This is a genomic window from Rhodococcus sp. NPDC055112, assembly GCF_053607505.1.
On the sequence record NZ_JBSGTR010000007.1, the window covers coordinates 1 to 115343 of the forward strand.

General features: G+C 68.6%; 91 protein-coding genes and 2 pseudogenes (1 of these 93 running past the window's edge). 17 read left to right on the forward strand and 76 right to left on the reverse strand.

Going from position 1 to position 115343, the window contains the following annotated elements; all coding sequences use genetic code 11:
- The coding region (locus tag ACWFRB_RS05520) for a S1 family peptidase (protein ID WP_452639419.1) at positions 1–786 on the forward strand (786 nt) is incomplete at its 5' end.
- On the opposite strand, the pseudogene ACWFRB_RS05525 reads toward ACWFRB_RS05520, so the two are convergent.
- The 3 genes and pseudogenes from ACWFRB_RS05525 to groES form a co-directional block, all read right to left on the reverse strand.
- Positions 783–947 (reverse strand): annotated as a pseudogene (locus ACWFRB_RS05525) (IS30 family transposase); the annotation flags it as partial. The gene ACWFRB_RS05520 and the pseudogene ACWFRB_RS05525 sit on opposite strands and share 4 nt — an antisense overlap.
- A gap of 250 nt (positions 948–1197) precedes the next feature.
- The gene (gene groL, locus ACWFRB_RS05530) at positions 1198–2814 is read right to left on the reverse strand and encodes a chaperonin GroEL (RefSeq protein ID WP_452639420.1); all 1617 of its coding nucleotides are present in this window, start codon (positions 2812–2814) and stop codon (positions 1198–1200) included.
- Between the two features lie 90 nt (positions 2815–2904).
- Positions 2905–3204 (reverse strand): co-chaperone GroES, encoded by a 300-nt coding sequence (gene groES / locus ACWFRB_RS05535; protein WP_027501788.1) that lies wholly within the window; start codon positions 3202–3204, stop codon positions 2905–2907.
- Positions 3205–3570: 366 nt separating this feature from the next.
- Between groES and ACWFRB_RS05540 the strand changes: the two genes are divergently transcribed.
- Positions 3571–5301: a TIGR03767 family metallophosphoesterase gene (locus ACWFRB_RS05540; RefSeq protein WP_452639421.1), complete on the forward strand. Its 1731-nt coding sequence runs from the start codon at positions 3571–3573 to the stop codon at positions 5299–5301.
- A gap of 43 nt (positions 5302–5344) precedes the next feature.
- Positions 5345–5788 carry an RrF2 family transcriptional regulator gene (locus ACWFRB_RS05545; protein WP_452639422.1) on the forward strand — a complete coding sequence of 148 codons (444 nt, stop codon included), beginning with the start codon at positions 5345–5347 and terminating at the stop codon, positions 5786–5788.
- Positions 5789–5797: 9 nt separating this feature from the next.
- Here the strand turns inward: ACWFRB_RS05545 and ACWFRB_RS05550 are convergent, their stop codons facing one another.
- The 8 genes from ACWFRB_RS05550 to ACWFRB_RS05585 all read right to left on the reverse strand — a co-directional run bounded on the left by ACWFRB_RS05550 (position 5798) and on the right by ACWFRB_RS05585 (position 12769).
- Positions 5798–6340, reverse strand: a complete 543-nt coding sequence (locus ACWFRB_RS05550; protein ID WP_452639423.1) for a potassium channel family protein — start codon at positions 6338–6340, stop codon at positions 5798–5800.
- The gene (gene tsaD / locus ACWFRB_RS05555; RefSeq protein WP_452639424.1) at positions 6330–7382 is read right to left on the reverse strand and encodes a tRNA (adenosine(37)-N6)-threonylcarbamoyltransferase complex transferase subunit TsaD; all 1053 of its coding nucleotides are present in this window, start codon (positions 7380–7382) and stop codon (positions 6330–6332) included. The genes ACWFRB_RS05550 and tsaD overlap by 11 nt, the downstream gene beginning before the upstream one ends.
- Positions 7379–7861: a ribosomal protein S18-alanine N-acetyltransferase gene (gene rimI / locus ACWFRB_RS05560; RefSeq protein ID WP_452639426.1), complete on the reverse strand. Its 483-nt coding sequence runs from the start codon at positions 7859–7861 to the stop codon at positions 7379–7381. Before rimI ends, tsaD begins: the two co-directional genes overlap by 4 nt.
- A complete protein-coding gene (tsaB, locus tag ACWFRB_RS05565) occupies positions 7858–8502 on the reverse strand; it encodes a tRNA (adenosine(37)-N6)-threonylcarbamoyltransferase complex dimerization subunit type 1 TsaB (RefSeq protein ID WP_452639428.1) in 645 nt (214 codons plus the stop codon). The genes rimI and tsaB overlap by 4 nt, the downstream gene beginning before the upstream one ends.
- A 15-nt stretch (positions 8503–8517) precedes the next feature.
- The gene (gene tsaE / locus ACWFRB_RS05570) at positions 8518–9000 is read right to left on the reverse strand and encodes a tRNA (adenosine(37)-N6)-threonylcarbamoyltransferase complex ATPase subunit type 1 TsaE (RefSeq protein ID WP_097210396.1); all 483 of its coding nucleotides are present in this window, start codon (positions 8998–9000) and stop codon (positions 8518–8520) included.
- Positions 8993–10069, reverse strand: a complete 1077-nt coding sequence (locus ACWFRB_RS05575) for an alpha/beta fold hydrolase (protein ID WP_452639430.1) — start codon at positions 10067–10069, stop codon at positions 8993–8995. Before ACWFRB_RS05575 ends, tsaE begins: the two co-directional genes overlap by 8 nt.
- Positions 10066–11223: an alanine racemase gene (gene alr, locus ACWFRB_RS05580; RefSeq protein WP_452639431.1), complete on the reverse strand. Its 1158-nt coding sequence runs from the start codon at positions 11221–11223 to the stop codon at positions 10066–10068. The genes ACWFRB_RS05575 and alr overlap by 4 nt, the downstream gene beginning before the upstream one ends.
- Before the next feature lie 100 nt (positions 11224–11323).
- Positions 11324–12769 (reverse strand): NAD(P)H-hydrate dehydratase, encoded by a 1446-nt coding sequence (locus ACWFRB_RS05585; protein WP_452639433.1) that lies wholly within the window; start codon positions 12767–12769, stop codon positions 11324–11326.
- A gap of 47 nt (positions 12770–12816) precedes the next feature.
- Here ACWFRB_RS05585 and ACWFRB_RS05590 point away from each other — a divergent pair, with 47 nt between their 5' ends.
- Complete coding sequence (locus tag ACWFRB_RS05590) at positions 12817–13161, forward strand: cupredoxin domain-containing protein (RefSeq protein ID WP_452639434.1); 345 nt, start codon at positions 12817–12819, stop codon at positions 13159–13161.
- Between the two features lie 22 nt (positions 13162–13183).
- Here the strand turns inward: ACWFRB_RS05590 and glmS are convergent, their stop codons facing one another.
- The 3 genes from glmS to ACWFRB_RS05605 form a co-directional block, all read right to left on the reverse strand.
- The gene (glmS, locus tag ACWFRB_RS05595) at positions 13184–15049 is read right to left on the reverse strand and encodes a glutamine--fructose-6-phosphate transaminase (isomerizing) (RefSeq protein WP_452639435.1); all 1866 of its coding nucleotides are present in this window, start codon (positions 15047–15049) and stop codon (positions 13184–13186) included.
- Positions 15050–15117: 68 nt separating this feature from the next.
- Complete coding sequence (locus ACWFRB_RS05600; protein WP_452639436.1) at positions 15118–16095, reverse strand: hypothetical protein; 978 nt, start codon at positions 16093–16095, stop codon at positions 15118–15120.
- Between the two features lie 259 nt (positions 16096–16354).
- On the reverse strand, positions 16355–17437 hold the full coding sequence (locus tag ACWFRB_RS05605) for an alpha/beta fold hydrolase (protein ID WP_452639438.1): 1083 nt from the start codon (positions 17435–17437) through the stop codon (positions 16355–16357).
- Between the two features lie 45 nt (positions 17438–17482).
- Between ACWFRB_RS05605 and ACWFRB_RS05610 the strand changes: the two genes are divergently transcribed.
- Positions 17483–18307 carry a poly(ethylene terephthalate) hydrolase family protein gene (locus ACWFRB_RS05610; RefSeq protein WP_452639440.1) on the forward strand — a complete coding sequence of 275 codons (825 nt, stop codon included), beginning with the start codon at positions 17483–17485 and terminating at the stop codon, positions 18305–18307.
- Here ACWFRB_RS05610 and ACWFRB_RS05615 read toward each other — a convergent pair.
- The 6 genes from ACWFRB_RS05615 to ACWFRB_RS05640 all read right to left on the reverse strand — a co-directional run bounded on the left by ACWFRB_RS05615 (position 18283) and on the right by ACWFRB_RS05640 (position 22148).
- Positions 18283–18474 (reverse strand): hypothetical protein, encoded by a 192-nt coding sequence (locus ACWFRB_RS05615; RefSeq protein WP_452639441.1) that lies wholly within the window; start codon positions 18472–18474, stop codon positions 18283–18285. The genes ACWFRB_RS05610 and ACWFRB_RS05615 overlap by 25 nt on opposite strands.
- Entirely contained in the window at positions 18471–18602 is a 132-nt protein-coding gene (locus ACWFRB_RS05620) for a hypothetical protein (RefSeq protein WP_452639442.1), read from the reverse strand. Before ACWFRB_RS05620 ends, ACWFRB_RS05615 begins: the two co-directional genes overlap by 4 nt.
- Positions 18602–19696 carry a hypothetical protein gene (locus ACWFRB_RS05625; RefSeq protein ID WP_452639443.1) on the reverse strand — a complete coding sequence of 365 codons (1095 nt, stop codon included), beginning with the start codon at positions 19694–19696 and terminating at the stop codon, positions 18602–18604. Before ACWFRB_RS05625 ends, ACWFRB_RS05620 begins: the two co-directional genes overlap by 1 nt.
- Positions 19693–19938: a hypothetical protein gene (locus tag ACWFRB_RS05630; RefSeq protein WP_452639445.1), complete on the reverse strand. Its 246-nt coding sequence runs from the start codon at positions 19936–19938 to the stop codon at positions 19693–19695. Before ACWFRB_RS05630 ends, ACWFRB_RS05625 begins: the two co-directional genes overlap by 4 nt.
- 85 nt (positions 19939–20023) lie before the next feature.
- Positions 20024–21859, reverse strand: coding sequence for an acyl-CoA dehydrogenase (locus ACWFRB_RS05635; RefSeq protein ID WP_452639447.1), 1836 nt, complete (start codon positions 21857–21859; stop codon positions 20024–20026).
- Between the two features lie 85 nt (positions 21860–21944).
- Positions 21945–22148, reverse strand: coding sequence for a PspC domain-containing protein (locus tag ACWFRB_RS05640; RefSeq protein WP_452639448.1), 204 nt, complete (start codon positions 22146–22148; stop codon positions 21945–21947).
- 374 nt (positions 22149–22522) lie between these two features.
- On the opposite strand from ACWFRB_RS05640, the gene ACWFRB_RS05645 reads away from it, so the two are divergent.
- On the forward strand, positions 22523–23362 hold the full coding sequence (locus ACWFRB_RS05645) for a hypothetical protein (RefSeq protein WP_452639450.1): 840 nt from the start codon (positions 22523–22525) through the stop codon (positions 23360–23362).
- A 25-nt stretch (positions 23363–23387) separates the two neighbouring features.
- Here ACWFRB_RS05645 and glmM read toward each other — a convergent pair whose 3' ends face one another.
- From glmM to eccCa, 9 genes are all read right to left on the reverse strand, one after another.
- Positions 23388–24728 (reverse strand): phosphoglucosamine mutase, encoded by a 1341-nt coding sequence (gene glmM, locus ACWFRB_RS05650; protein ID WP_452639538.1) that lies wholly within the window; start codon positions 24726–24728, stop codon positions 23388–23390.
- 118 nt (positions 24729–24846) lie between these two features.
- Positions 24847–25371: a 30S ribosomal protein S9 gene (gene rpsI / locus ACWFRB_RS05655; RefSeq protein ID WP_452639451.1), complete on the reverse strand. Its 525-nt coding sequence runs from the start codon at positions 25369–25371 to the stop codon at positions 24847–24849.
- Positions 25368–25811, reverse strand: a complete 444-nt coding sequence (rplM, locus tag ACWFRB_RS05660) for a 50S ribosomal protein L13 (RefSeq protein WP_452639453.1) — start codon at positions 25809–25811, stop codon at positions 25368–25370. The genes rpsI and rplM overlap by 4 nt, the downstream gene beginning before the upstream one ends.
- Positions 25812–26065: 254 nt before the next feature.
- Positions 26066–27292 (reverse strand): ornithine--oxo-acid transaminase, encoded by a 1227-nt coding sequence (gene rocD / locus ACWFRB_RS05665; protein WP_452639454.1) that lies wholly within the window; start codon positions 27290–27292, stop codon positions 26066–26068.
- Positions 27289–28158 (reverse strand): dimethylargininase, encoded by an 870-nt coding sequence (gene ddaH, locus ACWFRB_RS05670; RefSeq protein WP_452639455.1) that lies wholly within the window; start codon positions 28156–28158, stop codon positions 27289–27291. Before ddaH ends, rocD begins: the two co-directional genes overlap by 4 nt.
- A 144-nt stretch (positions 28159–28302) precedes the next feature.
- Complete coding sequence (locus ACWFRB_RS05675) at positions 28303–28593, reverse strand: WXG100 family type VII secretion target (RefSeq protein WP_077040866.1); 291 nt, start codon at positions 28591–28593, stop codon at positions 28303–28305.
- A gap of 79 nt (positions 28594–28672) precedes the next feature.
- Positions 28673–28987 carry a WXG100 family type VII secretion target gene (locus ACWFRB_RS05680; protein ID WP_452639456.1) on the reverse strand — a complete coding sequence of 105 codons (315 nt, stop codon included), beginning with the start codon at positions 28985–28987 and terminating at the stop codon, positions 28673–28675.
- 144 nt (positions 28988–29131) lie between these two features.
- Positions 29132–30523 (reverse strand): type VII secretion-associated protein, encoded by a 1392-nt coding sequence (locus ACWFRB_RS05685; RefSeq protein WP_452639458.1) that lies wholly within the window; start codon positions 30521–30523, stop codon positions 29132–29134.
- Positions 30505–34509: a type VII secretion protein EccCa gene (gene eccCa / locus ACWFRB_RS05690; protein WP_452639460.1), complete on the reverse strand. Its 4005-nt coding sequence runs from the start codon at positions 34507–34509 to the stop codon at positions 30505–30507. The genes ACWFRB_RS05685 and eccCa overlap by 19 nt, the downstream gene beginning before the upstream one ends.
- A gap of 207 nt (positions 34510–34716) precedes the next feature.
- Here eccCa and eccD point away from each other — a divergent pair, with 207 nt between their 5' ends.
- Both eccD and mycP read left to right on the forward strand, forming a co-directional pair.
- Positions 34717–36183, forward strand: coding sequence for a type VII secretion integral membrane protein EccD (gene eccD, locus ACWFRB_RS05695; RefSeq protein ID WP_452639462.1), 1467 nt, complete (start codon positions 34717–34719; stop codon positions 36181–36183).
- A complete protein-coding gene (gene mycP, locus ACWFRB_RS05700) occupies positions 36180–37568 on the forward strand; it encodes a type VII secretion-associated serine protease mycosin (RefSeq protein WP_452639464.1) in 1389 nt (462 codons plus the stop codon). Before eccD ends, mycP begins: the two co-directional genes overlap by 4 nt.
- Here mycP and eccB read toward each other — a convergent pair.
- Complete coding sequence (gene eccB, locus ACWFRB_RS05705) at positions 37535–39001, reverse strand: type VII secretion protein EccB (protein WP_452639466.1); 1467 nt, start codon at positions 38999–39001, stop codon at positions 37535–37537. The genes mycP and eccB overlap by 34 nt on opposite strands.
- Before the next feature lie 145 nt (positions 39002–39146).
- Between eccB and eccE the strand changes: the two genes are divergently transcribed.
- Complete coding sequence (eccE, locus tag ACWFRB_RS05710) at positions 39147–40748, forward strand: type VII secretion protein EccE (protein WP_452639467.1); 1602 nt, start codon at positions 39147–39149, stop codon at positions 40746–40748.
- 7 nt (positions 40749–40755) lie between these two features.
- Here the strand turns inward: eccE and ACWFRB_RS05715 are convergent, their stop codons facing one another.
- The 7 genes from ACWFRB_RS05715 to ACWFRB_RS05745 form a co-directional block, all read right to left on the reverse strand.
- A complete protein-coding gene (locus ACWFRB_RS05715) occupies positions 40756–41319 on the reverse strand; it encodes an NADPH-dependent FMN reductase (RefSeq protein WP_452639468.1) in 564 nt (187 codons plus the stop codon).
- 188 nt (positions 41320–41507) lie between these two features.
- The gene (locus ACWFRB_RS05720; RefSeq protein WP_452639469.1) at positions 41508–42389 is read right to left on the reverse strand and encodes an Ig-like domain-containing protein; all 882 of its coding nucleotides are present in this window, start codon (positions 42387–42389) and stop codon (positions 41508–41510) included.
- A gap of 53 nt (positions 42390–42442) precedes the next feature.
- Positions 42443–43591 carry an Ig-like domain-containing protein gene (locus ACWFRB_RS05725; RefSeq protein WP_452639470.1) on the reverse strand — a complete coding sequence of 383 codons (1149 nt, stop codon included), beginning with the start codon at positions 43589–43591 and terminating at the stop codon, positions 42443–42445.
- A 56-nt stretch (positions 43592–43647) separates the two neighbouring features.
- A complete protein-coding gene (locus ACWFRB_RS05730; RefSeq protein ID WP_452639471.1) occupies positions 43648–47016 on the reverse strand; it encodes a beta strand repeat-containing protein in 3369 nt (1122 codons plus the stop codon).
- A 59-nt stretch (positions 47017–47075) separates the two neighbouring features.
- On the reverse strand, positions 47076–49316 hold the full coding sequence (locus tag ACWFRB_RS05735) for an Ig-like domain repeat protein (protein ID WP_452639472.1): 2241 nt from the start codon (positions 49314–49316) through the stop codon (positions 47076–47078).
- Between the two features lie 56 nt (positions 49317–49372).
- Positions 49373–51334, reverse strand: coding sequence for an Ig-like domain-containing protein (locus tag ACWFRB_RS05740; protein ID WP_452639473.1), 1962 nt, complete (start codon positions 51332–51334; stop codon positions 49373–49375).
- Between the two features lie 165 nt (positions 51335–51499).
- Positions 51500–52090 (reverse strand): TetR/AcrR family transcriptional regulator, encoded by a 591-nt coding sequence (locus ACWFRB_RS05745; RefSeq protein WP_452639474.1) that lies wholly within the window; start codon positions 52088–52090, stop codon positions 51500–51502.
- A gap of 55 nt (positions 52091–52145) precedes the next feature.
- Here ACWFRB_RS05745 and ACWFRB_RS05750 point away from each other — a divergent pair, with 55 nt between their 5' ends.
- Both ACWFRB_RS05750 and ACWFRB_RS05755 read left to right on the forward strand, forming a co-directional pair.
- Positions 52146–53288 (forward strand): acyl-CoA dehydrogenase family protein, encoded by a 1143-nt coding sequence (locus ACWFRB_RS05750; protein ID WP_452639475.1) that lies wholly within the window; start codon positions 52146–52148, stop codon positions 53286–53288.
- Between the two features lie 147 nt (positions 53289–53435).
- Entirely contained in the window at positions 53436–53816 is a 381-nt protein-coding gene (locus tag ACWFRB_RS05755; protein WP_452639476.1) for a PAS domain S-box protein, read from the forward strand.
- A gap of 18 nt (positions 53817–53834) precedes the next feature.
- On the opposite strand, the gene ACWFRB_RS05760 is transcribed toward ACWFRB_RS05755, so the two are convergent.
- On the reverse strand, positions 53835–54389 hold the full coding sequence (locus ACWFRB_RS05760) for a CGNR zinc finger domain-containing protein (protein WP_452639477.1): 555 nt from the start codon (positions 54387–54389) through the stop codon (positions 53835–53837).
- A 54-nt stretch (positions 54390–54443) separates the two neighbouring features.
- Between ACWFRB_RS05760 and ACWFRB_RS05765 the strand changes: the two genes are divergently transcribed.
- On the forward strand, positions 54444–55490 hold the full coding sequence (locus ACWFRB_RS05765) for an EamA family transporter (RefSeq protein WP_452639478.1): 1047 nt from the start codon (positions 54444–54446) through the stop codon (positions 55488–55490).
- A gap of 15 nt (positions 55491–55505) precedes the next feature.
- On the opposite strand, the gene truA is transcribed toward ACWFRB_RS05765, so the two are convergent.
- The 8 genes from truA to infA form a co-directional block, all read right to left on the reverse strand.
- The gene (gene truA / locus ACWFRB_RS05770) at positions 55506–56381 is read right to left on the reverse strand and encodes a tRNA pseudouridine(38-40) synthase TruA (RefSeq protein ID WP_452639539.1); all 876 of its coding nucleotides are present in this window, start codon (positions 56379–56381) and stop codon (positions 55506–55508) included.
- 2 nt (positions 56382–56383) lie between these two features.
- On the reverse strand, positions 56384–56929 hold the full coding sequence (gene rplQ, locus ACWFRB_RS05775; RefSeq protein WP_077040854.1) for a 50S ribosomal protein L17: 546 nt from the start codon (positions 56927–56929) through the stop codon (positions 56384–56386).
- A gap of 33 nt (positions 56930–56962) precedes the next feature.
- Positions 56963–58027 carry a DNA-directed RNA polymerase subunit alpha gene (locus tag ACWFRB_RS05780; protein WP_077040853.1) on the reverse strand — a complete coding sequence of 355 codons (1065 nt, stop codon included), beginning with the start codon at positions 58025–58027 and terminating at the stop codon, positions 56963–56965.
- A 117-nt stretch (positions 58028–58144) separates the two neighbouring features.
- Positions 58145–58750 carry a 30S ribosomal protein S4 gene (gene rpsD / locus ACWFRB_RS05785; protein ID WP_027503173.1) on the reverse strand — a complete coding sequence of 202 codons (606 nt, stop codon included), beginning with the start codon at positions 58748–58750 and terminating at the stop codon, positions 58145–58147.
- A gap of 21 nt (positions 58751–58771) precedes the next feature.
- Positions 58772–59182, reverse strand: coding sequence for a 30S ribosomal protein S11 (gene rpsK, locus ACWFRB_RS05790; RefSeq protein WP_077040851.1), 411 nt, complete (start codon positions 59180–59182; stop codon positions 58772–58774).
- Positions 59182–59556, reverse strand: coding sequence for a 30S ribosomal protein S13 (rpsM, locus tag ACWFRB_RS05795; protein WP_027503171.1), 375 nt, complete (start codon positions 59554–59556; stop codon positions 59182–59184). The genes rpsK and rpsM overlap by 1 nt, the downstream gene beginning before the upstream one ends.
- Positions 59557–59783: 227 nt before the next feature.
- Positions 59784–59897, reverse strand: a complete 114-nt coding sequence (gene rpmJ, locus ACWFRB_RS05800; RefSeq protein ID WP_025347279.1) for a 50S ribosomal protein L36 — start codon at positions 59895–59897, stop codon at positions 59784–59786.
- A gap of 81 nt (positions 59898–59978) precedes the next feature.
- A complete protein-coding gene (gene infA, locus ACWFRB_RS05805) occupies positions 59979–60200 on the reverse strand; it encodes a translation initiation factor IF-1 (protein WP_003418601.1) in 222 nt (73 codons plus the stop codon).
- A 188-nt stretch (positions 60201–60388) separates the two neighbouring features.
- Between infA and dtd the strand changes: the two genes are divergently transcribed.
- On the forward strand, positions 60389–60820 hold the full coding sequence (dtd, locus tag ACWFRB_RS05810; RefSeq protein WP_452639480.1) for a D-aminoacyl-tRNA deacylase: 432 nt from the start codon (positions 60389–60391) through the stop codon (positions 60818–60820).
- A 133-nt stretch (positions 60821–60953) separates the two neighbouring features.
- Here dtd and ACWFRB_RS05815 read toward each other — a convergent pair whose 3' ends face one another.
- From ACWFRB_RS05815 to rpsJ, 27 genes are all read right to left on the reverse strand, one after another.
- Complete coding sequence (locus ACWFRB_RS05815; protein WP_452639482.1) at positions 60954–61961, reverse strand: aldo/keto reductase; 1008 nt, start codon at positions 61959–61961, stop codon at positions 60954–60956.
- Positions 61951–62382 carry a MerR family transcriptional regulator gene (locus tag ACWFRB_RS05820; RefSeq protein ID WP_452639483.1) on the reverse strand — a complete coding sequence of 144 codons (432 nt, stop codon included), beginning with the start codon at positions 62380–62382 and terminating at the stop codon, positions 61951–61953. The genes ACWFRB_RS05815 and ACWFRB_RS05820 overlap by 11 nt, the downstream gene beginning before the upstream one ends.
- Positions 62379–63239, reverse strand: coding sequence for a hypothetical protein (locus ACWFRB_RS05825; RefSeq protein ID WP_452639484.1), 861 nt, complete (start codon positions 63237–63239; stop codon positions 62379–62381). The genes ACWFRB_RS05820 and ACWFRB_RS05825 overlap by 4 nt, the downstream gene beginning before the upstream one ends.
- A gap of 24 nt (positions 63240–63263) precedes the next feature.
- Entirely contained in the window at positions 63264–64058 is a 795-nt protein-coding gene (map, locus tag ACWFRB_RS05830; RefSeq protein WP_452639485.1) for a type I methionyl aminopeptidase, read from the reverse strand.
- A 9-nt stretch (positions 64059–64067) separates the two neighbouring features.
- Positions 64068–64613: an adenylate kinase gene (locus ACWFRB_RS05835; protein ID WP_027503168.1), complete on the reverse strand. Its 546-nt coding sequence runs from the start codon at positions 64611–64613 to the stop codon at positions 64068–64070.
- The gene (gene secY, locus ACWFRB_RS05840) at positions 64610–65920 is read right to left on the reverse strand and encodes a preprotein translocase subunit SecY (RefSeq protein ID WP_452639487.1); all 1311 of its coding nucleotides are present in this window, start codon (positions 65918–65920) and stop codon (positions 64610–64612) included. The genes ACWFRB_RS05835 and secY overlap by 4 nt, the downstream gene beginning before the upstream one ends.
- A 182-nt stretch (positions 65921–66102) precedes the next feature.
- Positions 66103–66546: a 50S ribosomal protein L15 gene (gene rplO / locus ACWFRB_RS05845; protein ID WP_077040845.1), complete on the reverse strand. Its 444-nt coding sequence runs from the start codon at positions 66544–66546 to the stop codon at positions 66103–66105.
- Between the two features lie 2 nt (positions 66547–66548).
- Complete coding sequence (rpmD, locus tag ACWFRB_RS05850; RefSeq protein WP_027503165.1) at positions 66549–66728, reverse strand: 50S ribosomal protein L30; 180 nt, start codon at positions 66726–66728, stop codon at positions 66549–66551.
- Position 66729: 1 nt separating this feature from the next.
- Positions 66730–67380, reverse strand: coding sequence for a 30S ribosomal protein S5 (gene rpsE / locus ACWFRB_RS05855; protein ID WP_097211074.1), 651 nt, complete (start codon positions 67378–67380; stop codon positions 66730–66732).
- A 31-nt stretch (positions 67381–67411) separates the two neighbouring features.
- Entirely contained in the window at positions 67412–67819 is a 408-nt protein-coding gene (rplR, locus tag ACWFRB_RS05860) for a 50S ribosomal protein L18 (protein WP_077040843.1), read from the reverse strand.
- Position 67820: 1 nt separating this feature from the next.
- The gene (rplF, locus tag ACWFRB_RS05865) at positions 67821–68360 is read right to left on the reverse strand and encodes a 50S ribosomal protein L6 (protein WP_097211073.1); all 540 of its coding nucleotides are present in this window, start codon (positions 68358–68360) and stop codon (positions 67821–67823) included.
- A gap of 14 nt (positions 68361–68374) precedes the next feature.
- Positions 68375–68773 carry a 30S ribosomal protein S8 gene (gene rpsH, locus ACWFRB_RS05870; RefSeq protein ID WP_050063876.1) on the reverse strand — a complete coding sequence of 133 codons (399 nt, stop codon included), beginning with the start codon at positions 68771–68773 and terminating at the stop codon, positions 68375–68377.
- A 141-nt stretch (positions 68774–68914) separates the two neighbouring features.
- Positions 68915–69100, reverse strand: coding sequence for a type Z 30S ribosomal protein S14 (locus ACWFRB_RS05875; RefSeq protein WP_005239644.1), 186 nt, complete (start codon positions 69098–69100; stop codon positions 68915–68917).
- 3 nt (positions 69101–69103) lie between these two features.
- On the reverse strand, positions 69104–69670 hold the full coding sequence (gene rplE / locus ACWFRB_RS05880) for a 50S ribosomal protein L5 (protein ID WP_077040842.1): 567 nt from the start codon (positions 69668–69670) through the stop codon (positions 69104–69106).
- Position 69671: 1 nt separating this feature from the next.
- On the reverse strand, positions 69672–69986 hold the full coding sequence (gene rplX / locus ACWFRB_RS05885) for a 50S ribosomal protein L24 (RefSeq protein WP_027503160.1): 315 nt from the start codon (positions 69984–69986) through the stop codon (positions 69672–69674).
- Positions 69986–70354, reverse strand: coding sequence for a 50S ribosomal protein L14 (gene rplN / locus ACWFRB_RS05890; RefSeq protein WP_027503159.1), 369 nt, complete (start codon positions 70352–70354; stop codon positions 69986–69988). The genes rplX and rplN overlap by 1 nt, the downstream gene beginning before the upstream one ends.
- A gap of 250 nt (positions 70355–70604) precedes the next feature.
- On the reverse strand, positions 70605–70892 hold the full coding sequence (gene rpsQ, locus ACWFRB_RS05895) for a 30S ribosomal protein S17 (protein ID WP_077040841.1): 288 nt from the start codon (positions 70890–70892) through the stop codon (positions 70605–70607).
- On the reverse strand, positions 70889–71125 hold the full coding sequence (gene rpmC, locus ACWFRB_RS05900) for a 50S ribosomal protein L29 (RefSeq protein ID WP_077040840.1): 237 nt from the start codon (positions 71123–71125) through the stop codon (positions 70889–70891). The genes rpsQ and rpmC overlap by 4 nt, the downstream gene beginning before the upstream one ends.
- A complete protein-coding gene (rplP, locus tag ACWFRB_RS05905; protein ID WP_027503156.1) occupies positions 71125–71541 on the reverse strand; it encodes a 50S ribosomal protein L16 in 417 nt (138 codons plus the stop codon). Before rplP ends, rpmC begins: the two co-directional genes overlap by 1 nt.
- A gap of 3 nt (positions 71542–71544) precedes the next feature.
- Positions 71545–72354: a 30S ribosomal protein S3 gene (gene rpsC / locus ACWFRB_RS05910; RefSeq protein ID WP_077040839.1), complete on the reverse strand. Its 810-nt coding sequence runs from the start codon at positions 72352–72354 to the stop codon at positions 71545–71547.
- Entirely contained in the window at positions 72354–72758 is a 405-nt protein-coding gene (gene rplV, locus ACWFRB_RS05915; RefSeq protein WP_027503154.1) for a 50S ribosomal protein L22, read from the reverse strand. The genes rpsC and rplV overlap by 1 nt, the downstream gene beginning before the upstream one ends.
- Entirely contained in the window at positions 72755–73036 is a 282-nt protein-coding gene (gene rpsS / locus ACWFRB_RS05920) for a 30S ribosomal protein S19 (RefSeq protein ID WP_003940820.1), read from the reverse strand. Before rpsS ends, rplV begins: the two co-directional genes overlap by 4 nt.
- A 13-nt stretch (positions 73037–73049) precedes the next feature.
- Positions 73050–73889 carry a 50S ribosomal protein L2 gene (rplB, locus tag ACWFRB_RS05925; RefSeq protein WP_452639491.1) on the reverse strand — a complete coding sequence of 280 codons (840 nt, stop codon included), beginning with the start codon at positions 73887–73889 and terminating at the stop codon, positions 73050–73052.
- Between the two features lie 40 nt (positions 73890–73929).
- A complete protein-coding gene (gene rplW, locus ACWFRB_RS05930; protein WP_452639492.1) occupies positions 73930–74235 on the reverse strand; it encodes a 50S ribosomal protein L23 in 306 nt (101 codons plus the stop codon).
- Positions 74232–74912, reverse strand: coding sequence for a 50S ribosomal protein L4 (gene rplD, locus ACWFRB_RS05935; RefSeq protein WP_378500605.1), 681 nt, complete (start codon positions 74910–74912; stop codon positions 74232–74234). The genes rplW and rplD overlap by 4 nt, the downstream gene beginning before the upstream one ends.
- Positions 74909–75565, reverse strand: a complete 657-nt coding sequence (gene rplC / locus ACWFRB_RS05940) for a 50S ribosomal protein L3 (RefSeq protein WP_452639493.1) — start codon at positions 75563–75565, stop codon at positions 74909–74911. Before rplC ends, rplD begins: the two co-directional genes overlap by 4 nt.
- Before the next feature lie 17 nt (positions 75566–75582).
- On the reverse strand, positions 75583–75888 hold the full coding sequence (rpsJ, locus tag ACWFRB_RS05945; RefSeq protein WP_003938093.1) for a 30S ribosomal protein S10: 306 nt from the start codon (positions 75886–75888) through the stop codon (positions 75583–75585).
- A gap of 479 nt (positions 75889–76367) precedes the next feature.
- On the opposite strand from rpsJ, the gene ACWFRB_RS05950 reads away from it, so the two are divergent.
- Entirely contained in the window at positions 76368–76844 is a 477-nt protein-coding gene (locus ACWFRB_RS05950) for a hotdog fold domain-containing protein (RefSeq protein WP_452639495.1), read from the forward strand.
- An 18-nt stretch (positions 76845–76862) separates the two neighbouring features.
- Here the strand turns inward: ACWFRB_RS05950 and ACWFRB_RS05955 are convergent, their stop codons facing one another.
- Positions 76863–77666 carry an oxygenase MpaB family protein gene (locus ACWFRB_RS05955; protein WP_452639496.1) on the reverse strand — a complete coding sequence of 268 codons (804 nt, stop codon included), beginning with the start codon at positions 77664–77666 and terminating at the stop codon, positions 76863–76865.
- 271 nt (positions 77667–77937) lie between these two features.
- Here ACWFRB_RS05955 and ACWFRB_RS05960 point away from each other — a divergent pair, with 271 nt between their 5' ends.
- From ACWFRB_RS05960 to ACWFRB_RS05970, 3 genes are read left to right on the forward strand one after another with little or no spacing between them, the layout of a single operon-like run.
- On the forward strand, positions 77938–78921 hold the full coding sequence (locus ACWFRB_RS05960) for an ATP-binding cassette domain-containing protein (RefSeq protein WP_452639498.1): 984 nt from the start codon (positions 77938–77940) through the stop codon (positions 78919–78921).
- Entirely contained in the window at positions 78918–79733 is an 816-nt protein-coding gene (locus tag ACWFRB_RS05965; RefSeq protein WP_452639499.1) for an ABC transporter permease, read from the forward strand. Before ACWFRB_RS05960 ends, ACWFRB_RS05965 begins: the two co-directional genes overlap by 4 nt.
- On the forward strand, positions 79730–80584 hold the full coding sequence (locus ACWFRB_RS05970) for an ABC transporter permease (RefSeq protein WP_452639500.1): 855 nt from the start codon (positions 79730–79732) through the stop codon (positions 80582–80584). The genes ACWFRB_RS05965 and ACWFRB_RS05970 overlap by 4 nt, the downstream gene beginning before the upstream one ends.
- Before the next feature lie 67 nt (positions 80585–80651).
- Here ACWFRB_RS05970 and ACWFRB_RS05975 read toward each other — a convergent pair.
- Positions 80652–106763 (reverse strand): annotated as a pseudogene (locus ACWFRB_RS05975) (non-ribosomal peptide synthase/polyketide synthase); the annotation flags it as partial.
- A 443-nt stretch (positions 106764–107206) separates the two neighbouring features.
- Positions 107207–115343, reverse strand: the 3' portion of a protein-coding gene (locus ACWFRB_RS05980) for an amino acid adenylation domain-containing protein (protein ID WP_452639501.1). Its footprint extends 1394 nt past the window's final position; only the last 8137 of its 9531 coding nucleotides appear in the window; its start codon lies off the right edge, out of view; the stop codon is at positions 107207–107209.

The window sequence follows — 115343 nt, forward strand, 5'->3', positions numbered from 1 at the left end:
GTGGTGCCGGTCGGCGCCGACGGCACCGCCACCAAGCAGTGGACCCCACCCAAGACCGCAGGCAAGGTGACCATGAAGGCCACCTTCTCCGGCCGCGACGGCGTCACCGGATCCACCACCACCCAGCAGGTCACCGTCACAACGACCGCGCCCACCACCACCAAGCCCACGCCGGCCCCCGACGCCATCACGGGTGGCACCGGCTACGACGCCGGCAACTGGTTCTGCTCGTTCGGTTTCAACGGCACCGACGGTGACGGCAACGCGGTGAACATCTCCGCCGGACACTGTGACCCGGACCCCGCACACCCGGGCGACTCGGATGTGTCCGACAGTGACCGCTTTCGCCTCGGCATCTTCGAAAAGTCGGTCGTCGATGGCGGCGACTACACGGTGATCAAGATCAGCGACACCGCCGCCCACCGTTTCAAGAACAACTTCATCAATACCTACGGCGGGGACCCGCTGCCGATCACCGGCACCGCAGATCCCGTGGTCGGGGCGCCGGTGTGCAAGTCCGGCATGATGACCCACTTCATCTGCGGCAAAATCACCAACATCAACATGAACTTGGACAACGGTGAGCTAACGGTGCCCAACGCCTTCGTCTCGAAGCTTTGCACGATACGTGGTGACAGCGGTGGCCCCATCGTGACCGGCACCAAGGCGCTGGGCATCACGAGCTCCGGCGCGGTCGGGGAGTGCAATGGCTCCTCGCGGGTGTGGGCGCAGCCGATCAACTCGATCCTCGCAGACAACCCCGGCCTGAAGATCCGCACCAACTAGCGGGCTGGCAGATCACGCAGACGCTCGGCTGGGGTATCCCAGTCGAGCGTTGTGCATGGACGGGTGTTGAGTTGGCGAGCGACGTGCTCGAGGACTTCGGGACCAGAGACACTCAGGTCGGTGCCCTTCGGGAAGTACTGACGCAGAAGACCATTGGTGTGGATCCTGCCCGGTCCCGCGCTCCGGATTCCGTCGCGCCAACCCCTGGGGGTCCGTACGTTCACACCGACCTGGCACGCGCGACCACACCGGTCTCGGTGACAGTGGCTTCGATCGGTGCCCGGTGCTGAGGCACATCCCAGAAAAACGACACGGTCGTCGCAACCTCTCAGTCGAGAGTGTTGCGACGACCGTGTGAACCGCCAGATCCGTCCGGGCCTGGCGTGTTGTCACCCGTGGGTGACGGTGGAGCTAGTGGCTGTGACCGTGGCCGTGATCCGCCTCGACGGCCTCGACCGGCTTCTCGACGACCGTGGCCTCGGTGGTGAGCACCATGCGGGCGACCGACGCCGCGTTGACGACCGCGGAGCGGGTCACCTTCACGGGATCCACCACACCGTCGGCGAGCAGGTCGCCGTAGGTGAGGGTGGCGGCGTTGAAGCCGTGGCCCTTGGGCGCCTCGGCGACCTTGCTGACCACGACCGAGCCGTCGACGCCCGCGTTGGTGGCGATCCAGAACAGCGGGGCCGACAGCGCTGCGCGCACGACCTCGACGCCGGTCGCCTCGTCGCCGGAGAGCGATGCGGCCAGCGCGCCGAGCGTCTGGCCCGCCTGCACCAGCGCGGAGCCGCCGCCGGGCACGATGCCCTCCTCGACCGCGGCCTTGGCCGCGTTGACCGCGTCCTCGACCCGGAACTTACGCTCCTTGAGCTCGGTCTCCGTGGCGGCGCCGACCTTGATCACCGCGACGCCACCGGACAGCTTGGCGAGGCGCTCCTCGAGCTTCTCACGGTCCCAGTCGGAGTCGCTGTTCTCGATCTCGCGACGCAGCTGACCGACACGGGCCTCGATGTCCGCCTCGGTGCCCGCGCCGTCGACGATGGTCGTCTCGTCCTTGGTGACGACGACCCGACGGGCGCTGCCGAGCAGCTCCAGCCCGGCCTCCTTGAGGGTCAGGCCAACATCGGTGTTGATGACCGTGCCCGCGGTGACGACCGCGAGGTCGTCGAGGAACGCCTTGCGCCGGTCACCGAAGAACGGCGCCTTCACCGCGACGGCCTTGATCGTCTTGCGGATGGAGTTCACCACCAGGGTGGAGAGCACCTCGCCCTCGACGTCCTCGGCGATGATCAGCAGCGGCTTGCCCGCCTCGGCTACCTTCTCGAGCAGCGGCAGGAAGTCGGGCAGCGAGCTGATCTTCTCGCGGAAGAGCAGGATCAGCGCATCTTCGAAGATCGCCTGCTGCGCATCGATGTCGGTGACGAAGTACGGCGAGAGGTAGCCCTTGTCGAACTGCACGCCCTCGGTGACGACGAGCTCGGTCTGCAGCGTCGAGGACTCCTCGACGGTGACGACGCCGTCGACGCCGACCCGCGTCATCGCCTCGCCGACCAGCTCACCGATCTCCTCGTCGCGCGAGGAGACGGTGGCGACCTGAGCGATCGCCTCCTTTCCCACGACGGGGGTGGCGGCGGCGATGAGAGCCTCCGACACGGCATCTGCTGCCTGGCTGATCCCCACACCGAGTGCGATCGGGTTGGCGCCGGCAGCGACATTCTTCATGCCGCCGTGGATCAGCGCCTGGGCGAGCACGGTGGCGGTGGTGGTGCCGTCACCCGCGACATCGTTGGTCTTGGTGGCGACGCTCTTGACGAGCTGTGCGCCGAGGTTCTCGAACGGGTTCTCGAGATCGATCTCGCGAGCAATGCTGACGCCGTCGTTGGTGACCGTGGGGCCGCCGAACGCCTTGGCGAGCACCACGTGCCGACCGCGGGGGCCGAGGGTGACCTTGACCGCGTCCGCCAACGTGTCGACGCCGCGCTCGAGAGCCCGGCGCGCGGTCTCGTTGAACTGGATTTCCTTGGACATATTGCTCAGCAACTCCTGGATTGGGAGGGTCCGTCAACGCGATCCGCCCCGGGTCCATGAGTTGGGACGCCGGGGCGGTTCGCAAGTGGCTTACTTGGAGATGACAGCCAGCACGTCACGTGCCGAGAGGATCAGGTACTCCTGGCCGGCGTACTTGATCTCGGTTCCGCCGTACTTGCTGTAGATGACGGTGTCGCCTTCCTTGACGTCGACCGGGATGCGGTTTCCCTTGTCGGTCACGCGACCTTCGCCGACGGCGACGACGGTGCCCTCCTGGGGCTTCTCCTTGGCCGTGTCGGGGATGACCAGGCCTGAGGCAGTCGTCGTCTCGGCCTCGTTGGCCTGGACGAGGATCTTGTCCTCGAGCGGCTTGATGTTCACGCTCGCCACGATGAGCCCTCCACTTTCAGGGGTTTATGCGTCCAGGGCTGTTCCCAGGACGTGATGGTTTGTTCGTTAGCTTGCGGCATCTCACTCGAGCCCCGTCGTCGCGGGTGCCGAGGCTCGGTCAGCGCCAACTAGCACTCTATACATGCGAGTGCCAGCGCTCAAGGTCGGCGGGTACAGGAACCGGAGCTCGCCGTGTCCTCTCCACCGCCACCGTCACCGTTCGGCTCGCTCGCGGGCGGGGATCCACATCACCGGAAGGGCCGACCCTCACGTCGGGGTGACCGATCGACCGCGCGGCCGCAGGCCGATGTCCGATTGAGGCGGCGTGAATCCAAGATGTACGACAGGTGACCTAGAGTCGTCGCCGTGGCAAACATCAGCAGGCGCGCATTCATCGGACTGGCCGGACTCGGAGCCGCGGGAACCCTCGGGGCCGGCGCATTCGGAAGGGCGCCGTGGGGTACCTGGTACGCCGCGGCCGACCCGCTGCCTGCCTCCTTCGCAGGGACCACGCTCGAGGCCGTCGCGACTCCCGTCGGCGGATCCGGCTACCGGTCGCTCACCGCGGGCCCCGGGTGGCAGATGATCGTGCGGGGCGAGCTCGCCGAGGCACGGTCGGGTCGCGAGGAGCGCAGGACGGCCCTCGCGTCCGTGGTGCAGCTGACCGACCTGCACATCGTCGACGCCCAGTCCCCCATGCGATTCGAGTACGTGCATCCGCTCAACGGGTCGGCGTTCCGACCGCACGAGACGCTCACCACGCAGGGCCTGGTCTCGCTCGTCTCGCGGATCAACTCGCTGCCCGGCGGCCCGCACACCCGCCGCGCGTTCGACGCCGTGGTGACCACAGGCGACAACACCGACAACAAGGAGCACGCGGAGCTCGGCTGGCTGCTGACCGCGCTCAACGGCGGCACCTTCATCCCGAACACCGGTGCCGCGGATCGCTATGAGGGCGTGCAGAACTCCGGGGCGGACCTGTACTGGAACCCCGAGTCACCGATCCGCGACATCTACAAGAAGGCCGGCTTCCCGGAACTGCCCGGACTGCTCGGCGCCGCGGCCCTCACGCCCGTCACGAGCCCGGGCCTGCGCACACCCTGGTACAGCGTGTTCGGCAACCACGACGACTCGATCCAGGGCACCATCCCCAGCGGAATCGCACCGCTCGAGGCCATGTACACCGGCTCGATCAAGATCGAGACACCCGATTCCGAGCAGGCCCGCGCGATCGGCAGCGCCGCCAGCTCGGACCCGGCGGCACTGCCGAGCATCCTCGCCGCGGTCACCACCCCGCCGCGCATCGTCACGCCCGACGCCAACCGTGCACCGTTCACCCCTCGGCAGTACATCGCCGCCCACCTCGACCCGAGGAACGCAGGCCCCGGTCCGGTCGGCCACGGCTTCGCCCCCGACGCGGGTGAGACCGGCATCGGCTACTACTCGTTCGAGATCGCGCCGGGGGTGGTCGGGATCAGCATGGACTCCACCAACCGCGCCGGGTTCGTCGAGGGCTCCCTCGGCGAGGCCCAGTTCCGCTGGATCGAGCAGACCCTGCAGGCCGGCAGCAGCCGCTTCTTCGACGCGGGCGGCCGCCCGGTGACGCAGTCCCGGCAGGACACGTACTTCCTGCTGTTCAGCCACCACACCAGCGGCTCGATGGACAACCTGGTGCCCGACCCCGAGAACCCGGGCGAGCGCCGCCACTCCGGCCCCGAGCTGCTGGATCTGCTGCACCGCTTCCCGAACGTGCTCGCCTGGGTGAACGGACACACCCACGAGAACAAGATCACGGCGCACCCGGGTGCCACTGCCGCACAGGGCTTCTGGGAGATCAACACCGCCTCGCACATCGACTTCCCGCAGCATGCGCGACTGATCGAGGTTGTCGACAACACCGATGGCACGCTCTCGCTGCTGACCACGCTGGTCGAATCGGACAGTCCGTACGAGGTCCGGCACGGGGACTTCAGCCAGCAGGGCCTGGCCTCGCTGTATCGCGAGTTGTCCTTCAACGACATCCACGCCGACCCGAAGTTGATGGGCGGATCCGTCGATCACAACACCGAACTGGTGCTGGTCTCGCCGCGGGCGTGACGGTTATGTTGCATCTCAGATGCAAGTATCATACGGTCGGAACGTGCAGCTGACGCGTTTCACCGACCTTGGGCTGCGCGTGGTGATGCGCCTTGCCGCCTCCCCTGGAGGCGGTGGCCTGACGACAAGTCAGGTGGCGGATCAGATGTCGATTCCGTACACGCACACGGCCAAGGTCGTTGTCCGGCTACGCGAACTCGGCATGGTCGAAGCCCGCCGCGGTCGGGGCGGCGGGCTCACGATCACCGAGGCGGGCCGGCACACCTCGGTGGGCACGCTCGCCCGCGCCCTCGAGGGTGACGAGGAGGTCGTGAACTGCGAGGGCGACCATCCGTGCCCACTGCGCAGCGGCTGCCGCCTCCGTAGCGCACTGCGCCGCGCCCAGATCGCGTTCTACGACTCGCTGGACGGGGTCACGGTCGACGACCTGCTCCAGGCGCCGACCGGGCTGACCCTGCTGGAATTGTCCGCCCCCGTCAGGGCCTGACGCCCGCGCTCACGTCGCTGCGCCCTTGCGACGCTGTCCCAACCGCACCGCGGCCGTGATGATGCGGACACCGACCGCGATCAGGAACAGGTTCCCCACGATCTGCGCCGTGACGATGGCCCGCGAGACCTCGGTGGTCGCGGCGATGTCCCCGAACCCGACGGTCGAGAAACAGACCAGCGTGAAGTACAGCGAATCGACCTTCGTCAGCGGCTCGTTGAAGTTCCCCGGCGCCGACACGGACATCAGGTGGTACAGCGTCGCGAACGCGAGCAGGTACCCCGGCAGCATTAGCCCGAGGCCCGCAATCGCCTGCAGCCCCGGATGCTCCGCACGCACGATCTTCCTGATCTGCCAGGCGAAGAGCCCACCGACGAAAATCAGCCCCAGCACCAGCCCGCCGATCGCGGAGGCAGACTCCAGGTTCTCCATCGGGATGACGAAGTACACGAACACCAATGCGGCCGCACTCAGGAGCGGTCGGAAGGCTGCGCGTCGGATCAGGCTGCGCCGCTGCTCCTTCGGCAGGTTCTCGAACGTCTCATCTGCCATCGCTCGCCGTCCGTGACTGGCTGACGGTCACCGAGAGACCCGGATCCGTGGCGACCGTCAACGGCGACGGCGTGGCGCCCCCGGCGATGACGTGTGCTCCCAACGCGGCGATCATCACCCCATTGTCGGTGCACAAACGCGGCTTGGGGATGCGAAGGGTCAAACCGGCCGCGGCGCAACGCTCCTCGGCGAGCGAACGGATGCGTGAGTTCGCGGTCGCCCCGCCGCCGAGCACCAGGGTGTCGACGCCGACGTCGGTCGCCGCCCGCACCGCCTTCATGGTGAGCACGTCGGCCACCGCCTCCTGGAAGGACGCCGCGATGTCGGGGATCGGGAGCTCCTCCCCCGCCCTCTCCTTCGACTCCACGAAACGCGCGACCGCCGTCTTGAGCCCGGAGAACGAGAAGTCGTAGCGGGCGTCGCGCGGTCCGGTCATGCCGCGAGGAAACGCGATGGCACGCGGATCCCCTTCCTGCGCCGCCGCATCCAGCGCCGGGCCGCCGGGGAATCCGAGTCCGAGCAGCCGAGCCACCTTGTCGAACGCCTCGCCCGCGGCGTCGTCCACCGTGGTGCCGAGCTCGACGATCGGCCGCGCCAGATCCTCGACATGCAGCAGGTGGGTGTGCCCGCCGGAGACCAGCAGCGCAACGCAGGGCGGCATCGGGCCGTGTTCGAGGGTGTCCACCGCGACGTGCCCGCCGAGGTGGTTCAACGCATAGAACGGGACATCCCAGGCCGCGGCGTAGGCCTTCGCTGCGGCCGCGCCGACCAGCAGCGCCCCCGCCAGGCCCGGTCCGATGGTCACCGCGAGCGCGTCCGGCTTGGCGATCCCCGCCTGCGCGAGGGCCCGCCGCATGGTCGGGACGATCGCCTCGAGGTGGGCGCGCGAGGCGACCTCCGGCACCACGCCTCCGTAGCGGGCGTGCTGGTCGACGCTCGATGCCACCTCGTCGGCGAGGAGCTCGCAGGTGCCGTCCCCGTGCCACTTGACGATGCCGACACCCGTTTCGTCGCACGAGCTCTCGATCCCCATCACGATCATGACAGCTGCCCCTCGACCCGGGCGGCGGGCCTGCGCATGGTGTACGCGTCGGCGCCGCTGGGCTGGTAGTAGTTCCTTCGGGTCCCGACGATCTCGAAACCCGTTCCCCGGTAAAGGGCGATCGCGGGCTCGTTGTCCGTGCGGACCTCGAGGAACACCGGACCGCCGTGTTCATCTGCCTCGCGCAGTAGCGCGTCGAGCAGTTGCGCGCCGAGACCCCGTCGCTGGTGAGCGGGATCGACCCCGATGGTGTGCACCTCGGATTCGGCGTCGGCCCCGCGGCCGAGCAGCGCGATCCCCGCGTAGCCGAGCAACGCGGCGGACTCGTCGCGGGCGACGAAGTAGCGGTTGTGTGGCCCGGTCAGCTCCGACCGAAAGGCCTCCGCGCTCCACGGGCTGTCCCCGGGGAACAGCACCGTCTCCAGCTCCTCGCAGCGGGTTGCGTCGGCCGCGGTCATCCCGACGATCCGCGCGGTCATTTCTTCCGGTCCGCGATGGCGACCGCGTCGGGGCGACGCAGGTACAGCGGCACCAACGGCGCGGGCTCCGCGCCGGAACGCAGCGCTGCGGCGGCCACCGCGACCAGGCCCCCCGGCGACGGGGTCTCGACCGGCTCGACTGGCAGGTCGAACAGGTCGACGTGTCCGGCCGATCCCGCGATCGCCTGGGAAGGAGTCGGCTCCAGGTCCGCGGGCTTGTTCACCTCCGGGCCCTGCACGCGGGCACCGCCGCTGTAGCGCGCCCAGTACACCTCGCGGCGGCGGGCGTCGGTGACCACCAGCAGATCCCGTCCGAGCGCGGCCTCGATCGCGATCGCGTCCAGGCTGCAGACACCGTGCACGGGAATCCCGAGGGCATCTCCGAACGCGGCGGCCGTGGCCATGCCGACCCGGAGGCCGGTGAAGGGGCCGGGGCCACACCCGACCACGACGGCGTCGAGATCCGTCGGGGCGAGGTCTGCCTCGGCGAGGCATTCGAGGATGTGCGGGGTCAGCACCTCCGCGTGGGCCCGCGCGTTGACCGTGATCCGGGTCGCCAGGGTTCGTGGGGTGTCGCCCTCAAGGCGCACCACCCCGGCTGTTACGGCAGGCGTGGCGGTATCGACCGCGAGTACGAGCACGATTACCGAGGATACCTAGGAGACCCAGGCCCATTGCGCCGTGCGCACGTCCGACTCCGGTTCGCGCCGCAACCGCACCAGCAGATGCCGCTCGGCCAGATGCTCGACGACGCCCTCGCCCCACTCGACCACCACGACGGCACCCGCGAGGTCCGTGTCCAGGTCCAGGGCGTCCAGCTCGTCGAAGGTCTGTCCCGGATCGGCACCGATGCCGAGCCGGTACGCGTCGACGTGCACCATCGCCACCGGCTCACCGCCGCCGGGACGCTCGCCGCCCGCGCGGTGCTCGCGGGCGATGATGAACGTCGGCGAGCTGACCCGGCCCTGCACGCCGAGCCCGGCCGCGATTCCCCTCGAGAGCGCGGTCTTACCCGCGCCGAGCGGGCCGTCGAGCACCACCAGGTCGCCCGCGTTCAGCTCGAGGGCGAGGCGCCTGCCGAACGCCTCGGTGTCCTCGGTCGTCGGCAGGTGGATCGTGCGGGGATCGTGGTCAGCCACCGACAACCGTCCGTTCGGAATCGCCCTGCTCGGCAATGGAGCGGCCGACAAGTCGGTCGATCGCATCCGTCACCCGGATCGGGAACTCGAGCTGCACCAGGTGCCCGCCGCCGACCACCCGCACCAGCTCGGACTCCGGCAGCTCGGCCGCCATCGCCTCGGACTGGGAGAACGGCAGGATCATGTCCGCATCCCCGCAGAGCACCAGCGACGGCAGCTCGGCGATGACCGGCAGCGCCGCCGACTCGTCGTGCAACTCAAGGGACTTGAGGAAGTTCACGATCGTGGTCACCGACGTCTGGTTGAGCATCCACTCGGAGAACCGCATCAGCGATGGGCTGACATCGGTTCCGTACGAGGCGGAGCGCAGGATCGGGGAGATCAGCATGCGCGCGGCGCCGCGCCCGAACTGGACCAGGCCCGGCGAGGTGCGAACCGCGAGCCGGAACGCGTCGATCACGGGGTTCTGCAGGTTCCTGCTCAGCCCGGTCTTGTTCAGACCCTCGGCCGCGGTGGAGATGAGACCGACCCCGATCACCTTGGTACCGAACAACTCCGGCACCTGCCTTGCCAGCGCCAGGATCGTCATGCCGCCCATCGAGTGTCCGACGAGCACCACGGGACCCCTTGGCGCGACGGCCTGGAGGATCACATCGAGATCCCGGCCCAGCTGACCGATGGTGCAGCTCGCGGGCGCAGAGACCCCGGACCGGCCGTGCCCGCGCTGATCGAAGAAGACCATCCGAACCGCCTTGCCCCAACGCTTCTCGAGCTGGCGCCGCTGAAAATGCCAGGACTCCATCCGCAGGCAGTAGCCGTGCACGAAGACCACCGTGACGGGGGCATCCGCGGGACCGACCTCCCGGACCGCGAGCGCCGTGCCGTCCTCGGCCGCGACGATGCTGGCGCGGTCGGCGCTCATCAACCGGAAGTCCTCCTTGGCGTACCGGTCTCGTCTGCCACCGCGGCGGGCGGCCGGACGGTGCCCGACGGTGACCCCCGCCAGCGCGCCGAGCGCGGCGGCGCTGACAGCGCCGCCGACGAGGCCCGCCTTCCCGAACGGATTCATCGCAGGCCCTCCCTGCCGGTGAAGCCCCGGACGATTCGCCCCCGAACCCCGGTCACCACTTCGTAGTGGATGGTGTCGAGAACGTCGGCCCAGTCCTGGGCCACCGGTTCGCCGTCGTCGCCGCTGCCGAACAGCACGGCCACGTCGCCCTCCGCGATCCCCGCGGGATCCGGTCCGAGGTCCACCACCACCTGGTCCATACACACCCGGCCGATCTGCGGGTGGCGCCGACCACCGATCTGCACCTCGAAGCGGCCACCGAGGGCACGCGGGATGCCGTCGGCGTAGCCGACCGGCAGCAGGGCGACCGTGGTGTCGCGGGGCGCGATCCAGGTGTGCCCGTAGGACACGCCCTCGCCCGCGGCGATCTTCTTCACCAGCGCCACCCGCGCCCGCAGTGTCATGGCGGGCCGCAGTCCGAACCCGCCGAGTTCCGGCACCGGCGAGAGCCCGTAGATCGCGATTCCGGGGCGGACCATGTCGAAACGCAGGTCCGGCCGGGTGAGGACGGCGGCCGAGTTCGCCAGGTGCACCAGCTCCGGACGCAGTCCCACCCGCCTGGCCGCGGCCACGGCCTGCTCGAGGCGGGCCGCCTGGGTGTCGATCACCGGATGGTGCGGCTGGTCGGCGTGCGCCAGGTGCGAGAACATCCCGCGCAGCCGCACCGCACCCTCGGCCTCCGCCCTGGCCAGATCGTGGAGGGTGTCCTCGAGTTCGAACGGCGAGACACCGTTGCGCCCCAGGCCCGTGTCGACCTTGAGGGAGACGGTCGCCGTGGACCCGAGCGCGCGGGACGCCGCGACCACCGATCTCAGGTGTCGGGGCGAGGAGACGCTCAGTTCGATGTCTGCTGCGATCGCGGCGGTGAAGTCCGTGTCGGGAGTGTGCAGCCAGGACAGGATCGGTGCGTCGATGCCCGCGGCCCGCAGTTCCATGGCCTCGCCGACCGTGGTGACCCCCAGCTCGGCGGCCCCCGACGCGAGCGCCGTGCGCGCCACCGCTGCCGCCCCGTGGTTGTAGGCGTCGGCCTTGACCACGGCCATCACCGCGGCGTCGCCCGCGTGTTCACACAGCAGACGGACGTTGTGGGCGATCGCATCGAGATCGATCAGCGCTTCCGCTTGCGGCGCGGACGGGCCAACCGCGGAAGTCATACGCAGATCGTCCCATACGGACAAGTCGGAGGTCACGATCCACGATCCTGCCATTGACCGCCGAAAGGCCAAATGATTTCCATCACTAACGAGGTCACATTTAGGGCACCGCTTGGGCACGAAGCACCCTCACCGCGGCCCTGACCTGCGATAGCAGCGCATCGGCCGAGATGGGGGCGGCCGTGCCCGAGCCCTGCCCCGCGGCCAGATTGGCGGCCAGCGAGTGCGCGCGGGCGCCCATCGCCGCGGCGGTGAGCGGCGCCAGTCCGGTCGACATGAGGGCACCGATGACGCCCGCCAACACGTCCCCTGCGCCTGCCGTCGCGGCCGCGGAGCCACCGGCCTCGTTGAGCAGGACCGATCCGTCCGGATCTGCCACCACCGTGCACCGCCCCTTGAGCAGCACGCCGGTCCCCCACTCGGCCGCGAGGTCTCGGGTCGCCGCCACCCGGTCGGCGGCGGGATCGCGCCCGGTGAGCCGGGCGAACTCCCCCGCATGCGGGGTCAGCAACGTCGGCGCCGACCGGCCCGCGACGAGCCCGGGTTCCTCGGCCACCAGCGTGAGGGCGTCGGCGTCCACCAGCACCGGCAGGTCGGTGCCGAGGACCGCGCGCAGCACCGTCAGCGCCTCCTCGTCGACGCCCATCCCCGGGCCGACCACCCAGGCCTGCACCCGGCCGGCGGCACCGAACCCCTCCACCGCGACAACCTCCGGCCAGCGTGAGAGAACCTGGGGCGCAGCGGTTCCCGCATACCGCACCATGCCGGACGTGGCGGTGACCGCCGCTCCCGCGCACAGCACGCCCGCACCGGGATAGCGTGCGCTGCCCGCGATCACCCCGACAACGCCCTGGCTGTACTTGTCGTCCGCGGGCCCCGGCATCGGCCAGCGAGCGCCGATCTCGGCCGCGGTCGGTGTCCGGACCGAGGCGTCAGGGAGGTCGAGGCCGATGTCGACGAGTTCCACCCGGCCGCAGTGCGCGGCCGCGAGGGCGTGCACGGGCTTGAGCGCCCCGAATGCGACCGTGACCGAGGCCGCCACGGCGGGCCCCGCCGTGACCCCGGTGTCGGGATCGACCCCACTCGGCAGGTCCACCGCGACGATCGGCACGCCGATCCTGGCCACCAGGGCGGCGGCAGGCGGCCGCAACGGCCCCCGGCCCGAGATCCCCACGATGCCGTCGACCACCAGGTCGGGGTCGCCGAGATCCGCTTCGGCGCCCACCGCGACCCGCCCGCCGACGGCCCGCAACGCCGCCAGCCCCGCGGCGTGGACCCGGACGGGATCGAGCAGGACCGCCAGGACCGCGACCCCGCGCCTACGCAGCATCGCCCCCGACCACAGCGCGTCCCCGCCGTTGTCTCCTGAGCCGACCAGCAGGGTCACTCGCCTGCCCGCCACACCTCCGGTGCGCGAACGTAGTTCCGACGCCACCACGGCGGCCAGTCCGTATGCGGCGCGGCGCATCAGGGCGCCGTCGGGAAGCGCGGCGAGCAGCGGGGCCTCCGCGGCCCGCACCTGGTCGGCCGTGAAGTAGTCGCGCATCGAATCACCGTATCGCCACGGCAGTCTTTCGGGGCTACCCTTTATCCATGCGCGCACTCGGCGCCACCATCGCAACGGGACTTCTGGTCGCGTCGGTTCTCGCGGGAACAGCTGGTCCGGCGCAGGCGCGGACCAAGACGGTCGAGATCAACAACTATGCCTTCTGGCCTACGACCGCCCGAATCCTCATGGGTGACACCGTCACCTGGGAGTTCAATGACGAGGGCGTGGAGCACAACGTCACCGCGACCTCGCGGGCGACCTCGCAGGACAACTTCGCAAGCGAGACGATGTCCGAGGGCGAATTCAGCCACACGTTCATGAGGCAGGGCACCTACCCCTACGAGTGCACCCTGCACCCGCAGATGAGCGGCACCGTCATCGTGCGATGACGGCGCCCCTCACCTCGGTGAACTATTCGACGGTGACCGACTTCGCCAGGTTGCGCGGCTTGTCCACGTCGTAACCGCGGGTCTGCGCGACCTCGGCAGCGAACACCTGCAACGGCACGGTGGACAGCAGCGGCTGCAGCAGGCTCGGCGCCGCCGGGATCTCGATGAGGTGGTCGGCGTGCGCGCGCACCGCCTCGTCGCCCTCCTCCGCGATCACGATGGTCCGCGCGCCGCGCGCCTTGATCTCCTGGATGTTGGAGACCAGCTTCGAGTGCAGGACAGCGCGACCCTTCGGCGACGGCATCACGACGATGACCGGAAGGCCCTCTTCGATCAGCGCGATCGGCCCGTGCTTGAGCTCGCCCGCGGCGAATCCCTCGGCGTGGATGTACGCGAGCTCCTTGAGCTTGAGCGCACCCTCGAGCGCCACCGGGTACCCGACGTGGCGTCCGAGGAACAGCACGGTCGGCGAGTGCGCCAGTTCCCGCGCCAGCGCCCGGACCGGTTCGACCGTCTGCAGCACGCGCGCGACCAGCTCCGGCATGGCCTCGAGGTCGCGGTACTCCCTGGCCACCTCGTCCGGGTACTTGGTGCCGCGCGCCTGCGCCAGCGCCAGCCCCACCAGATAGTTCGCGGTCACCTGGGCCAGGAAGGCCTTGGTGGACGCGACACCGATCTCCGGTCCCGCCCGGGTGTAGAGGACGGCGTCGGCCTCGCGCGGGATCTGGGACCCGTTGGTGTTGCACACCGCGAGCACCCGCGCCTTCTGGTCCTTCGCGTGCCGCACCGCCTCGAGGGTGTCCGCGGTCTCACCGGACTGAGAGATCGCGACGACGAGCGTCGAACGGTCGAGAACCGGGTCGCGGTAACGGAATTCGCTGGCCAGCTCCACCTCCACCGGCAGCCTGGTCCAGTGCTCGATCGCGTACTTGGCGAGCAGGCCGGAGTGGTAGGCGCTGCCGCAGGCCACCACGAACACCTTGTCCACGTCGCGGAGCTCCTGATCGGAGAGCCGCTGCTCGTCGAGCACGATGCGACCTGCGTCGAAGTGCCCGAGCAGGGTGTCCGCGACCGCCGCCGGCTGCTCCTGGATCTCCTTGAGCATGAAGTAGTCGTGGCCGCCCTTTTCCGCGGCGGCGAGGTCCCAGTCGATCCGGAACGGACGCGTGGGGACGTCCTCGTTCCCGTCGAAGTCGGTCACCGTGTAGCCGTCGGCGGTGATGACGACGACCTGGTCCTGACCGAGCTCGACCGCGTCGCGGGTGTGCTCGATGAACGCCGCGACATCGGATCCGAGGAAGGTCTCGCCCTCGCCGACGCCGATCACGAGCGGGGTGGACCGGCGGGCCGCGACGATGGTGTCCGGGTGGTCGGCGTGCGTGAACACCAGGGTGAACGCGCCCTCGAGGCGGCGGATCACCGACCTGGCGCTCTCCACGAAGTCGCCGGCGGTGTCGCCGGAGGCGTAGGCCCGCGAAACCAGGTGCACCGCCACCTCGGTGTCGGTGTCGGAGGCGAACTCGACGCCGTCGTTCTCGAGCTCGGCACGCAGCGGCGCGAAGTTCTCGATGATGCCGTTGTGCACGACCGCGACCTTGCCCCCGGAATCCCGGTGCGGGTGCGCGTTGCGGTCGGTCGGCCTGCCGTGCGTCGCCCAGCGGGTGTGGCCCATGCCGGTGGTGCCGACGAAGCGCTCGGTGCCGGTCTCCGCGAGCTCGGCCTCGAGGTTGGCCAGCCTGCCCGCCTTACGCTCGATCGCGACGCCGCCCGCACCGTCGAGGACGGCGATGCCTGCCGAGTCGTAGCCGCGATACTCCATCCGGCGCAGCGCCTCCACCACGACGTCCAGCGCCTGGCGGTGGCCGACGTATCCCACGATTCCGCACATGGGTCACCAGGGTACTGGGCTGTCGAACCCCTGCCGACCGGGAGGGCGCGGGCGGCGGGTGACCTGGGTCACGGTGCGACCGGACCGGTGCCGAACAACGCCGTGCACACCCCGTTGTGCAGTTCGACGGCCACCTGCAGAACCCTGGACCCGCCCGCGACCGGCAGCAGCGGAGAGCTGTAGTTCGCACAGGTCTTGTTCTTCGCGCTCGGCGCCGCCACCGGCGCCGGGATCTCGAACCAGTTGCCCGCCCCGAAGTTGTCGTTGGCGAGCAGGACCCTGCCGTTCTTCGCCGACGGCTTGCCGTCCTTGCCGACGTAGGTCTGGCCGCCGAGCACCAGTCGGGTGCCGTTGGGCCCGCCCGGCACGGACTGCAGGTACGGCGAGTGCTGGAAGTAGCTGCCGTCGGCGGTGGTCACCCGGACCCCCGGGTCGGTCGTCGCGCCCCAGTTGACACCGTCGTGCGAGACCTTGACGTACGGGCTGCAGTACTCGGCCCCGAAGTTGCACATCTCGTAGGTCGAGGCGAACCGTCCGTCGGCCAGCCGGGTCACCACGGCCATGCCGGGACGCACGCGCTGCGGATCACGCGCGAGGATCACCTGCTTGTCCACCCAGTCCAGGCCGTTGACGGAGGACACCCTGCTCAGCACCTGCGAGTGCCGGGGCATCTCGGTCTCGTCGGCGTAGTACAGCCACAGGGTGCCCGCCGCATCGACGACGAACTCGGGCTCCCAGACGCCCTCGTGGTTCGGGGACCGGGCCGCGACGCCGAGCGGCACCCAGTCCCGGCCGCCGTTCCAGCTCGCCCACACCTTGATCGCGATCCGCCGGTCGCGGCCCGCCTCGTACCCGACCGTGCCCGCCCACAGCAGCGTTCCCGGCGGCAGCAGGCCTGTCTGCTGCGGCACCTCGTAGAGGGTGCTGCAGCACAGCCCCGAGTTGGCCTCGGGGTCACGGACCGCGCCGATCGGATGGAAGCTGGCGCCGTCGTCGGTGCTCTCGAGGATCGGCGAGAAGTAACCCTGCGCATCGCGGCTGGTCATCGACGCCAGGATCGTGCCCGATTGCTTGAGCCGAACCAGGCGCGGATACTCCCCCACCCCCAGCACCGAGGGACCCGGTTGCGCTACGGCAGGCGTGGGACCGGCGACCAGGAGAAACAGGAACGAGAGTGCGAGACAATATGCTGCTCTGCGCAAGGTGCACCGTCCGGATAGTCGGGGATTCCCGCGAATTCAAACAGACCGGAACCCCCGATCGTGATGCTTTTGCGACATTCAGATTTCCATGCGCAACCGGCAGTTATTGTGCTGTGATATCCGGCTCGGAGCTGGCCAGGAAGTCGGCGAGTGCGGGCCACATCGTCTCGCGGGCGGCGCGGCCCGTGAGCACGCCGAGGTGCCCGCCCGGGAACGCACCGAACCGGACCGACAGCGACCCGGTGAGCAGGTCGGTCAGGTGGTGGACGGCCTTCACGGGCGCGAGCCCGTCGCCCGCGCCCGCGATGACCATGGTCGGTATGTCGATGTTGCTCAGACTCACCCGGCGGCCACCGATCTCCATGTGGCCGGTCGCGAACTCGTTCGACCGCATCACCACGTGATAGAGCTGGCCGAATGTGCGACCCGGGTACGCATACATGCTGTTCATGAAGCGGTCCACCGCCTCGAGCTGCTCGAGGTGGTCCCTGTCGTCGAGGTTGGCGAGGATGGTGAACGGCCTGGTCATGTACTTGTCGATGCTCGCCGCCTTGAAGCCGAGGCTGGTCAGCGGGGCCGGGATGGTGCCGAGCGCCCTGTAAAGGGGCGCGATCGTATAGGGCCCGAACAGCCGGTCCAGCGGACGCAGGGTCGCGAACAACGGAACCTGCCGCAGGTCGAAGGGGCTGGCGATCGGGGTCAGCGAGGCCAACGGCAGCTCCGGATGTGCCGCGGCCGCATAGACCGCGAAGATCCCGCCAAGCGACCAGCCCGCGAGGTGCACCAGCGCGCCGCCTGCATCGTCACTGACCACCTGCACCGCATCGGGGATCACATCGTCCACCCAGTGCTCGAAGCCGCGGCTCCTGTCCTGGAAGTTCACCGGGCCGTAGTCCACGACGTACACGTCGCGGCCGGTTTCCATCAGGTACTCGACGACGCTGCAACCGCGACGCAGGTCGAAGGCGACGGAGGTGGCCGCCAGCGGTGTCACCAACAGCAGGGGCGCGCCCGTCGCCGGACTGTCGGCGGAGCGGAACCGACGGATCGTGCGCTCGTCGTTCGAGTCGACGACCTCCGACGGTGTCGGCCGCAGGTCCGCGAGCCCGTTCGACCCGAGCCGGGCGAGCACGTTCTCGAACGCGCGCGGCAGATCGCGGGGCAGCGGTACCGGAATGCCAAACACTTGTCGCTTCTCCCTCGTGGTTCTCGATCGGATACGGTCATCCTCGTGGCGCCGACTCCGAAGACCCTGGCCTCTCAGCTATCTAAGCGCGGTCCGCACAAGGTGCTGCGCGGCGACCTCTCCCTCGCGGGCCAGCCCGGTGTGGTGTACACACCGGCGGAAGGCTTCTCGCTTCCCGCGGTCGCGTTCGCACACGGCTGGATGACCGGCGTCGACAGGTACGCCCAGACCCTCACCCACCTCGCGTCCTGGGGCCTGGTCGTGGCCGCACCCGCCACCCAGCGCACCCCGGTCCCCTCGCACCTCGGCCTCGCCGCGGACCTGCGGACCGCGGTCGACATCTGTGCGGGCGTGCGTCTCGGCCCCGGGAAGATCAGCGTCGACCCGACCCGGGTCGCCTACGCAGGCCACGGCATGGGGGCGGGCGCGGCGGTGATCGCGGCCGCCCAGCACGGCCCGGCCGCTGCCGTCGCCGCACTGTTCCCGGCACCGACCTCGCCGTCGGCCGAGAAATCCGCCGCAGCCCTCGCCTGTCCCGGGCTGATCATCGCGGGCGACGAGGACATCGATTCGCTGAACTGCAATGCCCGCTCGATCGCCGAGGCATGGGGAGGTCAGGCGATCCTTCGGACGGTCGACGGCGGATCCGCCAGCGGACTCGCCGAGGGCCGCAGGCTGCTCGGCGCCCTCGGACTCGGCGGATCAGAGCGCCGGACGCAGAAGACGACCCGCGCGCTGCTGACCGGATACCTGCTCTATCACCTGCTCGGCGAGACCCGGTACGAGCAGTTCGCGCTGCCCGGCGCCCAGCTCCCCGGCTCCCTTGCAGTCGAGCCGGCCGCCGATCAGACGAGCCAGCTCACCGGGTAGCCGTCGGCCTGCTCCGTCTCCGCGGCCGGTGAGTCCACTGCCGCGGAACACAATTGACGCGAGCGTGCCTCGGCGGCGAGGTTCGCGTCCGCGATGCCGACCCGGATCCGGTCGAGCGCGGCGGAATGCTCGGCCAGCACCGACTCTGCCGTGAGCCGGTTCCTCACAGCGGACCGGCCTCGGCCAGTTCGGCCCCCGATTCCGGTGCCGGGTCGGCCGGTTGCTCGTCGACGGTCCGGGTGTGGGCCTTCGACCCGCCGTCGCGGGCCTGCCGCTGCGTCGGGGCGGGCGGCATCACCGGAACCGGGGATTCGGGCACCGGAGATTCGGGCACTGGGCGATCCCCCTGGTCGGCGGTGAGATCGGGGGACGCAGGTTCCGGCGGTTCCGTGAGCGGCGCGGATTCGTGTGCCCGCGAATCGCATTCACATAGGTACCACCATCGGTACCGATCTCGACACGGTAGGTCCTCGGCTCGCCGTCCCGCACCAGCTGCAGGGTCTGGCCCTCGGCGGTCTCGACGACGACCATCGTCACCGCCGGTTCGGCGGCCGCCACCGGCGCGACGGGCGACTGAGCGGGAGCCGACGGGCTGATTGCTGCGACGGGCTCGGCCACCCGGTCGACCGGACCGAATCCGTCCGGATCGGAACCGGCGAGTTCCATTGCGTCCGAGACCAACCGGTGCGCGCTGTCGATCGCCCTCGCCGTCGCGTCGCACAGCTCGAGCACGCCTGCGAGCTGCGCGTGCACGTGCGGCACGAACACCTCGCTCAACCACGTCGAGGCGAGGTCGACGGCGACGTCGAGAAGCCGGTCGCCGACCAGGGCGCCAGGGCGCACCACGGACGGGATCATCGGGGTCAGCTCGGCGAACAGCCCCGACGCCTGCCGCAACAGCCCCCACGCGTGGTCGCCGGGCTCGAGCCGCGCGAGCGCGATCATCAGGTCGACCTCCGCCGGGGTACGCCCACCGATCTGTGTGGCGTCGAGTTCGCTCATCACGGTGGCGTTCGCGGCGACCACCGCCGCGATGACATCGGCGGCCGCGAGCAGTGCATCGTGCACGGCCGCCATGGCCTCGGTGCTCGCGCGGGCGCGATCGAGGTCGGCGACGAGGGCCGCCCGCGCCGAATCGGCCGCGGCGCCCTCCCACCCAGCCGCGAGGCCGAGGATCAGCTGCTGCTGAGCGTCACACTGCGCCCACATCGTGTCGACCGCCGCCCCGACCACGTCCGCATCCGCGCGCAGCGCCGCGAGATCACTCACGGTGCCACCGAAGTACCGCTCGCTGAGCTGGTCGTAGTCGATCGCAGGCTCGGTCACGGCCCCCAGCCGCGGCAGGAACCGGGCGAAGTACGCCAGCTCGTCCGACCCGGCCGCGTTCACCTGTCCGCCCCGCCGACGGTCTCGGCGTTCTCCCGCTCCTGCCGCACGTACTCGGTCGTCGTCCGCTCCAGCCGGTTGGCGTTCGACCTCGTCGCCTCCGCCCAGGCCAGCACGGGACCGGCGAGCCGTTCGTCACGGCTCCGCAGCGCCGTCACCGCCGCGTCCAGCGCTGCCGCGGAGGTGAGGAACCCCGCCGTGACGGTTCGCAACGCCGCCACGTCCAGTTCGAAACGCTCCCCCACCGCGACTCCCCCCGCCGAATACTCCTGTCAGGAGTACAGACGCAGCCGGGGCCCGTTCGGTTCCCTCAGAGCCCCGCCTGCACCGCTAGAACGCCTCTTCCTCCAGCTCCATGATCTCGTTGTCGATCGTCTCGAGGACCACCTTCGTCGCGGCCAGGTGCGGCAGGACGTTCTTGGCGAAGAACGACGCCACCGCGACCTTGCCCCGATAGAACGACCGGTCCTTGGCCTGCGCGTCGCCGTCCAATGCGGCCAGCGCCACCTCCGCCTGCGCCAGGAGGCGCCAGGCGATGAGCAGGTCGCCGACGGCGTACAGGAAGCGCACCGAGCCGAGACCCACCTTGTACAGCTCGGTCGGCTGCTGCTGGGAGGCCATCAGGTATCCGGTCAGGATCCCCGCCATCTCCTGCACTTCGCTGAGCGCGGTCTCGAGCAGCGCCCGTTCGGTCTTGAGGCGGCCGTTGCCCGCGGCGCTGTCGATGAACTGGCGCACCTGACCGGCCACGTGTGCGAGCGCCACCCCACGGTCGCGGGCGATCTTCCGGAAGAAGAAGTCCTGCGCCTGGATTGCCGTGGTGCCCTCGTAGAGGGTGTCGATCTTGGCATCGCGGATGTACTGCTCGATCGGGTAGTCCTGCAGGTAGCCGGAACCACCGAGGGTCTGCAGGCTCTCGGTGAGCAGCTCATAGGCCCGCTCGGAGCCGACGCCCTTGACGATCGGCAGCAGCAGGTCGTTCACCCGCTCAGCCAGCTCGGCGTCGGCACCGGACACCAGCTCGGCGACATCGGCGTTCTGATGCGCGGCGGTGTAGAGGTACATGGCGCGCAGGCCCTCCGCGTACGCCTTCTGCATCGCCAGGCTGCGGCGTACGTCGGGGTGGTGGGTGATGGTCACCCGGGGTGCGGTCTTGTCCGTCATCTCGGTGAGGTCCGCGCCCTGCACGCGCTCCTTGGCGTACGCCAGGGCGTTCAGATACCCGGTGGACAGCGTCCCGGCGGCCTTGGTGCCCACCATCATTCGCGCGTTCTCGATCACCTGGAACATCTGGGCGATGCCATTGTGGACGTCGCCGACGAGCCAGCCGACGGCAGGCACTCCGGTGGCACCGAAGGTCAGCTCACAGGTGGGTGAGGACTTGATGCCCATCTTGTGCTCGACGCCGGTGACGTACACGCCGTTTCGCTCACCGAGTTCGAGGGTGTCCGGATCGAAATGGAACTTCGGGACGTAGAACAGGCTCAGGCCCTTCGTCCCCGGGCCCGCGCCCTCGGGACGTGCCAGCACCAGATGGAAGAGGTTCTCGGCGGTGTCGCCGACGTCGCCGCCGGAGATGAACCGCTTGACGCCCTCGATGTGCCACGTGCCGTCGTTCTGCTGGGTCGCCTTCGTTCGGCCCGCACCGACATCGGACCCCGCATCGGGTTCGGTCAGCACCATGGTGCCCGCCCACCCGCGCTCGAGACCCGCCTTGGCCCAGTGCTTCTGCTGCTCGGTCCCCACGGTGTAGAGCACGCTGGCCATCAGCGGGCCCATGTTGAAGAAGCTCGCCGCTCCGTTCGCCGCGACCAGCATCTCACCGATCGCCCAGACCAGAGGTGCAGGCGCGGGCACACCTCCCACACCCTCGGGCAGCCCGAGGCGCGACCACCCGGCCTCCTGCACCGCCTCGACCGTCTTGCGCAGCGGATCGGGGACGATGATCGCGTGGTTCTTGGCGTCGAACTCGACGGGATGTCGGTCCGCGTCGGCGAAAGACGCGGCGACGGGCCCCTCGGCCAGCCTCGCGACCTCCGCGAGGATGTTGCGCACGGTGTCGGCGTCGAGGTCGCCGTAGGCACCACCGTCGAGCAGTTCTCCGATCCCGAGCACCTCGAACAGGTTGAACTCAATATCGCGCACGTTGCTCTTGTAGTGACCCATCTCGCCGAAACCTCCGTTGTCGTCGATTCGCAAAGAAGCCTGCCCGACAAGAGATTCAGTACGCAACCGTAGGTAGCGGGGTCGCTCAGAACTCGCTCTTCGGGATGAAGATCCACATCGCCAGGTAGATGAGGAACTGCGGACCCGGCAGCAGGCAGGACGCGACGAACAGCGTTCGCACCAGCCATGGCTTCCAGCCGAGGTACTGGGCGAGGCCGGCGCAGACGCCACCGAAGATGTTCCCGGTACGGGCGCGGGTGAGGCGACGGCTGGTGGTCTGGGTGGTCATGGTGCTCCCTTTCGTCAGACGGTGCAGCGGATCGCTGCGTTGCCCTCCACTATTCGGGAGTCGATGTGGTCCCCGCATCGCGCTGAGGGTTGATTTCGGCCTCGGGGTATCCCCCCGGAGGATGAGGCGAAAACCCCCGGCGATTGGGGGTTCACCCCTAGAGCGTGTCTCCCAATTCGTGAGGAACCGTGGCCAGCTGCAGACCACGAGAGCATGAAGCCGGCGCGGCACCCGTTCATCCTCACAGTCGTAGCGGGTTGCCGGCCCGCGCCACTGTTTTGAGTGCGGCGACGGCTCGCTCGACGCCGGGGAATTTGGCGATGATGGATCGACAAGACGCGTGGGAAGGTCGAACCCTGATGGAGGAAACAGTGATGGCGGAACGCTCCGTCTCCGGCAGGCGAAAGCCGGCGGACTATGGCGAAGTGGCGGGGGCGGTCCTTCAGGCACTCCCGGACGAGGGACACCGCGGCGTGAACCGCCTCAGCGTCGCGCTCATCACCGACCCGAAGTCGTTCGATGCGCTGCTCGCGGCATTTCGGCGGGTCGAAGCGGCGCATCTCCGCGTCGGCCAGTGCTTTCTGACGCTCGACGATCCGAACCAGTGCCTCTACACGAGCGGACATGCGCGCGCCAAGCACGATCTGGACGGGGACATCGCGTACCCGGACGACGACACCGACGACGCGCTCGCCGTCTACGACGCGGCGGTGTTCGAGTCGGCCGGAGCGGCACTCCGAGATCCGGACCGGGCTGTGCGCTGGGAGGACGTGGGCAACTCGCTCGTCACGGCGCCGAGCGACATCGAGGCCTTGGTGGCGCTCAATCGCGACCCGGGGTTGGTCGTGGACGACGTGCACGTGGTGCAGTGCCTGCCGGCAACGGACCACACCGATCTGCTCGCCGACCTGCCGAACGGCTACTTCGCCGGCGACTGGACGCCGTTCGAATGCCATGCGGTGGCGCGCCGGATGGGCGAGCGGCACGGGTACGCGCTGATGGGGATCGGCGCGTCCATGCTCGGGTTCCTCAGCGTCCTCGATCCCGGGCAACGGGACGTCGACGCCCTGATCGCCGATCTGCGGGAGCTGTACGGGCATCGTGACGTCGACGCCTGGAACGAGCTCGCGGACGTGCTGCGTGGGTCGTCGGTGCTCCTCCTCGGATACACGGAGGACTTCGCGGACCTGACAAGACCCACTTCCACGCTCTAGCCCCGAGCCGCCGACGTGCTGCGCCCTAGACGGAGGCGACGCGGTCCGCGAGCCCGTCGGCCAGCTTCTGCGCGATCTCGATCTCGGTGGCCTCGACCATCACCCGCACCAACTGTTCGGTGCCGGACGGACGGAGCAGCACGCGGCCTGCCTCGCCGAGCATCGCCTCGGCCTCGGCGACCGCCTCGAGGACCGCGGGCGCGCAGGCGACCGCGGCCTTGTCGGTGACCTGGACGTTGACCAGCACCTGCGGCAGCGTGCGCATCACCGCGGCCAGCTCTCGCAGCGACTTGCCGGTCTGGGCCATCCGACCCATCAGCCGGAGTCCGGTGAGGACGCCGTCGCCGGTGGTCCCGAAGCCGGGCAGCACCACGTGTCCCGACTGCTCGCCGCCGAGGCTGAACGAACCGTTGCGCAGCTCCTCGAGGACGTACCGGTCGCCGACCGCCGTTGTGCGGACCTCGATACCCGCCTCACGCATCGCAATGTGCAGGCCGAGGTTGCTCATCACCGTCGCGACCAGGGTGTTCTGGGCCAGCTCACCGGACTCGCGCATCGCGAGGGCGAGCACGCTCATGATCGCGTCGCCGTCGACCACGGCGCCGGTGGCGTCGACGGCCAGGCACCTGTCCGCGTCGCCGTCGTGCGCGATGCCCAGGTCCGCGCCGTGTGCGAGCACCGCTGCCCTGAGCTCGTCGAGGTGGGTGGAACCGCAGCCGTCGTTGATGTTGAGTCCGTCGGGATCGGCATGGATCGCGATGACCCGCGCGCCCGCCGCCCGGTAGGCCTCCGGACCCACCGTCGAGGCGGCGCCGTTGGCGCAGTCCACCACCACGGTCAACCCGTCGACACGGTGGGTTGTGGCACGAGCGAGGTTCTCGAGGTACCGCTCGGCCGCATCGGCTGCCGTGCGGACGCGACCGATCCCGGCACCGGTCGGCCGCGGGATCAGGTCGCGGTCGGCGATGGCGGCCTCGATACGGTCTTCCGACTCGTCGTCGAGCTTGTGCCCGCCCGCCGCGAAGATCTTGATGCCGTTGTCCGGCATGGGGTTGTGCGAGGCGGAGATCATCACGCCGAGCGCGGCGTCGTAGGCGCCGGTGAGGAAGGCGACGGCGGGCGTGGGCAGCACACCGACGTTGATGACATCGACGCCTGCCGCGGTCAGCCCGGCGGTGACGGCCGCCTCGAGCATCTCACCGCTCGCGCGGGGGTCCCGTCCGAGGACGGCGGTCGGTCGGGGCGCGCCCCGCTCGGAGAGCGCCAGCACCGAGGCTGCCGCCCCCGCGATCCGCAGCGCCAACTCGGCGTCGAGCTCCGCATTCGCCAAGCCGCGCACGCCGTCCGTACCGAACATCCGACCCATGTAAACAGACCCCTCTGTCATTGCTACGACAAGAGCAGGCGTCCGGTACTGCTGGACGCCTGCTCTTGTTGGTGAACAGGTGCCGATGCCGACCCTCGGGGCCGGCATCGGCGACACATCAGCGCTTGGAGTACTGAGATGCCTTACGGGCCTTCTTCAGGCCGTACTTCTTGCGCTCGACGGCGCGGGCGTCACGGGTGAGGAAGCCGGCGCTCTTGAGGGCGGGGCGATCCTCGGGGGTGACCTCGATCAGGGCGCGGGCGATGGCCAGACGCAGGGCGCCTGCCTGTCCGGACGGTCCGCCGCCGTGCAGGAGGGCAACGATGTCGAAGGACTCGGTGCGCTCCACGGTGACGAGCGGGGCCTTGATGAGCTGCTGGTGCACCTTGTTGGGGAAGTAATCCTCCATGGTGCGGCCGTTGAGCTTGAACTCGCCGGTGCCGGGGATCATGCGGACGCGGACGACCGCCTCCTTACGACGGCCGACGGTCTGGATCGGGCGATCGATGTAGATCGGGGCTGCGGGGGCGACTGCCTCCTCGGCCTCGAACTCCTCGACGATCTCGGGCTGATCCGCGGAGTCGAACTCCTCCACCACGGTCTCCTCGACAACGACCTCAGCGGTCTCGTTCTGCTCGGTCACTGGGCCACCTGCTTGATCTCGAACGGAACCGGCTGCTGCGCGGCGTGGGGGTGATTCGGGCCTGCGTAGACCTTCAGCTTGCCGGCGATGGCGCTGCCGAGCTTGTTCTTCGGGAGCATGCCGACGACGGCCTTCTCCACGAGGCGGTCCGGGGTCCGCTCGAGGACCTCGCCGACGGTGCGGGACCGCAGGCCACCCGGGTAACCGGAGTGGTTGTAGAGGAGCTTGCCGTCGCGCTTGTTGCCGCTGATCGCGACCTTTTCAGCGTTGATGATGACGACGAAGTCGCCGCCGTCAACGTGCGGTGCAAAGGTGGGCTTGTGCTTGCCGCGGAGCAGGTTCGCTGCCTGCACGGCAAGTCGGCCGAGCACCACGTCAGTGGCGTCGATGACGTGCCACGTGCGGGTCACATCTCCGGCCTTCGGGGTGTACGTAGACACAGAACTTCCTCGTCATATCGTGTAGCTGCTGGCCACAGCGTGTGGTCCGGATGATCTCGGCGGCCAGTGGAGACCCGAGAACCCGCACTACAACGGGCACGTGAGTGCCGCGCCGTACCGCACGCCGACGTAGAACCATACCGCGCAGGTCAGGGCCTGGTCAAAGTCGGTCTCGACGCGGGACCACCGAGACGCGGGACCACCGAGGGGAACACACACTGGTGACAGCGTGATCCCGCTCACCGATCCACGGCTCACCGCTCGCCGAGCGCGTCCGCCAGCTGCTCGACCGCCCAGGTGATCTCGTCGCGCTCGATGACGAGCGGCGGCGCCATCCGGATGGTGCCCTCGTGCGCGTCCTTCGCGAGCACCCGGCGGGCGAGCAAGCGCTCGCAGACGACCCGGGCGCCCGGCTGACCGGCCGACAGCTGCACGCCTGCCCACAACCCGCGCCCGCGGACCTCCGAGACCTGGTCCTGCGGCAGCTGCCCGAGCAGATCGTGCAGGTGCGCGCCGAGTTCGCGGCTGCGCTGCTGGAACTCCCCCGTCTCCAGCAGCCGGACCACCTCGCTGCCGACCGCGCAGGCGAGCGGGTTCCCGCCGAAGGTGCTGCCGTGCTGACCGGGGCGGATCACCTCCATCACCGACCAGTCCGCCACCACGGCGGAGACCGGGATCAGCCCACCGCCGAGCGCCTTCCCGAGGATGTAGACGTCGGGAACGACGTTCTCGTGATCGCAGGCGAAGGTGTCGCCGGTCCGGCCCAGCCCACTCTGGATCTCGTCGGCGAGCATGAGGATGGCGTGCTCGTCGCACAGCGCCCTCACCGCGGCGAGGTAGCCGTCGGGCGGGACCAGCACGCCGGCCTCCCCCTGGATCGGCTCGATCAGGACGGCCACGGTGTTCGGGGTGACCGCGGCGGCGAGCGCATCGTGATCGCCGTAGTCGACGGTGCGGAACCCGGGTGCGTACGGGCCGAAGCCGTCGTGCGCATCGGGGTCGGTGGAGAACCCGACGATGGTGATGGTCCGGCCGTGGAAGTTCCCGGCGAAGGTGATGATCTCCGCGCGGTCGGGGGCGACACCCTTGACGTCATACCCCCAGCGCCTGGCCAGTTTCAGCGCGGTCTCGACGGCCTCGGCCCCGGTGTTCATCGGGAGCACCGCCTCCTTGCCGCACAGCCGGCTCACGTCCTCGCAGAACCCGGCGAACGCCTCGTGCTGGAACGCCCGGCTGGTGAGCGCGAGCGTGCCGAGCTGTGCGCGGGCGACCTCGACCAGCCGCGGGTGCCCATGCCCGAAGTTGAGCGCCGAGTACCCGGCCAGCATGTCGAGGTACTCGACGCCGTCGATGCCCCGCGCCCACGCACCTCGCGCCGAGTCGATGACCACCGGCAGCGGATCGTAGTTGTGCGCGCTGTGTGCCTGGGCCCGCGCGAGTTCCGCGCGCGTGCCTGCGGTCACCGGCACCCGCGCGTTCATCGTCGGGCCTTCAGCTCGCGATAGCCGCGGAGTTCGAGGGTGCAGCATTTGATCCCACCGCCGGACTTGAGGAACTCCGAGAAGTCGACAGGGACCGGGGTGAACCCACGCTCGGCGAGCCGGTCGGCCAGCCGGTGCGCCTGACTGGGCAGCACCACGTTGCTGCCGTCGCTGACCAGGTTGAGGCCGAGCCACCGGGTGTCGGCTTCCTCGGCGATGACGGCGTCGGGGAACAGGTCCCGCAGGACCGCGAGGCTCTCGGGGGCGAAGGCCTCGGGCAGGTAGGCGACGGTGCGATCGTCGAGCACGCCGAGCGCCGTGTTGAGGTGGTAGTACCGGGGATCGATCAGTCGCAGGGTCACCACCCGCCTGCCCAGGTGCCGGGCCACCTCGGCATGGGCGCGCTCGTCGGTGCGGAACCCCGTTCCCGCGCAGACGATGTCCCCGACCACCAGCAGGTCACCCTCGCCCTCGTTGATGTACCTGGGCCGGGTGGGCCGGAGCAGTCCGTTGGCGCGGAACCAGCGCAGGACGTGGTCGGCCTCCTCGGCCCGCTGTTCGGTTCGGTACCGCGCACCGAGCGCGACCCCGTCGATGACGAGGCCGCTGTCGGTGACGAAGACCATGTCCGGGAGCCCCGGCACGGGGTCGATCGTCAGGACCTCGTGTCCGAGCCGCCGATAGGTCTCGACCAGGTGCTCCCACTGCGCCATCGCCAACGCGGTGTCGACGGGGTCCTCGGGCCGCATCCATTCGTTGATGCTGTAGACCACGTCGAAGAAGGTCGGGGGGCACATGAGGTAGCTTCGCGGCCGCGCGCGGCGGGCATTCGTCGGGCCGGAATCGGCCCCTGCGGTCTGCGTCATCCCCTGCCCCTTTCGGCGAAGGTGCTACGAGTATCCGCGCCCGACGAACCCGAATCAATGACCTGGCCCCGAACGCGAGAATTCCCCGGTGGCTCTCCTCCACCGGGGAATCCTCATGGCATGAACGCAAACAGCGCGCCGACCTCAGGCCCAGCTGGCGGCCGCACTGTTGTTCGTCGCGTTCATGTCGTCATTACCGGCACCGACGGCCCGACCGATGGCCTCCAGGACCTGGTTCAGCTCGTTGGCGGCGGAGTCCCACTTGGCCTGCTGCGCCTGGTAGGCCTCCGACGCGGAGCCCTCCCACTCGGCGACGAGCGGCGCGAGGTAGCTCTTCAGATCACCCAGCTTGCCGTTGATGTTGCCGCTGGTGGCGGCGATGTCCGCCCGTGCGCCGTCGATGGCGCCGAAGTCGTAACGCATGGTCCCGCTCATGGGTCCTCCTACAGTGTGGATCGAAGCAGTCTGGTTCGAAAAGGGGTGTCGCCCATCCGGGTCCGGCCCGAGCGCGGACTCAGATGTTGAGGCCGCCGCCTGCGTTGTTGATGGCGCTCGAGTGGTCGTCCTGCACCGAGGCGTAGGCGACGCCGTTGGCCTTGATGTTCTCGCTGATCGCGAGCAGCGACTCGTTGAGGCGCTTGGCGCTGGAGTCCCAGCGGACCATCAGATTGTCGAACGCGACCTTGGCTGCGCCTTCCCAGGCACCGTTGACGGCGGCGAGCCGACCCTGCAGCGAGGACAGCTGCCCCTGGATGTCCGCGTTGACATCGCCCACGTGCCGCGACGCGGTCTCCATGGTTTCGGTGGTAGTCCTCATCTGACCGCTCATGACCAGCTCCTTAGAATTCGTCCGCGTCCTGGATTTCCAGCCCCCTCTGGACTGAGACGGACCGCGCCTACAGATAGTTGGACGCGCGCGCCCAGCCGTTCGGTTCCATCGAATCCGAACCAATTTCCTCGAACGAGCATGCGCTCAGCGCCTGGCGATCGCCGCCGAGCGAACTGCCTGCTCACATGGCCCGACGAGATCGCGCCACCGATCCGGCGAGATCTGGCAGCCGACGCTGACCTGCAGCCCGTCCTCGACGAAGACAGACCACCGGACCTCGGTATCGGGGTCCGGTTGCTCCCGGTACAGCAGTCCCGGCCGCCCGTCGACGGCACCGCTCTCGAGCGCGGTGAAGGTCTCCGGCCGCATCTCGGTGCGCCGACTCAGGGTGTGCGCCACCGCGTCGAGATCGGCGCCCGGCGTCAGTTCCTGTGCCACGACCAGGATTCGTGCGGCCGCGCCCCTCTCCGGCACCAACTCCACCCGGGCCGCGTCGCCGCGGTCGGCGCGTTCGTGCCAACCCATGGGAACGGTCACGCTCACCCGGCCCGCGTGCGCGGATGCCTGCGCCTGCACCTCCTTCTCCGGCTCCGCCGGTGCGCGCGTACCGCCGCTTCCCGCGACTACGACGACCGCGGTGATCGCCGCGACCACGAGCACACCTGCCGCGACGAGCGGGGCCCACCGGCCGACGGTGTCCCACCGGGACCGGCGCACCACCGGCGCGATCGGCTCGGGCGCCGCCGGGGCCTGGGCCACCACGTCGAGTCCACGGGCGAGCGCACCCGCCGCGACGGCCGAGCCCTGGACCACCCTCGCCACCACCGGCAGATCCCACCCGGCCTCGATCGCATCGACGATCGAGAATCCAGCCGGTCCCGGCAGTTCGCCGGTCACGAGGATTCTCGGCGGTCGGTCGGGGCACAGTTCACGCATCGCCGCGGCGAACTCGCCTGCCACATCCGGGTTGTCACGCAGATCCGCCGAGCCCAGTTCCGCCCGATGTACACAGTCGTCGCTGTCGGCACCGGGCACCGAGGCCGTCGTCTCGAGGAACCCGATTTCCAGCACCGCGCTCCCGGTCGGCATGGGCTCGGGCGACCACCGCGCCAGGGCCTCCGGAACGCTGATCGGGAGTACCCCCTTGCCGATGGCGCGGCCTGCCTTGACCAGGGTCCGCCGACGTCCGCGACCCCAGTGCGCCGGGTGGGTGAGCACCACCAGATCCGGCGCGGTGCGCACCCCGAGTCCGGCCACCAGGTGCCCCAGCACGCCTGCCAGCACCTCCTCCATCGGGAACACCCGATCGCCCAGCGAGAGGTACTCGTCGTCGACGTATCTGATCGGGTACGGCTCGAAGGACTCCGGATCGGCGATCCCCGCGGCGAAGGCCCGGTCCCCGAATCGCAAACCGAAGGAGTCGGCGTACACCGCTGCCGGGCAATCGAATTGCACGCCCGCGTGGCACCCCCACACCGTTGACTCGGTGAGGTGGATGGCCAGCACCCCGCCGTCGGTCACAGCGGCGGGAGCCACGCCACCTGCACCAGGGCGGCACCCGCCCTGGTGACCAGAGTGCCTCGGCCAGGAGGCATCTCACTGGGGCGGACGGTGCCTATCAGGTTGCCCTCGTCGCGACTTCCACTCATCACGAGTCCCGCCGGGACGAGGTCACGCAATCTCGCGATGATCGGCTCGTACAGCGCCCGGGCCGCGCCACCGGAACGGCGGGCGATGACCAGGTGCAGACCGATGTCGTTCGCGTGCGGCAGGTACTCGAGCAACGGGGTCAGCGGGTTCCCACTCGAGGTGGCGACGAGGTCGTAATCGTCTACCACCACGTAGATCTCGGGCCCGGTCCACCAGTTTCGGTCGCGCATCGCCTGGATGGTGATGTCGGGCGCGGGCATCCGGGTCTCCATGATCGATGCGAGCTCGTTCATGAACTTGGTCGCCGTCACCGAGTTCGGCGCGTACCCGGCGAGATGGTCGCCCTCGACGACCCCCAGCATGGTCCGCCGGTAGTCGATCTGGATGATCTTGGCCTGCGATGGGGTGTTCGATTCCATGATGCCCGCGCAGACCCCGCGCAGCAGCGTGGTCTTACCGGACGCGCTGTCGGCGAACGTGAGCATGTGCGGCTGTTCCGCGAAGTCCACGAATGCCGGGGCCAATTCGGCCTCGTCGATGCCGATCGGGATCCGGAGACAACCGTTGTCGCCCGCGGGCGACCTGCCCGGCGCCGCCATCGCGAGCAACTCGGCGCGCGGGAATCGTTCGGGGAGCATTCGTACCGGCGGCGCGGCGCGCCCGATGGTGACCGCCGAGATCCGCGCGACGGCATCCGCGACGCCCGCGGTGAGGTCGGCGCTGCTCGGGTTCCCGTCCACCCGCGGCAACCCCGTCAGTAGGTGCAGTCCCTCTCGCGTCATGCCGCGGCCCGGTCGCCCCTCCGGCACGCGGGATGCCTTGGGCCTGCCCACGTCCGAATCCGACGGGTCGCCGAGCCGGAGCTCGATCCGGGTGCCCAACTGGTCCTTGAGCGCCGGGCGGATCTCGCCCCACCGAGATGCCGTGAGGACCACGTGCACGCCGAACGAGAGCCCCTGACCGGCCAGGGCGCCGATCTGCGCCTCGAGGGGTTCGAAATCCTGCCGGATACTGGGCCAGCCGTCGATCACCAGGAACACGTCGCCGAACGGGTCCTCGGACACGCCGAACGCTCCAGGGCCGCCGGTCGCCGGGTCGAGCGAACGAAGCCGCCGGAACTCGGCCATCGAATCGATGCCCAGCTCCCGGAAGCGGTGCTCGCGCTGGCGCACGATGGAGTTCATCTCGGCGACGGTGCGCCGCACCCGATCCACGTCGAGTCGGTTCGCGACCGACCCGACATGCGGCAGGCCCGCCAGGCCGGCGAGGGTGCCGCCGCCGAAGTCGAGGCAGTAGAACTGCACCTGCTCGGGGGAATGGACGAGGGCCATCGACATGATCACCGTGCGCAGCACGGTCGACTTGCCCGACTGTGGTCCGCCGACGATCGCCATGTTGCCCTGGGAGCCGGAGAGTTCGACCACGAGCTCGTCGCGCCGCTGGTCGTAGGGCCGGTCCACGATGCCGATCGGCGCCCGCAGCGTGCTGACCGCGGAGACCGGTTCGACCAGAACGGATCTCGGCAACAACGAGTCCAGGGTCGGCGGGTCCTCCAGCGGGGGCAGCCACACGTTGTGGGCGGCGGGCCCGCGTCCACGGATCCGGTCCACCACCGTCTCCAGGACCGTCAACCCGCTCGGTGCGGGCTCCGTGTCTACGGCGGTCGGCGGCAGCGCGACCGGGACATCGACGATCAGGTCGGACACCGGTGCGGCGGTGAACGGACGCGGCCTCAGGTCGATCGGGGACGCAGCTGCCTCGATCGCGGACCGCGATCGTCCACCGAGGTAGGGGCCGGAGACATAGGCGGCCGCGAACCTGACGATCTCGGCGGAGTCGCACTTGAGGTAGCCAGAGCCCGGTGTGCCGGGGAGGTGGTACGCGTCGGGCACGCCGAGGACGGTCCTGGATTCGTTGGCAGAGAACGTCTTGAGGCCGATCCGATAGGAGAGGTGACTGTCGAGCCCGCGCAGCTTGCCTTCCTCGAGCCGCTGACTGGCCAGCAGCAGGTGCATGTGCAGGGAACGGCCCAGCCGCCCGATCGCAACGAACAAGTCCGCGAATTCCGGCTGCTGACTGAGCAACTCGGAGAACTCGTCGACCACGATGAAGAGCGCTGGCAGCGGGGCGAGGTCGGCTCCCGCGGCGCGCGCCTTCTCGTAGTCGGAGACGTTCGCGAAGTTGCCGGCCGAACGCAGCAACTCCTGCCTGCGGTTCATCTCTCCCGCGAGCGCGTCCTTCATCCGGTCGACCATCGCCAACTCCTCGGAGAGGTTGGTGATGACCGCGGCGACGTGTGGTGCCCCCTCGAGTCCGAGGAAGGTGGCGCCGCCCTTGAAGTCGACGAGCACGAGGTTCAACGACTCCGGCGAATGGGTGGCCAGGAGCCCAAGGACCAGGGTACGGAGGAACTCCGACTTCCCCGATCCGGTCGCGCCGATGCACAGGCCGTGCGGGCCCATGCCGTTCTCGGCCGCTTCCTTGAGGTCGATCTCGACCGGCGAACCGTCCATGCCGACGCCGATCGGCACGCGTAGGCGCTCGCGTGCGGTCCTCGGCGCCCACGCCACCTCGAGGTCGAGCTCGGCGACATCCGGGATACCGAGCAGGTGGTGCCAGCTCGCCACCGGCTGACCGTCCTCCACGGCATCGGTCGTCTGCTGGGTTGCCGTTCGGTACGGGGCCAGCCGCCTGGCCGCGGTCTGCGCCTGGTGGGTACTGAGCTGATCCGCGACAGCGAAGATCTCGATCCCGGAACCGCTTCGTGCGCCGATGGATTCGCCGTCCATCACCAACTGGATCCCACGACTCGCAGCCAGCTTGGGGCAGTAGCCGCTGAGGTCGAGCACCGTCACCGAGTCGAGGCCGCCGTCGATGATGGACTCGCCGTCCAGGATCCCGCCGTCGATCACCACGATCATCTGCGCCACCCCAGCAGTGGCCGGAGCGTTGCGCGAGTACCGGCTGCGCACGGCAAGCTGCGGCCCGAGCGACGCCTCCAGCTCCATCAACGAACCGAAGAACATCCGGCTGGTGCCTGCCCCGTCCTGCGCCTCCGGGTGCTGCGAATGCGGCAGCCATTTCGCCCATTCCCACTCGGGAGCGGTGTCGGGACCGCAGACGATCGCGACCTGCAGCTGATCGGGACCGTGGAAGGTGCACAGCTGCACCAGCATCGAACGCACCATCGCCCGGGCCGCCTTGCGGTCACCGTCGACGCCGATGGCGGCGAATCCGCGCACCGATACCGCGGTCGGCAGCTCGTGGACCACCGAATGGGTGCGCACGAATCGTCGCAGCGACACCGCGGCCACCGGTTCGAGGTCCTCCACCGGGCCGGTCTCCGGCGCGATCAAGCGGGTCGCCAGCCGTTGACTGCCTCGGCCGACCCGAACGTGGCAGTAATCCGGATCGGCAACCCGCCGCTCCCACATCCGCGCGGTCCCCGCGAGCGTCCACAGGAACCTCGGATCCGGGTGACTCCACTCGAGCGCCGCGCGCTGCTTGTCGCCGGTGTCGTAGACGTCCCGGCGCAGCTGGTCGAGGTAGCGCAGATAGTCCTTGCGGTCCTCGTTCGCCTCCGCCGACCTGGCGCCCCCGCCCTTTCCGCCCCCGCCCGCGAGCATCCCCAGCATCGAGACGACCATCATCACCGGGAACAGCAGCGACATCGGGTTGGCGGCCATGCCGGAGGTGAACATCAGGGCGACCATGCCGAGCATCGCCACCACCATCACCACCGGCAGCAGCTTGGTGAGCAGGTTGCCCGGGATGATCTTCGGGATCTCGGGCGGCGCCTGCAGGCTCAGCTCGCCTCCCGGCGTGCGCGGCACCTCTCGGCGCGCCCTACGTACGAATCGCACGGTACTCACGCGCGTTCACCCCCCAGATTCCGCTTGACAAGCCCGAGATGGACCCCACTCCCCTGGGTCGACACCTCGAGCCATGAGAGGTTAGCCCATCCCGCACGCGCCCCACAGCGCCGGGCCGAGGAGCCCGATGTCGTAGAGTGCAGCCGTTAGGCGAGGATCGGTGCAGGTGGGGCCCTGCACACCGAGTTTCTTGGGGGGAAACGAACAATGACCGCTGCGCGCGTGGATGCGTCTCCGGCCGACGCACATCGGGGTGGCCGCACCGACCTGTGTCGGCTGACGATTCTGGCGGATCACACCCAGGTGGACCTCGCGGTCCCGTTCGGGGTGCCGCTCGCTCTGATCATTCCCGGCATCGTCGACATGATCGAAAGCCACAGCATCGCAAACGACTTCGCCGCGCCCGCCGAGCCGTTCGAGCCCACCGAGTGGGTGTTGGCGCGGATCGGGCAGTCCCCGTTGTCTGCCACGCTCAGCCTCGCCGAGCACGGAGTTCGCGACGGCGACCTGCTGGTCCTGCAGTCCGCGCCGACGAGCGCGCCTGCACCCCTGTTCGACGACATCATGCACAACGTCGCGGCGCTGGAGGCCGACCGGTACCGGCGCTGGACCCCACTCTCGGCACGGGTGATGGGCAGCGCCGTCGCGGTTCTCGCCACTGTGGCGGGCGCAGGGGCACTGCTGTTGGCGCGCGCCGAATCGGACAGCCTCCTCGGCGCGTTCGCGGCCCTGTTCGTCGCCGCCGTGCTGATCACGGCAGGCACCGTGGTGAGCCGGATCTACCTCGACCGTGCCGCTGCCGCGGTGCTGTGCGGATGCGCGATGCCCCTCGCATTCACCGCGGGCGCCCTCATGGTGCCCGGCCGACTCGGCGCCCCTGGCCTGTTGCTCGGGGTTGTGACCTGCGGTGCTGCCGCAGCACTCGCGCTGCGGATCAGCGGCGTCGGCCTCTCGCTGTTCACCGGGATCGCGGCTGCCGCGCTGCCGGTGTCCGCCGCCGCCGCGGCAGGCACGCTGACCGAACAGCCCACCTACGCGATCGGTGCGATACTCGCGGCCGTCGCGCTCGTCGGGCTCGCGATCGCCCCTCGAATCGCGATGTTGTTGGCCAAACTCCCCCTGCCGCCGGTGCCCGCACCGGGCTCGGCGGTCGACATCGAAGAGGAGGCCCTGGAACCGGACGCCGCACTGCCCTCGTTCGCCTCCCTCGCGGTGCGAGCGGCCCGCGCCCGGCAGTACCTCACCGGCCTCGTGTGCGCGATGACCGCACTGACCACGGTGGGTGCCCTGGTCGCCGCCAGGGTCTTTGCCGACGGCGGAATCCACTGGCCCGGGACAATTCTCGCGACCGTGTGCGCGGGAGTCCTGATGCTCCGCGGCCGCACCTTCGCCAGCGCCGAGCAGGCGGCACCCCTCATCGGCGGCGGTGCCGCCATCGTGCTGATGCTCCTCGTCGGCGCCGCCGTCACCAATCCCGGACAGTCCGTCGGCGTCTTCGCGCTCGCGGTCGTCGTCGCGGGTATCGCACTCGCGCTGGGTGTCATCGCGCCGAACCAGACCTTCTCACCGGTACTGCGTCGCTGCGTCGAACTGCTCGACTACGCGGCTATCGCCGCCGTGGTCCCGTTGGTCTGCTGGGTGTCCGGGCTGTTCACCATGATGCGCGGCCTGTGAGCGGCCACGCACGACGGATCCCGATCGCCCTGGCCGGTGTCGCCCTCGCGGTGTCACTAGGCCAGGCGACCGCGATCGCGGTGCCCCCGCCGTCGATCGACCCAGGCCGGGTGCCGCCCAACTCGGCGCCGTCCGGACCGAAGACCGAGCTCAGGGATCCCTGCTCGACCACACAGCCGGTCGCCGACCTGGCGCAGGTGCCGCCCCCGCAGCGCGCACTGGACCTGGAGTCGGTGTGGCCGCTCAGCACCGGGCGGGGTCAGACGGTGGCGGTGATCGACACCGGGGTCGAGCGGCACAGCCGCCTGCCCGGACTGATCCCAGGCGGAGACTACGTCTCCACCGGCGACGGCACCCAGGACTGCGACGCGCACGGAACCCTGGTGGCCGGCATCATCGCCGCGAATCGCAACGGTCAGACCGGATTCGCCGGCGTTGCGCCCGATGCCCGGGTCCTGAGCATCCGGCAGTCGAGCAACATCTATCGGGAAACCGACGGCCGCAAGGACGCCGAGGGCCAGAACGCGAAGGGTGTGGGAAACGTGAGCACCCTCGCCCGGGCCATCCGTCACGCCGCGGACTTCCCCGGCGTGACGGTCATCAACATCTCGGAGGTGGCGTGCGTCCCAGCGGGCGCGGGCGACAGTGCGGCGCTGGGCGCCGCCGTCGACTACGCCGCCCGCGTCAAGGACATCGTCGTGGTCGCCGCGGCGGGCAACCTCGACAGCGAGGCCTGCAAGGCATCGAACCCGCCACTGAACCCCGCCACACCCCATGCGAATCCATGGGATTCGGTGACCACCATCGCGACCCCAGCCTGGTACGACGATCAGGTGCTCGCCGTGGGCTCCGTCGATCGGGGCGGCGCACCATCCCCCTTCACCGTCCCCGGACCGTGGGTCGACGTCGCCGCACCGGGGACCGAGATCACCTCGCTCGACCCGCGCCGGCCGGAGCCGACAGGGGTCACGAATTCCGTCAACGGCGGCTCGGTTCAGGGCACCAGCTTCGCCGCCCCCTACGTGGCGGGTACCGCCGCGTTGATCCGGGCTCGGTTCCCGCAGTTGAACGCACGCCAGGTCATGGACCGGATCGAGCAGACGGCACACGCGCCTGCCGACGGATGGGATCCGTTCGTCGGGCACGGCGTCGTCGACCCGGCGGCCGCGGTGACGGCGGAGCTTCCCGGTGCCGTACCGGTGGAAGAAGCCCAGTCCGCCGCGATCGCCATCCCCGAAGCGCCTGCGCCGCCCGACGACCGTCCACGAAAGGTCGCCATGGCGGGAGCGGGCGGCGTCGTTGCACTGCTGGGACTCGGACTACTCGCCTCGTTCCCGTTGCGCCGCAGGCTTCATGGGGACGGCGGCGAAACGTCGACCGGCTGATTGTCGGGGGCGACCCCGTCGTGTGCCAGGAAGGCGGCTTCCCTGCCGAGCATCGGGCCCGGGGCGAGCAGCCCGACGATTGACCACGGTGCCACGACACCCCCATCGGCAAACCCGAGAACCTTTGCTGCGTCTACGTTCTCGACGCCGTAACTGACACCGGTGTCCGCCACGAAGAACAGCGCGCCCTTGCGTTCGCTGGACGGGTCCATACCCGTGGCCTGAACCAGCCCGCCGCTACCCGGTTTCAGATATGCGGTGTCGACCAGGGGGCCGGTGCCATCCGCCTGCGCAAGCGAGACCATCTCGGCGTCGCGCGGGAGCGGGAGTGCGTTCCCCGTGATCACCGTGACGGTGGCGTTGAGCCCCCCGTCGGATTCGTCGGCCCCCTCGATCGGTTGCCAGGACAGGCAGCTCACCGGGCTGCTGTCGATGTCGACGATCTCCGGCGCCGTCGACGGGAACGTGGACACCGCAAGGTCGTTCACCTGTGGAGGTCGCGACACGACATCGAGAGTGACCTCGTCGGCCTCCGCGCTGCCCTGCGAGTCGGATGCCCGGATCAGGTCGCTGGTGGCTTGGCTGATCCGCTGCAACCCACCACGCAGCACCACGTAGGACTTGCTCCCCTGCGCATCCTTTGCCCGGATCACCGATCCGATCGTCTTGCCCTGCACCGGATGGTCCGGCTGCTCGCCTGCCCCACTGATCTCGGGCGGCGCGATCGCCGGTGCCTCCGGGATGGCGTTGAGCAGGCCCGGACTCACCGGCCGAGGTTCCACCCCGTCCAGTCCGAAGGCGAGCGAAACCGCGCGATTGTTCGGATCGATCCGGGCTCGCTTGCCGTCGTAGACGAGGAAGGTGCCGTCCGTCCCCGCCACCAGCAGCGCCTGGCCGTCGGCAAGAGTCGAGACGTTCTCCCCTAGCTCCGGATCGCCGGCGATGACGGCGGTCCTGATCCCCTTGGCGCCACCCGAGGCGATGGAATCGCACACAGTCCACGCGGTCGGCTCACCGTCCGGAAGTGCCGATGGCGCACCGGGAATGCCCATCAGGGCGCCGCGCGGACGAGTACCGAGCTCGGACTCCTTGACGATCACCGGCGTCGCCGCGTCGCCCGCGATCAGTCGGGCGGACGCCAGGTTCAGCACCGGGTGGAGTGTGTCCTCCACCATCACGAACATCGCCCCGGAGTCCTTGCCGACGACAATCTGCGCGTCACCGATCTTGTCCTGCGGCCGGATCAACGCCAGCGCTCCGCACCCGGCGAGGCCGATCACGGCCAGGACCGCCCCCACGGTCAGCGCTCGCGACTGGGTTCGCATCGGGTCGTGCAGCATTCGCACATCCCGGCGAACCAGGGCGTGTTCCATCCTTCGGACCAAGAAGCGATACCCGTTGACCTGCCAACGCGTGGTCGGCTGTGCTGCCATGATCCCTCCCCCGTTTGGCGCGCACTACGGAGGGACACAGTACAGTTCTGTCGAAGAACCGAGCGGCGGGGACCGCGCGGATCAGGGGGGATGGGGGAAAATCGTGTCTCGACCGCGGGGGCGGCGTCGGCGTGTGGCGCCGAGGGTGTCGATCCGAAATCTGGTGATCGCGCAGCTGTTGGGTGCCGGCGCGGCCGCAGCGGCGGCAGGCTTCGGTGCGACCTGGTGGCCGGCCGTGGCCGTAGGAGCGGCAGTCGCTCTGCTCGGTCTGATCCCCGTGGGCGGACGCTGCGTACTCGACTGGGCGGCCACCGGATGGCGGTATCTGCTGCGGCGCGAACGCCGCCTCGGCGAGACGTCCGACTTCCGCGCCCCGTCGGGTCCCGTGGTCGGGCTGCACTGGGACGACGGGTCGGTGGTCGCGGTCATCGAGGTGCTGCCGATTCCCGGCAACCTGACTCAGGTCACCCGCGACGGATTCGAATCGGTCCACCGGCTTCCGGTGCTCGCGCTTGTCGAATCGATGACCCAGCACGACATCAGTCTCGGTGGCATCGACATCGTCAGCCACGGCTATCGCGCGAGCGCGGGCAGCCCCGCCACCGAGGTGTACGACCAGTTGGTGGGTCCGCTGCCCGCGATGGCCCAGCGAACGGTGTGGCTCGCGGTTCGGTTCGACGCGACCGCGCAGTCCGGTGCCGTCACGCGGCGCGGCGGCGGCACCACCGGTGCGGCGCGGGCCGCATCGGTCGCGGCGCTGCGGGTCGTTCGCGCGCTGTCCGAGGCGGGCTGCCCGTCTCGGCTGCTCGCCGCGGGCGAGATCACCTCCGCCGCAGCACAGATCACGCGCGGCGTGCGGCCCGACTCGTTCGCCCGTTCCTGGTCCCACACCCCACTGCCGGGCGTGTGCAACACCGGCTATGCGATCGATCCTCGGGTGCTGTCCGACGACTTGCTCGCCAAGCTGTGGGTACCGTCGAGTCTCGGCACCACGGTGACCGTGCGGCTGCGACCCGGCACTCACGCGGGCGAGACACGGGTCGCCGCCTCCTGCCGGATGACCACCCGCACCATGCCGGAACGGCTCGACCTCCCCGGGCTCATCTCGATGCAGGGCAGGCAGGCCGACGGACTGGCCTCCAACCTGCCGTTTGCCTCGACCGATCTCGACTCGTTGACTCCGTTCACCGACTTCGCCGCCGCGCAGCTCGATGCCCTGGCCCTGCCGATGTCCGGGTGCGGGCAGCTGATCGGCTCGGACAACTACGGGCACGGGCTGACGGCCCGGATCGTGGGACCGGAGATCGACTACGTGGACGTGCTCGGCGAGTTGTACCTCGCGCAGCAGTTGGTCTTCCGCGCCATCGCGACGGGTGCCCGGATCCAGATCCACTCGGACCGTCCCCAGGTGTGGGGCTCGCTGATCGATTCCATCGCCACACCCGACCGGTTGCGGTTGATAGACGACCCCACCCGGCTCGACCCGACCTTCACCGCGGTTCTGTTCGACGGGGTGGAGCCGGTGCCGCCGCGCGCCGGGGTCACCACCATCCGGATACGCGACGTGCACGAGCCCGCGTCGGCGATCGATCCGCAGATCTCGATCGTGCAGCCCGGCGCGAGCGGCGACCGTGTCACCCTCCGCGCCGACGGCAATCAGGTCGACCTGGTGCTGGTCACCATCGCTCAGGAGACCGCGTTCATCGGCAGGCCGAGGGCCACGCGCCCGCTTCAACCGGCCCGGTGAGCGGCGGTCAGCCGGGATAGGGGTCGGCGGTACGCGCGGTCCGCAGCGCCTCGGCCCACCACGCCAGCTGATCGAGCATGCGGACGGAGCCGTCGATCGCGGCTCCGTCCTCGGTCTCCCCGTCCGGACCGAACCTCTTGCGCGCCTGATGAAAACTGACGGTCTGGCGGATCGAGACCATGTGCACCTCGGCTACCACCTGGCGTAGCTGCTCGGTGGCACGCAGTCCGCCCGACAGCCCGCCGTAGGAGACGAAACCGACCGGCTTTGCCCGCCACTGTTCCTTCGCGGTGTCGATCGCATTCTTCAGCGCGCCCGGATAGCCGTGGTTGTACTCCGGGGTCACCACCACGAACGCCGCGGCGGCGTCGACCCGTTCGCGAAAGGCTTCCGCCTGGGGTCCGTCGGACAGGTCGGCGGGCAGCGCGATGTCGGCGAGATCCAGCACGCCGACATCGAAGGCCCGGTGCGCGCGCGCCCGACGCACGAACCAGTCGGCGACGACGGGTGCGAACCTGCCGACACGGACGCTTCCGACGATCACCTCGAGCCGGATCGGTGCTGTTGCCACACCCCATCGAACCACGGACCTCGGACGTCCCCGCCACCCCGTGCCCCATTGTCCGGTCCTCGACGAGCCGACCACCGGGCTCGACCCGAAGCCGGGCCGAGCGATGCTCGCCACTCGCCCGCCCGCACCTCTCCCGAACACGACAGGGCCCCCGCCGAGCGTCGGCGGGGGCCCTGTCGTTCACGCGTCTAGGAGCCGAAAGACAGACCGGCCGAACCGGTGCCGCCGTCGCCACCGCCGGTGCCGCCCGACACGTTGACGGTCAGGGTCGGCGAGACCGACGCCAGGAATCGTCCGCCGCCCGAGTACACAGCGGTGATCCGGTGCGCCCCGTTGCTGTCGAACGAATGCGGGAGCATCGCCTTGCCGTCCAGGACGGTGACCGGCGCTCCGAGCGGGGTGTCACCGTCCTTGAACTGCACGGTGCCGCCGGTCGGAACAGGGGCCACCGTCGCGGACAGCGGGACAACGTCGCCCGCCACCGCGGAACCGGGCACGGTCAGCCCGGTCGTCGTGGCGGTGTCCGGCGCCTCGACGGTCGCGAAGACACCGATCGGGTTGAACACCTGCGTCGAACCGAAGGTGTTCACGTCGAACGTCAGACCGCTGTCGAACGTTCCCAGGGGTGCGTTGTCCGGAACCTTGTACGACAGCTCCAACGACACCTTCCGGTTGACGTTCTTCGACAGCATCCACGCGCTGAGCGAGTTCGACACCGACACCCGGTTGTTCGCCACATCCACGCTCGGCGTCACCGCCGACGTCGACGCCGCCGACACCTTCGCACTGCCCGGCACGTACTCGAACCCGGCCGGATGCACATCGGTGATCTTGTTCAGGTATCGATCGATGATGCTGTTGACCGAGAACTCGGTCCGGTAGGTCACCACCTCACCGGGAAACACCACACCGTCACCGAGCAACGTCTTCGTCGCCACGATGTTCGTGGACGTCACCGTCGCCGAGGTCTGCGCCGCCGACGCGACACCACCACCGACCCCGAGACCGAGTGCGACGACCGCCGCCGCACTCACCACGGCCGCAGCGCGACGCATCACGGTATTAGACATGAGAATTCCTCCAAGGTGCTCGTGTGGAACTGAATGCGATCGGACCGCCGGTGTCAGGAACCGAACCCGAGCGACCCGGTACCGCCGCCGGTGTTCTCCCCGGTGACCTTGAGCGCGGTGACCGCGGAGGTCGACGCCTTGAAGCCGGGCGCCCCCGAGTACACGGCGGTGATCGGGTGATCACCCGCGGTGTTGAACGTGAACCACAGCGTGGCCTTGCCGTCGACCACGCCCACCGGGCCACCGATCGGGGTGTCGCCGTCCTTGAACTGGACCGTGCCGTCGGCCGGGGCGGGGGTCACGGCGGCGACCAGGCTCACCTGGACGCCGGTCTGCGCGTCGTTCGCGAGGCTGAGCACTGTCGAGGTGGCCACGTCAGGCATCGACACCGCGACCGTCGAGGGCGCGGAGGTCGAACCCGCGAATCCGGGCACGCCCGAGTACACCGCGGTGATGCTGCGCGGGCCCGCCGTGGCGAACGCATGCGAGAGCGCCGCAGTGCCGTTCACGACATTGGCAGGCGCACCGATGTTCACGTCGCCGTCCTTGAACTGCACCGTACCGCCCGCGACGGACGGGGACACCGAGGCCGACAGGTCAACCGGGACACCCACGGTCGCGGATGCGGGCGCCGTCAGCTGCGTCGTGGTCGCGGCCGGGCCCTGCACATCGATCGTCACGCCGATCGGGTTGAACACCTGCGTCGAACCGAAGGTGTTCACGTCGAACGTCAGACCGCTGTCGAACGTACCCGCGGGTGCGTTGTCCGGAACCTTGTACGACAGCTCCAACGACACCTTCCGGTTGACGTTCTTCGACAGCATCCACGCGCTGAGCGAGTTCGACACCGACACCCGGTTGTTCGCCACATCCACGCTCGGCGTCACCGCCGACGTCGACGCCGCTGACACCTTCGCACTGCCCGGCACGTACTCGAACCCGGCCGGATGCACATCGGTGATCTTGTTCAGGTATCGATCGATGATGCTGTTGACCGAGAACTCGGTCCGGTAGGTCACCACCTCACCCGGGAACACCGAACCATCACCGAGCAACGTCTTCGTCGCCACGATGTTCGTGGACGTCACCGTCGCCGACGTCTGCGCCGCCGACGCGACACCACCACCGACCCCGAGACCGAGCACCGCGATGGCGGCCCCACTCACCGCCGCCACCGCGCGACGCATCATCAGACCGGACATGAAAGTTCCTCCATTTGCAAAACCGAGCATTGTTGGATCGAAACAGAGCTAGAGATTCAGGAACCGAACTGGCTGGAGCCGAACGACCCGTCCCCACCGGAACCGGCCACCGTCACCGTGCTCGCCTGCGAACCCGCACCCGAGAAACCCGCGAACCCGGAGTACGTCGCCGTAATCGAATGCGCACCCGCAGTGTCAAAGGTGTGCGACAACTTCGCCTTACCGTCGACCACATTCACCGGACCACCGATCGGCGTCGAACCGTCCTTGAACTGCACCGTGCCACCGTTCGGGGTCGGCGACACCGTCGCCGAGAACTCCACCGCGACACCACGATCCGCAGCCGCAGGCGCCGTCAACGCGATCGAGGTCACCACAGCGGGAACCGGAACCGACACCGACTGCACCGCAGAGGTCGAACCCAGGAAACCGGGAGCACCCGAGTACACCGCCGAGATCGCGTGCGAACCGGCAGCAGCGAACGTGTGCGACAGGACCGCCTTGCCGTCCACCACATTCACCGGAGCACCCAACGCCAGATCACCATTCTTGAACTGCACCGTGCCACCAGCAGGAGCAGGCGACACCGTCGCCTTCAACTCCGCAGGCGCACCCACGAATGCCGTCGCGGGAACCGTCAACTGCGTCGAGGTCGCGACATCGGCAACCGACACCGTCACGGTCGCCGCAGCAGACGTCGAACCCGTGAACCCGGCACCACCCGAATACACAGCGGTAATGCTCTTCGCACCCGCGGCATCAAACGTGTGCGACAGCGTCGCCACACCGGCGTTGACCGCGACAGGGCCACCGATGTTCGCGCCGCCGTCCTTGAACTGCACCGTCCCGGAAGCAGCAGCCGGAGCGACAGTCGCCTTCAGCTCAACCGCAGCACCGACATTGGCCGTCGCCGGAACCGTGATGGTCGTGGTCGTCGCCTCATCAGGAACCGACACCGTCACCGTCGCCGCAGCAGACGTCGAACCCGTGAACCCGGCACCACCGGAGTACACAGCGGTGATCGACTTCGCACCCGCAGCATCAAAGGTGTGCGACAGCGTCGCGACACCACCAGCGAGCGTCACCGGGCCACCGATGTTCGCGGCACCGTCCTTGAACTGCACCGTCCCGGCCGCGGCAGCCGGAGCAACAGCCGCCTTCAGCTCGACCGCGGCACCAACATTCGCCGTCGCCGGAACCGTGAGCGTGGTCGTGGTCGCCTCATCGGGCACCGACACCGTCACCGTCGCCGCAGCAGACGTCGAACCGGTGAATCCGGCACCACCCGAATAGACCGCGGTGATGCTCTTCGCGCCCGCGGCATCAAAGGTGTGCGACAGGGTCGCCACACCGGCGTTCACCGCGACCGAGCCACCGATGTTCGCGGCACCATCCTTGAACTGCACCGTGCCACCCGCAGCAGCCGGAGCAACAGTCGCCTTCAACTCAACCGCAGCACCCACATTGGCCGTCGCCGGAACCGTCAGCGTGGTCGTCGTCGCCTCATCGGGCACCGACACCGTCACCGTCGCGGCAGCAGACGTCGAACCCGTGAAACCGGCACCACCGGAGTACACAGCGGTGATCGACTTCGCACCCGCAGCATCAAAGGTGTGCGACAAGGTCGCGACGCCACCAGCGAGCGTGACCGGGCCGCCGATGTTCGCAGCACCATCCTTGAACTGCACCGTGCCACCCGCAGCAGCCGGAGCAACAGTCGCCTTCAACTCAACCGCAGCACCCACATTCGCCGTCGCCGGCACCGTCAGCGTCGTGGTCGTCGCCTCATCGGGCACCGACACCGTCACCGTCGCCGCAGCAGACGTCGAACCCGTGAAACCGGCACCACCCGAGTAGACCGCGGTGATGCTCTTCGCACCCGCAGCATCAAAGGTGTGCGACAGAGTCGCCACACCGGCGTTCACCGCGACCGGACCACCGATGTTCGCGGCACCGTCCTTGAACTGCACCGTGCCGGAAGCGGCGGCCGGGGCGACAGTCGCCTTCAACTCCACCGCAGCACCAACATTCGCCGTCGCCGGCACCGTCAGCGTCGTGGTCGTCGCCTCATCGGGAACCGACACCGTCACCGTCGCCGCAGCAGACGTCGAACCGGTGAAACCGGCACCACCCGAGTAGACCGCGGTGATGCTCTTCGCACCCGCGGCATCAAAGGTGTGCGACAAGGTCGCCACACCGGCGTTCACCGCGACCGGACCACCGATGTTCGAGGCACCGTCCTTGAACTGCACCGTCCCGGAAGCAGCAGCCGGAGCAACCGTCGCCTTCAACTCCACCGCAGCACCAACATTCGCGGCCGCCGGAACAGTCAGCGTGGTGGTCGTCGCCTCATCGGGCACCGACACCGTCACCGTCGCGGCAGCAGACGTCGAGCCCGTGAACCCGGCACCACCCGAATAGACCGCGGTGATCGACTTCGCACCCGCGGCATCAAAGGTGTGCGACAGCGTTGCGACACCGCCAGCGAGAGGGACCGGGCCACCGATGTTCGCGGCACCGTCCTTGAACTGCACCGTGCCACCCGCGGCAGCCGGAGCAACCGTCGCCTTCAACTCAACCGCAGCACCGACATTCGCCGTCGCCGGAACCGTGAGCGTGGTCGTGGTCGCCGCGTCGGGAGCCGACACCGTCACCGACTGTGGGGCCGACTGCGACCCCTCGGCCGTGGCGGTTGCCAGGAACTTCGCAGACAGGTTATGTGCGCCAGCGGTGGACGGCGTCCAGCCGACCGTCACGGAGCTTCCGACCAGCGGGCCCTCGCCGATCTTCGCCGCACCGTCATAGAACTCGACCACGTTGCCCGGGGCACCACCCGCGACCGTCGCGGTCAGCTGCACGGCCTGCCCCACAGTGGCGGCCGGCACGGGGGCCAGCGTTGTGGTCGAGGCGTTCTTGCGGACCGACACCGTCGGTCCCTTGCCGTCATAAGTTCCGCTGCCGAGCGTCCCGGAGTAATGCACCGTCGTCATCAGCGGCACGCCGCGGGCGCAGTCAGCACCCACCTTGTACGAGAACTCGTAGGTTCGCAGGTTCGGCGAGATGCTCGGATAGAGCGCCCAGCTGCCCGACACCTTCGCGAAGTCGGCGCCCTGGCTGTCGAGCCCGTGCGCCGAGCCATCGACCTTCGCGGAGCCCTCCACATAGGTCAGGCACGGCGGATGAATGTCCTTGACCTGCTGGATGTACTCCACCACGCCGCCGGTCCGGTCGAAAACCGTCTTCGACGTGATGGTGTCTCCCGCTGCCGGGGTGACATCGCTGATCGTGCGGGTGATCCGCTCGTTCCCGTCATCCCAGGTCACCGAACCCGGCGCCGCCGATGCGACACCGCCGGCCCCGAGACCGAGCACCGCAACCGACGCGGCACTCACCGCCGCAGCGCGACGCATGAACACACCGGACATCACAACTCCTCCGTTTACAGCACTGAGCATTGTTGGCATCGAGGTCAATCCAAGGAAGGTCAGGAACCGAACTGGCTGGAGCCGAACGACCCGTCCCCACCGGAACCGGCCACCGTCACCGTGCTCGCCTGCGAACCCGCACCCGAGAAGCCCGCGAACCCGGAGTACGTCGCCGTAATCGAATGCGCACCCGCAGTGTCAAAGGTGTGCGACAACTTCGCCTTACCGTCGACCACATTCACCGGACCACCGATCGGGGTCGAACCGTCCTTGAACTGCACCGTGCCACCGTTCGGGGTCGGCGACACCGTCGCCGAGAACTCCACCACCACACCACGATCCGCAGCCGCAGGCGCCGTCAACGCGATCGAGGTCACCACAGCGGGAACCGGAACCGATACCGACTGCACCGCAGAAGTCGAACCCAGGAAACCGGGAGCACCCGAATACACCGCCGAGATCGCGTGCGAACCGGCCGCAGCGAACGTGTGCGACAGCACCGCCTTACCGTCCACCACATTCACCGGACCACCGATCGGGGTGGAGCCGTTCTTGAACTGCACCGTGCCACCAGCAGGAGCAGGCGACACCGTCGCCTTCAACTCCGCAGGCGCACCCACGAACGCCGTCGCGGGAACCGTCAACTGCGTCGAGGTCGCGACATCGGCAACCGACACCGTCACCGTCGCCGCAGCAGACGTCGAACCCGTGAAACCGGCACCACCCGAGTAGACCGCGGTGATGTTCTTTGCACCCGCAGCATCAAAGGTGTGCGACAGCGTCGCGACACCACCAGCGAGAGTGACAGGGCCACTGATATTCGCGCCGCCGTCCTTGAACTGCACCGTGCCACCCGCAGCAGCCGGAGCAACAGTCGCCTTCAACTCAACCGCAGCACCCACATTCGCCGTCGCCGGAACCGTCAGCGTCGTCGTCGTCGCCTCATCCGGAACCGACACCGTCACCGTCGCGGCAGCAGACGTCGAACCCGTGAAGCCGGCACCACCCGAATAGACCGCGGTGATGCTCTTCGCACCCGCAGCATCAAAGGTGTGCGACAGGGTCGCCACGCCACCAGCGAGCGTGACCGGGCCACCAATGTTCGCGCCGCCGTCCTTGAACTGCACCGTGCCACCCGCAGCAGCCGGGGCAACCGTCGCCTTCAACTCAACCGCAGCACCCACATTCGCCGTCGCCGGCACCGTGATGGTCGTCGTCGTCGCCTCATCAGGAACCGACACCGTCACCGTCGCCGCAGCAGACGTCGAACCGGTGAAGCCGGCACCACCCGAATAGACCGCGGTGATCGACTTCGCGCCCGCAGCATCAAAGGTGTGCGACAGCGTCGCGACGCCACCAGCGAGCGTGACCGGGCCACCAATGTTCGCAGCACCATCCTTGAACTGCACCGTGCCACCCGCAGCAGCCGGAGCAACCGTCGCCTTCAACTCAACCGCAGCACCCACATTCGCCGCCGCCGGCACCGTCAGCGTGGTCGTGGTCGCCTCATCGGGAACCGACACCGTGACATTCTGCGGCGCGGACTGCGATCCCTCGGCCTGCGCGGTCGCGAGGAACTTCGCGGACAGGGCGTGTGCGCCACCGGCCGTGGGGGTCCAGGCGTACGTCGCGGCGCCGTTGTTCAGAGTTCCCGTTCCGAGCTTGGTAGTGCCGTCGTAGAACTCGACGGTGTCACCGTTCGCGCCACCGGTGACGGTCGCACTGAGCGTCGCGGCCTGACCGACCTGAGCATTGGCAACCGCGGCCAGCGTCGTCGCCGAAGCGTTCTTGCGAACGGTGACGGTCGGGCCCTTGCCGTCATAGGTACCGCTGCCGAGCGTCCCGGAGTAGTGCACCGTCGTCATCAACTGCACGCCCCGGGCGCAATCGGCACCCACCTTGTACGAGAACTCGTAAGTCCGCAGATTCGGCGAAATGCTCGGGTACAGCGCCCAACTGCCCGACACCTTCGCGAAGTCCGCGCCCTGACTGTCGAGCCCATGCGCCGAGCCGTCGACCTTCGCCGAACCGTCCACATACGTCAAGCACGGCGGATGAACATCCTTGACCTGCTGGATGTACTCCACCACGCCGCCGGTCCGGTCGAAAACCGTCTTCGACGTGATGGTGTCTCCCGCTGCCGGGGTGACATCGCTGATCGTGCGGGTGATCCGCTCGTTCCCGTCATCCCAGGTCACCGAACCCGGCGCCGCCGACGCGACACCACCGGCCCCGAGACCGAGCACCGCAACCGACACAGCGCTCACCGCCGCCACGCGACGCATCAACACACCGGACATGAACGTTCCTCCATTTACAGAACCGAGAATTGTTGGATCGAAACAGAGCTAGAGAATCAGGAACCGAACTGGCTCGAGCCGAACGACCCGTCCCCACCGGAACCGGCCACCGTCACCGTGCTCGCCTGCGAACCCGCACCCGAGAAACCCGCGAACCCGGAGTACGTCGCCGTAATCGAATGCGCACCCGCAGTGTCAAAGGTGTGCGACAACTTCGCCTTACCGTCGACCACATTCACCGGACCACCGATCGGGGTCGAACCGTCCTTGAACTGCACCGTGCCACCGTTCGGGGTCGGCGACACCGTCGCCGAGAGCTCCACCACCACACCACGATCCGCAGCCGCAGGCGCCGTCAACGCGATCGAGGTCACCACAGCGGGAACCGGAACCGATACCGACTGCACCGCAGAAGTCGAACCCATGAAACCGGGAGCACCCGAATACACCGCCGAGATCGCGTGCGAACCGGCCGCAGCGAACGTGTGCGACAGCACCGCCTTACCGTCCACCACATTCACCGGACCACCGATCGGGGTGGAGCCGTTCTTGAACTGCACCGTGCCACCAGCAGGAGCAGGCGACACCGTCGCCTTCAACTCCGCAGGCGCACCCACAAACGCCGTCGCGGGAACCGTCAACTGCGTCGAGGTCGCCACATCGGCAACCGACACCGTCACCGTCGCCGCAGCAGACGTCGACGTCGTGAAGCCCGGAGCCCCGGAGAAGACCGCGGTGATGCTGTGCGGACCGGCGGCGTCGAACGCATGCGGGATCGCGGCCTTGCCGTCCACCACATTCACCGGGCCACCGAGTGCGGTGCCCCCGTCCTTGAACTGAACCGTGCCACCGGCAGGAGCGGGCGACACCGTGGCCGACAGATCGAGAGCCTCACCCACGTTTGCCGTGGCCGGAACCGTCAGCTGGGTCGAGGTCGCGACATCGGCAACCGACACCGTCACCGTCGCCGCAGCAGACGTCGAGCCCGTGAAGCCGGCACCACCCGAATACACAGCGGTGATGTTCTTCGCACCCGCGGCATCAAAGGTGTGCGACAAGGTCGCGACACCGGCGTTGACCGCGACCGGGCCACCGATGTTCGCGCCGCCGTCCTTGAACTGCACCGTCCCGGAAGCAGCAGCCGGAGCGACAGTCGCCTTCAGCTCAACCGCAGCACCGACATTGGCCGTCGCCGGAACCGTGATGGTCGTGGTCGTCGCCTCATCAGGAACCGACACCGTCACCGTCGCCGCAGCAGACGTCGAACCCGTGAACCCGGCACCACCCGAGTACACAGCGGTGATCGACTTCGCACCCGCGGCATCAAAGGTGTGCGACAGCGTCGCCACGCCACCAGCAAGAGTGACCGGGCCACCGATGTTCACGCCGCCGTCCTTGAACTGCACCATGCCACCCGCGGCAGCCGGAGCAACCGTCGCCTTCAACTCAACCGCAGCACCGACATTCGCCGTCGCCGGAACCGTCAACTGCGTCGAGGTCGCGGCATTGGCCACCGACACCGTCGGGCCCTTGCCGTCATAGGTACCGCTGCCGAGCGTCCCGGAGTAATGCACCGTCGTCATCAGCGGCACGCCGCGGGCGCAGTCAGCACCCACCTTGTACGAGAACTCGAAGGTCCGAAGGTTCGGCGAGATGTGCGGGTACAGCGCCCAGCTACCCGCCACCTTCGCGAAGTCGGCACCCTGGCTGTCGAGCCCACGCGGGGAGCCGTCGACCTTCGCGGAGCCCTCCACATAGGTCAGGCACGGTGGATGAATGTCCTTGACCTGCTGGATGTACTCGACAACTCCACCAGTCCGGTCGAAGGCGGTCGTCGAGGTGATGGTGTCACCCGCGGCCGGGGTGACATCGCTGATCGTGCGGGTGATCCGCTCGCTCCCGTCATCCCAGGTCACCGAACCCGGCGCCGCCGACGCGACACCGACCCCGAGCCCGAGCACCGCAAGAGCCGCGCCGCTCACCGCCGCCACCGCACGACGCATCACCGCATGTGACATTCTCGTTCCTCCATGCATCCAGGGACCGCGCGAATGCATAGCCAGAACCGGTTACAGATCGCACGAAATGCGGCAACCATAACCAACCGTCCAACGCGAAGATGCCAAATTGAGATGATTGGCCACGCGGACATTTGTCCAACTGCGAAGATGCAGGTCAGAGGCTCATACCGCGAGACCGTGGGTGAGCAGGGTTGCGAGTTCGAGATACGCCTGGGCGTCAGGAAGCCCCGTTGACTCCGCGACCCGGCGCTGCTGGATGCGGACCATCATCGCCGCCGCCACGTCGGCGACGAAGGCGGCATTGACGTCCCGGAACTCACCCTCCCGGACTCCGGCCGTGATCAGCTCCTGCACTCGGCGCGCGGCAAACCGCGTGTTGCGCTCGTAGATCTCGCGGGCCGCCGCGTTGCTCGCGAGATCGTCCATGAAGCGGGTGGACGCGGGCCGGAGTTGCTCGCCCACCGCCTCCAGATAGGTCCCGATTCGTTCGCGCGCGCCGACGACGCCGTCGAGCCTGGATTCCACGCGCTCGGTGGCGCCCCGAAAGAAGTGCACAGTCGCGGTGCGGACGAGCTGCTCCTTGCTGTCCGCGAGCGCATACAGCGTCGACTTCGAACACCTCAACCTGCCCGCGATGTCGTCGAGCGTCAGGTGAGCGAAGCCCTCCTCCAGGAGCAGGTCGACGAGCTGATCGAGCAGCTGTGCTCGCCGCGCGGCACCACGCACGGCCGGGGCACTGGACCGGGTTGCCATACCTCTAACAGTACTGCAGTATCTTTTCTAGTACTACTCACCGGAGGAGACCGCCGTGCCCGTCGAACGCCTGCTGCCCAGCCAGGAAGCCCACGACCTGATCGACCTGACCCGCGACGTCGCGGACAAGGTGCTGGCACCGAAGGTGAACGAGCACGAGAAGACGGAGACCTTCCCCGAGGGCGTCTTCCCTGCCCTCGGCCAGGCCGGGCTGCTGAGCCTGCCGTATCCCGAGGAGTTCGGCGGCGGCAACCAGCCGTACGAGGTGTACCTGCAGGTACTCGAGGAACTCGCCTCGCGCTGGGCCGCCGTCGCCGTGGCGACCAGCGTGCACAGCCTCTCCTGCTTCGCGCTGGCCACCCATGGCACCGACGAGCAGAAGTCCCGGTGGCTCCCGGACATGCTGGGCGGCAACACCATCGGCGCATACAGCCTCTCCGAGCCGCAGGCCGGCTCCGACGCCGCCGCGCTGAGCTGCAAGGCGACGCCCGTGGAGGGCGGTTTCCGGATCAACGGATCCAAGGCCTGGATCACCAACGGCGGCCGGGCCGACTTCTACACCCTCTTCGCACGCACCAGCGACGACGGTCCGCGAGGCATCTCCTGCCTGTTGGTGGACTCCGACACCGAGGGTCTGAGCTTCGGCAAGCCCGAGGAGAAGATGGGACTGCGCGCCGTCCCCACCACGTCCGCCCACTACGACGACGCCTTCGTCGCGCAGGAACGGCTGATCGGAGCGCAGGGACAGGGCCTGCCCATCGCCTTCAGCGCGCTCGACTCCGGCCGCCTCGGCATCGCCGCGGTCGCGGTGGGGCTGGCCCAGGGCGCGCTCGACGACGCCGTCGCATATGCCAAGGAACGCAAGGCCTTCGGCAAGCGAATCATCGACCACCAGGGCCTCGGATTCCTGCTCGCGGACATGGCCGCCGCGGTCGACTCGGCCCGCGCCACCTACCTGGACGCCGCGCGCAGGCGCGACGCCGGTGTGCCCTACTCGCGCAACGCCAGCGTCGCGAAACTGGTCGCGACCGATGCCGCGATGAAGGTCACCACCGACGCCGTCCAGGTCTTCGGCGGATACGGCTACACCCAGGATTTCCCGGTGGAGCGGTACATGCGCGAGGCCAAGATCACCCAGATCTTCGAGGGCACCAATCAGATTCAGCGCCTCGTGATCGCCCGATCCCTTGCGGGCTGACCGAACCAAAACCATTTCGGTGCGCTACACATAGAAAACCGATGTGTCGCCCATCACGTTGCACATACACTTCCCCCGCTGTCACATTGGTTGAACGGTCCACAACGTTGGATCGAGTGCTTGCGCAGACCAGTCGGGAGGTCGCGGGTGTCTTCGAATTCCGTGAGTGCGATCAGTGGTGCCCACTATCGGGCACTCATCCACAACGTCAACATGCCGGTCATCGTGCACAAGAGCGACGATCACGTTGTCGACGTCAACCGGGCCTTCGCTGACCTGCTCGGGTACTCACTACCCGAGGCGCGCGGCCTCGGCCCGCGCCAGTTCGTCCATCCGAGCCTCATCGAAGAACACGATCGCGGGCACACCCAGCTGATCAACGGCGAGCAACTCGGCCTGTCCGCCGATGTCGACCTGGTGCGCAAGGACGGCGGCGTCATCCGGGTCAAGGTGAACAAATCGGTCGCCCGCCACAACGCCGAAACCGTCGTGATGACCGTGGTCGAGGGCGTCGCGCAGCAGGGCTGACCCGCAACACGGTGTCACTCAGCGCGTGGCGGCCTCCGCCCTGCGCGCCCGGTACGCCGCCACGTTCGCCCGGTTCCCGCAGTTTCCCGTATCGCAGTACCGGCGGGACCTGTTGCGTGACAAGTCGATCAGGACCGAATCACAATCGGGCGCCACGCAGTGACGCAGCCGGTCGAGGTCGCCGACGCGGATGACGTCGACGATCGCCATCGCCGCCTCGGCTCCCATCCGGTGCACCAACGGATCGTCGTCGGCCGTGACGTGCAGGTGCCAGCCCCAGTCGCCGTGCTCGGTCAGCCGGGGCATGGCCTTCGCCTCCCGCAGCAATGCGTTCACGATCTGCGCCGCGTCACCGTCACTGCCCGACTGCCACAACCGGGCGAGGCGTGGTCGCAGTGACCGCACCGCGCGCAACTCCGACTCGGTGCCGTCGCGCCTGCCGCTCCAATCGTGTTCGGTCAGGAACGCGTCGAGTGCGGCCACGTCCGGCAGCAGCTCACGGCCGCCACGGCCGGTGTTGACCAGTGCCGCCGCGCCGATCAGGGCTCTCTCGGTGTCATGGGCTATATACACTTTGACTCCTGACGACTCGCCTCATACCGTCATGAGTCTAATCAGGTTTCACTCATGACAGGAGACGCCGACGTGCAAGGCAGTGCGGCCGCCGTGTTGTTTCGAGCGACCTGCAAGCAGTCACTAGCGGCCCGGACCGGCACCGGCCTGAGCCTGCTCTCCGCCTTCACCTTCGGGATGTCGGGCCCGTTCGCCAAGTCGCTGATGGGTGTCGGATGGTCCCCCGGAGGCACGGTGCTCGCGCGGATCGCCGGCGCCGCGGTCGTGATGCTGGTCGTCGCCGCGATCGCCGACCCGGCCGGACTGCGCACCGCGCACCGGCACGCCAAGACGATCGTGCTGTACGGCCTGATGGCGGTGGCGGGCGTTCAGGCCAGCTTCTTCCTGGCGCTGCAGTACCTCTCGGTCGGCGTCGCCCTGATGATCCAGTTCCTCGCGCCGCTCCTGGTCATCGGCTGGGCGTGGGCGACCCGGGGCGAGCGCCCAGGCCCGGTGACCCTGGTCGGCACGGCGCTGGCGCTGGCGGGTGCGGTTGGCGTGCTCGACCTGTTCGGGTCCGTCGAGGTCAGCCTTGCCGGCGTCGCCTGGTCGACGATCTCGATGGTCTGCCTCGCCTGCTTCTTCGTCATCTCGGACCGGACCTCCGACACGTTCAGCCCGCTGGTTCTGACCGCGACCGGGATGAGCGTCGGCGCCGTCGCGATCGGCTGCGTCGGACTGATCGGGGTGCTCCCGCTGAGCGTGACAGCCGCGGACACGACGCTGGGGTCGGTCGAGCTGGCGTGGTTCGTCCCGCTCACCCTGCTGATCCTCGTGAGCACGGTCGTCGCGTACCTGTCGGGAAGCGCAGCGGTCGCCCGGATCGGGCCGACGTTGACCTCGCTGATCCTGCTTGCCGAGGTGCTGTTCGCCGTCATCGCCTCGTGGATCCTGCTCGGCGAATCGATGACACCCGTCCAGATCGTCGGCGGTGCGGGGTTGCTCGGCGGCATCGCGCTCGCCCGGCTCGGCGGCGCGGGTCGCCGACGCCCGCGGTTGCCTGCGCCGCAACCCGCCGAGTGTGCAGTTGTCGACCCGCCCTCTCGGCCGATGCCTCGGTAACTGCACACTCGGCGATCAGTCGCCGCAGCAGCCGCCCGGCACCGCCCGCACCTCACGGGTGACGGCATTGCGCTCGGCGAGGTCCTCGTCGGCCGGGTAGTCGACCCGCACCAGGCTCAGCCCGTGCGCGGGCGCGACCAGCACCGAACTCGACCGCTCGCGCTGCTCCAACAGCCCGACGGTCCACTCGACGCTGCGGCGGCCCTCGCCCACCGCCAGCATCGCACCGACCAGGCTGCGAACCATCGACCAGCAGAACGCATCCGCGCTGACGTGCGCGGTGACGATGTCGCTGTCGCCGTCGCGAACCCAGTCGAAGCGCTGCAACTCCCGCACGGTGGTGGCGCCGTCGCGCCGCCGGCAGAACGCGGCGAAGTCGTGCAGGCCGAGCAGCCCGGCCGACGCCCGGCTCATCGCGTCCAGGTCCAGGTCCTTCGGCACCGAGACGGTGTCGCGGGCCCGCAACGGCTCCACGCCGTACCTCGCGGTGCTGATGCGGTATTCGTAGTGCCTGCGGACCGCCGAGAACCGGGCGTCGAACTCCGCGGGCACCGCGGTGACCGCCTTGATCCGGACGTCCGGCGGCAGGAACCGCGCGAATCGGCGAATCAGCCGGCTGGGGTCGTCCAACGGCGCCGCGAGGTCCATGTGCGCGACCTGTCCGGCCGCGTGCACGCCCGCGTCGGTTCGTCCGGCGACGGTCAGTTCGACCGGTTCGCGGAACACGGTCGACAAGGCCTGCTCGAGCACCCCACACACGGTCCGGAGCCCGGGTTGGCGCGCCCAGCCGGAGAAGTCGGTGCCGTCGTAGGTGACATCGAGGCGATAGCGAACGAACCCGCCACCCCCGGAGGGGGCGACGGGTTCGTTGCGAGGTTCTGACGCGTTCAGCGTTAGTCCTTCTTGGCCTCGTCCGCATCGGCGGCGGTGGCGGTCTCGTCCTCGAGAGCCTCCACGACTGCGTCTGCGTTCTCGACCTCGGCCTCGGTCGCCTCGGCCTCGACGGCCTCCACGACGTTCTCGGCCGGGGCCTCCTGCGAAGCCTTCACGCGACGCGCGCGGTCGGCCTCGGAGGTGACGGTCTGCTCCTTGACGAGCTCGATGATCGCCATCGGAGCGTTGTCACCCTTGCGGGGGACGGTCTTGATGATGCGGGTGTAGCCGCCATCGCGCTCCGCGTAGAACGGACCGATCTCCGCGAACAGGGTGTGCACGACATCCTTGTTGCGGATGACCTTGAGCACCTCACGACGGTGAGCCAGCGTGCCGGCCTTCGCGTGCGTGATGAGCTTCTCGGCGTAGGGCCGCACGGCCTTGGCCTTGGCCTCGGTGGTGGTGATGCGACCGTGCTCGAAGAGCGCGGTGGCCAGATTGGCGTAGATCGCCTTCTGGTGCGAAGCCGACCCGCCGAAGCGGGCACCCTTCTTGGGCTTGGGCATGATGAATCTCCTAGTAAGGAACCGGTGAGCTGACTACAGCTGTTCGGTCTCGGCGTAGTCCTGGTCGTTGCCCTCGGCGTCGCTGAAGGCACCGGCGTCCGTGTCGCTCCAGGTACCGGTGGCGGCGTCGTAGCCGGCAACGGTGGTCGGATCGAAGGAGGCCGGGCTGTCCTTGAGAGCAAGGCCGAGCGAATGCAGCTTGACCTTCACCTCGTCGATGGACTTCTGACCGAAGTTGCGGATGTCCAGCAGATCGGACTCGGTGCGACCAACCAGCTCGCCGACGGTGTGAACACCCTCGCGCTTGAGGCAGTTGTAGGAACGGACGGTGAGGTCCAGGTCCTCGATCGGCAGTCCGAAGGAAGCGATGTGATCGGCCTCGGCGGGCGAGGGTCCGATCTCGATTCCTTCTGCTTCGACGTTCAGCTCACGGGCCAGGCCGAAGAGCTCAACCAGGGTCTTGCCCGCCGAGGCGAGCGCGTCCCGAGCAGTGATGGAGTTCTTGGTCTCCACGTCCAGCACGAGCCGATCGAAGTCGGTGCGCTGCTCGACGCGGGTGGCCTCCACCTTGTAGGTGACCTTGAGCACCGGCGAGTAGATCGAGTCGACCGGGATACGGCCGATCTCGGCGCCGGACGCCTTGTTCTGGACGGCGGGGACATAGCCACGACCGCGCTCGACGACGAGCTCGATCTCCAGCTTGCCCTTGTCGTTCAGGGTGGCGATGTGCAGATCCGGGTTGTTCACCGTGACGCCGGCCGGGGGCACGATGTCGCCTGCAGTCACGGCACCGGGGCCCTGCTTGCGGACGTACATGGTGACCGGCTCGTCCTCTTCGGAGCTCACGACGAGGCCCTTGAGGTTCAGGATGATGTCGGTGACATCTTCCTTCACGCCGGGGACGGTGGTGAACTCGTGCAGGACGCCGTCGATACGGATGCTGGTGACAGCAGCGCCGGGGATCGACGACAGCAGGGTGCGGCGAAGCGAGTTGCCGAGGGTGTACCCGAAGCCGGGCTCAAGGGGCTCGATGACGAACTTCGAGCGGTTGTCAGCGATGACCTCTTCGGTCAGCGTGGGTCGCTGAGAAATGAGCATGTGGTTTTCCTCCTGTACGGACGTCCGCTATTTGACGCCCACGATGGATGGCGCCTCCGGCACCCGTGCGCCTTCCTCCAGCCGGGGCTGTCGGAAAGGCGCACGGGGCACAAGGCATTACTTCGAGTACAGCTCCACGATCAGCTGCTCCTGCAGCGGAACGTCGATCTGCGCGCGCTCGGGCACATTGTGGACCAGGACGCGGAGGCGACCTGGAACGACCTGCAGCCAGCCGGGAACCGGACGGTCGCCGACGGTCTCGCGGGCAACCTGGAACGGCAGCGTGCTCAGCGACTTCTCCTTGACATCGATGATGTCGTACTGAGAAACGCGGAAGCTCGGGATGTCGACCTTCTTGTTGTTCACGAGAAGGTGGCCGTGGCTGACGAGCTGGCGGGCCTGACGACGGGTGCGCGCCAGTCCGGCGCGGTACACGACGTTGTCGAGACGGGTCTCGAGGATGCGCAGCAGGTTCTCGCCGGTCTTACCCGGGCGACGCACCGCTTCCTTGTAGTAGCGGACGAACTGCTTCTCCATGACGCCGTAGGTGAAGCGAGCCTTCTGCTTCTCCTGCAGCTGGAGCAGGTACTCGCTCTCCTTGATCCGCGCGCGGCCGTGCTGGCCCGGCGGGTAGGGGCGACGCTCGAACGCCTGGTCTCCTCCGACGAGGTCGACGCGCAGACGACGCGACTTGCGGGTGATGGGGCCGGTATAACGTGCCATTTTCTAAACCTTTCCTTCCCGCTAGACCCGACGCCGCTTGGGCGGACGGCAGCCGTTGTGCGGCTGAGGGGTGACATCGGAGATGGTGCCGACCTCGAGGCCAGCAGCCTGCAGCGAGCGGATCGCGGTCTCGCGTCCCGAGCCGGGGCCCTTGACGAAGACGTCGACCTTCTTCACGCCGTGCTCCTGCGCCTTGCGGGCAGCGCTCTCGGCGGCCAGCTGAGCGGCGAACGGGGTCGACTTACGCGAACCCTTGAAGCCCACGTGGCCCGAGGACGCCCACGAGATGACGTTGCCGGCCGGGTCCGTGATGGACACGATGGTGTTGTTGAAGGTGCTCTTGATGTGAGCGGCGCCGTGCGGGACGTTCTTCTTGTCCCTGCGACGTGCCTTCTGGGTCTTCTTCGGACCGGTGCGTGACTTAGGGGGCATTACTTCGCCTTCTTCTTGCCGGCAATGGTGCGCTTGGGGCCCTTGCGGGTGCGCGCGTTGGTCTTGGTGCGCTGTCCACGCACGGGCAGACCACGACGGTGGCGCAGGCCCTGGTAGCAGCCGATCTCGATCTTGCGACGAATGTCCGCCTGAACCTCGCGGCGAAGGTCACCCTCGACCTTCAGCGACTCCTCGATGTACTCGCGGAGCTTGGTCAGGTCCTCGTCACTGAGGTCCTTGCTGCGCAGATCCGGGTTGACACCGGTGGCCGCGAGGATCTCCTTGGAGCGGGTACGGCCGACGCCGTAGATGTAGGTCAGTGCGATCTCCATACGCTTTTCGCGAGGAAGATCAACACCTGCGAGACGTGCCATGTTGGCATTTCCTATCGGTGTGCGGAGGTCTGCTCCCAGTCCGTCCCCTGTGTCCTCTGATCGCTCAGAGCGTCTTTCAACTAACTCAGTGGGGCCCCGGCCTCCGTGCCGGGGGTGCACCCGGATGTGCTGCTCGGGCCGAAACCCGTTGGCCGTCATCCTGGCTGGTGCTGAGAGGTCTTCTTTTCAGTTGCGTCGGACAAGCCGATCGCAAGTCGTGCAGGTGGTTATCCCTGACGCTGCTTGTGACGCAGGTTGTCGCAGATGACCATGACCCGGCCGTTACGACGGATCACCTTGCACTTCTCGCAGATCTTCTTGACGCTGGGCTGAACCTTCACGTCTGTCTAATCTCCTGTGTGGTCGCCCACCGGTGGGTGGACATGGTTTCCCCAGGCCAGATGTGGCCCGGGAAGTGTGTGTTACTTGTACCGGTAGACGATGCGACCGCGAGAGAGGTCATAGGGCGACAGCTCTACGACGACACGGTCTTCCGGCAGGATGCGAATGTAGTGCTGACGCATCTTCCCGCTGATGTGCGCGAGGACCTTGTGGCCGTTCTCGAGCTCAATGCGGAACATTGCATTGGGCAGCGGTTCGACTACGCGTCCCTCGACCTCGATGGCCCCGTCTTTCTTAGCCATATCCTCCGCGATCCGTTGGTGGGCATCGTTCTCCGTTACGGTGATGCGCACGCGGTAGAGAACCGGCGAGCCGCACAGACGCACGAAACGACCGGCACGCAGGGCGCACCGTTGATCTAGCTTACCGGAGTTCGCTCACCAGGCCAAATGCGGGTTCAATCCCCCGAACCCCCGAAGGGATGTGAAGAGTGCGCGCGGTGGTGCAACGGGTCACCGAGGCGGCCGTCGAGGTCGACGGTCACACCGTCGCCCGCATCGAACCGGACGGCCAGGGGCTGCTGGTCCTGCTCGGCGTCGGCCACGGCGACGATCCCGCGGTCGCCGACGCCCTCGCAGCGAAGGTGTGGAAGCTCCGCATCCTGGACGACGAGCGCTCGGCCTCCGACCTCGGCGCGCCGATCCTGGTGGTCAGCCAGTTCACGCTGCTCGCGGACACCCGCAAGAGCCGGCGCCCGTCCTGGTCCGCCGCCGCCCCGCGCGCCGTGGCCGAGCCGCTGGTGGACGCGTTCGCCGACGCCCTACGCGGGCTGGGCGCAGAAGTCCAGACCGGACACTTCGGCGCGCACATGCGCGTCAGTTCGGTCAACGACGGCCCCATCACCTTGCTGCTCGAGGCGTGACAGTTAGACACACGGGCGTGAGGACCCAGATGGTCGCGGCGTTCGTGCGTCTCGCGCTCGGCGGGCTCGCCGCGTGCGGCACCGCGACCCCCGGCGACGCGACACTCACCGTCACCGGGTAGGCCGCGCCGCGTCACACGTCGATGTGCGACATGTCGCCGTATCGGTCACCGGTGACAGCACCCTTCGGCACCGCCCGCTCGATCGCCAGCAGGTCGTCCTCGGTCAGCGTGACCGATGCGGCGGCCACGTTCTCCTCGACGTATCTCACCCGCTTGGTCCCGGGGATCGGGACGACGTCCTCTCCCTGGGCGAGGACCCATGCCAGCGCGAGCTGGCCGGGCGTGACGCCCTTGGCCTCGGCGCAGGCGCGCACACGGGTGACCAACTCGAGGTTGGCCGTCAGGGCCTCGCCCCTGAACCTCGGGAAGTACGTCGACCGGCGCAGGTCACCGGCGTCGTCCGCGCCGGAGACCGCAGTGATCGCGCCGGTGAGCATGCCCCGGCCCAACGGCGAGTAGGGCACGAGCCCGATGCCGAGCTCGCGGATCGTTGGCAGGATCGTGTCCTCGAGATCCCGGGTGAAGAGCGAGTACTCCGTCTGCAGCGCGGTGAGCGGATGCACGGCATGTGCCCGCCGGATGGTGTCCGGCCCCGCCTCGGACAATCCGAGGTGGCGCACCTTTCCCGCCACGACGAGGTCAGCCATCGCGCCGACGGTGTCCTCGATCGGCACCGACTTGTCCACACGATGCTGGTAGTAGAGATCGATGTGATCAACCCCGAGCCGCCGCAACGAGGCATCACACGCCGCACGCACGTACTCCGGTCTGCCGTTGATCCCGACCCGGGTGCCGTCGGGGAGCCGCTCGTTGCCGAACTTGGTGGCGATCTGGACGGACCCACGACGGCCGGCGACTGCCTTGCCGACCAGCTCTTCATTCGTGAACGGGCCGTACATGTCGGCGGTGTCGAGGAGCGTCACGCCAAGGTCGAGTGCGCGGTGGATGGTGGAGATCCCGGCTGCCTCGTCGCCGGTCCCGTAGAACTCGGACATGCCCATACAGCCCAGCCCGAGCACGGACACGGTCAGCGGCGAGGCGGTGCCGAGGGTTCTCGTTCGGATTGCGTCAGTTGTCATGAGAGCAGTCAACGACTTCGAGTGCGCTCGAAGTCAAGCGCAGCGTCTCGAGACGATCGCTGTATACGCCGATCTTGAAATCGATGGCGCCGAGGTGATCCGTCACCTCGGCGAGCTGGGCGAGCACCCGACTCCTGTGAGCCTGCAACAGCGCCAGGCGGTCGTATTCGGTGCCATCACCCGCCCGCACCAGTTCGGCGTAGCGCTGTATCTCCCGGATCGGCATGCCGGTCGCCCGCAGGCGCGTGACCAACTCGATCCACGCAATGTCGTCGGCTGCATACCGCCGGTGCCCGGATGCTGACCGGCCGACGGCGGACAGCATCAAGCCATCTCGCTCGTAGTAGCGGAGGGTGTGCGCGGTGAGCCCGGTACGCGCGGCGGCCTCCGCGATCGACAGGCCAGCGCCGTTCACGATCACCCCGCCTCGAATGGTCGCGGCGCGCCGACTTCGTCGAACGCCCAACGTAGCCACGTCGTCTCCTCCCCTGCGAACGCCCAGGCCTCGGTCCAACCGGCAGCGGAGGCGACCCGGACCTGGGTCGCGGTGAGGAACGCCCATGCGGTCACATGCACACCGTCGTACTCGGACGCGATGGCCTGCCAGTTCGGCACCAGCCCGTCGTTCGCTCCCCACGGTTCGCCATCACTGACCGGATCATGACTGCCCGACATCGGATCGGCGACACCGAAGCGGCTCACCAGATCGTGCCAGTCCTGAGCGGAACCGATCTCCGCAACCCTGGCATCGGGCGAAATCCGCACCGTCCTGGTGTGTGCCTCGTACCCGTCCACCCAGTCCGCGTTCCGCGCGCTCGCGCAGGCGTGATGTGCCGACCATCCGCCGACGGGCGTTGACCTCGTGGTCAGCGTCGACGTCGCTATCCGGTGCAGCGGCCGCTGGGCATAGCGGTCGAACCCGCCCACCTCGCGGGGTGTACGGAAGGACGATTCCACGGGGAACTCGAGTCCGTCGTATGGCTTGAGCCAGACCTGGGAGTCCCGGTCAAGCGACGCCCACCATCCCGCGGATTCGGCCACCTGTACGACCTGAGCAGCGAGCTCACGCAGCTCTCCGGCACGCCTCAGCGCATCGCGTATCAACGCTCGGTGCCCGTCCCACCAGGGCCGGAGTTCGTCAACAGACTCGGAGAGCGCGTCCGGACCCCTGACGGGATCCGCCAACTCCGCCAACGTGTGGACCCCATCAGCCAGCCGGCCCAACAGGACTCCCCCGCCAGGCGAGGTGCACAGCTGATCGATCCGCTCAACAGTCACGGGTCGACGGTAGGCCTTCGGCGTCTACTCGGGGCGGAGCGTCAGGATCCGCGGGCCGTCCTCGGTGACCGCGACGGTGTGCTCCCAGTGCGCGGCCCTCGACCCGTCGGTGGTCACGACGGTCCACTCGTCGTCGAGCACCTCGGTCTCGTGGGTGCCGAGGGTCAGCATCGGCTCGATGGCCAACACGGAGCCGATGACGAGTTCGGGTCCCTTGCCGGGCGCCCCCTCGTTCGGCAGGAACGGATCCATGTGCATCTCGCGGCCGATGGCGTGACCGCCGTACCCGTCGACGATGCCGTACTTGCGTCCGTGGGCCTTCGCGGCGGCCAGGGTGCCCAGCTCGATCGCGTGCGAGACGTCGGTGAGGCGGTTGCCTGCGATCATCGCCGCGATGCCCGCCTCCATCGACAGCTTGGTGGCCTCGCTGAGCAGCTCGTCGGCCTCGATGATGGTCCCGACACCGAAGGTCCAGGCGGAGTCGCCGTGCCAGCCGTCGAGGATCGCGCCGCAGTCGATGGACACCAGATCACCCTCGACGAGCATGTCCTCGGCCGACGGGATCCCGTGCACCACACGGTCGTTCACCGACGAGCAGATCGAACCGGTGAACCCGTGGTAGCCGAGGAACGACGGCACGGCACCGGCGTCACGGATCGTCTGCTCGGCCAGCTGATCGAGCTCGAGGGTGCTCACGCCGGGTTTCGCCGCATTGCGCACCGCGACGAGTGTCGCTCCGACGACGGCGCCTGCCGCCGCCATCGCGTCCAACTCGCCCGCGGTGCGGAAGGGAACAACCTTCTTACGACGAAACCCCACGACTGCCTCTTACTTACCGAGCGCGGCGAGTGCGCGCGCGTTGACCTCGTCGACCTCGCCGACGGCGTCGACGGTGACGATCTGACCCGCGTAGTGGTCCAGCAGCGGCGCGGTCTCCTCGCGGTAGACACGCATCCGGTTCCGGATCACGTCTTCCGTGTCGTCCGCGCGACCGCGGGCGAGCATCCGCTCCACCACCACGTCGTCGTCGACCTCGAACGCGAGCACGCCGTCGAGCTTGGCGTTCAGCTCGCCGAGGATGCCCTCGAGCGCCTGCGCCTGATCGACCGTGCGGGGGAAACCGTCGAGCAGGAAACCGTTCACGGCGTCCGGCTCGGAGACCCGGGCGCGGACCATGTTGTTCGTGATCTCGCTGGGCACCAGGTCGCCCGCATCGAGGTACTTCTTCGCCTCGAGTCCAAGCGCCGTCTGCTGCCCGATGTTGGCGCGGAACAGGTCGCCCGTGGAGATGTGCGGAACGCCGAGCTTTTCCGACAGGATGGCGGCCTGAGTGCCCTTACCGGCACCGGGAGGACCAAGGAGGACAAGTCTCACTTGAGGAACCCTTCGTAGTTGCGCTGCATGAGTTGACTCTCGATCTGCTTGACGGTGTCGAGGCCGACGCTGACGAGAATCAGCACTGCCGCACCACCGAAGATGCTGCTACCCGCACTTCCGCTCAGGAAGAAATTGGGAAGCACCGCGATGAGACCGAGGTAGATGGCGCCCGGCAGCGTGATGCGGCTGAGCACGTAGTTGAGGTAGTCCGCCGTCGGGCGGCCGGGCCGGATGCCCGGGATGAAGCCACCGAACTTCTTCATCTCGTCCGCGCGCTCTTCGGGATTGAAGGTGATCGCGACGTAGAAGTAGGTGAAGAAGACGATGAGCAGGAAGTAGATGAGGATGTAGACCGGGTTGCTGGGATTGACCAGGTACTCCTGGATGATCCGCTGCCACCAGCTCGGGTCGGTGGCAGTGCTTGCGCCGGTCAGCTGGGCGATCAGGTTCGGCAGGTACAGCAGCGAGGACGCGAAGATCACCGGGATGACGCCGGCCTGGTTGACCTTCAGCGGCAGGTACGTCGAGGAACCGCCGTACATCTTCCGGCCGACCATCCGCTTGGCGTACTGCACCGGGATGCGCCGCTGGCCCTGCTCGACGAAGACCACGCCCGCGATGAGGGCGAGGGCAGCGACACAGACCATCGCGAAGATCAGTCCGCCGCGGCTGTCGAGGATCGCCCCGCCCTCAGACGGCATGCGCGAGGCGATGCCCGAGAAGATGAGCAGCGACATGCCGTTGCCGACGCCGCGCTCGGTGATCAGCTCGCCGAACCACATCACCAGGGCCGCACCGGCGGTCATCACCAGGACGATGGTCACCAGGCCGAAGATGGACTGGTCGGCGATGATGTCTTCCTGACAGCCCTGCAACAGCTGGCCGCGCGCTGCGAGCGCAACGATGCCGGTGGACTGGAGGACGGCCAACGCGATCGACAGGTATCGCGTGTACTGGGTCATCTTCGCCTGGCCCGACTGGCCCTCCTTGCGGAGTTCCTCGAACCTGGGGATGACCACCGTCAGCAGCTGCACGATGATGCTCGCCGTGATGTACGGCATGATGCCGATCGCGAACACCGACAGCTGCAGCAACGCGCCACCGGAGAACAGGTTGATCAGCGAGTAGATGCCCGCCGAGTCACCACCGGAGATCTGATCGATGCAGGTCTTGACGTTCGCGTAGTCGACGCCGGGAGACGGCAGCGTCGCACCGAACCGGTACAACGCGATGATGCCGAGGGCGAAGAGAATCTTCCGCCTCAGGTCGGGAGTCCTGAGGGCCGAGACGAAGGCGGAAAGCAAAGATCCTCCTGGCACTGGCAAAACGCGAGCGGGATCGCTCACGAGGCGAAATGAACTTTAGAACACTAGCAGTGGCACCCGTTCACTCAGCCCCAATAGACCGTGTGAGTCAGGTTAGACGAATGGCCGCAGCACGCCCCTTCGGGATGCGCTGCGGCCATCGGTCTCGAACTACTGGTGGATCACAGCTCGGTGGTCGTCCCACCGGCAGCGGCGATCTTCTCCTTGGCGGCACCGGTGAACTTGTTCGCGGTGACCTGAACGGACACCGTGAGCTCTCCGTCGCCGAGGACCTTCACGAGCTGGTTCTTGCGAACCGCGCCGGCCTCGACGAGCTCGGCAACGCCAATGGTCCCACCATTGGGGAACAGACGGGCGATATCGCCCACGTTGACGACCTGGTACTCGGTCCGGAACGGGTTCTTGAATCCCTTGAGCTTGGGCAGACGCATGTGCAGCGGCATCTGTCCACCCTCGAAGGCTGCGGGCACGTTCTTGCGGGCCTTGGTGCCCTTCGTGCCGCGACCTGCGGTCTTACCTCGCTTGCCGCCCTCGCCTCGACCGACGCGGATCTTGTCGGACTTGGCACCCGGGGCGGGGCGCAGGTGGTGCAACTTGATGGTCATGGTTAGACCTCCTCAACTGTGACGAGGTGGCGGACCACGTTGACCAGGCCACGGTTCTGCGCGTTGTCCTCGCGGACGACGGTCTGACGGATGCCCTTCAGACCGAGGGTGCGCAGGCTGTCGCGCTGGTTCTTCTTGGTACCGATCGAGCTCTTTACCTGGGTGACCTTAAGTTCAGCCATCTCAGACTCCCTGTCCCGCACGTGCACGCAGCATGCCGGCCGGGGCCACGTCCTCGATGGGCAGTCCGCGGCGAGCGGCCACCTCCTCGGGACGCTGAAGGCCCTTGAGGGCGGCGACGGTCGCGTGAACGACGTTGATTGCGTTGTCGCTACCGAGCGACTTCGACAGGATGTCGTGGATACCCGCGCACTCGAGCACGGCACGCACCGCACCACCGGCGATGACACCGGTACCGGCGCTGGCCGGACGGAGCATGACCACACCGGCAGCCGCCTCACCCTGGATGGGGTGAGTGATGGTGCCGCCGATCATCGGAACGCGGAAGAAGCTCTTGCGAGCCTCCTCGACACCCTTCTGGATGGCCGCGGGAACTTCCTTGGCCTTGCCGTAGCCGACGCCAACGAGCCCGTTGCCGTCGCCCACGATCACGAGCGCGGTGAAGCTGAAGCGACGACCACCCTTGACGACCTTCGACACGCGGTTGATGGTGACAACGCGCTCGATGTGGTCCGACTTCGGGGCCGCCTGGCCGCCACGACGATCGTCACGACCGCCGCCACGACGGTCGCCGCCGCCGCGGTTGTCCCCGGTGTTGGGGCCATTCTGTCCGGCGGGTCCGCTGCCGCCGTCACGCCTCTGACGTCCCGGCATCAGACTGTCCTTCCATTCGTGAACTTCATCATCAGAACTTCAACCCGCCTTCGCGAGCAGCGTCCGCCAGGGCCGCGATGCGACCGTGGTAGCCGTGGCCACCGTGGTCGAAGACCACGGCCTCGACGCCGGCTGCCTTCGCGCGCTCGGCGATCAGCTGACCGACCTTCGCGCTCAGGGCCTTCTTGTCGCCCTCGGCCGCACGCAGGTCCGGCTCGATGGTCGACGCGGCGGCCAGGGTGCGGCCGGCCAGGTCGTCCACGAGCTGGACGTGGATGTGGCGCGAGGACCGGTTCACGACCAGGCGCGGACGCTCGGGCGTGCCCGAGACCTTCTTGCGCAGACGGAAGTGACGACGCGTCTTCGAGAGACGACGCGTGGTGGACGCATCCTTGCCCAGCGGAATCCGCTTGGCTTTCTGGTTTGCAGTCTGGCTCATATCACTTACCCGTCTTTCCGACCTTGCGGCGGATCTGCTCACCCTCGTAACGCACGCCCTTACCCTTGTACGGGTCCGGACGGCGAAGACGACGGATGTTGGCCGAGATCTGGCCGACCTTCTGCTTGTCGATACCCGAGACCGAGAACCGGGTGGGCGTCTCGACGACGAAGGTGATGCCCTCGGGGGCCTCGATCGGCACCGGGTGGCTGTAACCCAGCGCGAACTCGAGGTCCTTGCCCTTGAGCGCGACGCGGTAACCCACGCCGTGGATCTCCATCTTCGTGGTGTAGCCCTCGGTGACACCGGTGATCAGGTTGGCGACCAGGGTGCGCGAGAGGCCGTGCAGCGCGCGGCTGCGACGCTCGTCGTCCGGACGGGTGACCAGAAGGGCACCGTCCTCGCTCTTGGCAACGCTGATCGGCTCGGCGATCGTCAGCGCCAGGGTGCCCTTGGGGCCCTTGACCGAGACGTTCTGGCCTTCGATGGTGACGTCAACGCCCGCGGGGACGGTGACCGGAATCTTTCCAATACGCGACATTGTGGTGGCCTCCCTTACCAGACGTAGGCGAGGACTTCGCCGCCGACGCCCTGCTTGGCCGCCTGACGATCCGTGAGCAGGCCGGAGGACGTGGAGATGATCGCCACGCCGAGGCCGCCCAGGACCTTGGGCAGGTTGGTGGACTTCGCGTAAACCCGGAGGCCGGGCTTGGAAACGCGCCGGACACCCGCGAGGCTGCGCTCACGGCTGGGTCCGTACTTCAGGTCGACGATGAGGGTCTTGCCCACCTCGGCGTCCTCGGTACGGAAATCGGAGATGTAGCCCTCGCGCTTGAGGATCTCGGCGATGTTCGCCTTGATCTTCGAGTGGGGAAGCTTCACCTCGTCGTGGTACGCCGAGTTGGCGTTGCGCAGACGCGTCAAGAAGTCTGCGATTGGATCGGTCATGGTCATGGGGTTGACCTGTTCACCTTTCTCGCAGCGGTTCCCATGCAACACCGGGGTCGGCACTCGTGGAGCACCTGCCGGCCGTGGGCCTACAGCGAAGGGGTTTTCCTTTGGACTGGCTCACGGATGCAAGCCAGAAGTGTTTGGTTACCAGGAGCTCTTGTGAACGCCCGGCAGCTCGCCCGCGTGCGCCATCTCGCGAACGCAGATTCGGCACAGGCCGAACTTGCGGAACACCGAGTGGGGGCGGCCGCACCGCTGGCAGCGGGTGTAGGCGCGCACCGCGAACTTGGGCTTCTTGTTGGCCTTGTTGACCAGTGCCTTCTTCGCCATGGCTCAGTTCTCCTTGAACGGGAAGCCGAGGTGCTTGAGCAGGGCACGGCCTTCTTCGTTGTTGGTCGCGGTCGTCACGACGGTGATGTCCATACCGCGCGGGCGATCGATCTTGTCCACGTCGATCTCGTGGAACATCGACTGCTCGTTGAGACCGAAGGTGTAGTTGCCGTTGCCGTCGAACTGCTTGCCGGACAGGCCGCGGAAGTCCCTGATACGGGGCAGCGCGATGCTGACCAGGCGGTCGAGGAACTCCCACATGCGGTCGCCACGGAGGGTGACGCGCGCGCCGATCGGCATGCCCTCACGCAGCTTGAACTGCGCGATGGACTTGCGGGCCTTGCGGATCTCGGGCTTCTGGCCGGTGATCAGTTCGAGGTCGTTGACCGCGCCGTTGATCAGCTTCGCGTCGCGGGCGGCGTCGCCGACACCCATGTTGACGACGACCTTGACCACGCCGGGGATCTGCATGACGTTCGCGTACTCGAACTCCGCGTTCAGCGCGTCCTTGATCTCGGCGCGGTAGCGGGTCTTCAGACGGGGAACGATCTTGTTCTCAGTGCTAGTCATCTCAGATGTCCTTCCCGTTCTTACGGGAGATCCGAACCCGCTTGCCGTTCTCGTCGGTGCGGTAGCCAACGCGAGTTGCGTTACCGTCCGAGTCCACGACCTGCACGTTCGACACGTGGATCGGGGCTTCCTGCGTCACGATGCCGCCGGAGGAGGCGCCACGCTCGTTCGCGGAGACCGCGGTGTGCTTCTTGATCCGGTTCACGCCCTCGACGAGGACCTTCTCGGTCGCCGGAAAGGCCTGGATGACCTTGCCCTTGGCGCCCTTGTCCTTGCCGGCGATGACCAGAACGGTGTCACCCTTGTGCACCTTCATCACAGCACCTCCGGGGCGAGCGAAACGATCTTCATGAACTTCTTGTCGCGCAGCTCACGACCCACGGGTCCGAAGATGCGGGTGCCACGGGGATCGTGATCAGGCTTGATGAGAACGGCAGCGTTCTCATCGAACTTGATGTACGAGCCGTCCGGACGGCGGCGCTCCTTGGTGGTGCGGACGATGACGGCCTTGACGACCTCGCCCTTCTTGATGTTTCCACCCGGGATGGCGTCCTTGACGGTGGCGACGATGATGTCGCCGATCCCGGCGTAGCGACGAGACGAACCGCCGAGAACGCGGATGCAGAGAATCTCCTTGGCACCCGTGTTGTCGGCGACGCGCAGTCGCGACTCCTGCTGAATCACTGATCTCTCCTAAGACCTGGATTTTCGTACGCACCGGATTACCGACCCGATGCGCGCGGTCTGTTACCCAGCCGTACCCACATGCGGGCATGCGGAGGCACAGGCAACCGCTCTAGTGTAGGGAACACGCCGAGGGAATCCAAATCGCGCGTTATCGGCGTCGATTGTGGTTGTGCACTCCCCCGCTGGTCGCACACGCGAAACGGCCCGCCCCCAACCGGGGACGGGCCGTTTCGGTGTAGTGCTCTTCTTACTTGGCCTTCTCGAGCACCTCGACCAGACGCCAGCGCTTGGTCGCCGACAGCGGTCGGGTCTCCATGAGCTGGACGCGGTCGCCGATGCCGGCGATGCCGTTCTCGTCGTGCGCCTTCACCTTGGTGGTACGGCGGATGATCTTGCCGTACAGCGGGTGCTTCACACGATCCTCGAGCTCGACAACGATCGTCTTCTCCATCTTGTCGGAGACGACGTAGCCGATGCGGACCTTGCGGGTCCCACGCTCTTCAGTCACTGCGGTGTCCTTCTCGTTCTCACTCATGCCGCGTCTCCCGCACTCGGGGCGGCTGCGAGGCCGAGCTCACGCTCGCGCATGACGGTGTAGACGCGCGCGATCTCGTGGCGGACAACGCGCAGACGACGGTTGTTGTCCAACTGACCGGTCGCCATCTGGAAGCGAAGGTTGAACAGCTCTTCCTTCGACTCGCGGAGCCGGGTGACCAACTCTTCTTCGCTGAGCTCACGGAGCTCTGCGGCTGGGGTTCCAGTAGCCATCAGAACTGCTCCTCCCTCGTGACGATCCTGCACTTGCACGGGAGCTTGTGCATCGCGCGGCGCAGGGCCTCGCGAGCAATCTCCTCGTTCGGGTAAGTCATCTCGAACATGACCCGACCGGGCTTGATGTTCGCGACCCACCACTCGGGCGAACCCTTACCGGAACCCATTCGGGTCTCGGCAGGCTTCTTCGTGAGCGGGCGATCCGGGAAGATGTTGATCCAGATCTTGCCGCCACGCTTGATGTGGCGCGTCATTGCGATACGAGCGGACTCGATCTGACGGTTGGTGATGTAGGCGGGCTCGAGAGCCTGGATGCCGTAGTCACCGAAGGTCACCTGGGTTCCGCCCTTGGCGGCACCCGAACGGCTCGGGTGGTGCTGCTTGCGGTGCTTGACCCGACGGGGGATCAACATGCGTCAGCCCTCCTGATTCGTCTCGGTCGAAGCCGGAGCTTCTGCGGTGGCGGTCGCTGCGCGGCCGGCCTCGGTGCTGGTCGCCGTGGTGCCCGAGGCACCGGAGCGACGCGGACGGCTCGGACGCTCGCGACGGGGGCGATCGCCTGCCGGGGCTGCAGCGCTGGCGATGGCTTCACGCTTGCCGCCGACGATGTCGCCCTTGTAGATCCAGACCTTCACGCCGATGCGGCCGAAGGTGGTCTTGGCCTCGTAGAGCCCGTAGTCGATGTCCGCACGCAGCGTGTGCAGCGGAACCCGACCCTCGCGGTAGAACTCCGAGCGGGACATCTCGGCGCCGCCGAGACGGCCCGAGCACTGCACCCGGATGCCCTTGACGTTCGGCTGACGCATGGCCGACTGGATGGCCTTGCGCATGGCGCGACGGAAGGCGACACGGTTCGACAGCTGCTCCGCAACACCCTGGGCCACGAGCTGGGCCTCGGCCTCAGCGTTCTTGACCTCGAGGATGTTGAGCTGGACCTGCTTGCCGGTCAGCTTCTCCAGCTCGGCGCGGATGCGATCGGCCTCGGCGCCGCGGCGACCGATGACGATGCCCGGACGCGCGGTGTGGATGTCGACGCGAACCCGGTCACGGGTGCGCTCGATCTCCACCTTCGCGATGCCGGCCCGCTCCATGCCGGTGGCGAGGAGCTTGCGGATGGCGACGTCTTCCTTGACGTACTCCGCGTACTGCTTGTCTGCGTACCAGCGAGACTTCCAGTCGGTGGTGATGCCGAGGCGGAAGCCGTGCGGGTTGATTTTCTGGCCCACTACTGAGCACTTCCCTTCCGGCGATTGCGGGTCGAGGTGCCGGCCTTGGGCAGGCTCTCCACGATCACGGTGATGTGGCTAGTGCGCTTGCGGATCCGGAACGCACGGCCCTGTGCACGCGGCTGGAACCGCTTGAGGGTCGCACCCTCGTCCACGAACGCCGTGGCGACGACAAGCGTGCTCGGGTCCAGGTCGAGGTTGTTCTCGGCGTTGGCCGCTGCGGAGGCGATCACCTTGGCGACCGGCTCGCTCGCTGCCTGCGGCGCGAACTTCAGGATCGACAGCGCGTCCTCGACGGAACGCCCGCGAACCAGATCCACAACACGACGCGCCTTCATCGGCGTCACACGCACGTGGCGCGCGACGGCCTTGGCGGTCGGGTTGGCGGTTTCGGTGTTACTCATCGCCTCTTCGCCTTCCGATCATCCTTGATGTGACCCTTGAACGTGCGGGTCGGTGCAAACTCTCCGAGCTTGTGTCCGACCATCGAGTCGGAGACGAACACGGGGACGTGCTTACGGCCGTCGTGGACCGCAAACGTGTGTCCGATGAAGTCCGGGATGATCGTGGAACGACGGGACCAGGTCTTGATGACCTGCTTGGTTCCCTTTTCGTTCTGCACATCCACCTTCGCGAGGAGGTGGTCATCGACGAACGGGCCCTTCTTCAGGCTGCGTGGCATTCTGAACTCCCTCCTAGCGCTTGTTCTTGCCGGTACGGCGGCGGCGGACGATGAGCTTGTCGCTCGGCTTGTTGGGCTTGCGGGTACGGCCCTCAGGCTGTCCCCACGGGCTGACCGGGTGGCGACCACCGGAGGTCTTGCCCTCGCCACCACCGTGCGGGTGGTCGACCGGGTTCATCACGACACCACGGACGGTCGGGCGCTTGCCCTTCCAGCGCATACGGCCGGCCTTGCCCCAGTTGATGTTCGACTGCTCAGCGTTGCCGACCTCGCCGACGGATGCGCGGCAGCGCACGTCGACGCGACGGATCTCACCGGAGGGCATACGCAGGGTCGCGTAGGGGCCTTCCTTGCCCAGCAGCTGGATGCTGGCGCCTGCGGAGCGGGCCATCTTGGCGCCGCCACCCGGACGCAGCTCCACACCGTGGATGGTGGTACCGGTCGGGATGTTGCGCAGCGGCAGGTTGTTGCCCGGCTTGATGTCGGCACCGACACCGGACTCGACCTTCGCGCCCTGCTTGAGGTCCTTCGGCGCGAGAATGTAGCGCTTCTCGCCGTCGGCGTAGTGCAGCAGGGCAATGTTGGCGGTGCGGTTGGGGTCGTACTCGATGTGAGCGACCTTGGCCGGCACGCCGTCCTTGTCATTGCGACGGAAGTCGATCAGACGGTACGCACGCTTGTGCCCGCCACCCTTGTGACGGGTGGTGATGCGACCGTGTGCGTTACGTCCACCGCGACCGTGCAGCGGGCGGATAAGCGACTTCTCGGGCGTCGACCGAGTGATCTCGGCGAAGTCCGAGACGCTCGAGCCACGACGGCCCGGGGTAGTCGGCTTGTACTTACGGATTCCCATGAGTCTTCTCGTCCTCTATATCTCGTCAAGTCCCAGACGCTTACGCGACCGGGCCTCCGAAGATCTCGATGGGCTTGCTGTCGGCCGAGAGGGTCACGAGCGCGCGCTTGGTGTCCTTGCGCTTGCCGAAACCGAACTTCGTCCGCTTACGCTTGCCCTGACGGTTGGCGGTGTTGACGCTGGTCACCTTGACGCCGAAGACCTTCTCGACGGCAATCTTGATCTGCGTCTTGTTCGAGTCCGGGTGCACCAGGAAGGTGTAGGTGCCTGCCTCGATCAGTCCGTAGGACTTCTCCGAGATGACCGGGGCCAGCAAGATGTCGCGGGGATCAGCGATGGTGCTCACTTGCTCTCCTCCTTGCTGTCTGCCTGGGCGGACTCGGCCGGCCCGTGGATGAACGCGTTGAGCGCCTCGACGCTGAACACAATGTCATCGCTGTTGAGCACGTCGTACGTGTTGAGCTGGTCGGGTGCGATGGGATGCACGCCTTCCAGGTTCTGCACGCTCTTCCATGCCGCGATGTCTGCACGCCCGACGACGAGCAGAAGCTTCTTGCGATCCGAGATCTCGCCGAGGAACGACTTCGCGCCCTTGGTGGACGGGGTCTGACCCGACACCAGTTCGGTGATCACGTGGATGCGCTCGTTGCGGGCCCGGTCGGAGAGGGCACCGCGCAGGGCGGCGGCCTTCATCTTCTTGGGGGTCCGCTGGCTGTAGTCACGCGGCTGCGGGCCGTGGACGACGCCACCACCGGCGAACTGCGGGGCGCGGGTCGAGCCCTGACGGGCGCGGCCGGTGCCCTTCTGACGCCACGGCTTCTTGCCACCACCGCGAACCTCGCCGCGGGTCTTGGTGGAGTGCGTGCCCTGACGTGCCGCAGCGAGCTGCGCGACGACGACCTGGTGCATCAGCGCGATGTTGGCCGTTGCGTCGAAGATCTCGGCGGGCAGGTCGACGGTCCCGTTGGTGCCGCCACCGGCGGTGCGGACGTCGAGGGTCAGCTTGGTTGCGGTCTCGGTCATGCGGACGCACCACCCTTCACTGCGGTCTTGACGATCACGAGACCACCCTTGCGGCCCGGGATCGCACCCTTGATGAGAAGCAGACCGTTCTCGGCGTCCACCTTGTGGACCGAGAGGTTCTGCGTCGTGATGCGGTCGCTACCCATGCGGCCCGACATGCGCATGCCCTTGAACACGCGGCCGGGAGTGGCGCAGCCACCGATCGAACCCGGGCGACGGTGCACAGCCTGCGCGCCGTGAGAGGCGCCCTGGCCGGCGAAGCCGTGCCGCTTCATGGTTCCGGCGAAGCCCTTGCCCTTGCTGGTTCCGGTGACGTCGACGTAGGCGCCGTCCTCGAAGACCTCGGCGGTGAGCTCCTGGCCGACCTCGTACTCGGAGGCGTCCGCAACGCGGAGCTCCACGACGTGGCGACGGGGGGTCACACCGGCCTTGGCGAACTGGCCGGACTCCGGCTTGTTGACCTTGCGCGGGTCGATCGCACCGAAAGCGAGCTGCACGGCGCTGTAGCCGTCGCGCTCCTGGGTACGAATCTGGGTGACCACGTTCGGTCCGGCCTTCACGACGGTGACCGGGACGACCCGGTTGTTCTCGTCGAAGACCTGGGTCATGCCGAGCTTGGTGCCCAGGATTCCCTTGATCTTGTTCTCAGTCATTGTTGTCTCCGCCGCGCTCACTGGATGTTGACATCGACGCTGGCAGGCAGATCGATGCGCATGAGCGCGTCGACTGTCTTCGGCGTCGGGTCGAGGATGTCAATGAGCCGCTTGTGGGTACGCATCTCGAAGTGCTCGCGCGAATCCTTGTACTTGTGCGGCGAGCGGATGACGCAGTACACGTTCTTTTCAGTCGGCAACGGCACCGGTCCAACGACACGGGCCCCGGTACGGGTCACCGTCTCGACGATCTTGCGCGCTGACGCATCGATCGCCTCATGGTCGTAGGCCTTGAGCCTGATGCGGATCTTCTGTCCCGCCACGCTTGTGTCCTCTTCCTTGCCCGTTATGAATTAGGCCCTTGTAGACCCGGGGGGGCTACCTCGTTCGTGTAGACCCGTCATGGGCTACCTCGTTTGCACAGTTCCTGCCTTGCCCATGACTGTCCGAACGTTGGCGACCGGGCAAGTACCCGATCCGCTGCCGCTGTTCATCTGTCATGGTTCTCCGGTACACGCGGTCGGGCGTGTCGCCCTACCTCTCATACTCAGGGCACAATTGTCCCCTGAACATGAATACCGGATGCGCTCGCAAGTGAGCGCAGGTACTGCTTCCGTCCTGCATTGGCCTCGGCCCCGCACTGACTGCCGGAACTTCGGTCATCTCTCGCCCGCCGCCGGACGCAGTGAACACGACCGGGGTCTAGGCAACCCGAACAGTATGCCGCAGACCGGCCAGGAGTTCAAATCCGACATGAGGCGCCCGGACGCAAAAGAACTTACTGCAAAGTAAGATAGCGCCCATGACGATTCAGACACCCACCTACCGCGGCTGGCTCAAGCTCCCAAGGAACCGCGTCGGCTCGACACTGTTCTCGCTGGGCATGTGCCTGCGGGTGCCCTACTTCGCGACGGTGCTCCCCCACGTCACCCGCCTCGAGCCAGGGCTCTGCGAGGCGAGGGCGCCCAAGTGGTGGGGCGTGCACAACCACATCGGCACCTTCCACGCCATCGCCGCATGCAACCTCGCCGAGGCGGCGATGGGCATGCTCGCGGAGGCAACAGTGCCCACCTCACACCGATGGATCCCGAAGTCGATGAACACCCGGTACATCACCAAGGCCGACACCGGACTGCGCGCCGTGGCGACGGTGCCGGACCTGCCGGACTTCGCCGAGATCACCTCCGGCACGGACCTCGTGGTGTCCGTCGCGCTCTACGACAAGGCAGGCACCGAGGTGGTGCACGCCGACATCACCATCTGGGTGAGCCCGAAGTAGCCGCAGGCGGCTGCGCCCTCAGGCCGCGAGCGAACCCCGCGAGCGCAGCCGCCTGCGCATGTCCCAGAGGTATACGGACCTGGGTGCATGTCGGATCACCCTCGGAATCCGGGGGTACACCCAGGAAGCCAGCGTCATCACCCGATCGAACCTGCGCTGGTCCCGTTCGTTCCATGACAGCTCGAACTGCTGCCGCAATCGCTCGGGCAGCAGCCCCGTCGTCAGCCACCGATACGCGGGCAGATTCGCGCGGATGAGAAGCGGAGCCCGGACCGGATGGAAGAGGTCCCTCGAGACGGCCCGGACCTTCGCGTCCACCTCGGCACCGTCAATCTGCTGCTTCCAGTACGCGGCGAACTCGGCACGATCGCGCGGCCAGAGTCCGTCCGGCACCTGCAGCGCGGTGCCCAAGATCGCGTACTCGCGGTACAGGGCGTCGGCATTGGCGTCGTCGAGCCCGCCGAAGACGCGTTCGTACAGGGTGACGGCGCTCTCGTAGAGGGTGGCGGCCACCCACAGCTGGAGCTGCGGGTCGAAGGCGCTGTAGTCGTCCGAGCGCACCTTGGCGTGCGCCTTGTTGACCATCCTGATGACGGCCGCTCGTTCCTCGTCGGTGCCGTAGACGACTGCATATATATAGGTCATCGTCGTCCGCAGCCGATCGACCGCCCGATAGGCGAAATCACTGTGGTCAGCGACCCCGTGACCGACGCCACGATTCGCCACCTGGAGCAGGATCGCCCGCCCGCCGGCCGCGAGCATGATCCCCTCGCCCGCCAGATCCTGGATTGTCACTGCCGCCCGTCGAGTCATGATCGTCATGCAACCACACCGGGGCGCTGTTCACCAGACCTTTCGGGATGACGATCGAAAGCAGTGCTCAATAGCAACATACGAAGTCGTGAGAGCATCAGTAGTCAGAGATTGATGGTTAACTTAGACGACAAATCCCCACGTCGGAGACAGGCCGAGCACCCGGGCGGACCAACTCGTCGCGACATCGAGCCCGCACGACGGGAAACCGGACCCCAACATGCGACGAATCCAGCGCTGTCGACCACCCGCGAAGTGGACGCATGACATACTCGCGTGCATGCCTTCACCCCACTCTGCCGTCCTGGTCGAGGGAATCCAGAAGTCGTTCGGCGACGTGCACGCACTGCGCGGCGTCAGCTTCGAGGTTCCCCGAGGGACCGTGCTCGGCATCCTGGGCCCGAACGGCGCAGGTAAGACCACCACGGTCAACGTGCTCTCGACGCTGCTGCGCCCCGACTCGGGCCGCGCGTTCGTGGCCGGTCACGACGTGGCGACGCAGGCCGCCTCGGTGCGACGCAGCATCATGACGACCGGCCAGTACGCGGCACTGGACGAATCACTGACCGCCCGCGAGAACCTCGTGCTCTTCGGGCGACTCCTGGGTTTGACCAAGCAGTCCGCGAAGGGCCGCGCAGAGGAACTGCTCCGCCAGTTCGATCTGGGGTACGCCGCCGACCGCAAGGTGTCGGGCTTCTCGGGCGGCATGCGGCGGCGCGTCGACATCGCCTGCGGCCTCGTCACCCGACCCGAGGTGGTCTTCCTCGACGAGCCGTCCACCGGCCTCGACCCCCGTAGCCGCCAGGGTGTGTGGTCGCTGGTGTCCGAGCTCAAGCAGCAGGGCATCACCATCCTGCTGACGACGCAGTACCTCGAAGAGGCCGACGTCCTCAGCGACAACATCGTCGTCATCGACAAGGGCACCGTGATCGCCGAGGGCACCGCCGATCAGCTCAAGGAGCGCACCGGCGGCAGCTACTGCGAGGTGGTGCCCGTGCAGCTCGCGGACCTGCCTCGGGTCTTCAACGTGCTGATGAGCCTGGTCCCGCCCGAGTACATCACCGAGACCGGACACGACCGGCTCTCGATTCCCGCGCAGTACGGCGCGCAGACCCTCGCCGAGGTGCTGCGCCGGCTCGACATCGCGCGGATCCCGCTCGCCGACATCGCGCTGCGCCGTCCGTCGCTCGATGACGTGTTCCTGGCACTGACCGGAACGAGGGCAGACGACGAGGAATCCGAGCAAGCGAGCGTCGCGTCGTGACGGCGGTCGCCGCCAGCCCGGTCGTGATCGCACGCACCGGGCGGCACCGCAAGCCGCAGCTGTCCAGCGTGCAGCAGTGGCTGGCGCTGTCCGGACGCAACGTGCACACCATGTGGTCGCACGGACAGATCTTCGTCGCGGTCCTGGCTCCCCTGATCTTCACGCTCGGCTTCTACCTGCCGCTGAAGTTCGTCATGAAGGTCCAGGGCATCGACTACGCACAGTTCGTGATGCCGATCATCGTGCTGCAGGCCATGGCCTTCACCGCCATCTCGGCGGCAGGCCGCGCCGCGTCCGAAGCATCCAACGGGATGAACGCGCGGTTCCAGACGATGCCGATCTTCCCCGCGGTCCCGCTGGCCTCGCGGGTGACCGCGATGTTCATCCATGCGGTGATCTCGCTGGCCGCCGCGGTCACCTACGGCTACGTCATCGGGTTCCGCTTCGTCGGCGGCACATCACTCGCCGTGGTTTTCTGCGCGATGGCGCTCGGCGTCGGCATGACTCTCGCGATGGCGGGCGACGCTCTCGGCACCCTGACCAGGAGCCCTGAAATCACCAGCCAGTCGCTGACCCTTCCGCAGCTCATCCTCGGCATGTTCTCGAGCGGGTTCGTCCCGGAATCGCAGTTCCCCGAGTGGTCCCAGGGCTTCGTGCGGAACCAGCCGATTTCACAGTTCTCCGTCTCGATGCGCTCGATGGCCGAGGGCGGCATCACCCTGCACCAACTGACGCCGTCGCTGCTCTGGATCGGTGGACTGCTGCTCGTCTCGGTCCCGCTGTCGATCTGGGCGAACGTGAGGCGAGGATGACCGACCTTCAGACCCGGGCGGCGGCCCCCGTCACCCACAGCTTCCCCGTCGTCACCGACCCGCCGTCCGAGACGTCCTGGCCCGCCCTCTACGAGCACAGCTTGCTGCAGGCAGGCAGGCTGCTCCGCGGTTGGCTCCGTGACCCCTTCACCATCCTGCAGGCGGTCATCTACCCCGCCGTCACCATGCTGATGTTCTGGGCCGTGCTGGGGATCTCGATCACCAAGGCGACCGGGGTGAACAGCATCTTCGGCACCGCCCCGATGATGACTCTGGTCGGCGCCATGTTCGGCTGCATCGCGAGTGGCCTGTCACTCAAGAAGGAGTGGAAGACCGGCCTGCTGGCACGCTTCTGGATCCTGCCGATGCATCGTGCGGCCGGTCTGGTGAGCCGCCTGATCGCCGAGTCGATCCGCATCATGATCACCACGGTGCTGATCGTGCTGGTCGCCATCCCGCTCGGTTTCCGGTTCACTCAGGGCTTCCTCCCTGCCGTCGGCATGCTGTTCGTCCCGCTTCTACTCGGACTGGGATTCGCGACACTGGTCACCATGTTGTCGGTGATGGCAGCCAAGGCGCCCCTGGTGGAGCTCCTCTCGCTGCTGTGCACCCTGCTGATGTTCTTCAACTCCGGGTTCGTGCCGACCGCGGCCTACCCGCCGTGGCTACAGAATTTCGTCGAGAACCAGCCCATGTCGTGCGCGATCGACACGATGAAGGGCCTGACCCTGGGTGGCCCGGTCGCGGAGCCGTTGATCAAGACGGCACTGTGGTCGATCGGGGCGGTGCTGGTGTTCACCTACCCCGCCATCAAGGGCTACCAGAGGGCCGCACACAACCCGGCCTCGTAGCCCCTCCCAGCTCCTCCGCTCAACGAAGAAAGGCCCCGCCCTCACGGGCGGGGCCTTTCTCGTGTCGCTACTCGACCGGGCCTGCGAGCAGTTCCCGGAGCACCGGCGCCATCTCCTCGAGCGCGGCGGGGCTCATCATCGCCCAGTGCGTGGTGTGCACGGACCGGTGCCGGACCGTGCCCGACACCGCCGGGCCCCAGGACCGCGCCGCGATGGTGTCGTCCTGGCGTCCCTGCGCCGCGGTGAACAACACCAGGTCGCCGTCGAAGCGGCCGGGGACGTAGCGGCGCATCAGTTCCGCCGAGTTCGTGGCCGACGCGACCATCTGTCGCAGCCACTCCTCGGACACCGCGGAGAGCGGACCGCCGGTGGATGCCCGGATCAGATCCAGCACCTCGTCGATACCGGCCTCCGACGGATCGAGGTCGGCCGTCGCCGCGACGCCGAAGCCGCCGAGGATCTCCTCCGCCGTCACCGCCGCGCCCTCACCGAGTGCGTCCGCAGCCTCGCCCGCGAAGCTGTCGAGCATGATCAGCCGCTCCACCGACTCCCCCGCCGCCTGGAGCTCGACGGCCATGGCGTGCGCGATGACGCCGCCGAGCGACCAGCCCAGCAGCCGGTACGGCCCGCTCGGCTGAACGGCCCGGATCTCCGTCACGTACCGGTGCGCGATCTCCTCGATCGAGTCCGGCAGCGTGGCGTCGCCGGACGCGGCGGGCGACTGCAGACCGTAGACCGGTGTCTGAGCGTCCAGCACAGGGGCCAGGGCGGTGTACGCCCACGACAGCCCCAGCACCGGGTGCACGGCGAAGACCGGCGACCGCTCACCCGCGGCGCGGATCGGAAGCAGGACATCGAACATGTCCGACCCGCCTGCGCTCTCCGCGCCGGACTCGGCGTCGATCGCCGCCGCGATGCCCTCGGCCGTCGGGTCGAGGAACACGGCCCGCAGCGGCACCGTGACCCCGAGCACCTCGGTCAGCCTGGACATCACCCTTGTCGCGGTCAGCGAGTTTCCGCCCAGATCGAAGAAGGACGCGTCCACGGAGACCTTCTCGATCTCGAGGACCTCCGCGAGCACCTCCGCCACGGCGGCCTCGGTGGCCGTGCGCGGGGCCCGGTACTCGCCGGTGTCCTCGAATTCCGGCACCGGCAGCAGCTTGCGGTCCAGCTTGCCGCTGGGGTTGAGCGGGAACTCGTCGAGTCCGACGACCGCGTTCGGCACCATGTACACCGGGAGCACCGTCGCCACGTACCGCTTCAGCTCGTCCGGGTCCACCGTGGCGCCGTCCTCCGGGACCACGTAGGCGACCAGGTGGTCGCCGCGCTCGTCGGACTGCACCAGGACGGCGGTCTGCCGTACCCCGTCGAAGCCCCGCACCGCCGACTCGATCTCCTCGAGCTCGATGCGCTGGCCGCGCAGCTTGACCTGGAAGTCGGTGCGACCGATGTACTCGAGGACCCCGTCCGCCCGTCGCCGGACGAGGTCGCCGGTGCGGTACATCCGGTCGCCGTCGGCTCCGAAGGGGTTCGCCACGAAACGATCCGAGGTGATGCCGGGTCGTGTCAGGTACCCCCGCGCCAGCTGCGGGCCTGCCAGGTACAGCTCGCCGGCCACTCCGGCCGGGGTGGGCCGCAGCCCCGCGTCCAGCACGTGAACCCGGACGTTCCACTGCGGCAAGCCGATCGGCGTCGTGACCGTGTCCTCCGGACGTGCCTCCCAGTTGGTCACCGAGACCGCCGCCTCGGTGGGCCCGTACATGTTGTGCAGGCCCGCGTCGGTCAGCTCGCGCCATCGTGCCGCCGTCTCGGGCGGCAACGCCTCGCCGATCACGAAGGCCCGCTTGAGCGTTCGCAGCGACGGCGCGTCGACGACTGCGACGAACACGCCGAGCGGCGACGGCACGAAGGTCGCCGTGGTGATCCCGTGCCCGGCGATCAACCCGGCCAGGTACTCCATGTCCTTGTGTCCGTCGGGCTTGGCGATCACCAGGCGGGCACCGTTCTGCAGGGCCCAGAAGAACTCCCAGACCGAGACGTCGAACGTCATCGCGATCTGCTGCAGCACCACGTCGTCGGCGCCAAGTCCGTACTCGGACTGCTTCCACACCAGCTGGTTCACGATCGCCCGGTGCGTGAGCACGACACCCTTCGGCTTTCCGGTCGACCCCGACGTGAACATCACGTACGCGGTGTCGTCCAGTCGCAGCGGCCCACGCCGGTCCACGTCGGTCACCGGGGCGTCGTCGTACGCCGAGGTGTCGAGCAGGTCGATCTCGAGCACCTCGAAACGCGGGTCGACGTCGATCCGGTCACGCCGTGTGCCCAGCACGCACACCGGGTCTGCCGTCTCCAGCACATAGGTGGTGCGCTCGGCCGGATGATCGGGGTCGATCGGGACGTAGGCACCGCCGGCCTTGACGATCGCGTACATACCGATCATCAGGTCGAGCGAACGCCGGATTCCCAGGCCCACCATCGACTCCGGGCCGACGCCCAGCTCGATCAGGTACCGCGCCAACCGGTTGGCCCGCGCGTCGAACTCCGCGTAGGTCAGTTCCTCACCCTCGAAGACCAGCGCCACCGCATCCGGGGTCCGGGCCACCTGGGCATCGAAGAGGTCGGCCAGGGTGGCGGCGGGGATCTCGTGATCGGTCGCGTTCCAGCGATCGAGTTCGGCGTACTCCGCATCGGAGAGCACGTCGAGATCCCCGACCTTCGCGGTCGGGTCCCGCTCGATCGCCGCGAGGATCCGATCGACCCGGTCCAGGATCGACTCGACCTCGTCGGGCGCGAACAGGTCGGTCAGGAACTTCGCGTCCAACTGAAGGCGATCGCTCGCCTCGATGTACAGCGACAGCGGGAAGGTGTTCGCGTCCACACCACCGACGCCGAGCAGGCGCATCCCGTCGATGTCCGCGTCGGCGGTCGCGCTCGCGGCGTCGACCGGGTAGGACTCGAACACGGTGATGGTGTCGAACACGGAACCGGTGCCGGTGCGCTGCTGGATCGTCTGCAGACCCACATGGTGGTGCTCGAGCAGGTCCGACTGCTCGCCCTGCAGCCGGAGCAACAGCTCGGTCACCGTCTCCGCCCGGTCCACACTGACGTGCACGGGCAGCGTGTTGATGAACATGCCGACCATCGACTCCACGCCGGTCAGCGCGGGCGGGCGCCCGGAGACGGTCGCGCCGAACACGACGTCGTCGCGGCCGATCAGGCGCGAGAGCACCAGGCCCCACGCCATCTGCACGACGGTGTTGAGCGTGACGCCGAGCTCACGTGCGAGCGACGACAGCGCGCCGGTGCGCTCGGTCGACAGGTGCAGGCTGACCTCGCCGGGGAGCGAGGACTGTTCACGTCCACGGTCCGCGGGCGCGAGCAATGTCGGCTCCTCGGCCCCGAGCATGGAGCCCGCCCACTGCTCAAGCGAGGCCTCGGCGTCGCGGGCGGACAGCCATTCGAGGAAGTCCCGGTAGGACCGGACCGGCGGCAGCACCGATCCGTCGCCACGCGCCGCGTACAGCACGATCAGGTCCTTGAGGAGCAGCGGCATCGACCAACCGTCGACCAGGATGTGATGGCTGGTCATGGCCAGCGAGTACGTGCCGTCCGCACGCCCGACGAGACTGAACCGGACCAGCGGGGGCTCGGACATGTCGAACCGGCGTTGCCGGTCCTCGTCCAGGACCCGCTGCCGCTCCTCGTCACCGTTGTTACCGAGGTCCACCTCGCGGAACTGAACCGGCGCGCCGTCCACGATCACCTGGACGGCATTGCCCGCGTCGTCGTGCCGGAACCCGGCACGCAGGTTCGGGTGCCGGTCGACCAGTGCCTGCGCGGCCGCGCGCAGGCGGCCGGCGTCGACGAGTCCGCCGAGTTCGATCACCACCTGCGAGGTGTAGACGTCGAGCGAGGTGGAGGTCTGCGCCAGCATCGAGTGGAAGAGCATGCCCTCCTGCAGCGGCGTCAACGACCAGACGTCCGCGAGGGTCGGGTACTCCGCCTCGAAACGCTCGATCTCGCTCTGCGACAACGACACCAACGGCAGGTCCGAGGGCGTGAACTGCGCCGACCCGGTCGCCGCGGCCCACCGGCCGATGGCCTCGAGGGCCCGCGACCAGAGTTCGGACAGCTCGCGGACCTCGGACTCGTCGATCAGGCCTGGGGGGAACGCGAAGGTGGCGCTCAGCCGGGCGCCCGTCACCGAGGCGTTGATGTCGACGACCGCGGCCGCGGGCAGGTCCGCGTCCGGAGCAGCGGACACCGAGAGCTCGCCCTTCGGCGCGGGCAGCCACCCGATCGGCGCGGAGTCCGTCGGCTCCTCGCCGCCGAGCTGGCCGAGGTAGTTGAAGCCGATCTGCGGCAACGGCTGAGCGGCCAGCTCGGATGCGGTCCGCTCGTTCAGGTACCGCAGCAACCCGTACCCGATGCCCTTGTTCGGCACGGCCAACAGCTGCTCCTTGACCGCCTTGATGGCCGAGGCAACGGCGGGCCCGCCTGCAAGGGCATCGTCGAGGTCGATCTCGGGCAGGTCGAGTCGGAGCGGGAACATGCTGGTGAACCAGCCGACGGTCCTGGTCAGGTCGGCACCGGGAACGGTGTCTTCCTCGCGACCGTGGCCCTCCAGCTTGATCAACGTCGAGGACTCGTCGACACCGCGATCACGCCGCCACGCAGAGACGGCGAGCGCCAGCGCGGCGAGCAGACCGTCGTTGACGCCGCCCCGGACGGCCGCGGGCACCGCGGTCAGCAGGGCATCGGTGGCCTGCTCGGACAGCACGACCTTCACCTCGGCGATGGATGCGAACAGGTCAACCGCAGGGTCGAGCGCACGCGATGCCAGCAACGGGTCCGCCCCGCCCTGCACCGTTCGCCAGTACGCCATCTCGGCTTCCATGGCCGGGCTGTTCGCCTCCTCGGCCAGTCCGTGTGCCCAACGGCGCATGGACGTCCCGACCGGCGGGAGCTCCGGCGTGGCGCCCGTGGCGACGAACTGCCAGGCCGCCACCAGGTCCGCGACCAGGATGCGCCAGGACACACCGTCGACGACGAGGTGGTGGGCGACGACGAGCAGTCGTCCCGGCCCGGCGGCACCGGGCTCGGGATCGAACCAGACGAACCGGACCACCGAACCGGTGGCGAGGTCGAGCCCCGCGGCGGCGTCCTCGAAGGCGGGGGCCGCGAGTGCGTCGAACTCGGCGCTGCCTGGCATGGCGCCTGCGCCGAACTCGATCCTGGCGACCATCGCGTCCACGTCGACCGAGCCCGCGCCGCCGATCGTCAGGATCGGCTCAGCGCCGGTCTGCGGGATCGACGACCTGAGCATGTCGTGCCGGTCGAAGACCGCACGCAGGGTCGCCACCAGCCCGGCCCGGTCGATGCCCTCGGGCAGCGCCAGGAAGGCGGGCATGAGCATCCGGTTGTGGCCGCCAGGGCGCTCGGTCATCCACCGCATGATCGGGGTGAGCGGCATCTCGCCGACTCCCCCACCCTCGAGTTCGGCGAGCACAGTCGCGCCATCGGACTCGGACGTCAGCGTCGCGACCTGAGCCAGGCCGGCAACGGTCTTGCGCTCGAACACATCCCGCGCCTTGAGGACGATGCCGGCGGCCTTCGCCCTGGTCACCAGCTGGATCGACACGATGCTGTCGCCACCGAGCGCGAAGAAGGAATCCGTGACACTGACCCGCTCGACGCCGAGCACCTCGGCGAACAGGCCGGCCAGGATCTCCTCCACCGGGTTCGTGGGAGCCACGAACGATTCGAGCGAGGAACCGAAATCGGGCTCGGGCAGCGCCTTGCGGTCCACCTTGCCGTTGACGGTCAGCGGGATCGCATCGAGGACCACGATCGCCGACGGCACCATGTGCGCGAGCAGCGAGCGACCGACGAACTCCGTCAGGGCGGCCACGTCGACCGTCGCGGACGCGACAGGAACGACGTACGCCACGAGCACCGTGGCACCCGACGGTCCCTGCCTGCCGACGGTGACCGCGAAGTCCACCGACTCGTGTGCGGACAGCGCCGCGTCGATCTCGCCGAGCTCGATTCGGAAACCGCGAACCTTGACCTGGAAGTCGCTGCGCCCGACGTACTCGATCTCGAGCCTCGACCGGTCGCCCGCCTCGGACCGATCGACCCAACGCACCATGTCGCCGGTGCGATACATCCGGGATCCGGCTTCGCCGAACGGGTTCGCCACGAAGCGGTCCGCGGTCAGCGCGCGGCGGTCGTGGTAGCCGCGTGCCATCTGCGCACCCGCGAGATAGAGCTCTCCCGCGACCCCGACCGGCACCGGACGCATCCGGCGGTCGAGCACCGTCGCGGACATGCCGCGGATCGGCCCACCGATGGTGAGGATCTCGCCCGGGGTCAGTGCCCCGCTGATCGTCGCCATGATGATCGTCTCGGTCGGGCCGTAGCCGTTGTAGAAGTTGCGGCCGGGCGCCCAGATGTCCACCAGGTTGTCCGGCACCGCCTCGCCACCGGCGACCAGGTGCTGCAGGCAGTCCAGGCCCTCCGGCGACACGGACGCGAGCGCGCCCGGGGTGATGAACGCGTGGGTGACGCCTGCCGCGGAGATGATGTCCGCGAGCTCGGTGCCGCCGTACACGCCAGGGGGCACGATCACCATGGCCGCGCCCGCGCCGACGGCGAGCAACAGCTCGAGCATCGATGCGTCGAAGCTCGGCGACGAGAAGTGCAGGGCGCGCGACCGGGCGGTGACGGAATAGCGCTCGCGCTGCTCCGCGGCAAAGTTCGCCAGGCCCTGGTGGCTGACGACGACGCCCTTGGGCAGGCCCGTGGATCCGGACGTGTAGATCACGTAGGCCGCATGCTGTTCTCGCACGGGCGCACGGCGATCCGCGTCGGTGACCGGTTCGGTCGATCCCTGATCCACGGCCGCCGCGAACTCGGGGTCGTCAAGGACGAGCCACGAGACGGTGGTCGGCAGGTCAGGCAGGTGCTCGGCATCGGTGATGCCGAGGAGGGCGGACGAATCGGTGGTCATGTGCTCGATCCGGTCCGACGGGTACGCCGGGTCCATCGGCACGAACGCACCGCCGGACTTCGCGATCGCCCACAACGCGACCTGCGATTCGACAGACCGCGGCAGCGCCAACGCCACGAATGACTCGGGGCCGACGCCACGGTCGATCAGGACCCGCGCCAGCGCATTCGAGCGATCGTCGAGTTCACCGTACGACACGGTCCGGTCGCCCGACACCAACGCCGGGGCATCCCGCTCGGTCGCGGCGGCGGCCAGCAACTCGGGCAGCACGCGGGTGGCCGGCTCCGCGGCCGGGCCGGAGACCGGCGACAGCTCCGCGCGCTCGACCGGATCGGTGACCTCGACGTCGCCGACCGGGGTGGACGGCGCCGAGACGACCGTGCCGAGCACCCTGAGGAAGCGCTCGGACAGGGTCCGGACCGCGTCCTCGTCCACCAGTTCGGTGGCGTGGATGAACTTCAGGTGCAGTGCGCTGTCCAGGCTGGCCGTCATCGCGACCGGGTAGTGCGCGGCATCGATGCCGTCCATGCCGAGCACCCGCATCCCGGCGATGTCGGTCTGCGAGGTCGCACCCGCCATGTCGACGGGGAACGACTCGAACACCGCGAGGGTGTCGAACATCGCGGCTTCGCCTGCGGCGCGCTGGATCTCGGCCAGACCGACGTAGTGGTGGTCGAGCAGGTCGGCCTGCTCGGCCTGCACCCGGGTGAGCAGCTGTGCCACCGACTCCGACGGGTCCAGGTGCACGCGCAGCGGCACGGTGTTGATGAACAGGCCGATCATCGACTCCACGCCGGGGATCTCCGGCGGCCGGCCCGAGACGGTGGCACCGAAGACGGTGTCCTCGCGGCCGGTCAGCGCCCCCAGCAGGATCGCCCAGGAAACCTGCACGAAGGTGTTCGGCGTGACGCCGAGTTCGCGGGCGCGGGCGACGAGTTCCGCGGTCTCCGCAGCACCCAACTGCGTGAGGTACTGACCGGAGGTGCTGTCCTGCTGACGGCCCCGGTCGCCGGAGACGAGCAGCGTCGGCCCCTCCACGCCACCGAGCGAGTCCTCCCACGCCTGCAGCGAGCGCACGTGATCGCGCTCGGCCAGCCACGCCAGGAAGTCACGGTACGAGCGTGCCTGCGGCAGCACCGAGGCGTCCCCGTCCGCCGCGTACAGCACCAGCAGTTCCTTGAGCACCAACGGCGTCGACCAACCGTCGATGGCGATGTGGTGGTTCATCACCACCAGCTCGTACTCGCCCTCGCCGAGGGTGATCAGCGTCAACCGCATCAGCGGCGGCGCGCCGAGGTCGAACTTGGCCAGTCGGTCCTGCTCGACGATCCGGGCCCGCTCCGCACCCCGGTCGGCCTGGCCGAGGCCGGACAGGTCGACGGTGACGAACGGGATCTCGGTGCCCTCGAGCACCACCTGCGCCGCGATGCCCGTGTCATCGGTGACGAAGGCGGTCCGGAAGCTGGGGTGCCGATCGATCAGGGCCTGAGCGGCCCGGCGCATCCGGCCGGCGTCGACGACGCCACCGAGCCGCAGACACAGCTGTGCCGTGTAGACGTCGACGGCGGACTCTGCCAGCGCCGCATGGAAGTACATGCCGTACTGCAGCGGCGAGAGCGACCAGATGTCCGACATCGTCGGGAATCGCGCCTCGTAACGTTCGATCTGCGACTGCGTCAGCGAGACCAACGGAAGGTCGGAGGGGGTGAACCCGCCCGCGCCCTTGCTGCCGGCATGGCTCGCGATCGCATCGAGCGCCCCGGTCCACAGCTCCGCCAACTCGTCGACGTCCGCCGCCGACAGCACTCCGGTCGCGAAGTCGAACACCGTCGAGAGCGTCTCGACGCCTTCGGAGTTCGAGACGACCGCGTTGATGTCGAGCGCGGCGACCGGCATGTCCGGGTCGAGTGCCGACCCCAGTGCGCCGCCGTCGCCGACGGGCACCCAGCCCATGTCGCGCATCTCGTCGGTGACCTCGAATGCGCCGGTCCTGCCGAGGTAGTTGAACCCGATCTGCGGGGCTGCGAAACCACTCAGCTCCGGGGCCGTGTCCGCGTTCAGGTACCGCAACAGTCCGTATCCGATGCCCCGGTCCGGGACGGCGAGGAGCTGTTCCTTGACCAACTTGATCGCCTGGCCTGCGGCAGGGCCGCCCGCGAAGGCGTCGTCGAGGTCCACTCCCGACACGTCGATCCGCACCGGGAACAGCGAGGTGAACCAGCCGACGGTGCGGGACAGGTCCGCACCCTCGACGGCTTCTTCCTCGCGGCCGTGTCCCTCCAGGCCCAGCAGCGTCGCCGACGCGGTGACGCCTCGCCGCTCACGCCAGCGCGCCACGGCGAGGGCAAGGGCGGCGAGCAGTCCGTCGTTGACACCGCCGCCGAACGCCCGCGGTACCGCGGTCAACAGCCCCTCGGTGGTCTCGGCGGATGCCTCGACCCGGACCCCGGCGGTCGCCGACACCACGTCGAGAGCGGGATCGACCGGACGCGACCCGAGCGTCGGGTCGGTCCCCTCGAGCACGCTCCGCCAGTATCCGAGCTCCTCGGTGCGCCGCTCGGACACCGAGGCCTCGGCGAGTCCGTGGGCCCACCGGCGCAGCGAGGTACCGACCTCGGGCAGCTCGGGCTCCGCACCCGACTGCACCTGACCCCATGCGGAAGCGAAGTCCGGCAACAGGATTCGCCAGGACACACCGTCGACCGCCAGGTGGTGGATCACCATCAGCAGGCGACCGTTGGTGACCCCGGCCGACGGGTCGAACCAGACGAACTGGGCCACCAGCCCGGCCGTGGGATCGAGCCGGTCTGCGGCCGCCTCGAACTCGCCACGAACCAGTGCGGTGAACTCCTCGGTGCCGGGCTGCGACGCGAACTCGACGCGGTGGACCAGCCGCGCCGCCGGAACCGACCCGGCCTCGGCGACGGTGAGCCCGGAGCCGTCTTCGTTCCAGCGCAGACGCAGCGCGTCGTGCCGATCGAGGACGGACTGGATCGTCGATTCCACCGTGGCACGGTCGATTCCGTGCGGCAACGTCACGAAGCTCGACTGCGAGAACCGGCGCAGCAGGCCGCCGCGCTCGGCGGTGGCCCGCATGATCGGCGTGAGCGGCATCTCGCCCACGCCGCCACCGGGCAGCTCCGCCAGGGTGGTGGCGGCCGCGGTGGCCTCGCCCGCGACCGCGGCGAGTGCGGCGACAGTGCGGTGCTCGAAGACCTGCCGGGCCGTGAAGGCCAGTCCGGCGGCCTTGGCCCTCGTGACCAACTGGATGGACATGATGCTGTCACCGCCGAGGGCGAAGAACGACTCCTCGACGCTGACCCGCTCCACACCGAGCACCTCCGCGAACACCGCGGCGATCGTCCGCTCCGCGGGGGTGCGGGGCGCGACGTAGGTGTCGGCGACGGAGGCGAACTCCGGCGCGGGCAGTGCCCGCCGGTCCAGCTTGCCGTTGCTGGTCACGGGCATCGCCTCGAGCACGATCAAGGCGTCCGGCACCATGTAGCCGGGCAACGCCCTGGCCACGTCGGCCCGCACGTCGCCGGTGTCGACGGTGACGCCCGTCGCGGCCACCAGGTAGGCGACCAGGCGCTGACCACGTTCGGTGTCCGCCGCGATCACCACCGCCTGGGCCACCGACGGATGGTCGAGCAGGGCCGACTCGATCTCGCCGAGCTCGATCCGCTGACCCCTGATCTTGACCTGGAAGTCGGTGCGTCCCAGATACTCCAGCTGCCCGTCGCGACCCCAGCGCCCGAGGTCACCGGTCCGATACATGACGGAGCCGGGTGCGCCGAAGGGATTCGGCACGAACCGCTCCGCGGTCAGCCCCGACCGGGCGTGGTAGCCGCGGGCAACCTGACCGCCCGCGAGATAGAGCTCTCCCCTGGCACCGGGGACCACCGGGTTCAGGCGCGAGTCGAGCACGTAGGCCTGGCTGTTCCACACCGGGATGCCGATCGGCATCGAGCCGGTCTCGGTGCCGTCGGCCCAGTAGTGCACCGAGGTCAGCGTGGTCTCGGTCGGCCCGTAGGCGTTGTTGATCCCGAGCGACGCGCTCGCCAGCGTGCGGGCTGCGAGCTCGGGACTCAGCGCCTCGCCCGCCAACTGGAGCGATCGCACCGACGGCGGGAACGCCAGCTCGGGGCTGGACAGGAAGGCCGCCAGCATCGACGGCACGAAGCCGAGAGTGGTGACGTTCCACCGACGCGAAACCTCGATGAGGTACTCGGCGTCGCGGTGCCCGTCCGGCTTGGCGATCACCAGGTGACCGCCGGAGATGAAGGGCACGAACAGCTCCCACACCGACGGGTCGAACACGATCGGCGTCTTCTGCAGCACCACATCCGATGCCGTCATCTCGTACTCGCCGATGAACCAGCTGAGCTGGTTGACGATCGCGGCATGACTGACGGCCACGCCCTTGGGCACACCCGTGGAACCGGAGGTGAAGATCACGTACGCGGGGTTGCCGCGGCGCAACGGACGCAACCGCTGGGCGTCGGTGATCGGGGCGGCATCGAGATGACCGGTCGGAGCCGAGTCGATCTCCACGACCGGAACACCGGCAGGCAGCTCGACCCCGTCCCATGACGTGGTGAGAACGGCGACGGGCTGCGCGATCGAGAGCACCAGCTCCAGTCGTTCGGCCGGCTGATCAGGATCGACCGGCACGTAGGCGCCGCCCGCCTTCATCACGGCGTACATCCCGACCATCATCTCGAGCGACCGGCGGGCCGCGAGGACGACCAGCGTCTCGGGTCCGACGCCCTCGGAGATCAGGTGCCGGGCCAGACGATTCACGCGGGCGTCGAACTCGGCGAAGCTGAGGGTGGTCTCCCCGAAGGTCATCGCGGGCGCATCGGGCGTCCGCGCGACCGACCGGTCGATCAGCTCCACCAGGGTGGTCGGCTCCACCGGGACCGCGGTCTGGTTGAACTCGGACAGCACGCGCTCGCGCTCGTCCGGCTCGAGCAGGTCGATGTCCCCGACGACGACCTCGGGGTCGGCGACGGCTGTGGTCAGGATCCGGACGAACCGCTGCGCCATCCGCTCCACGCTCTCGCGGTCGAACAGCGAGGTGGCGAATCCGAACACGCCCGCGAAGCCGGTGTTCCCGGCCTCGTCGGACTGCTGGGAGAAGGAGAGCTCCAGGTCGTACTTCGCCTGGCCCAGGTCGGTGGGAAGCCCGCTGACCGTGAGGCCGGGCAGCTCGAAGACCGGGGTGTCGACGTTCTCGAAGCCGAACGACACCTGCACCAACGGGGCATGCGCGGTCGACCGTTCCGGGTCGAGGATCTCGACGAGCCGCTCGAACGGCAGATCGGCATGCGAGAAGGCCTGCAGGTCGCCCTCGCGCACCGCCTCGAGAACCGACCGGAAGGTGTCGGCCGACTCCATCTGCGTGCGCAACACGAGGGTGTTGACGAACATGCCGACGATCGGGTCGAGTGCCTCCTCGCCACGACCGGCGACGGCGGTGCCGACCGCGATGTCGCCGGTGCCGCTCAGGTGCATCAACAGCACCGCGTAGGCGGCCTGCATCACCATGAACGATGTGGTGCCCGTCGTCCGCGCGAGCGCGTCGATCTGGGTCGACAGCTGCGACGGGACCTCGAAGTCCACCCGCTCGCCCCGCATCGACTGCATGGCGGGCCGTGGGCGGTCGGTCGGCAGCTCCAGCAGATCCGGCAGGCCGGACAGGGCATCACGCCAGTGGTCGACCTGCTTGGCGATCACCGACTCCGGATCCGATTCCGCGCCGAGGACCTCGCGCTGCCAGAGCGCGTAGTCGGCGTACTGCACCGGCAGCGGTTCCCAGTGCGGCGCCTCGCCCTGCGACCGCGCCACGTAGGCACTCATCACGTCCCTGGCGAGCGGCGCCATCGAGGAGCCGTCGGCGCTGATGTGGTGCACCACGACCAACAGCACGTGCTGCTCGGCCGAAACCTCGAACAGCGCCGCCCGCACCGGCATCGAATCCGTGACGTCGAAGCCCCGGCCTGCGAACTCCGCCGCCCTTGCCATCAGCTCGGGCTCCGTGACGGCGATCCGGGCGAGCTCGATCGACGCCGCGCCCACCTCGATCACGCGCTGTTCCGGTCCGTCCTGGCCGGAGGGGTAGATCGTCCGCAGCGACTCGTGCCTGGCCAGCACGTCGAACATGGCCTGCTGCAATGCCTCCACGTTCAGCACACCGGACAACCTGACCCCGAGCGGGATGTTGTACGCGGCCGAGGCGGTGTCGAACTGGTTGAGGAACCAGATCCGCTTCTGTGCCATCGACAGCGGGATCCGGCCGGTCCGCGGCCGCGCGACCAGCGCGGGGCGGTCGACGTCCCTGCCGGACATCGATGCCGCGGCCACCGCCAGCGACTCCACCGTTGGGGCGTCGAACAGTTCTCGCACACCCATCGCGACACCGAGCGCGGCGTTCACCCGTGCCACCACCCGGGTGGCCACCAGTGAGTTGCCGCCGATGTCGAAGAAGTCCTGGTCCACCGAGACCCGGTCCACGCCGAGGACGTCGGCGAAGACTCCAGCGATCACCTCTTCCACCGGGTTGCGCGGGGCGCGGTACTCGGCGGCCGACTCGAAGACCGGCTCGGGCAGTGCCCTGCGATCCAGCTTTCCGTTGGGCGTCAAAGGGATCGAATCGAGCTCGACGAAGGCCGAGGGCACCATGTGCGCGGGCATCTCGACGCCCGCGTACTCGGCCAGGACCGACCTGTCGACGCTCCGACCGGCGCCTGCGAGCACGTACGCCACCAGCACCGTGTTGCCCGAGGCGGTCTTGTGGCCGATCGTCGCCGCGAACTCGACGCTCTCGTGCCGAGTGAGAACCGCGTCGATCTCGCCGAGCTCGATGCGGAAGCCGCGGACCTTGAGCTGGAAGTCGCTGCGGCCAACGTATTCGATGGCCAGCACGCCGTCGTTCTCGATCCAGCGCACCACGTCGCCGGTCCGGTACATCCGGGATCCGTCGTCCGCGAACGGGTTCGCGACGAAGCGGTCCGCCGTCAGCGCGAACCGCTGGTGATAACCGCGGCCAAGCGCGGGGCCCGCGAAGTACAGCTCGCCGGGCACCCCGACCGGGACCGGGTGCAGGCGGCCGTCGAGCACCATCGCGTCGGCGCCGCGGACGGGGCCGCCGATGTTGATCGATCCGCCCGGCACCATCGGCCGGCTCATGGTGATCACCATCGACGTCTCGGTGGGACCGTAGACGTCGAACAGGCGCCTGCCGGGCGCCCACCTGGCGACCAGCTCGGCCTGCACGGCCTCGCCGCCGACCGCGACGTCGGTGAGCTCGTCCAGCCCGACCGGGTCGACGGTCGCCAGGGCGGCCGTCGTGACGAATGCGTGGGTCACCCGCTCCTCACGGAGGAAGTCACCCAGCTCCTGGCCGCCGTAGATGCTCGGCGGCGCGATCACCATCGTTGCGCCGGAACCGATCGCGAGAAGCAGTTCCAGCACCGCACCGTCGAAGCTCGGCGACGCGAAATGCAGGGTCCGTGAGTCACGGGTCACCGAGTAGTGCTCACGCTGCGCCGCAGCGAAGTTCGCGAGGCCGGTGTGCGTGACGAGCACGCCCTTGGGCTTGCCGGTGGAGCCCGAGGTGTAGACCATGTAGGCCCCCGACTCGAGCGTCAGCGGCCGGACCCGATCGGTGTCGGTGATCGGCTCGGACGACTGTTCGTCGACCGAGGCGGAGAACTCGACGTCGTCGAGCGCCAACCAGCTCACCGAGCCGGGCACGGAGTCGATGCTCGCCAGGTCGGTGAGCCCGACCCGGACACCGGAATCCGCGGCCAGGTACTCGATCCGCTCCTGCGGGTACGACAGGTCGAGCGACACGAAGGCGGCGCCGGTCTTGGCGATCGCCCAGACCGCGAGCACCGACCCGGCGGACCGGGACAACGCCACCGCGACGAAGTCCTCGGCGCCGACGCCTGCTCCGATGAGCCTGCGCGCCAGCCTGTTCGAGAGTTCGTCGAGCTGGCTGTACGTCATCGCGAGGTCACCGAACTCCACCGCGTGCGCATCGGGGTTCAGCGCGACGGCCGCGGCAAGCAACTCCGGCAGGGTGGCCGGGGCGATGCTCGGGAATCCGGACACCGGTGAGAGCCGCGCTTGCTCCTGCGAGTCGAGCAGGCTCAGGTCGCCGACCGCCTGCGCGGGAGCCGCGACAACGGCCTCCAGGACCCGCAGGAAGCGAGTGGCGAAGTCCCGGACCGTCGACTCGTCGAACAGATCGGAGGCGTACGTGAACTCGGCGGTCAGCCCGCCGCCGCCCGCGGGATCGCTCTCCATCATCATCAGCTGCAGGTCGAACTTCGCGACCTGCAGTCCGCTCTCCAGCGCGCTCACCGTGAGCCCCGGCAGTTCGAGCGCGGCCTGCTCGAGGTTCTGGAACCCGAGGATCACCTGGGCGAACGGCGAATGCGCACGCGAACGGGTGGGATTGAGTGCCTCGACCAACTGCTCGAACGGCACGTCGGCGTTGCCGAAGGCACCGAGGTCGGTCTCCCGAACCTGCGCGAGGAGCTCGGCGAAGGAAGCATCCGCATCGATGGCCGTACGTAGCACCAGCGTGTTGACGAACATGCCGACGAGATCGTCGAGCTGACGTTCACCGCGTCCCGCGACGGGCGTCGCGATGGCGACGTCGTCGGTGTTGCCGAGCCGAGACAGGAACACCACGAGCGCCGCGTGCACGGCCATGAACAGGGTGGCCCCGTGTTCGCGGGCGAGCGCATCCAGGCGTCCACGCAGCTCGGGGTCGACGGCGAAGGAGACGCTGCCTGCCCGGAAGGACTGCTGCGAGGGCCGCGGGCGGTCCCCCGGGAGCTCGAGGACCTCGGGGATCCCGGCGAGTGCCGTTCTCCAGTACTCGATCTGCTGCGCCGCCAACGACTTCGGATCGTCAGGGGTGCCGAGGACCTCGCGCTGCCAGATGCTGAAGTCCGCGTACTGGACCTCGAGCGGGGTCCACCGCGGCGCCTCGCCCGCGGTGCGCGCGAGGTAGGCGGTGATCAGATCCCTGGCCAGCGGCGCGGTCGAGGCGCCGTCGGACGAGATGTGATGGATCGACATCGCCAGCACGTGCTCGGCGACGTCCGCGTCGCCGACCCGGACGATCCTGACCCGCAACGGGATCCCGGTCGTCACGTCGAAGCCCTCGGAGAAGAACGCGACCAGCTCGGCCGCGAGGCCGGACTCGGAGACGGTCGCGGTGCTCACGTCCAGGTCGACGTCCGCCGCAGGCACGATCATCTGGTACGGACCGTCGTCGGTGTTCGGGAACATCGTCCGCAGGGACTCGTGGCGTTCGAGAACGTCAGCGAGCGCGGCCCTGAGGATGCCGGTGTCGAGTGCGCCGCTGAGCCTGATCGCCATCGGGATGTTGTAGACCGGCGACGAGGTGTCGTACTGGTTCAGGAACCACATACGAGACTGAGCCAGCGACAACGGGATCCGACCGGAACGCGGTCGGGCCGACAGTTCGCTGCGCGCCTCGGCCCGGCCTTCCCCGCCTTCGATCCGGGCGGCCAGTTCGGACACCGTCGGCGCCTCGAAGAGGTCGCGCAGACGGAGCGCCGCCCCGGTACCCGCGTTGACCCGGGCCACGACCTTGGTCGCGACGAGCGAGTCGCCGCCGAGGGCGAAGAAACTGTCGGTCGCGGACACCCGTGGCACCGACAGCAGTTCGCCGTACACGGCCGCGACGATCTCCTCGACGACGGTCGCGGGCGCCCGGTAGGACTCCTCCGCGGAGCCGAAATCGGGATCCGGCAGCGCCTTCCGATCGACCTTGCCACTGGGGGTCAGCTCGAACTCGTCGAGGACCACGACCGCCGAGGGCACCATGTAGTCGGGCAGGGCGCGCCGGGCGACCTCGGTGACCGCCTCGTCGAGTCCGTCCGCGGAGTCGGCGGGAACCACGTAGGCGACCAACCGGTCGATCCCGGTCTCGGTGGTCTTGACCACCACGGCGACCTGACCCACCCGCGGGTCGGCCAGCAACGCCATCTCGATCTCACCGAGCTCTACCCGCAGACCACGGATCTTGACCTGGAAGTCGGTGCGGCCGACGTACTCGAGCTCGCCGTCGGTGTTCCAGTACACGACGTCGCCGGACTGGTACATCCGCTCGCCGCCGCCACGGAACGGGTTCGCCACGAACCGGGCCGCGGTGAGCGCGAACCGGTTTCCGTAGCCGCGGGACACACCGACACCGCCGATGTACAGCTCACCCGCGACGCCGGGGGGCACCAGGCGCAGGTGCTGGTCGAGCACGTACAGCTCGTAGTTCGGCAGCGCGGGCCCGATCGGCACCCGGCCGTCGGGATAGCCGGTGGTCACCGACCGCAACCGGTGATCGGTGATCATGTCGGTGGCCTCGGTCGGCCCGTAGTTGTTGTGCAGCCGGGTGCCCGCAGCCTCGAGGTGCGCGAGCCTGGCCGGGTTGAACGACTCGCCGCCCAGGTGCAACGACCGCAGCGCAGGCAGCACCGACTGGTCCGCGTCCGCGTCGAGCAGCGTGGCGAACGCGCTCGGCGCCAGGTTCGCGTTGACCACCGAGCCGCCACCGATGATCTCGAGGATCTCGATCGGGTCGAAGGGGTCCCCCGCCAGGTGCAGCACGCCACCGTCGGACAGCGTGACCCACACGTTCTTCTGCGTCTGGTCGAAGACCGGCGAGTTCGCGACCAGCGCACCGTCACCCGGCTCGAGGCGGATCTCACCGCGGTACCACTCGGCGGTGTTGAGGACGCCTGCCATCGGCACCAGGGTCGGCTTCGGCCTGCCGGTCGATCCCGAGGTGGTGATCACGTAGGCGAGTCGGTGACCGGCACCGGGTTCGGTCCAGCGGTTCGGCGGGGCCGTCTCCGGCCTGCTCGCGAGCCGGGCCTCGGTGTCCGCATCGCCAAGCCGCACGAGCGCTCCGGAGTAGGCGAGCTCCTCGCTCCACCCGTCCGCGAGCACCACGGCCCCGACCTCGCAGTCCTCCAGAACGGCTGCGATCCGGTCCGCGGGCGCCTTCGCGTCGACCGGCAGGTAGGCCGCGCCGACCTTCCACGCCGCGAGCATGCCGACCACCCAGTCCACCGACCGCGGGACGATCAGGGCCACCACGTCATCGATGCCGACGCCCGACGCGATCAGCTCATGAGCCAACCGGTTGGCGCGACGCTCGAGCTCGCCGCGCGTGACGCTCGTGCCCGATGCCACCACCGCGATCGCGGACGCGTCCTCGGCCACCCGTGCGTCGATGCGTTCGAGCAACGTCTCCGAGGTGCGGGCGAGTTCGGTGCGGTTGTACGAGCCGAGCAGTTGCAGCTCGTCGTCGGTGACCAGCCGCAGCGAACCGACGTTCGCCTCCGGACGCGCCACGAACTCGCGCAGCACCCGGATCGTGCGGTCGAGATGACCCGCAACGGTCGCCTCGTCGAAGGCCTCGTGCTGGAACTCGGCGGCGAGGTGCAGACGGCCGTCGACGGGAGCGGCCACGATCGAGAGCGGGAAATGGCTCGCGGCAGCGGATTCCACACCCATCAACCGCATCCCGGCGATGTCGACGTCGCCGCCGACTCCGGAGGTGTCCACCGGATAGGACTCGTAGATCACGGCGGTGTCGAACAGTGCGGCGTCACCCGCCGCCCGGTGGATGTCGGTCAGCCCGACGAAGTGGTGGTCGAGCAGGCCCGCCTGCTCCGACTGCAGGCGTGCGAGCAGCTCGCGAACCGGCTCGTGCGGAACGAGCCGCACGGCAACGGGAATGGTGTTGATGAAGAGTCCGGCCATCGACTCGACGCCGGACAGGTCCGACGGTCGACCGGACACGGTTGCACCGAACACGACGGTGCCACGGCCGCTGAGCATGCCGAGCACGACGCCCCAGGCCGTCTGCACCAGCGTGTTCAGCGTGACGCCAAGCTCTGCCGCGAGCGCCTCGGCACCCGCGGTCTCCTCGGCGGAGAGCGAACCCTCCACCTTGCCCGGCACCGCGGCGTGGTTGACGCCCTGCACCGCCGGCGCGAGCAGGGTCGGATCATCCGCTCCGGCAAGCGCGTTCCGCCAGGTCTCCAGCGACTGTGCGCGGTCCTGTCCGGCGAGCCAGTGCAGGTAGTCCTTGTAGTCCCTGGCCCGCGGCAGCGCCGAATCGTCGCCGTCCATGGCGTAGAGCGCCATCAGCTCACGGATGACCAGCGGGGTCGACCAGCCGTCGAGGATCACGTGATGGTTGGTGAACACGAGCTGCCAGCGATCGGCCGCCAACGCGAGCAGGGTCAGCCGGACCAGCGGCGGCGTCGCCATGTCGAAGCCCCTCGCGCGGTCCGCATCGAGGATCCGCTGCCGCTCGGCCGCCCTCGACTCCTCGTCGAGGCCGCTGAGGTCGTGCAGCGCGAGCGGGGCCCGGGTGTCGCCGACCACGACCTGGACCGATCCCACTGCCTCGTCCACGAGGAACACCGAACGCAGGTTCGGGTTCCGGACGAGGAGCCGGTCGGCGGCGCGCCGCAGCCGGTCGGCGTCGACCGATCCGGCCAGGTCGAGCACGAACTGCGCGGTGTAGACGTCCACCACGTCCGGCATGCCCTCGGTGAGCAGCGCGTGGAAGAGCAGGCCGTGCTGCAGCGGGGACAGGGACCACAGGTCCTCGACGCTCGGATAGCGCGACTCGAACAGTTCGATCTGGTCCTGCGACAGGGACACCAGTGGCAGGTCGGACGGGGTCAGACCGCCTGCCGCCTCGGTGCGCGCGTGCGCGCTGATCGCGGTCATCGCGGCGCGCCAGAATCCGGCGAACTCCTCGACCTCGGCCTCGGTGAGCACACCGGTCGCGAAGGACAGGGTGGCCGACAGGCCACCGCCCGGCAGCACCGACGCGTTGATCTCCAACGCCGACTCGGGCGCCATGGCCGGATCGGCCGCGCCGCCGAGCACGCCGCCGTCGGTGACCGGGATCCAGCCGAGGCCACGGATCTCGTCGGTGAGTTCCCCGGTCCCAAACCGGCCGAGGTAATTGAAGCTGATCTGGGGAACCGCCCCGGAGCTCAGCTCCGCGCTGGTCTCCTGGTTGAGGTACCGCAGCAGGCCGTACCCGATGCCGTTGTCCGGCACCGCCAGCAGCTGCTCCTTGACGGCCTTGACCGCCGCTCCCGCCGCTGCCCCGCCCGCGAGTGCGTCATCGAGGTCGGCCCCACCGAGGTCGAGCCGAACGGGGTACACGCTGGTGAACCACCCGACGGTCCGCGAGAGATCCGCGCCCGGCGCGACCTGGTCCTCGCGGCCGTGTCCCTCCAGGGTGATCAGGGTCGAGGACTCCGCCGCGCCGCTTCCGCCGCGGGCTCGCCGCCATGCGGCGACGGCGAGGGCGAGGGCCGCGAGCAGTCCGTCCTGGGCGCCGCCCCGGAATCGGGCGGGCACCCCGGTGAGTAGCCCGTCGGTCACATCGGCGGGCAACTCGAGAGACACCTGTCCCCTGGTCGCCACGGTATCGAGCTGCGCGTCGAGTGGCCGCGATCCGATCGGCGCCTCCGGCGTCGCCAGAACCTCACGCCAGTAACCGAGCTCGGCCACCCGCGAGTCCGAACGTGCCTCGTCCGCGAGGGCGTGCGCCCACCGGCGCATCGAGGTGACCTCCGGCTCGAAGCTCGGCGTTCCGCCCGCGACGATCTGGCCCCAGGCCGAGGCAAGGGCGGGCACCAGCAGGCGCCAGGACACGCCGTCCACAACGAGGTGGTGCAGTACCAGGAGCAGGCGACCGTTCGCCTCACCGAGCTGCGATGCCGGATCGAACCAGACGACCTGCACCATCACGCCGGCGGCAGGGTCGAGTCGGTCCGCGGCCGTGTCCAGTGCCGCAGCCGCGATCCGCTCGAATCCCGCACTGCCGGGAGCATTCTCGGAATCGAACTCGATCCGGTCGATCACGGTGTTCGCGTCGACCGCACCGAGCTCACGGGCGCGCAGCACGGGTGCGTCCCCGTCCGCGGAGGTCAGCACCGACCGCAGCATCGGATGCTGGTCGAACACCGCCTGCACCGTCGCCGCCAGGGTGTCGCGGTCGAGTCCGAGCGGTGCCGTCAGCAACACCGCCTGGGAGAACCGCGACCCCGCGCCGTTCTCCAGCGCCAAGCGCGCCACCGGCAGCAGCGGCATGTCGCCGACACCGCCGCCCGCGAGCTCCTCCAGCACCGCGGCGTCCGTCTCCGCGGCCGTCGTGGCGACCAGTGCCAGACCGGTGACGGTCTTGCGCTCGAAGACGTCCCTGGCCTTGATCAGCACGCCCGCGGCCTTCGCCCGGGCCACCAACTGGATGGAGACGATGCTGTCGCCGCCCAACGCGAAGAACGAGTCGGCGACGCTGACCCGGTCGACGCCGAGCACCTCGGCGAACAGGCCGGCCAGGAGTTCCTCCATCGCGTTCGACGGAGCGACATACGATTCCGCGGCCGAGCCGAAGTCGGGTTCCGGCAGCGCTTTCCGGTCCACCTTGCCGTTGATCGTCACGGGCAGCGCGTCGATCACCACGATCGCCGACGGCACCATGTGCGGGGCCAGCGAACGGGACACGAACTCCGTCAGCTCGCGGTCGGCGAGCGCGGCACCGGGCACCGGCACGACGTAGGACACCAGCACGGTGGCACCGGCCGGTCCCTCCCGGCCGATCGTGTATGCGGTGTCGACGGACTCGTGCGCCGCGAGTGCGCCGTCGATCTCACCGAGCTCGATCCGGAAGCCGCGCACCTTGAGCTGGAAGTCGCTGCGCCCCACGTACTCGATCTCGAGCCGGGACCGGTCGCCCGCGGCGGATCGGTCGACCCAGCGGACGAGGTCACCGGTGCGGTACATCCGTGCACCCGCCCCGCCGGACACGTCGGCCACGAACCGGGTCGAGGTCAGGTCGAAACGGCCGTGATAGCCGCGGGCCAGCGCCGGACCCGCGAGATAGAGCTCACCCGTCACACCGAAGGGGACGGGGCGAAGTCGCCCGTCGAGGACCACTGCGGACACCCCGCGGATCGGGCCACCGATGGTGACCGGCGCGCCCGCGACCATCGGTTCCGAGATCGTCGCGATCATGGTGGTCTCGGTGGGGCCGTACAGGTTCCGGAAGGGATAGGTGGGCGCCCACTTGGCCACCAGCTCCGGGCTGACCGCCTCGCCCGCCACCGAGATCGACTCCAGGTCGACCAGGCCGGTGGGATCGACGGTGTTCAACGCGGCGGGTCCCGTGTAGCCGTGCGTCACCCGCTGCTCGAGCATCACCTCGCGCAGCTCGTCGCCGCCGTAGATGCCGGGTGCCACGATGACGGCGGCCGCGCCCGCGACCGAGGCCATCAGCAGTTCCCACACCGCGCCGTCGAAGCTCGGCGACGCGAAGTGCAGCACCCTCGACGTGGCCTGCACGCCGAACTTCTCTCGGTGCTCGGCGACGATGTTGACCAGGCCGGTGTGCGTGACCGCCACGCCCTTGGGGAGCCCGGTGGAGCCGGAGGTGTAGACCATGAACGCCGGGTTGTCCACGCGCGCAGGCGTGGTGCGGTCGGCATCGAGGATCGGATCCGTGCGCTCGGCGTTCCAGTCCGCCAGGAAACCCGGATCGTCCATCGCCAGCCAGCGCACACCGGACGGCAGTCCGGCGAGCGCCCCGGTCGTGGTCAGGCCGAGCGTCGCCCCCGAGTCCGAGGCCATGTGCTCGATCCGGTCGGCGGGGTAGGCGGGGTCGATCGGCACGAACGCCGCGCCGGTCTTCGCGACGGCCCACACCGCGACCGCCGACTCGATCGACCGCGCGAGCGAGAGCGCCACGAAGGTCTCGGGACCGGCTCCGTGCGAGATCAACACCCGGGCAAGGGCGCTGGACCGATCGTCGAGCTCCCCGTAGGACACCACGCGGTCACCGGAGACCAGGGCAGGGGCACCGCGTTCCGCGGTTCCGGAGGTCAGCAGCGCCGCCAGCGAGACCGGGTCCGCGGAATCCGCGCCGCGCACCGGCATGAGGGCCAGGCGCTCGTCCTGGCTGGTGATCTCCACGTTGCCGACCGGAACCGACGGATCGGCGGTGACCGCCTCGAGCAGACGCACGAACCGCTCTCCGAGGGTGCGCACGCTCGATTCGTCGAACAGGTCTGTCGCGTACACCAGGGTGCCGGTCATCCCCGACTGATCGGCCTTTTCGCCCACCGAGAGCTGCAGGTCGAACTTCGCGAAGGTCACGCCGGGGTCGACCTCGCCGACCGTGAGGTCGGGCAGTTCCAGGACCGCGGCCTCGGTGTTCTCCAGCGCGATGACCACCTGGAAGATCGGCGAGTGCGCGGTGGACCGCTCGGGCGCGAGGAGTTCCACCAGGCGCTCGAACGGCACATCCGCGTGCGCGAGCGCACCGATGTCCGATTCCCTTGTGCTGCGAAGCATCTCGACGAACGACTTCGCCGGGTCGACCACGGTCCGCAACGCGAGGGTGTTGACGAACATGCCGACGAGGTCGTCGAGTTCACGCTCGCCGCGACCCGCGGTGGGTGTACCGAGGACGATGTCGTCCGTGCCGGACAGCTTCGAGAGGAGCACGGCGAACGCGGCGTGCACGGCGGTGAACAGGGTCGCCTCGTGCTCGCGCGCCAGCTCGAGCAAGCGGCCGTGCAGATCCTGGCCGATCTCGAACTCGACCCGAGCGCCCTCCATGGAGATGACCGCGGGACGCGGGCGATCGGTCGGCAGCGGCAGCACCTCCGGGATCCCGGCGAGCTCGTCGACCCAGTAGCCGACCTGCCGCGCCAGCAGCGATTCCGGGTCGTCCTCGACGCCGAGCAGCTCGCGCTGCCACATCGCGAAATCCGCGTACTGGACGTCGAGCGGCGCCCACGCCGGGCGCTCGCCGCTCGCCCAGCTCGAGTACGCGATGACGACATCCCTCGCCAGCGGCGCCATCGACGCGCCGTCCGAGGAGATGTGATGCACCAGGAACAGCAGGACGTGCTCGTCCTCGGCCAACCGGAACAGGCGCGGCCGGACCGGGATCTCGACGGTGACGTCGAAGCCCTGAGACGCGAGGTCCGCGAGCGTGGTCATCAGGTCGGCCTCGTCACGGACCTGGACCGGGGTCAGATCGATGTCGAGTCCGCCTGCGGGCAGCACCACCTGATGCGGGCCGTCCCCGTCGTCCGGGAACACGGTGCGCAGGGACTCGTGCCGCTCGAGCACACTCGTCACCGCGGCCGCCAATGCCTCGGTGTCGAGGGCACCGGTCAGCCGGATACCGAGCGGGAGGTTGTAGGCGGGCGACGAGGTGTCGAACTGGTTGATGAACCACATCCGAGACTGAGCCAGCGACAACGGGATCCGGTCGGGTCGCGGCTGCGCCACGAGTTCCGGCCGACGACGACCGGTCCCGGCCCCCGCGGCCGCGAGAGCGGCAAGCCCGGCCACCGTGGGTGCATCGAACACCTCGCGCAGATTCACATCCGAGCCGAGTGCCGCGTTGGCCCGCGCCACCACCCGGGCCGCCGACAGCGAGTTGCCGCCGATCTCGAAGAACGAATCGTCGGCGCCGACCCGCTCGATGCCGAGGATCTCACCGAAGATCTGCGCCACCACGATCTCGGCCGGGGTCGACGGCTCCCGGTAGTGATCGGAATGCGACTCGAACTGCGGGCGCGGCAGCGCCTTCCTGTCGATCTTTCCGCTCGTGTTGAGCGGCATCTCGTCGAGCACGAGCAGCAGGTCGGGAACCATGTACGCCGGCAGGGTCCGGCCCACGTCGGCCAGCGCCTGATCGGTGTCGATCGTCGCGCCCGCGACGGCGGTCACGTACCCGACGAGGCGCTGCACCCGGTTGTCGTCGTGCACGACGACGATGGACTGCAGGACATCGGCATTCGCGACCAGTACGGATTCGATCTCACCGAGCTCGATCCGGAGACCACGGATCTTGACCTGGAAGTCACTGCGCCCCAGGAACACCAGCTCACCGTCGCTGCGCTCGCGCACCAGGTCGCCGGTCCGGTAGAGCCGGGCGCCGCCGGAGCCGAACGGGCTCGCGATGAATCGTGATGCGGTCAGTGCGGTCATGCCGCCGTAGCCGCGGCCGACCGCGTTGCCACCGATGTAGAGCTCACCCGTGATACCCGCGGGCACCGGCCGCAGGCGGCCATCGAGGACGTGGTAATCCACACCCTCCCATGCGGTACCGATCGGGATCTGGCCCTGCTCGGCGTCAGGTGCAGAGAGGTCCAGCTCGTAGATCGACGTGACGTCGGAGGCCTCGGTCGGACCGTAGCTGTTGATCATCCGCGTCTCGGTGCCGATCAACCCGTTGTACGCGGCGGGCCGGATCTGCTCACCGCCGAGGATCACGGCGCCCAGGTTGGTCAGCACGCCCTCGGTGTCGAGGTCGGCCAGCACCTCGAATGCGCTCGGCGCCATGTTGGCGATCTGGACGTCCCCGGTCCCGATCTGACGCAGGATCGGCTGCGGGTCGAAGCCGTCCTCCGACAGGTGCAGCACGCCGCCGTACGCGAGCGCGACCCAGATGTTCTTCTGGGTCAGGTCGAACAGCGGCGAGTTCGCCATCAGGACACCGGTGCCCGCGCCGAAGTCCAGCATGCGGCGGTAGGCCTGGAAGGTGTTGGAGACGCCGCGCATCGGCACCAGGGTCGGCTTCGGACGGCCGGTCGAACCCGACGTCGAGATGACATAGGCCAGCCGCATGCCCGCGTCGTCGTCCAGCCAGGGGTCCCGCTCCAGATCCGTCGCGTCGTACGCCTGCAGGCGTGCCACGGTGTCGGGATCGTCGAGGACCGTCACCTCGAAGGTCGCGTCCGCCAGCGCGGGCCAACCGCTCAGTGCGACCACGGCCCTGGCCCCGCTCGCCTCGATGAGCCCCTCGGTCCGCTCGATGGCCCACGCGGGGTCGAGCGGCGAGTAGGCGGCGCCGAGCTTCCACGCCGCGAGCATTCCGACGATCCACTCGAGTGAACGGGGAACGATCAGGGAGACCACGTCGTCGGGTCGCACCCCCCGTGCGGCGAGTTCCCGCGCCAACTGGTTGGCCCTGCGGTTGAGCTCACCACGAGTGGTCGGGCGGCCGTCCTCGACGACGGCGATCATCTCGGGATCGCGCTCGACCCACTCCTGCCACAACGCGACGGCCGAGACCAACGGCCATCCATCGGCCGGCGCCTCGGCGGCCTCCTCGGGAAGGTCGAGGGTGGAGGCGTCGGTGTGGATCCTGTCGAGCACGCCACCGATGCCGCCCTCGGCGGCAACGATCGTCGGAACCAGGCCGGTGAGGACCACGGACACGATGGCATCGGCATCCATGCCGCGATCGGACAGTGCCCCCGCCAGCAGCTGCAGACGCTCATCGAGCTCCCGATACGTCGCCGACATACCGTCGACCGACACAACGATCGTGTCCGGGCGGTCCGAGGCGAGAGCGGCGATCGATCGAGTCAGATCCGCAGCAGACAACAGTTCCTCCGAAGCATTCGAGCTGGTTCGTTCGTTTACGCATCACAGAACAGCGAGCCGTCCGATGCGACGAATCACCGCAGCTAAACATACGGGACCGACACAACGGGGCTCGCTGCTGTGGATCAGTGACCGGTCACAAGGCGAACCATCGGATCCTTCGAATGTCGTGCCGCCGCTGCCGCCGCGTCGGCGACCAACCGGTCCACCACGTCGGCGAAGCCGTCGCCGGCGCCGCTACCGCCCGCCGCGAGCAGGATGGTCGGCACCAGGCTGGTCAGGGCCGTCGTGACGATTGCCTCGACCGCCATGCCGCGGTCCGCGAGCGATGCCGTGAGCAGCTTCAGGCGCTCGTCCATCTGCCCATAGGTGACGCTGATCCCGTCGTGCTCGAGAGCGATCTCGGCGGGCACCACCTCGGCCACCGCGGCGACCAGGACCGGCAGGTCGTCGACGGTGGGCCCCGCGATGCTCGGCGACTCGTCGACGGGCGCGCTCCAGATGTCGATGTCGCCGACGATCACCTCGGCGTCGTCGGCCACGGCCGTCACGATCCGCAGGAAGCGATCGGCGAAGCTGGAGACCGTGGCCTCGTCGAAGAGGGCGGCCGCGTAGTTGAACGAGGCGGACAGGCTGGTCACCTTGCCCTCCGCGTCCCGGTTCTCCACGAGGGTCAGCTGCAGGTCGAGCTTGGCCGCGACCAACCCGCTGTCGAACTCCGACGCCGTCAGGTCCGGCAGCTCCAGGGTCGGACGTCCCAGGTTCTCGAACGAGAGCATCACCTGTGCCAACGGCGAGTAGGCGGTCGAACGCTCCGGGTTGAGCCGCTCCACCACGCTGTCGAACGGCACGTCCGCGTGCGCGTAGGCCTCGAGGTCGACCTTCTTGGCCTGCTGGACCACCTGGGTGAAGGTCGCGCCCGGGTCCACCCCCGCCCGCAGGACGAGCGTGTTCACGAACATCCCGACCAGCCCGTCGAGCTCGGCCTCGCCGCGCCCGGCCACCGGGGTGGCGATCGCGATGTCCTCGCCGCCAGTCAGACGGGCAAGCAACACCGCGAGCGCCGCGTGCGTGACCATGAAGAGGGTGGCGTCGTTGCCGCGCGCGATCTCGTGCAGTCGGGCGAGCAGATCCGCACCGATCTCGAAGTCGACCTTGCCGCCGTCCATCGACTGCCGCGCAGGCCGCGGCCGGTCGGTCGGCAACTCGATCAGCGCGGTCATGCCGCTCAGCGTCCGTTCCCAGAAGTCGAGCTGACGCGAGGCCAGCGACTCCGGGTCGTCCTCGGCGCCGAGGACCTCGCGCTGCCACAGCGCGTAGTCCGCGTACTGCACCGGGAGCGGCTCCCAGCCGGGCACCTGCCCGGTGACCCGCTGCCCGTAGGCGAGCATGACGTCCCGTGCCAGCGGTCCCATGGAGGCACCGTCGGCGCTGATGTGGTGCACGACCAGCGCGAGCACGAACTCCTGATCGCCCACCTGGAACAACCGCGTCCGCAGCGGCGGCGACGAGGTCACGTCGAAGCCGTGGGAAGCGAACTCGACCAGCCCGCTGGTCAGCGCCTCCTCCGCGCATTCCACCGGGTCGAGATCGATCGGGACCGAGGAGGCAGGCAGCACGACCTGCCGGGGCACCCCCTCGTCCGCCGGGTAGACGGTCCGCACCGATTCGTGCCGCGCGAGCACATCCGTCACGGCCGAGCCGAGCGCGTCGAAATCGAGGCTGCCGTAAAGCCGCACGGCGATCGCGATGTTGTACACCGGCGAGGCGGTGTCGAGCTGGTTGATCAGCCACATCCGCTGCTGCGCGAGCGAGAGCGGCAGGCGATCCGGCCGATCCCCCGCCGTCAGCGCGGGTCGCGGCGCACGTCCGGCCGTGCTGACCGCGCGCGCCGCGAGGTCCCGCACCGTGGATGCCTCGAACAGGTCACGCACCCCGAGTGCCGCGCCTGCCGCCGAGTTGACCCGGGCAACCACCCGGGTCGCGGACAACGAGTTCCCGCCGAGTGCGAAGAAAGAATCGGTCGCCGACACCCGATCCAGACCGAGCACCTCCGCGAAGATCCCGGCCACCAATTCCTCGACCGGGGAATCGGGCGCAACGAACTCGCTCCCGTCCGAAACGAATTCGGGTTCCGGCAGCGCCTTCCGATCCAGCTTGCCGTTCACCGTCAGCGGCAGCGCGTCGAGCAACACGATCGACGAGGGCACCATGTGCCCCGGCAGGCTCTGACCGAGGAACTCCTTCAACTCGGCGGCATCGACCGCCTCCTCGGAGACCGGGACCACGTACGACGCCAGCAGGATGTCGCCGGACGGACCGGGACGCCCGACCGTGACCGCGAAGTCGACCGATTCGTGGGCGCCGAGCGCGGCGTCGATCTCGCCGAGCTCGATACGGAACCCGCGCACCTTCACCTGGAAGTCGCTGCGGCCCACGTACTCGATGGCCAGGCCGGTGTCGGTGCCGGGCGCCTCGATCCACCGCACCACGTCCCCGGTCCGGTACATCCGGCCACCGGACGCACCGAACGGATCGGCCACGAACCGCTCGGCGCTCAGGCCGGTCCGTCCGTGGTAACCACGGGCCAGCGCGAGCCCCGAGACATACAGTTCGCCGGCGACGCCGACCGGGACCGGACGCAGTCGCGCGTCAAGGACCACGGCCGACACGCCACGGATGGGTCCGCCGATGGTGACGGGCTCGCCCGCGACGAGCCCGTCGCTGATGTTGGTCGCGACCGTGCCCTCGGAGGGGCCGTAGGCGTTGAACATCGCCCGGCCGACGGACCACCGTGCCACCAGGTCAGGGCTGCAGGCGTCGCCGCCGACGACGACCGTGCGGACCGTGTCGAGTCCGGACGGATCGACGGTCGCCAGCGCCGCCGGGGTGACGAAGGCGTGGGTCACGCCCTCGGTCGCCAGGAGCGCGCGGAGCTCCTCGCCTCCGTAGATCTCCGGTCCGGCGATCACCATCGTCGCTCCGGCACCGACCGCGAGCAGCAGTTCGAGTACCGAGGCGTCGAAGCTCGGCGAGGAGAAGTGCAGCGTGCGCGAGGACGCGGACACCCCGTACCGCTCCCGCTGCTCGCTCGCGAAGTTCGCCAGCCCGGTGTGGGTGACGACGACGCCCTTCGGCAACCCGGTGGAGCCGGAGGTGTAGATCATGTAGGCGCTGTGCTCGAGCCGCAGCGGCGCGACCCGCTCCGCGTCGGCCACGGCACCCGCCGCCAGGCCCTCGCAGCGCGCGACGAACTGCGGATCGTCGAGCACGACCCAGGTGACCGACTCGGGCAGCCCGGCACGGTGCGCGGCGACGGTCAGCCCGATGCGCACACCCGAATCGGACACCATGTGGGCGATCCGGTCCTCGGGGTAACCCGGGTCGATCGGCAGATACGCGCCGCCCGCCTTCGACACCGACCACACACCGAGCACGGATTCGACCGAGCGCGGGAGCGCCAGCGAAACGAACGTCTCCGGGCCGACGCCTGCCGCGATGAGCGCGCGGGCCACCCGGTTCGAGCGCTCGTCGAGCTCGGCATAGGTCAGCTCCCGGCCGCCTGCAACCAGCGCCACCGACTGCGGGTTGGCCGTTGCCGCCGCCGAGAGCAGCTCGGGCAGAGTCGATCCCGAGACCGAGCCCGTGCCGCGCACCGGTACCAGCCGGGTGCGCTCGTCGGCTCCGAGCAACTCGATCCCGCCGACGCGTTCATCCTGGTCCGCCGCGAACGCCTCGAGCACCCGCACGAGGCGGCCGAGGAAGCCCTCGACCGCGGCACGGTCGAACACCGACGGCATGTACTTCAGGTTCAGCTCGAGCGTCTCGCCGAGCAGTCCGACGACCGCGAGCGGGTAGTGCGAGCCGTCACGGACCCCGACATCGAGCAGACGCATACCCGCGATGTCGGAGTGTTCGGTCAGCCCCTGCCGGTCGACGGGGTAGGACTCGAGCACCACAAGGGTGTCGAACAGGTTTCCCTTGCCCTGCGCCGTCAGGATCTCGCTGAGACCCATGTGCTGATGGCCGAGGGTCTCGGACTGCTCACGCTGGACGCGGGAGAGCAACTCCGCGACCGACTCCTCGGAATCGAGCTCGATCCGGACGGGGACCGTGTTGATGAACAGGCCGACCATCGATTCCACGCCTGCCAACTCCGGCGGACGCCCCGAGACGGTGGCACCGAAGACGATGTCGTCGCGGGCGGTGAGCTGGCCGAGCACCACACCCCAGGCCGCCTGCAGCAGCGTGTTCGTGGTGACCTCGAGGGAGCGGCCCAGCTCGGACAGCCGCCGGTCGAGGTCGGCGGACAGCGCCGCGGACACCTCATCGGGCACCGTGTCCTCCGCGGCCGCCTCGCTGCGCGCCGCCAGCAGGGTCGGCTCTTCGATGCCGGCGAGCACCCGCTGCCAGCGGGCCTTGGTGGCCTCGGCATCCTGGGCCGCAAGCCACGAGAGGAAGTCCCGGTACGAACGGGCCCTCGGCAGCACGTCGGACGAACCGGCCGCCGCATAGAGGGTCAGCAGATCGCGGATGATCAACGGGGTCGACCAGCCGTCCATCAGGATGTGGTGGTTGGTGACCGTCAGCAGCCACTTCGCGGGTGCCGTCTTGATCAGGTGGAAGCGGGTCAGCGGCGCCGAGCCGAGATCGAATCGGGTGGTCCGATCCGCCTCCAGGATCCGCTCCACCTCGACCGCGGCGGCCTGCGGGTCCATCGACGACAGGTCCGTGTGGGTCCACGGCAACTGCGCGTCGTGCAGCAGCACCTGCAGGACCTCGCCACCGTCCTCGTCCTGCACGAAGGCGGTCCGGAAGTTCTCGTGCCGGTCGATCAGCGCCTGGCCGGCCGTCCGGAGACGATCGGCGTCGACGTCGCCGCCGAGTTCGATCAGGATCTGCGCGGTGTAGACGTCGACGTCCGAGGACAGCAGCGAATGGAAGTACATGCCGTGCTGCAGCGGCGCCAGCGGCCACACGTCGGTGAGCTTCGGGTACCGCTGCTCGAGCCGGTCCACCTGCTTCTGCGACAGCTCAACGAGATTCAGGTCGGACGGCGTCAATCCGCCTGCGTCACTTCCGCTCGCAAAGGTCGCGATCGCCTCGAGGGCACAGGCCCACCAGTGCCCGAGCGATCGGGCCTCGTCCTCGCTGAGCAGTCCGCCCGCGAAAGTGAACGAGGCGGCGAGGTGCGCGTTCGGCCCCTCGCCCTCGATGCCTGCGTTGATCTCGACGGTCGCCGACAGCGGGGTCGTGCCGTCGGTGGTCGACATGAATCCGCCGATGCCGACGGTGTCGTCCGGTGTCCACGGAGCGCCGATGAGGTGCTCTCCGACCGACGCCGTGCGTCCCAGGTAGTTGAAGATGATCTGCGGCTCGGCCATCGCGGCCAGCCGGGCTCCGGTCGCCTCCCCGAGGTGACGCAGCATGCCGTAGCCGAGGCCGCCGTCGGGAACCGCGAGCAACTGCTCCTTGACGGCCTTGACCACCGCACCCGCTGCCGGACCCGCCGCGAGCGCGTCGTCGAGATCCGCGCCCGCGAGATCGAGGCGAACCGGGAAGATACTGGTGAACCAGCCGACCGTGCGGGACAGATCGGCCCCGGCGATCACGTCGTCGTCGCGCCCGTGGCCCTCGAGGGACAACAGGACCGAGGACTCGTCGACGCCACGGTCGCGGCGCCAGCGGGCGACCGCGAGCAACAGTGCCGACAGCAGTCCGTCGTTGACGCCACCGTGGAACGCACGGGGGATGCTGGTCATCACGGCCGAGGTGACCTCGGGCGAGATGTCGATCCGGACCGTCTGTGCGGTCTCCGCCGTGTCGACGGCCGTGTCGAGCGCACGCGAACCGAGCACGGGGTCCGGTCCGTCGAGCACCTCTCGCCAGCGGTCGAACTCATCCGCGCGGGCGTCGCTGCCAGCCTCCTCGGACAGGCTGTGCGCCCACCGGCGCATGGAGGTACCGACCGGCTCGAGCGCCACCGTCTGTCCGGCGGCGGTGTTCGACCACGCGATCGCGACGTCGGGAATCAGCACTCGCCAGGAGACACCGTCGACGGCGAGGTGGTGGATCACGATCAGCAGTCGACCCGCACCCGACGGCGAGGTCGTCCTGACCACGGCCACCATCACCCCGGCCGCGGGGTCTAGTCGGTCGGCAGCCGCGTCGAGCAGTTCGTCGACGGCGGCCTCGAACTCGTCGGTACCGGGCTCGACAGTGAGGGAGACCGTGCGCATGAGGTCTCCGGCACGCACCGCACCGGGTTCGCCGACCTGGAAGATCCACTCCCCGTCCGCATGTCGCGCCAGGCGTGAACGCAGCGCGTCGTGGTGGTCGAGCACGGACTGCAGCGCGTCCCGCAGGTGTCCGTCGTCGACGGCGTCGGGCAGCGTCAACAGGACAGCCTGTGCCAGCCGGTCGAAGCGTCCCCGATCTACCATCCACTGGACCACAGGCAACAGCGGGAGGTCACCGACGCCGCCGCCAGGCAACTCGTCGAGCACGAACTGGACGTCGTCGCTGAGCTGACGGCGCGTGACCACCTCGGCGAGTCCCGCGACCGTCTTACAGTCGAACACGTCGCGGGTGGTGAACACCGCGCCGGCCTCCTTGGCGCGGGAGACCAGCTGGATCGACATGATGCTGTCGCCGCCGAGCGCGAAGAAGCTGTCCTCCACGCTGACCTCGTCGAGGCCGAGCACCTCGGCGAACACCGCGGCGATGGTCTTCTCCATCGCGGTGGCAGGCGCCACGAACGCGGACACCGGGGTCCGGAAGTCAGGTTCCGGCAACGCCTTTCGGTCCACCTTGCCGTTCGCGGTCAGCGGCAGCCGATCCAGCACGATGATCGATGCGGGCACCATGTAGCTGGGCACCAGCTCGCCGACATGACCGATGACGGCAGCGACGTCGAGGTCGGCGCCCGCCGCCGGGACGGCGTAGCCGATCAGCCGCTGCCCGAGATCACTCTCGTGGACCAGCACGGTGGCCGCCACCACGTCCGGGTGCGCGAGGACGGCGGCCTCGATATCGCCCAGCTCGATCCGGAGTCCGCGGATCTTCACCTGGAAGTCGCTGCGGCCCTGGAACTCGAGCTCACCATCGGCGTTCCACCACACCACGTCGCCGGTGCGGTACATGCGCGTTCCTGCGCCACGGAAGGGGTCCGCGACAAACGTCGACGCGGTGAGGCCGAACCTGTTGCCGTATCCACGCGCGACACCGGAGCCACCGACGTACAGCTCTCCGGTCACCCCCGCGGGAACCGGCCGCAGGTGCTCGTCGAGGACGTACAGATCGACGTTGGGGAGCGGCCCACCGATCGGGATCCGCCCATCCGGGTAGCTCGCGTGGTCGACGGTCACCTCGTGGAAGGTCGTCATGTCGGTCACCTCGGTGGGACCGTAGTGGTTGACCAGTCGGGTGCCCGCCGCGGCGAGATGACCCAGCCGGTCCACGCGCATGGCCTCGCCACCGAGGAAGACCGCATCGAGCTTGGGAAGGACACCCCTGGTGTCGTGATCGAGCAGAACGTTGAACAGGCTCGGCGCCATGTTCGCGACCCGCACGACCTCGCTGTCGACGATGTCCAGGACCTCGACCGGATCGAACGGATCGCCGGCGAGATGAACCGACCAGCCCTCCGACAGCCCCACCCAGACGTTCTTCTGGGTGGCATCGAAACTCGGTGAGCCCGCCACGATCAGGCCCTGGCCGGGCTGCAGCGCCACCTCTCCGCGGTACCAGTGCACGTTGTTCGCGAACCCGTGCATCGGGACCAGCGTCGGCTTGGGCCTGCCGGTCGAACCCGAGGTCGAGATGACGTAGGCGATGCGCTCGCCCGCGCACGGCTCGGCCCACCGATTCGCGGGGGCGGTGGGATCGAGTTCGGCGACCGCGGCCTGCGAGATCGGATCGTCGAGCAGGATGACCTGGCCGTCGAATCCGGCCCGCTCCCACGCGCTCGTGGCGACCACGCAGCTCACCGCGCAGTCCTCCAGGATCGACTGCACCCGGTCGGTGGGCAGCGTCGGGTCGACGTAGGCGTACGCGGCCCCCGCCTTCCACGTGGCCAGCATCCCGATGACCCAGTCCACCGACCGAGGCACCATCAGCGCCACGATGTCGTCGGCCCCGACGCCCCTTGCAATCAGCTCGCGCGCGAGCTGATTGGCGCGCCGGTCGAGTTCACCCCTGGTGACGGACCTTCCGGACCCGACAACCGCGACGGCGCCTGCGTCACGCCGAACGCTCTGTTCC

Bases quoted from the DNA above. Each gene is read 5' to 3' on its own strand.
- rplC (WP_452639493.1), bottom strand. From the start codon at position 75,565: ATGACTGAGAACAAGATCAAGGGAATCCTGGGCACCAAGCTCGGCATG.
- ddaH (WP_452639455.1), bottom strand. From the start codon at position 28,158: ATGACGCAGACCGCAGGGGCCGATTCCGGCCCGACGAATGCCCGCCGC.
- alr (WP_452639431.1), bottom strand. From the start codon at position 11,223: ATGACTTCCGCGGTTGGCCCGTCCGCGCCGCAAGCGGAAGCGCTGATC.
- rplV (WP_027503154.1), bottom strand. From the start codon at position 72,758: ATGAGTAACACCGAAACCGCCAACCCGACCGCCAAGGCCGTCGCGCGC.
- rplR (WP_077040843.1), bottom strand. From the start codon at position 67,819: ATGAGCCAGACTGCAAACCAGAAAGCCAAGCGGATTCCGCTGGGCAAG.
- rplB (WP_452639491.1), bottom strand. From the start codon at position 73,889: ATGGGAATCCGTAAGTACAAGCCGACTACCCCGGGCCGTCGTGGCTCG.
- rplP (WP_027503156.1), bottom strand. From the start codon at position 71,541: ATGTTGATCCCCCGTCGGGTCAAGCACCGCAAGCAGCACCACCCGAGC.
- ACWFRB_RS05970 (WP_452639500.1), top strand. From the start codon at position 79,730: ATGACCGACCTTCAGACCCGGGCGGCGGCCCCCGTCACCCACAGCTTC.
- ACWFRB_RS05735 (WP_452639472.1), bottom strand. From the start codon at position 49,316: ATGTCCGGTGTGTTGATGCGTCGCGTGGCGGCGGTGAGCGCTGTGTCG.
- rplF (WP_097211073.1), bottom strand. From the start codon at position 68,360: ATGTCGCGTATTGGAAAGATTCCGGTCACCGTCCCCGCGGGCGTTGAC.
- ACWFRB_RS05725 (WP_452639470.1), bottom strand. From the start codon at position 43,591: ATGTCCGGTCTGATGATGCGTCGCGCGGTGGCGGCGGTGAGTGGGGCC.
- glmS (WP_452639435.1), bottom strand. From the start codon at position 15,049: ATGTGCGGAATCGTGGGATACGTCGGCCACCGCCAGGCGCTGGACGTC.
- rpmC (WP_077040840.1), bottom strand. From the start codon at position 71,125: ATGGCTACTGGAACCCCAGCCGCAGAGCTCCGTGAGCTCAGCGAAGAA.
- rpsD (WP_027503173.1), bottom strand. From the start codon at position 58,750: ATGGCACGTTATACCGGCCCCATCACCCGCAAGTCGCGTCGTCTGCGC.
- ACWFRB_RS05950 (WP_452639495.1), top strand. From the start codon at position 76,368: ATGACGATTCAGACACCCACCTACCGCGGCTGGCTCAAGCTCCCAAGG.
- infA (WP_003418601.1), bottom strand. From the start codon at position 60,200: ATGGCTAAGAAAGACGGGGCCATCGAGGTCGAGGGACGCGTAGTCGAA.
- ACWFRB_RS05620 (WP_452639442.1), bottom strand. From the start codon at position 18,602: ATGCCGCCCGCCCCGACGCAGCGGCAGGCCCGCGACGGCGGGTCGAAG.
- ACWFRB_RS05780 (WP_077040853.1), bottom strand. From the start codon at position 58,027: ATGCTCATTTCTCAGCGACCCACGCTGACCGAAGAGGTCATCGCTGAC.
- ACWFRB_RS05745 (WP_452639474.1), bottom strand. From the start codon at position 52,090: ATGGCAACCCGGTCCAGTGCCCCGGCCGTGCGTGGTGCCGCGCGGCGA.
- rplD (WP_378500605.1), bottom strand. From the start codon at position 74,912: ATGACCGAGACCGCAACCAAGCTGACCCTCGACGTCCGCACCGCCGGT.
- rpsS (WP_003940820.1), bottom strand. From the start codon at position 73,036: ATGCCACGCAGCCTGAAGAAGGGCCCGTTCGTCGATGACCACCTCCTC.
- rpsQ (WP_077040841.1), bottom strand. From the start codon at position 70,892: ATGAGTGAGAACGAGAAGGACACCGCAGTGACTGAAGAGCGTGGGACC.
- ACWFRB_RS05680 (WP_452639456.1), bottom strand. From the start codon at position 28,987: ATGAGCGGTCAGATGAGGACTACCACCGAAACCATGGAGACCGCGTCG.
- rplE (WP_077040842.1), bottom strand. From the start codon at position 69,670: ATGACTAGCACTGAGAACAAGATCGTTCCCCGTCTGAAGACCCGCTAC.
- glmM (WP_452639538.1), bottom strand. From the start codon at position 24,728: ATGGGTCGGATGTTCGGTACGGACGGCGTGCGCGGCTTGGCGAATGCG.
- rimI (WP_452639426.1), bottom strand. From the start codon at position 7,861: ATGACCGCGCGGATCGTCGGGATGACCGCGGCCGACGCAACCCGCTGC.
- ACWFRB_RS05675 (WP_077040866.1), bottom strand. From the start codon at position 28,593: ATGAGCGGGACCATGCGTTACGACTTCGGCGCCATCGACGGCGCACGG.
- ACWFRB_RS05815 (WP_452639482.1), bottom strand. From the start codon at position 61,961: ATGACAACTGACGCAATCCGAACGAGAACCCTCGGCACCGCCTCGCCG.
- ACWFRB_RS05740 (WP_452639473.1), bottom strand. From the start codon at position 51,334: ATGTCACATGCGGTGATGCGTCGTGCGGTGGCGGCGGTGAGCGGCGCG.
- ACWFRB_RS05585 (WP_452639433.1), bottom strand. From the start codon at position 12,769: ATGCGCGACTACTTCACGGCCGACCAGGTGCGGGCCGCGGAGGCCCCG.
- ACWFRB_RS05575 (WP_452639430.1), bottom strand. From the start codon at position 10,069: ATGAATCCGTTCGGGAAGGCGGGCCTCGTCGGCGGCGCTGTCAGCGCC.
- rpsK (WP_077040851.1), bottom strand. From the start codon at position 59,182: ATGCCCCCTAAGTCACGCACCGGTCCGAAGAAGACCCAGAAGGCACGT.
- ACWFRB_RS05730 (WP_452639471.1), bottom strand. From the start codon at position 47,016: ATGTCCGGTGTGTTCATGCGTCGCGCTGCGGCGGTGAGTGCCGCGTCG.
- rpsM (WP_027503171.1), bottom strand. From the start codon at position 59,556: ATGGCACGTCTCGCAGGTGTTGATCTTCCTCGCGAAAAGCGTATGGAG.
- eccB (WP_452639466.1), bottom strand. From the start codon at position 39,001: ATGGCAGCACAGCCGACCACGCGTTGGCAGGTCAACGGGTATCGCTTC.
- ACWFRB_RS05955 (WP_452639496.1), bottom strand. From the start codon at position 77,666: ATGACGATCATGACTCGACGGGCGGCAGTGACAATCCAGGATCTGGCG.
- rplO (WP_077040845.1), bottom strand. From the start codon at position 66,546: ATGACCATCAAGTTGCACCACCTGCGCCCCGCCCCGGGTGCCAAGTCC.
- ACWFRB_RS05600 (WP_452639436.1), bottom strand. From the start codon at position 16,095: ATGACCAGCCGCGATGCGCAGGGTTACTTCTCGCCGATCCTCGAGAGC.
- ACWFRB_RS05550 (WP_452639423.1), bottom strand. From the start codon at position 6,340: ATGGCAGATGAGACGTTCGAGAACCTGCCGAAGGAGCAGCGGCGCAGC.
- tsaD (WP_452639424.1), bottom strand. From the start codon at position 7,382: ATGATCGTGATGGGGATCGAGAGCTCGTGCGACGAAACGGGTGTCGGC.
- ACWFRB_RS05720 (WP_452639469.1), bottom strand. From the start codon at position 42,389: ATGTCTAATACCGTGATGCGTCGCGCTGCGGCCGTGGTGAGTGCGGCG.
- ACWFRB_RS05875 (WP_005239644.1), bottom strand. From the start codon at position 69,100: ATGGCGAAGAAGGCACTGGTCAACAAGGCCAACAAGAAGCCCAAGTTC.
- rocD (WP_452639454.1), bottom strand. From the start codon at position 27,292: ATGAACGCGCGGGTGCCGGTGACCGCAGGCACGCGCGCGGAACTCGCG.
- ACWFRB_RS05590 (WP_452639434.1), top strand. From the start codon at position 12,817: ATGCGCGCACTCGGCGCCACCATCGCAACGGGACTTCTGGTCGCGTCG.
- ACWFRB_RS05640 (WP_452639448.1), bottom strand. From the start codon at position 22,148: ATGACCACCCAGACCACCAGCCGTCGCCTCACCCGCGCCCGTACCGGG.
- ACWFRB_RS05765 (WP_452639478.1), top strand. From the start codon at position 54,444: ATGACAGGAGACGCCGACGTGCAAGGCAGTGCGGCCGCCGTGTTGTTT.
- rpsE (WP_097211074.1), bottom strand. From the start codon at position 67,380: ATGCCGGGACGTCAGAGGCGTGACGGCGGCAGCGGACCCGCCGGACAG.
- rpmD (WP_027503165.1), bottom strand. From the start codon at position 66,728: ATGGCTGAACTTAAGGTCACCCAGGTAAAGAGCTCGATCGGTACCAAG.
- rplX (WP_027503160.1), bottom strand. From the start codon at position 69,986: ATGAAGGTGCACAAGGGTGACACCGTTCTGGTCATCGCCGGCAAGGAC.
- rplQ (WP_077040854.1), bottom strand. From the start codon at position 56,929: ATGCCCAAGCCCAAGAAGGGTGCCCGCTTCGGCGGGTCGGCTTCGCAC.
- groL (WP_452639420.1), bottom strand. From the start codon at position 2,814: ATGTCCAAGGAAATCCAGTTCAACGAGACCGCGCGCCGGGCTCTCGAG.
- rpsH (WP_050063876.1), bottom strand. From the start codon at position 68,773: ATGACCATGACCGATCCAATCGCAGACTTCTTGACGCGTCTGCGCAAC.
- ACWFRB_RS05645 (WP_452639450.1), top strand. From the start codon at position 22,523: ATGGCGGAACGCTCCGTCTCCGGCAGGCGAAAGCCGGCGGACTATGGC.
- eccD (WP_452639462.1), top strand. From the start codon at position 34,717: ATGACCGCTGCGCGCGTGGATGCGTCTCCGGCCGACGCACATCGGGGT.
- ACWFRB_RS05960 (WP_452639498.1), top strand. From the start codon at position 77,938: ATGCCTTCACCCCACTCTGCCGTCCTGGTCGAGGGAATCCAGAAGTCG.
- ACWFRB_RS05635 (WP_452639447.1), bottom strand. From the start codon at position 21,859: ATGGGTCACTACAAGAGCAACGTGCGCGATATTGAGTTCAACCTGTTC.